Here is a 115,343-nt window from a genome sequence, read left to right on the forward strand (position 1 = left end):
TATTAGAACCTACTCAAATGGAAATTTAAACTGGAAAAACGAATTAATTACTCGTTACGGTATCAATAAGCAAGAATCTCAGGTAGTGAAGAAAACAGATGATCAGTTTCAGGTGAATTCAACCTTTGGATATCGAACTGATACCATTTCTAACTGGTATTACGCCGGAAAATTTAATTTCAACACACAATTTGCTAATGGATATGCTTATCCTAATACGGATTTGGCGATTTCAAAACCGTTTGCGCCTGCTTATGTTTTTCTTGGTATTGGTGCTGAGTATTCTAGAAAAGATTTAGATTTCAACCTTTATTTATCACCACTGACTCAAAAAACTACTTTCGTTTTTGATCAACGTTTAGCCAATCAAGGAGCTTTTGGAGTTGAAAAAGCAGTTTATGATATAAATGGTGACCTACTTAGAGAGGGGAAAAATATTCGCAATGAAATCGGTATCTTACTAACGAATCAATGGAAAAAAGAACTATATAAAAATATTGATTTGGAACATCGAATAAGTTTATATTCGGATTATGCTAATAATTTTGGTAATATTGATATTGACTGGCAATTGCAATTTGCAATGATTGTTAATGAGTATGTAAAAGCTAATATTGGTATGCATTTAATTTATGATGATGACATCAAGTTTAAAGAAGAAGTAGCAGGAGTACAGATAACAAAAGGACCTAAAGTTCAGATTAAACAAATGCTAGGTGTAGGAATTCAATATCAATTTTAATAAAAAAAGGCTCTGAAAATTTATTCAGAGCCTTTTTTTAAATCTATTTTAAGTAGCTTATTTCTTAACTATTAAAAATTCACTTCTTCTATTTTGAGCATGCTCTTCTTCAGTACAATTATCACATTCAATTTTTAGTTCGCTTTCTCCAAATCCTTGACCCGTAATTCTATCCGAAACAATTCCTTTAGAAATTAAGTATTGAACAGTCGATTTAGCACGTCTATCTGATAAATTCATGTTGTATTTGTCACTACCTCTAGAATCTGTATGAGATTTAGCGAAAATTACCATAGTTGGATTGTCGTTCATTACAACAACTAATTTGTCTAACTCCTCAGCACCTTCCTGCGTAATATTACTTTTATTGAATTCAAAGAAAATTGGTTGTAGAATTACTTCTTTTTCCGTTATTATAGGAAGAATTGGATTCAACAAAGCTTCTACTACAACCTCACCGCCAGCTGTTTTAGCTACTGCGAATACGCCACTTTCATAACCTTGTCTTGAAACTTGAAAACGATAACCCATATCACATTCAACCCCAAAAGATAATTTTCCACTAGCATCAGTAAATTGACCGCCAATTACTTTTTCACTAGCATCTACTAAAACTACTTTAGCGGCATCAATGACTTTTCCTGTTTTTGAATCTTTCACTAAAGCAATGGCCTGCACAGCACAAACTGGATTAGCCACGTAAATATTATCAATACCATCTCTATTACTAGAAAAGAAACCAACTTTTTTAACTTGATTAAATGTGAATGAAAAATCATCCTTTGCAGTGTTTACTGGAGCACCAAGATTTGTTGCTTTTTCACCATTTTCAAGATTGATACTGAAAACATCATAACCACCAAAGCCTTGTTTTCCATTAGATGAAAAATACAATGTGTTATCATCAGCAATGAATGGAAAACTTTCGTTAGCGGCCGTATTGATCGTAGCTCCTAAATTTTCAGGAGTACCATATTCATCACCATTAACGGATACTTTCCAAATATCCTCACCACCTAAGCCTCCTGGCATATTAGAGGAAAAATATAGCGTTTTCCCATCTTTACTAATACTTGGATTCCTTACGTCATAAGCGGCGTTGTTAAAGGGTAAAGGTTTGCTATCTGACCAAGAATCGCCATTTTTAGATGCTTTGTAAAGATAAATTTTACCGAATTTAGCGTTCTTTGCTTTGTCTTTTACGTATTCCTTTTCATTGAAACTTTCACTTCCATAATAAATAGTGTTACCGTCAGAAGTTACGGTTGAAGGTCCGTCATTCCATTTTGTGTTCAAATTAGCAACAGCCGTAGCTTCACTAATTGTTCCGTTGGAATTGTAAGTTGCTTTATAAATATCCAAATAAGGCTCATCTATAAAATTACTATTTCTTCTCGAAGTGTTTCTGGCACTTGTAAAATAAACATTATTGTCATTGGTTAAAACGGCACCGAAATCAGTTTTATCACTGCTGATATCTGATTTGATAATATTAAATAATTTTACTTGGCTTGTTAAAGCAGGTAGATAATCTGGATTTGCATTAAACGTTTTTGCTCTTTGGTCGTTTGGCGCCAAGTCAGCAAATTTTTTCATTTGTTTATCAGATTCCGTGTAATTACCCTCTGCTTTCAACATCTGAGCATATTTATAATATGTTTCAGCGTCCTGTTTTTCCTCCGTTGCTTTCGCAAACCACTTAACAGCTTCTTTACTATTGAACACATTAAAATAACTGTCTGCTAATTGCTTATGAACATAGTTATCAGCTTTACCTTTTTCTGTTATTTTTAGATATTCTTTAGCCGCATCAACGTATTCATACCTGTTGAATAGTTTATCTGCTACTTTTGTTTCTTTGTTTTGTGCACTAAGTAAACCACTTACGATTACAAAACTCAACGTTAAATATATTTTTTTCATGTCGTTATCGCTATTAGGTTAAAAAAATCTTGGAGAACTTGATACTTTTTTCGGGAAGTTCAAATCAAACAACAAGATAAACTCATGCGAAGAAGGCGAAGTCACATTTAAATCTGAAACGATATGATCATAAGCGTATCCAATTCGTAGACTTGGTGTAATTGCATAGTTTACCATGGCACCAAAACTATCGTCTAATCGGTAAGTTAAACCTGCTTCAAATTTTTCATTAAATAAGAAATTCGTAGAAACATCTAGAGATGTGGGCGCATTAAAAGCAGATTTCATCATAAAGAATGGTTTGAATTTTACATTTTGAGACAAATCAAACACATATCCTCCTGTCAAGAAATAATGTGATACTTCTGAACCAAATTCGCGACCATCAAAATCTAAATGTTTCGACTTCATCATATTTGGAACCGAAAAAGCTACATAATACTTATCTGTATAATAAAACAATCCCGATCCTAAATTAAAATAACTGTTGTTGGTGTCTTCTGAGAACGCAGGATCATTTGGCTGTGGTAAAGTGGTATAAATATCACTAAATAAACCAACTTGTTGCAGCGTTATTCCTGCTTTAATACCAAAAGCTAATTTATGCTCACCACCCAAGTTAAGCGTGTAAGAGAAATCTCCATAAATATTATTTTCTTCTACCGGTCCAATTTTATCCGAAATTACAGACAAACCTAAACCTACATTTTTTCCAACAGGAGAATGACCTGAAAGTGTAAAAGTTGTAGGTGCATCTTCAATATCTACCCATTGCTTTCTGTACAACATTCCTATTGACAGATTTTCTTTACTACCTGCATAGGCTGGATTAATAACATTCATATTATACATATATTGTGTATAATGTGGATCTTGTTGTGCGTGTAAATCCCCAAACGAGGCAATTACAACTAAAGCTACTAAATATAGTTTCTTCATTATGTTTTTGTTTTTTTATGTTAGTCACCTCTACTTAGTGTAGAGGTGACTTAACATCTATTATCTCTCTCTATTAATATAAACCCAACCTGTTTTTGCAGGGAAACCAGTAAACTCAATCACATAATAATAAGTTCCATCAGGAAGTTCATTTCCATTATTAGACTGTCCAACCCATTCATTTGTATAGTTTGATTTATTGTAAACCTTTGTTCCATAACGGTTAAAGATTTCAACTTTCTCTACATTATAACTTGATAAATCCCACGAGTCATTAAGTCCATCATTATTTGGTGAAATACCTTTTGGAATTTGGCAAACTTCTACAGTTATCGCTAAAACACTTGGATTTGCACAAGCTGAAGCATCAGGCGTAAATGTGTAAGTAAATGTTCCTGCTGCAGTGGTATTAATAGTTGACGGATTCCACGTACCACTAATACCTTCAATAGACTGAGTTGGTAATGTTGTATCAGAAGAACCAATACATAAATCTGGTATTGCGTTAAAAGTTGTAGGAGTTCCTGAATTCACAACCACCACTAAAGTACCAACACCATCATTACACTGACCAGCATCTGGTGTGAATGTGTAAGTTGAAGTACCCGCAGTTGTTGTATTAATAACTAACGGAGACCAAGTTCCTGTAAAACCTTCAATTGATGTTGCAGGTAAAGTTGGAGCCGTAATTCCTTCACAAATACTAGCAATAGGACTAAATGTTACTACGCTTGGAGTACTAACTATAATTGTTGCATTCCTAGTTAAAGGAGCATCACAACCTAACTCATTATAAGTGTAAGCAATACCATCTACTAAAGCAGTTCCATTATTTCTAGTAACTGTAATCACATCTGTAAAAGCACCTGTTGTAAAAGTAATATGTTGTAAAATATTGTTAGGACCCGCTGCAAATATTAGATTACTAACGCCGTCAGAAATCGTTACACTTCCTGTATTGTTATTTCTCGCTAAACTCACAGTAATTGCAGTACCTGGGGGTAATACATTACCTAAAGTCATTGCAACAACTTGATTTAAAGAGTTTACAGTTGTACTGTTTGTTCCGTTTGCAACCGTACCTGCTGGCGAAAGTACTCCAACTGAATTAGCTGGATTAACCCCGCCTGAAGTAGAAATAACATTACCTGATGTTGGTACAGCAGGCGCTGTAATATAAGTAGCGTTTAATGTAGTAGAAGCCGTTATGCCTGTTACTGAAACAGTACCAATACCTGTTATAGGATTTAAAGCAATCGTTTGAGCTGCACCGCCATTGATATTATAAGTTACTGTTGTGTCTGGGGTACCAGTTAAAGTGAAAGTTCCATTTCCTCCTGCACAAACTGTCGCTGAAGGAACAATAGTCGTTAAAGAAACACCTGGTAAAACTTCAATACATACTTGCTCAGAATAAGTACATCCAAAATTATCCGTCACATTATAGGTGTAGCAATTAGTTCCTACTGTAGTAGGTGTCACTGTAATTGTACTTCCTGTCGTTGCAACGATACTTGGATCTGGAGCCCAGTTCGAAGATTGAATTGTTGGCGTAAAAGAATAATCAGTTGGTAAAATTGAATTATCAAAATTTATTCCCCAAGAGAAAATATATCCATCATCAATACCTAAATAATCTGTTATAACAAGTGTCCAGTTACCATTTAATGGGCTTCCAATTAAATTATTAAAAGAATCAACAGGCTTATAATCTCCTGCATTTATGGATGGCCTACTTGGAGTACCACAATTTGATGTAGCCCCGTTTACAAGTAAAGTCGTTGCAGTTGGTGTAAAGCAATATGTCCTACCTGTTCCGGGAGTTGTAGCTGGATCATCTAAAGGACAACCAAGATAAGTTGAACTTCCACCAGGATTGGCTTTTAAAATTACAACTTGTCCATTCGGACTAATTAATCTTATTTCGAGATCTCCTAACCATGAGTGCTCCATATCGATACAAACAGAAGTAATTTGATTAGCTGAAGTAATTGTACTTCCAAATGGAAAACAATCAACAGGCACGTAAGATTGGTAAGCAGCACTATCAACTTGTGTGTCTGGTAAAAAAGTTGTTCCACTTACTGGTGGAGAACAATCCCGTACAAAAGCTACAGGAGATGCAATACCAGTGATCGTAGTACTTTGACCTAAACATATTTCATCATCATATGCAGCTGAACCCGCGAAAACTGGAGTTGTTGAGACATAAATTTTTTGATTTAATCTGTTAGTATTTCTACAACCATTAGCATCTATAATATTAAGATTTACTAAATAAACACCTTCAGTCGCGAAAGTATGAGAAACATTTTGTCCTGTAGCTGTAGTTCCATCGTCAAAATTCCACACATACGTAGCCCCTGCGCCACTAGCTGCGAATATACCATTACCATTGAAATCTACACTACCTCCAGGACAAATTCTAATGGCACCTTCTGCTCCAATTGCCGGAACAGTATTGTCTATGACTGAAATGATTGATGGACATGGAAGACCACAGACTATGGTTGCATCCCAACCTTCTGCATTTAAAGTTGCATTTGAAACAAAAACAAATGTTAAACATCCGCTAGCGGAAGTCGCTGTATAAAAAGGTATAATATTTGCACCAAAATATGTGCCAACAACTGGTGAGGTAGCACTATCTCCATCATAAATAGTTAACGTATCACCTGGATTAGCGACCAAATTAAACGAATTAAAGTAAACAGTAACTACATCTCCTGCACTATCAGGACAAATTGTTGTTGTACCATTAGCTGCAGTAACATTATTAGGATAATTTCCTGTAGCTCCACCAAGATCATAAAATTTATCCCCACCACAATAGTTAGGGTTTGTAGATGCAGTCGCCTTTATAGTAGACCAAGGACCCACGTCTGCAGCGCCACAAATAGCTCTCACATAAATATCATATGCCGTTTGTGAAGACAAGCCTGTAATAGTATAAGGTGAAGGATTTGTTGTTACAATACCAACATCTGTAGGTAAAGGAGCAGCTGAACCAGCAGGAACATAAAAAATTTCCCATGCTGTAGCAGCAGGAGCATTATTTGTCCAGTTAACAACGATAGTTGAAGATGTATTCCCTGTGGCCGTTATGTTTGTTGGTTTTGGACAAGATGGAAATGGCTGACAAATAACGTTAGACGTCCATCCCGGATTATTCACAATACCATCACTGACAAATCTAAATGTAAGACAACCCGTAGCATTTGTAGCTTCAAAAGGACCAGGCAGGTTTGCACCTGTTAAATTTCCCCAGAAAGCTCCAGGTAAAGTAACCGTACCGAATCCGCCATCATTACCACTAGAAATAAGTGTCGCAGGGTTAACAGAATTACCATCATACACATATAATTTATCGTATGATGTTTCCGTATTGAACATCGAAAATATAACCGTTACATAATCACCAATATTATCGGGATATATTGTAACTACTGTATCTTGCGAGTTTGTATATGGTCCTGTCGGCCCTCCATTATCAATAAAATTTCCACCACAAACTGGAGGAAGTGCTGTAGTTGTAAAATCATTTACTGCAGACCAAGGACTTATATTGTCGCTACTACAAATTGATCGAACAAAATATGAGTATGCCGTAACTGGTAAAAGAGGTGTCAAAGTAAATGGCTTTGTAGGTGCTGAAACAATAGTACCAGTCCCTTGTACAAATCCTGCAGGACCGTATTCTATTTCCCACGGACCTGCTGATGAAGAGGTCCAGTTCAAAATAGCTGAAGTACCTAAAGGCGCCGCTGTAAGTGCAGTATTAACTAAGCATTGTTGATCTAAATTTACATCATCTACACACCATCTATCGCCATTATTATTGGCCATTACAAAAGCAATATAAACGTTTTGACCCGCATAGGCACTCAAATTAACTTTTTTCTGAATGTATGTTGATTGAATAGGTAGCGTTGAACCATCATTTCCTAAATCATCAAGACTCATTATTTGAAGTTCATTCCAAGTCTTCACAACAGTAAAATCTGTTGTTGTATTTTGAGTAGCCGTAGAAATTCGGATAGTATAAACACTTCCTTGATCTCCTGCTTGTGTCAACTTCGTATAAAAACGTAACTGACCATTCGCCGGCACCAATACCTGCGGTGTTACAAGCCAGTCTAAAGCAGTAGTACCTGCGGCAACAGCCTCTCTGTTTAAGTAGGCTGCTTGAAGCCCCGTGCGAACTAAAGCAGTTGTTCCTGTTGAATTCCATGATTGGGCTGTCCCAGTTCCATTGTCAAATTTTACCCATCCTGGTGGCGGGAAAGTTCCCTCGAAACCTTCTGGGAACTGTCCGTAACTTAAAACGGAGAAAATTGACATGAAAAAAAGTAGTAGTTTTTTCATTGTGTTAATATTTTGTTATGGTTTGATTAATCTTCCAAAGTTAACAAAATATTTTACCCACAACACAACTATCGATAAAAAGTGACATATTTCCGATGAAATGTATGTTTTATCACAGAAAAATTTGTGTATTTTTGTAAAATATTCTAAAAATTAAGATTTTGAGAGCAAATTCTAAAATATATTTCGCTTCAGACCAGCATTTAGGAGCACCTACCGCAGCTTTAAGTTTCCCAAGGGAACAGAAATTTGTAGCATGGCTAGACGAAGTAAAACAAGATGCCGCAGCCATATTCCTATTAGGTGATTTATTTGACTTTTGGTTCGAATATCAAACCGTTGTCCCAAAAGGTTTTGTAAGAGTTTTAGGTAAATTAGCTGAAATTAGAGATGCTGGAATTCCTATTTATTTTTTCGTAGGAAATCACGATTTATGGATGGGCGATTATTTTCAAAAAGAATTAAATATTCCTGTCTATCACGATAACGAAGAGTTTACTTTTAACGGAAAAACTTTCTTAATTGGTCACGGCGATGGAAAAGGTCCGGGCGATATTGGCTATAAAAGGATGAAGAAGGTTTTCACAAATCCTTTTTCTAAATGGTTGTTCCGATGGTTACATCCAGACATCGGTGTGAAATTAGCGCAATATCTTTCGGTAAAAAACAAACTTATTTCAGGAGCTGAAGACGTCAAATATTTAGGTGAAGATCAGGAATGGTTAGTACAATATTGCAAACGTAAATTAGAAACTAAATCGTACAATTTCTTCGTTTTTGGACACAGACACTTACCTTTAGAAATTGAACTTACTAAAAATTCAAAATACATCAATTTAGGCGATTGGATTGGCTATTTTACCTATGGCGTTTTCGACGGAACTAACTTCGAATTGAAAAAATTCGAGCTTTAATCCCCATTTTCCAAAGCTTGTACATCTTTTTCTAAATCTAATTTTCTAAATTTAGGTAAAGCTACTGCTGTGGCTCCAACTGTAATTATTGTCATTACACCACCAAATATCACAGCATTAACTACACCCATTAATTTTGCAGTTAAACCACTTTCAAAAGCACCTAATTCGTTTGAAGAACCTACAAAAATAGAATTTACTGAAGCCACTCGACCTCGCATATGATCAGGCGTATGTAATTGTAGAATTGTATTTCGAATCACCACCGAAACGCCATCAAAAACACCACTTAAGAACATCGCTAAAACAGATATCCAAAATATCTCAGAAATTCCAAAAACAATAATACAAATTCCGAACATAAAAATGGCTCCTAATAATTTTATACCCGCTTTTTTATTGAGTGAAATATAAGCGGAAAGCAACATCATTAAAAAAGAACCTAAAGCTGGTGCAGCTCGTAGAATACCGAATCCTTCCGAACCGACTTTTAAAATATCTTGTGCAAAAATGGGCAATAAAGCGACTGCTCCACCAAATAAAACAGCAATCATATCTAACGAAATAGATCCTAAAATAGTTTTATTAGTAAACACAAAGTTCAAACCTTCTTTTAAACTTTTAAATATAGGTTCGCCGATTTTCGGATTCAAAATGGGTTTTTGTTCAATTTGTGCTAACATTATTAATGCTAAAACCGAACACGCAAATACAAAACATAACGACCAATGCACGCCAATAAAACTTATCGAAAGTCCGGCTAAAGCGGGTCCAAACATAGACGCCAACTGCCAAGTAGAACTACTCCAAGTAGCAGCATTCGGATATAATTTCTTAGGAACAATTAAAGAAAGTAATGAGAAAATTGTAGGCCCAAGAAACGAACGAACAAATCCTCCAAAGAAAACTAATGCATAAATCGTATACAGAATCGTGTTTTGCGTTAAATTCTTAGTAATTTCAGGAACTGTAATTAAAAACAGTCCTAAGCTCACGACTGAAAACCCTAAAATACATTTAATTAAAAGTTTCTTTTTCTCACTTTGATCTACGATATGACCTGCAAACAAAGCCATAGAAACCGCCGGAATAATTTCCATTAAACCAATAATCCCTAATGATAATGGATCTTTCGTTAAACTATAAACTTCCCACTCGATGATTACAAATTGCATAGACCAAGCAAAAACCATTGCAAATCGCATGAATAAGAAAAAGTTGAATTCTTTATATCGTAAAGCCGCGTAAGGATCTTTTTTTGTCATCTTATTTATTCTTGTCAAGCTATGCAGAAATTTTTAAAAGACTAAACTAAATTTTAAACTTTACTCAGTTCTACAAGCAAAGCCTTTTAACCTATTAAACTCTTACACTTTTAACCATTTAACTTTAACCATTTATTCCGCAACTCTTATATCTCGTAATTGAAGTTGCAAAGTTACAGTATCTTTCCATTCGTTTTCTTCCAAAGAGAAAATTCCTTCGAATTTATTTTTGTTTTTTACGATGTCTAATTTCTTGCCTAATCCAAAACCAATCGCATTAAAATTTTCTGAATTCCCTTGTTTCACGAAGACTTTTAGATGTTCATCATCACCTCCTAATGTTTTTGCATAACCCGAATCCATCAAGTTTTTAGCCAGAAATAAAGGTGTCATATTTTCGGGTCCGAAAGGCTCAAATTGTTTTAAAACCCGCATTAATTTCGGATTCAAATCGGATAAATTAATTTCGGCATCGTAAGCAATTTCCGGAATTAATAAATCAGGATGAATGGTTGCAGCAACAACTTTTTCAAAAGCATTTTTAAAATTTTCGTAATTTTCTGGCAACATCGTCATTCCGGCGGCATACATATGACCACCAAATTGTTCCAGATGTTCAGCACAAGCTTCTAAGGCATTATATACATCAAAATCTTTCACCGATCGAGCGGAAGCGGCTAATCTATCGCCACTTTTAGTAAAAACAATAGTCGGACGATAGTAATTTTCTACCAATCTAGAAGCTACAATTCCAATAACACCTTTGTGCCAATTTTCTTGATACACGACTGTTGAACATCGAGCTTGCTCACTATTTTCTTGAATTTGAAGTAAAGCTTCTTTCGTAATTTGTTTGTCTAAATCTTTACGATCTGAGTTGTATTTTTCAATTTCGGATGCAAATTGTTCGGCTTGTTGAATATTATATTCGGTTAACAAAGCAACTGCTTCATTTCCGTGTTTGATTCTTCCAGCTGCGTTAATTCTTGGTGCGACAATAAAAACAACATCCGTAATCGTTAAAACTTTCTTCTTTACATTCTGAATTAACGCTTTTATTCCAGGTCTTGGATTTGAGTTAATAACTTCCAATCCGAATTTTGCCATTACACGATTTTCACCCGTAATTGGAACAATGTCCGCTGCAATAGCCGTCGCAACTAAATCTAAATATAAAACTAAATCATCAATCGTTTGATTCCTATTTTTGGCTAAAGCCTGAATCAACTTAAATCCGACACCACAACCACATAATTCGTCATACGGATACGAACAATCTTCCCGTTTCGGATCCAAAACAGCAACCGCTTCGGGCAAAACTGGTCCCGGTCGGTGGTGGTCACAAATAATAAAATCAATGTTTTTTGCTTTCGCATAATTAACGTGATCTATCGATTTGATCCCACAATCCAAAGCGATAATTAAGGAAATACCGTTGTCTTCGGCATAGTCAATTCCCAAATATGAAATACCATAACCTTCGCCATAACGATCGGGAATATAGGTCGCAACATTCGGATAAAAACTGCGTAAATAACTTGAAACTAACGAAACAGCGGTCGTTCCATCGACATCATAATCACCAAAAACCAAGATGTTTTCGTTGTTTTGAATCGCTTTTTCTATCCGATTAACTGCTTTATCCATATCTTTCATCAGATAAGGATCGTGCAAATCGGCTAAAGTAGGACGGAAAAAAGTTTTGGCTTGTTCATAGGTTTCAACGCCACGCTGAACGAGTAAAGTAGCGATGATTTCTTCTACTTGAAGGGCATTTTGTAAGGCTTGTAACTTTTCTTTTTCTGGCTTTGATTTTAGATTCCAACGCATAATAATAAAATTAGAATTTCGAAATTAGAGTTCAGAATGTTAGTTTGAACTCTGTTATTTTGGCTTATAGTACTGAACAACAAATATATAATTATTTTTTTAGAATGAATTTTATTTTTTTAGTTCTAATGCATTTTCCGAAAACTGAATGCCTTCCCATCCAAATTCAATAAAATTTCGGATGTTTTGATGGTCATCATCGGTTGGTGTTTGTAACACTTTTTGATAATGTTCACCAAACAAAAATAAGCTTTCCGACGCACTTAAGTTTTGCTCTTTTGCAAATGAAAATACTTTGCAGGAACCATTATTTATGCCGGCATCATTAATTATTGTTCCGTTTTTAAATCGTGTTGGTGTAAACAAATAAAAAGCATCTATCGTTTCGATTACTTCAGAAAATGTTAAAATTTCTGAATTCTGAACTTTCTCTTTAAGTAGTAAAACCGTCATAATTACACTTTATGATAAAAAATCTCCACCTCAACTTTTGCAAATTGACGGAACATTTCCATTACACCACAATATTTATCTACTGACAAATCCACTACTTTTTGCAATTTTTTCTCGTCTAAATTCGGACCATAAAAATGATAATCCACTTTTACTTTATCATAAATTTTTGGATGTTCCTCAGTAAGTTCAGCTTCAACTACAATATTGAAATCTGTTACTTCCAACTTCATTTTTTCAATTAAAGACGCCAAATCAATACCCGAACAACCTGCTAAAGCAGACAACATCATTGATTTTGGGCGTAAACCTGCTCCTTCTCCTCCATTTTCTGCAGCAGCATTGATCAAGAATGTTTCGCCACTTGGATTAGTAGATTCAAATTGCATTTTACCTTTCCAGGTTGTAGTTGTTTTTGATGTAGTCATAGTTAATTTAGTGATTAAATTTGCGAGATGCCAAGCGGATGAAAGAAACTAAACCTTAATTTCTGTTCCGAATTTATCCATTTCTGTTTTACAATTTTTACAAGTATGTCCTCCATACAAAGCTTGATTTTCATTTGCGGGTTTTCTCACAAGTGGCTGCTTTAAATTACATTTTGGGCAATAAACGCTACCTAGCTTTATTCCAAATTTTGAATATTTACTGTCTTTTTTAATTAAGAAAAACCCTAAAAACAACACAATTCCAATAATATATCCGAGATATGATGAATCCATTTCTATTCTTTAATTAAACGTTTCTTTCTTCCAATTACAAAATAAAGCAAAGCACCTAGAACAGGTAAAAAGAGGATAACTAAAGTCCAAATTAATTTGTCATTACCTTCAAAATTACTTTTTAAAATATCAATAAGACAAAACACCCACAACCCAAATGTCAGCAACATTAGAAATTGCCAAACGAATAAACCAACCGAAAATTCAGAAATTACTGTTTCCATAATTTATTATTTTTATTTCAAACTTTTTCCACCTACACAAACCACAATTTCTCCTTTAGCAGGTTTGGCTTCAAAATGATTGAAGACTTCTTCAGCCGTTCCTCTAACCGTTTCTTCGTGTAATTTTGACAATTCACGTGAAACCGAAACTGGTCTTTCATTACCAAAATATTGCATAAATTCGGCCAAAGTTTTATTCAATTTATGGGGTGAAACATAGAAAATCATTGTCCGATATTCTTCCGCTAACGCTAAAAAACGAGTTTGTCTTCCTTTTTTATCAGGTAAAAAGCCTTCAAAAACGAATTTATCATTGGGCAAACCGCTATTTACTAAAGCGGGAACAAATGCTGTAGCTCCTGGCAAACAATCTACTCCAATTCCGTTTTCCACACAAGCACGTGTAAGCAAAAATCCCGGATCAGAAATTGCCGGTGTTCCTGCATCACTAATCAACGCAATGGTTTCGCCCGCTTGCAAACGCTTTACCAAATTTTCAACGGTTTTGTGTTCGTTGTGCATGTGATGGCTGTGCATGTGCGTCGAAATTTCGAAATGTTTTAGTAATTTTCCGCTAGTTCGCGTGTCTTCTGCTAAAATCAAATCGACTTCTTTCAGAATACGAATCGCTCTGAAAGTCATGTCTTCTAAATTGCCAATTGGCGTTGGAACAATATATAATTTACCCATTTACTACAATAATTTAAGAACGAATTTTAAAAACATATAAGTCAGATAAGTTATTTTAAAACGAGAAACTAAAACGTAAAGTTCATAAAAAATAGCACAAGATATGCTACGAATTTAACTAGCATCAATTACTTCATAACAAGCTGAAAACTTTTATTTGAAAATTCGTAAATCTAGCTTAAGAAAATTTCTTCTCTACAATTTCCATAAAACGTGTTTCAAATTCTTCTTTTCCTTCCCAATTGTTATAGTCAGGTTTTACGAAATCTTGCACAAAAGATTGGGCTTCATCGAAATTATCAAACGTATTTAATTGTGAAATAACGCGGTTAAAATCATCTGAACTTCCACCAAATAATTTCTTTTCGAAGCCAATTCGGTCATTCAAACCAAAAGCAATCGATTTATTTAAGCGGTCATTCAACGAACTTATTTTTGATTCTTGCACTTTTTCAACCGTTTTTTTAACTTCTTGCTCCAATACTTTTGGCGATTCAAAAACGGCTACAACTTGTGGAGTAATTTCAGTTGCTACATCTTCTTGTGCAGGAACTACAGGTTCGAAAACAGCTTCATTCGCAATTTCTACTTCAACCGGAACATCTTCTACTTTAACAAAACTCATTTCTGCATAATCGTGTACCAATAAATCTTCAAAAGAGATTTGTTTGGCTTGCGTTCCAACCACAGAAGACACTGTTTCTACTGGAATTTCAACGCCAATTTCTTGTGCAACAACTTCTTCTGGAGCAATTTCTTCTGCCTCAATTTCTTCATTAACCACTTCGATAGGTTCCATTTCCGCCACAAATTCTTCTGCAAGAGGTTCTTTTTCTGTAGGAACTAGTTCAGCTTCTTCCAGAATTTCATCTTCATCTTCCACAATTAATTCACCCACAACAACTTTCTCTTCCGCAATAGGTTCGGTAAAAACAGGCGTTGGCATCAATTCAACTTCATCACCTTTATGGTCTTCTACTACTTCTATAGGAGTTTCCGCAATAGCCAATGGTTTTGCTTGTAATTTTTCTTCCAAAACTACTTGTGGAATTTCATTTTTCACCAATTCGAAATTTTCCTCATAAAAGCGTAAAACAGTTAATTGATCGTACAAATTCTTAGCTTCTAATTGCAATTGAATGGTATCTGCGTGGTTTTTCAACTTTAAAATTCGGTGTGCGATGCTAATTAATTCAGCTGAGACTCTTTTCTTCATAACTTTGGTGCGTATAGTTAAATATATCGATGGTTTTTTACTAATTTTGTTTTGCCTACAAATGTAGTAGAAAATAATTTTTTAACGTACGAAAGATACAAAATGTTTCTCGAAAATACCGTAAATCATCAAGAACAATTTGGCTGGATTGAAGTAATATGTGGTTCGATGTTTTCGGGTAAAACCGAAGAATTAATTCGCCGCTTAAAAAGAGCTCAATTCGCTAAACAAAAAGTCGAAATTTTCAAACCCGCTATAGATACACGCTATGACGAGGAAATGGTGGTTTCTCACAATCAAAATGCAATTCGTTCCACACCTGTTCCTGCTGCTGAAAATATTAGGATTTTAGCACAAGGTTGTGATGTGGTTGGCATTGACGAAGCCCAATTTTTTGACGATGAAATTGTTGCGGTTTGTAATGATTTAGCCAATTCAGGAATCCGCGTAATTGTAGCCGGATTGGATATGGATTTTAAAGGAAATCCTTTTGGTCCGATGCCTGCTTTGATGGCAACTGCGGAATATGTCACGAAAGTGCACGCGGTTTGCACCCGAACTGGAAATTTAGCTCATTATAGTTTCAGAAAGTCTGACGATAAAAAAATTGTAATGTTAGGCGAAACAGAAGAATATGAACCTTTAAGTCGTGCTGCGTATTACAACGCGATTCGTGCACCAAAAGAAGAAAAAGAATAAATTGAATTTCAACATAACCAATATTATTTCAAACTGCAAAGGCGTTTTCCACGGAAATTCGACTGATTTCAACGCAAGTCATATTTCGATCGACAGCCGTTCGTTGCAAAACGGAAATAATACCTTGTTTTTTGCCATAAAAGGTCAGAATCACGATGCTCACTTCTATTTGGAAGAGCTTATTGCAAAAGGCGTTCGGTATTTTGTAGTTGAATATATTCCGGAACATTTATACAATCAGGCAAATTTCATTATTGTTGAAAATACGTTGGTTGCCTTGCACAAAGTCGCTATTGCTTATCGTCAGAAATTTGATTTCCCATTTATAGGAATTACCGGAAGCCAAGGAAAAACCATCGTTAAAGAATGGTTGAATTTCCTTCTAAGTCCAAATCATTTGATTGTTAGAAATCCAAAAAGTTATAATTCGCAAGTTGGAGTGCCTCTTTCTATTTTAGGGATTGAAGGGAATTACGATTTCGGAATTTTTGAAGCTGGAATTTCACTTCCAAACGAGATGCTTCAACTGGAACAGATTATTCAACCGAAATACGGCATTTTAACGAATATTGGTTCAGCTCACGATGAAGGTTTTGCTAATCGCGAAGCCAAAATCAAAGAAAAAATAAGATTGTTTGATAATTGTTCGGATGTGTTTTTAGAACAGAATTCAGCAATTGAAAATTTACTTCCAACAGCAATAAAAAAGCATACTTGGAGCTTTACAGATGAAAATGCGACGTTATTCGTGACACAAAAAAGCACAAATGGAAGTGTCGAATTAACCTTCAAAACGAAAGAAAACACTTTTAGCCTAAATAGTCCATTTTCAGACGCAAATGCTATTGAAAACATAATTACTTGCGTGAATTTTATGCTGTTTTTGGGCGAAGAAACCACTTTCATTCAAAAACGTGTTGCTGAATTATATCCAGTAGAATTAAGACTTCAGGCTAAAAAAGGAATTAATAATTGTTTGATTGTTGATGATAGTTATTCGTTGGATTATCAATCGTTGAAAATTGCCTTAGATTTCTTAGAACAACAGAAATTACACGATAAAAAGACGATTATTTTATCCGATATTTTTTCGGGAGGCATTCCAATCGCACAATTATATAGCGACATCAAATCGATTTTGTCGAAACATAAAATCAATCGAATTATTACCATTGGCGAAACCATCGGCAAGCAATTAACCGATTTGCCAAATGTAATTCCGTTTGCAACCACGCAAGAATTTTTACAACAATTCAATACCCAATCCTTTCAAAATGAAACCATTTTAGTAAAAGGTGCGAGAGGTTTTAATTTTCACGAAATCGTAGTGGTTTTGGAAGAAAAGAATCACGAAACCATCTTGGAAATTAATCTCGATGCGATTAGTCACAACCTAAATTTCTACAAATCAAAACTAAAACCCGAAACCAAAATAATGGTAATGGTAAAAGCATTTGGCTACGGAAATGGCGGTTATGAAATTGCAAAAGTATTGGAACATCAAAAAGTAGCTTATTTAGGAGTAGCTTTTGCCGATGAAGGAATTGAATTGCGAAAAGCCGGAATTACGACACCAATTATGGTTTTAAATCCAGAAAATAGCAGTTTTAGAGCGATGATAGCTTACAATTTAGAACCCGAAATTTATTCGATTACGGGTTTAAAAGCATTTTTAAAAATCGCTCAAGAGCAAAATATTTCGAATTATCCGATACATATTAAATTAGACACCGGAATGCATCGTTTGGGCTTTGAATCGCATCAAATTTCGGAATTATGTGATTTGTTGAAAAACAATAATTTCATTCAGGTGAAAAGTATTTTTTCGCATTTAGCAGGAAGCGACGACAAGAAACTCGATGCTTTTACACAACTGCAATTTCAACGGTATGACACGATGTTTCTTGAATTGGAAAAAGTATTGCCTTCAAAACCCATTCGACATATTTTAAATACTTCGGGAATTTTTAATTATCCCGAAAAACAAATGGAAATGGTGCGTTTGGGAATTGGATTATATGGCATTGGCAATTCTGAAGAAGAACTACAGGCTTTAGAAAACGTAAGCACTTTAAAAACGATAATTTCCCAAATCAGAACCGTTGCACCAGAAGAAAGCATTGGTTACAGTCGGAAATTCAAAGTGACGCACGAAATGCAAGTTGCGACAATTCCGATTGGTTATGCCGATGGTATTCGAAGAGCTTGGGGCAATGAGAAAGGCTATGTTTTAATTCAAAATCAGAAAGCGACCATCTTAGGTTCGATATGTATGGATATGATGATGGTTGATGTTACTGAAATTAATTGCACACCGGGTGATGCAGTAATTGTCTTTGGTAAAAACCTAAAAGTAACCGAAATAGCAACTGCTATTGACACCATTCCTTATGAGATACTGACTGGAATTTCTCAACGTGTAAAAAGAATTTTTTATAAAAATTAACATTTTATTGATTTTTTTGTAAATTCGTATTTATAGAATAAAACTAACTCTTTAAAATTAAAACTATGGGATTCTTTTCAGACTTTAAAGCCTCTTTAATGCGAGGCGATGTATTAAGTTTAGCAACCGCTGTTGTTATTGGTGGTGCTTTTGGCAAAATAGTAGGATCTGCTGTAGATGATGTTATTATGCCAATCGTTGGTTTAATTACTGGTGGAGTTGATTTTACACAAAAATTTATCGCATTAAACGGAGAAAGCTATGCTACTCTTGACGCTGCTAAAGCCGCTGGCGCAGCAGTTATCACTTATGGTAACTTAGTGCAAGCAATTATCAATTTCGTAATTATTTCATTCTTTATTTTTGTAGTTTTAAGAGCTGCTGAAAAAGCTAAGAAAAAAGAAGTTGTTGTTGATGCAGCTCCAGCTGGACCTTCTCAAGAAGAATTACTTACTCAAATTAGAGATTTATTAAAAAACAAATAGTTTATCGCTACATTATGTATTCTAAATGAAACCCAGCAATTGCTGGGTTTTGTTTTTATATCTTCTCTTTGGGTTCAGGGAAAGGATTCCTCCGGTAGCGGGGGTTTACTGCGTGGCTTTACTGTGTGGGCACGGATTGTAAATCCGCGCAATCGGATTTTTTTTACAAAACTATTCAAAAATAATTGTTCTGTTATAATTTCATTAATGTTTGTTAAGTGATAGGTATATTCTATACTTTTGTACTACTAAATAAAATTATAATGAAAGTAGCTGTAGTAGGCGCTACCGGAATGGTAGGCGAAATAATGCTTCAAGTATTAGCAGAACGTAATTTTCCTATAACCGAATTAATTCCTGTGGCTTCAGAAAAATCAGTGGGAAAAGAAATCGAATGGAAAGGAAAAAAATATAAAGTAGTTAGCTTGCAAACCGCTGTAGCTATGGCACCTGAAATCGCTTTGTTTTCGGCTGGTGGTGAAACTTCTTTAGCCTGGGCACCAAAATTTGCCGCCGCCGGAACAACCGTAATCGACAACTCATCCGCGTGGCGAATGGACGAAACTAAAAAACTAATCGTTCCTGAAATTAACGCTTCGACCTTAACAAAAGACGACAAAATCATAGCCAATCCTAATTGTTCTACTATTCAATTAGTACTGACCTTGGCTCCTTTACACAGCAAATACGATATCAAAAGAATCGTAGTTTCTACCTACCAATCCATCACGGGAACGGGTGTGAAAGCAGTGGAACAATTAGAAAATGAATACAGTGGAGTTAAAGGTGAAATGGCTTATAAATATCAAATCCACAGAAACGCTATTCCACAATGTGATGTTTTTGAAGACAACGATTACACCAAAGAAGAAATGAAACTGGTGCGTGAAACCCAGAAAATATTAAACGACAAAACCATTGCGGTTACTGCAACTGCTGTTAGAATTCCAGTTGTGGGCGGCCATAGTGAAGCCGTTAACGTGGAATTTGAAAATGATTTTGACGTTACTGAAGTGCGTAAAATTTTACACAACACGCCAGGCATAAAAGTGCAAGACAATACGGATACTTTTACTTATCCAATGCCAATGTATGCACAAGGTAAAGATGAAGTTTTTGTAGGCCGAATCAGAAGAGATGAAAGTCAGCCAAACACGCTGAATATGTGGATTGTTGCCGATAATTTAAGAAAAGGAGCCGCAACAAATACGATTCAAATAGCGGAATATTTAGTGGCTAACAATTTAGTATAATAGCTTTTATCACAAATAAATTAACCCGAATTAACGAAATAGTTTACTTCAGTAAACCTTAAACATTCGTTAATTCGGGTTTTGTTTTTACTTTTCATACTAAAAAATATATCTTTGTAAAAGTGAAAAAGAAATTACTCTATATGAATATTGGCTTAATGCTAGCAGTTTTATTTGCTGTTAGCTACCAATCTATTCATACTTTTTCGCACAATCACCATCTGAAAACGGAACATTGCGATCATTCGCACAGTTCAATTTTTAAGAGTGTTGAAAAAACGTTTTCTCAAAACGAAGATTGTCCAATTTGTGATTTCAAATTTGCTCCATTTTTAGTTACAGCGTTCTATCATTTTGATTTTATTCCTTCTTTTTACGAAATTCCTTATCAATTCAACAGTAACGAATATCGCACTACACATCAAGGAACTTCACGTTACTTACGCGGACCACCCAATTTTATAGCTTAAATTAATCCCACTTTATTATTTAAAATAAGGTCAGTTTTGTTGTATCTCTTTTTGAAGTACAGCACACAATAGTATTATTTATCTATAAAAAACTCACAATGAAATACTTATTAAGTGTAATGGCATTTTTATTTGCCGTTGCCGGATTTTCGCAATCAAAAATCAGCGGTCAAATCACCAATTCCAATAACGAAAAATTATCGGGCGTTTTAGTTCATATCGAAGAAAACAACGCTGAAACTACTACCGATGCGAACGGTTTTTACCAATTTACAACCTTACCAAAAGGTACTAATAAACTAATTTTCTTTTTATCAGGTTATGAAATGCTGACTAAAAAAGTAAATCATTTAGAAGTTGATGTAGTAATAAATGTGATTTTAGAAGAAAAAGAACAGCATTTAGAAGAAGTAATTGTTTCTACTTTTTACAACAAAATTCAGTCTGAAAATGTAATGAAAGTGGAACACGCCAAAATGACTGAACTAAAAGAAAACGGTGCAACTTCATTAATTGACGGACTTGCGACTCTTGCAGGAGTTTCTCAAATTTCAACTGGAACTTCAATTGGAAAACCAGTAATTCGGGGTTTGAGTGGCAATCGTGTTTTAGTATATTCGCAAGGAATTCGTGTGGAAAATCAGCAATTTGGAGAAGAACACGGTTTGGGCGTAAACAGTGCCGGAGTGGAAAGTGTAGAAGTTATCAAAGGTCCGGCTTCGTTACTTTATGGCTCGGATGCTTTGGGCGGTGTCATTTATTTGAATCCCGAAAAATATGCTTCGTATCAAGAAAAAGAAACTTCTTTTGAACAACAATATTTCAGCAATACGCAAGGAACGGCAACTACTTTCGGATTTAAAGCATCACCTTCGAAATTCAAGTTTTTAGTTCGAGGAAATTACACTTCGCACGCCGATTACAAAGTGCCTTCCGGCGAAAGAATTATCAATACGCGTTTTATAGAAAAAGATTTAAAAATGGGAATTGGCTATGCCGATGCAAAAATGGCAACAGATTTTCGATACAATTTCAACCAATTAAATTTGGGTTCACCCGAAGAAGATTTAGAAAATTCAGGCTTTAGAAATCCGATGTTTCCAAAACAAGATGTTGCAAACCACGCTTTGAGTTTAAACCAAAAAGTATATTTCAAAAATTCAAAAATAGAAGGTGATTTTGGCTATACATTAAACGACAGAAAAGAATTAGAAGCTCCAGACGAAATTGCATTATCGATGAAATTACAAACTGCGAGTTATAATGTGAAATATTTTCTTCCGAAATTCAACCGTTTGGAAGCCATTGTAGGAATTCAAGGTATTGACCAAACCAACACTAATTTTGGCGAAGAATTATTGATTCCGGATGCAAATGTAAAAGATTTTGGAACTTTCTTAACTGCAAATTATGCTTGGAATTCTAACGTTTTACAAGCCGGAATTCGTTACGACAAGAGAAAAATCAACACACAAACCCACGGAATTATTGGCGAAGAAGGTTATTTTGAAGCCATCGACAAGCAATTCGATAGTTTCAATGCTTCTGTTGGATATAAAACTGATTTATCCGAATCTATCAATTCGCGTATTAATATTGCTTCGGGTTTTAGAGCTCCGAATTTATCCGAACTAACTTCAAACGGCGTTCACGAAGGAAGTAATCGCTACGAAATTGGCGATTCAAACTTAAAAAACGAACAGAATTTTCAAGTCGATTTGAATTTGGAATATAAAAGTCAGCATTTTGAAATCTTCGTAAACGGATTTTACAATCACATCAACAATTACATTTACATTACTCCAACTGGAGCTGAAATTGATGGGAATGACGTGTATAATTACATTCAAAACAATGCTTCGTTATTTGGTGGTGAAGCCGGAATTCACTTTCATCCGCATCCGTTTGATTGGTTGCATTTTACAAGTAGTTTCGAAAGTGTGACAGGAAAACAAGGTGATAATAATTTACCATTAATTCCAGCAAACCAATGGAAAAACAACATTAGAACTGAATTCGGATTAAAAAATTGGCTACAAAAAGGCTATGCTTCGGTTTTCTTTAATTACACTTTTGCTCAAAATAATTTCAGCACATTTGAAACCAAAACGAATGATTACTTATTAGTTAATTTGGCAATTGGCGGAAAAATTAAAATCGGTAAGAACTATATAAATGCTTCTGTAAACGGAAATAACTTATTGAACAAAACCTATGTAAATCACTTGTCACGATTAAAAACTGATGGCATTTATAACATCGGTAGAAATATTATTGGAACGATCAGTTTCGACTTATAATTAACATTTCATTCACTTCTAAACAATATCTTTGTTGATTACACCTATTTAATTATGAAAAAAACAATAACACTTTCAGCTATTGTTTGTACTTTATCTATGAACGCACAAACAAAAATCAATTACCCTGAAACCAAGAAAATCGATCACGTGGATACGTATTTTGGCGAACAAATTAACGACATTTATCGTTGGTTAGAAGACGACAGGAGTCCGGAAACGGAAGCTTGGGTAAAAGCGCAAAACGTAGTTACGTATAACTATTTAGAGCAAATTCCCTACAGAGATCAGTTAAAAAAGAGAATGGAACAATTGTGGAATTACGAGAAAATTTCGGCTCCTTTCAAAGAAGGCGATTTCACGTATTACTACAAAAATAATGGCCTTCAAAATCAATCGGTTTTATACCGAAAAGATAAAAAAGGGAAAGAAGAAATCTTTTTAGATCCTAATACTTTTTCAAAAGACGGCACAACGTCTTTAGGCGGATTGAATTTTAGTAAAGACGGAAGTTTAGTTGCTTATTCCATCTCAGAAGGCGGAAGTGACTGGAGAAAAGTTATTGTTTTAGATGCAAAAACGAAGAAAATCATTGGCGATACTATTATTGATGTGAAATTTAGTGGCGTTTCTTGGTACAAAAATGAAGGTTTTTATTATTCAAGTTATGACAAACCTGTTGGAAGCGAATTATCGGCAAAAACGGACCAACACAAATTATATTATCACCAATTAAACACACCTCAAAAAGCGGATCAATTGATTTTTGGTGCCGATGTAAAAAGAAGATATGTTGGTGGAGGCGTTTCTGAAGATGAAAAGTATTTATTCATTTCGGCTGCGAATTCTACTTCTGGAAACGAATTGTATTACAAGGATTTATCAAATCCAAACAGTAAAATCGTTACTTTGATTGATAATTATGAAAACGACAACAACGTTTTAGACAATAAAGGTTCGAAAATATATTTGGTTACGAATTATAACGCACCAAACAAACGTATTGTAACTTTTGATTTGGCAAATCCTGCTAAAGAAAATTGGAAAGATTGCATCGCAGAAACTGAAAATGTACTTTCGCCAAATACAGGTGGCGGCTTTATTTTCGCAAGTTATATGAAAGATGCGGTTTCGTTCATCAAACAATATGATTACAACGGAAAATTAGTGCGTGATATTCAATTGCCAGGTATTGGAACAGCCGGAGGTTTTGGTGGAAAAGAGAAAGAAAACACATTATATTTCTCGTTTACGAATTATGTAACTCCAGGAACAACGTATTCTTTCGATGCGAAAACCGGAAAATCGAAAATATATCAAAAACCGAAAGTAGATTTCAAATCGGAAGATTACGAATCGAAACAAGTGTTTTATACTTCGAAAGATGGTACAAAAGTGCCAATGATCATTACTTATAAAAAAGGAACCGTTTTAAACGGACAAAATCCAACAATTTTATATGGTTATGGTGGTTTTAATATCAGTTTAACACCTGCTTTTAGTATTGCAAATGCGGTTTGGTTAGAAAATGGAGGAATTTACGCTGTCGCGAATTTACGCGGTGGTGGCGAATACGGTAAGAAATGGCACGATGCCGGAACACAATTGAAGAAGCAAAATGTATTTGATGATTTCATTGCGGCTGCCGATTATTTAATCCAAGAAAAATACACTTCGCCTGATTATTTAGCGATAAAAGGAGGTTCAAACGGTGGTTTATTAGTGGGAGCTGTGATGACACAACGTCCCGATTTAATAAAAGTAGCGTTACCAGCTGTTGGTGTTTTAGATATGTTGCGTTACCACACGTTTACCGCTGGAGCAGGTTGGGGTTATGATTATGGAACTTCTGAACAATCGAAAGAAATGTTTGCTTACCTAAAAGGCTATTCGCCAGTTCACAATGTAAAAGCAGGGACAAAATATCCGGCAACTATGGTAACCACAGGTGATCACGATGACCGCGTAGTGCCAGCACACAGTTTTAAATTTGCTGCCGAATTGCAAGCAAAACAAACGGGACCTAATCCAGTTTTAATTCGAATTGATGTCAATGCAGGTCACGGAGCTGGAAAATCAGTAGCCGCTACGATTCAAGAAAATGTGGATATGCAAGTGTTCACCCTTTACAATATGGGTATAAAAACCTTGAAATAAAAAGTTAAAAATTTCCAAAAAGAGTCTTCGGACTCTTTTTTTATGCAATAAATCCTTATTTTAGGGGTTTAAACTAGTATGAAAAAGATAATTATTATAGCCGCAATGGCACTGACGCTTGGATTCCAGAGTTGTAAATCGACCACAAAAGCAGTTGAGAATCCAGTAGAAACCTTAGCACGCGATGACTTTAGAAGTGCTTCAAAAGCAGAAACGGCACGAATTTTAGCCGAAGTAAATGCTAAGAATGCTAACAAAAGTGTTTTGGTTTTGACGCAAACCTACAAAGGCGAGAAAATCCAAGTTACGCAAAGCGGCAAAGTAATTTTCTCCGATTACCCAATTACCAATTTAAATACCCGAATTGCCACTTATTTCAGCATCAGCAACCAAAGTGATGCTGTTATAAAAGACATCAGAACCGGACAAGAAGTAGCAATCCCCACTGCAAAAGCGGTAAAATACAAGTACATTTATATTATGAAAAAAGTAAGTAACGGAAAATTCAAATATGTGGTTACTTATAGTAATACTTTGAGGCCGTTGGGGTAGTTATTTCGTGAGTTGATTTTAGGGTTGGATAGTTCTGAAAGTTTTAAGTTTTTGAGGGTTGTGGAATTTGGGACAGATTGGTTTGGTTAAATATAAAATTTCTTGCGAAAGATAAATATGAATGAACGACAAAATTGGCAATTTTGAAAAAAGGCTGTTAGGCAAGGTTTTTAATTTAACGTTATCTTCCTTTCAGGACAGTTTTCAGTCTTACAAAGTATAGTTCCACTTTCGTATTTGCTTTTATCATATACCTTTATCACATTAAAAAGTTTATGTTTTATATAGTCAAATTCAAAAGTTTTTTCGTTGAAAATTGAGTCGATTGGTTGCGCTTCAAAAAATCCGTCGTGATTACCATTATTCCCTTTCATATATCTTCCAAGCTTTCCAAAAATAGTAGTTGGATAATCTTTATGTGAACTTATTTTTAACGGACAATCTAAAACACCATCAAATTCCAATCCTTTTACACTATCTAAGAACGAATATTTGGTTTCCAACACTATGTAGTCATAGTTTGATAATTCGTAAAAAAAATCATTATAACTTTTTCCAGTTGAGTCTTTTAGTAATTTACTTTTGATAAGTTCTGCTTCAAATCCTTTTATGTAATGTTTTATTGAAATTCCATCAACTGTAACTTCTTCGGAGTAGCATTTGTTATATATTTCGGTAATATTATTTTCTTGACAGCTATAAAAAGAACTGATTATAAAAAATATGATTATTGATGTGATTTTTTTCATAATGATGACAAAGGTGTGCGGCGGCCAGAAGTGGAAATGGGCCAAGACCTAGGCTTCACAAATATAAATAAAACTTTAAATTAAATATCTTTTGTGTTGATGATAAATCCTTGCCTCGCCATTCTCCAAAACCGTGGTTAAAAACTGGCCTTCTGTCCATCGAGTATATTAATTAAATATTTATGAAAACTACAAGTAATTACTTAATAGTTTTTTTATAATACATCATTCAAAATAAACCCGCAAATCATTCATTTTAATAGAATTATTTATTATGTACTTAATGTCATGAATTGAAAATTTATTTGGGAGATTTTCTGTTATTTCCATTAAATAAGGCTTCACTCTTTGATAAGGAATTCCATATTCAAATAATTTATTTACAATTACTAAAGATTCATGAGTAGGATTCTCGATACCAATAAATTTGCTGTAAAATTGAGCTTTTCTAATCTTCGCCTCTCTTATTACTTCATCTTTTAGTAAACTTTTTAAATTATATTCTTTATACAGATCATTGATATCTATTGTAAAATTTAGCAATGGTATTATTTTAAATGGTAAAACACTGTATATCATGTCTATAAGTGTGGATATGATTTTGGATTTTTTTTCATTAGGTTTTAAAAGATGTAACTCTTCAACCATTTCATTGAATGATTTGAATTTATGATTTAAAGCAATATTGTATGCTTTCGTATCTATTCCTCCTTTATTTATTTTTCCAATAATTCCAAGTAGAAATAAATTGTCTTTCTCTTTTATGTAATTAATTAAAGTTATTAATTGGTTAAAAGTAAACCCATGCGTGTTTAGTACTTTACTTACTTCCAAATGAGGTACATTAGAATAATTAGAGTTTTCTAATAAATTTTTTAAAGTAGATTTATTTTCATCGCAATTCTCATCTTTAGGATTTAATTTTACCTCACTATCATCCTCTCTATTGATTTCTATAATCTCTGCTCTATTCTCGATGACAAATTGAATATCAATTTCTTCATAGGATAAATTAGCATTTTCAAATTGCGATTGATGTTCTTCTCGATAAAAAATATTACCTACTTTATGCTCTCCTAATCTTCCGGCTCTGCCAATCAAATTTTTAAACTTAACTAAATCATTTTTTCCTAATATGTCATTAGAGTTTGCTATATAAATGTTTTTTGTTGGAGTATTTACACCTTCGATAATAGAGTTTGTGGCAAGAATATTATTTATTGCTCTTGTTTTAAAAAGTTCAATTACTTTTTTCTGAATGAATTTGGGCATTGGACCATAATGTATTCCAATACCTGATTTTAAAGCTTTGATTGGTAACCAATCTGAATGGAAATCTTCTTCAACTCTTTTAACCCAATTATCATTTACTACGATAGGAATATTAATGTTTTTTAAATTTTTAATATAAAATTCTTCAAGCTTTTTTGGTGAACTGAAATAAACAAGATTTGGTTTTTTATTTTCATTTATTGCTTCATTAATTTTTTTATCTAAATCTTTAATTGACTGAAAACTTTTTGCAACTGGTGCATAATCTGATTTTAAAATTTCAAAATTTAAATGCTCTAAACCGCTTAGTGAATTAACTAATGGCATTAATAAGATAATTTTATTTGAATTTTCTAAAGTATCTATGAAAGAGCGATTTAAGATAACTTCTCTACTACCTTTTATTGGATCAGTAAGTTTATATGCTTCGTCTATAACAAATAAGTCAATATTACCATAGAATTGAATTAGATTGTAATATTTCTCTTGTGTACCGATAAAAATACTTTTTTCATTAATTGTTTCTAGATTTTTAATAGAGTCAAAAATGGTATAATCCATATTTTCAAACAAGTTTTTAAAATCATCTAACAATTCATCTGCTAAAGAATTAGTAGGAACAATAAATACAACTTTATTTGGCTGATAGTTATTTATATATTCCTTAATAAGCATAGTCTTTCCAAAACTTGTCGGTGCAGACACTATGCTCCTTTTATTTTCAATAATTTTTTTAAAAATATTGATTTGTTCAGATGTGAATGAAATATTTGGATTGTGACTCAACAAATTTCTTTCTTGAATAAATTCAAGTTGTTTTGAAAAAAATGAATCATCAATTTTTTCTTCATAATATGGAGATAAATCGAATAAAAATAAATCTTCAATCGAAACATTATCTTTTGATTCGTCCAAGAGCTTAATAAGATCCTCTCTGTTTTTTTGATTTATCATAACATTTTCAATTCAATTATTAAGTCTAAAGCTTTACGTTGTGCTTTAAAAATCAAATCATTTTTTGATTCAATTGGTAAATGATATATATGTATTTTATTGTGAGACGGAAAGCCCTTAATATTAATTTTATCGACTAATTTATAAGACTTATCATAAATTGTAATAGGAGTTTCTAATGTATGTAAAACAAATCCAGTTAAAATTAAAGGCATTTTTTTTATTTCATCTTCTGTTTTGGTTGTAATATCACCATTTATACCTTTAATTATAATACTATTGGAACCATTTATCTTAGATATATAATCTTCAAGTTTGCTAATAAACGACTTATCATTAACAATTTTATAAGCACCTCCATATAAATCACCATAAAACTTAGCTTCTCCTAAAACCAAAAAATCATCAGAATACATACAATTATCTGCACCGTGACCTGTAACACTAATATTGTCACCAATATTTAAGACACCAGTAATTAATCTATTGTCAATAAAATCAATATTAAGTCTTGCTAACAAAGCTTCTGCAAAAAAAGTATAATAAGATTGTTTCGTGTTATTGTCATCAATGTTTTTTTGAATTTCTGCATCGAGGACTTTTTCTTCTCTATTTCTAAAAGGATTTCCGATAAATCTTTGTAGTTGCTTAATTCTATCCTCTATTTTTAAAGGTTCATTAACTTGAAACAAATAATTCAATTTTGCTTCATCGTATAGAATATTAAGAATGTAATGATCTAAATCAGGTAATGTCAAGGTATGTGCATAGACACTAAATTCATATCTACAGCATTTACTTTTCGTTTTATTTGATATGGTTAAAGACATTTATATTTCTAAAGTTTTTAGATTTGGTTAAAGATTTCATTGCTTTTTTACTCCAAGATTACTCCTCTTTTTAGTAAAAAATCTTTCAGTTCAGCTAACTCCTCAATTTCATTGCTTTTAGATGAGAAAAATAGCTCTTTTAATTATACAATAGTGTTAAATGCCTGAATATGCACTAGGCTTGGCTGTAACTTACAAACACACGAACCTTTAATTCAAAAATCCGCACATTTCCTCAGCAAACATATAAAAAATTTTAAATCATAACGGATTCTAACATTGTGTATTCGTTTAAAAGCACAAAACACCTGTCAAAAATCTTAAAAAAAACAAAATCCCGATTCGCATCGGGATTCTTTAGTATTCTTATATGTAAACCAATTTATTTTTAAAATTGTTATTCTAATTTTGGGTTGTATAATTGTTTGCCGCGGTATTGCATTAGTAAAAAGACACCTATTAAAACCGAGGCAATTCCTTCAAAAAATAGCGCAGCAGCATAAGGGATTACGCCTAAATCTCTACCAAAAAATAAGGATCCTGATAATTCTTTTAGGAACATTTCACCGCCATTGAATTGTACAAATACTACAAGACCAATCATGCTTAGCAACACACCTAAAGCACCCGTTTTTAAAGCCGCAAAAAACGCATCAAAAAAATCAAGGGTACCGTTTTCTATTTTGTAAGTTATTGTTCTATTGATAAAATACAAAATAAGCAACGCATTAAAGCTTCTTAAAATTGCATTATTAGCAAATCCGAGCGCATTCATTAGAAGAAAATAAACTCCTAAGGCCATAAACAGTAAAAAACCGTTCTTAATTTCGATAGCATTTTTCATAGTGGTAAGGTTTTAGAATTCTAAATTACAATTATAAAAGCTAATCACTTGATAATCAATGTATAAAATATTGTTAAATTAAAATCGGTTGTCACCGCCTAAAACTCTTCCTAAACCGCCTAACAAACTGCCTTCGTCTCTACTGCTTCCGCCCGCTTTTGGCGCTGATGCGATAATTCTATCCGCTAATCTACTAAAGGGTAATGATTGAATATAAGCAACTCCAGGACCACGAAGTGTTGCGAAGAAAACGCCTTCGCCTCCAAATATTGTATTTTTTATGCCGCCGACAAATTCAATATCATAATCGATGTCTTTAGTAAAGCCAACGATGCAACCAGTATCTACTTTTAAAACTTCACCCGCTTGTAATTCTCTTCGGGCTAATGTGCCACCAGCGTGAATAAATGCCATTCCATCACCTTCCAGTTTTTGCATGATAAAACCTTCGCCGCCAAACAATCCTCTTCCTAGTTTTCTAGAAAAGTCAATTCCTACGGCAACACCTTTTGCAGCACATAAGAACGCATCTTTTTGACAAACAAATTTCCCACCGTACTTGTTCAAATCAATCGGTACAATTTTTCCGGGATAGGGAGAAGCAAAAGATACTTTTCGTTTGCCTTGATCCACGTTTAAGTATGCGGTCATGAACAAACTTTCGCCTGTTAAAACACGTTTCCCAGCAGATAAAAGTTTTCCTAAAATACCGTCTTCTTTTTCGCTACCATCGCCAAAAATAGTTTGCATTTTAATACCGTTGTCCATCATCATAAAACTTCCTGCTTCGGCAACTACAATTTCTTGCGGATCCAATTCAATTTCCACATATTGCATTTCTTCACCAAAAATCTGATAATCTATTTCGTGTGCTTTCATATCGTTTTGTTTTAGTAATTTGACAGTAAAATGCTTAAATCGTTACATTTATTCGCGCATAAAATTAATAATCAAGTTTCACATAACCTATTTCTTTGCTAATTCTTGCTTTTCTACGGTTGATGTAGGAGGAAGAGTTTGAAGCTTTAAATTTTCTAGGATTCGGCAGAATTGCTGCTATTGCAGCGGCTTCATATCGCGTTAAGCTTTTCGCATCTTTTCGAAACCAGTGTTTTGAAGCTGCTTTGGCACCATAAACGCCATCGCCCATTTCAATACTGTTCAAATAGACTTCCATAATGCGTTTTTTACCCCAAATCAATTCGATTAAAACGGTGTAATAAGCTTCCAAACCTTTTCGCAAATAACTTCTTCCTTGCCATAGAAAAACGTTTTTAGCCGTTTGTTGTGAAATGGTACTACCGCCTTTTAGTTTTTTACCTTTTTTATTGCTTTTATACGCATTATACAAAGCATCCACATCAAAACCTGCATGCGCTAAGAAATGACCGTCTTCACTAGCAATTACTGCTTTTTGAAGGTTTAAGGAAATTTCTTCAATAGGAATCCAATCGTGACTATAGGTAATTTTTTTTCCTTCGTCATCGTGTTCCATCGCTCTAATAACCATTAAAGGTGTAAACGGAACGGGCACAAATTTGAACAATAAAACCAATGAAAAACTTATGATATTGAACCACATAAACGCCAATAAACAGAAGCGTAAGATCTTTTGACCTAAAGTTCTTTTCTTTGTTGGTTTCTTTTTTGGAGTTGTATTTTTTGTTGCTGGTTTTTTCTTTGCAACTGGAGTAACTTTTTTTGCCATATTATACTAAATCTGCTAATTCTTGTCCAACTAAACTGCCAATTGCGACGCCCATTCCGCCTAATCGCACGCCACAATAAACGTGATTTGAAAGTTGGCTTATGATTGGTTTTTTGTGATTTCCAATTCCCATGGTGCCGCTCCATCGATGTTCGATTTCAAAATCTTGATTGGGCAAAATTACCGTTTTTAATAGTGCTTCCAATCGGTTTTGAATTAATTTAGTAGTATCGTGTGAAGTGGTCGTTTCGCCTTCAAAATCTAAGTTTCGACCGCCACCAAAAAGAATTCTATCGTTAATGTTTCTGAAATAATAATACCCTTGGTCTAAATGAAAAGTTCCTTTTATATCGAGATTTGGAATTGGTTTTGTAATCAAAACTTGTGCTCTTGCTGGTTGCACTTGATTATTAGTTATTTTCGATGCAAAACCATTCGTAGTAAATAGCAGTTTATTAGTTTTAAAGGTAATTCCGTTCGTAACCACTTCCACATTTTCGGTAGTTTCTTGATAATCGGTAACCGTTTGATTGTTTAAAATTAGAATATCGTTTTGATGTGCTTTTTTCAACAAGGCTTGCATCATATTTCCGGTATCAATTTGGGCTTCGAACGGATTGAAAATTAAGTATTCGAAAATATTTCCAAAATTAAAGCGATCTACTTCTTTCGAAAAAACGTCGGTTTTAAATAATGGTTTGATGACTTCATTGATGAATGGAATTTGCTGCAGGCATTGCTCATAAAACGCATCATCGTCTTTTAAAAACAATTCGTATCCGCCCAAAAGCTTAAAATCCAAGGCTTCGTCACCCAAGTTCTTTCGAAGCAATTGTAAACCCGCATAACGTTTTTGAATGAGCTGAATAACTTCTTCCTCCGTATGACTTTTTAAATCGTCGATAATTTCTGAAATGCTACCAAAGCAAGCAAAACCCGCATTTTTTGTACTAGCGCCTTGCGGCAAACTTCCTTTTTCTAAGATTAGAATTTTAGCTTTTGGAAATCGTTCCCGCAAAGCCAAAGCGCTGTGCAAACCAACAATTCCGCTTCCTACAATGGTGAAATCAACATTCGTAAACCAATTTTTTAATTCCCAATAACTGAGTTGCATTTCTAGCTGTTTTTATCGAAGTAAAAATACTAATTAGTTTTATATTTATACAATAATTTAAGTTATTTGCGTTTCTTAACCAAAGCCACCACTATGCGATTTTGCTCTATTTTATTTCTTTTATTTGTAACGAATACGTTTTTCGGACAAAATAAATAGCTGATAATATAGCTAGTTTCTTCTATTAAAACTGGTAAAACCCTCCTATATTCCTTGCTAAACAAAATATAATCAACTTTTTTAAGTTTTCCAATTCTACGCTATGCTTATAAAAATCTTCCTATTCTTTTTTACTTCTTTTATTTTTTTAAATTGTCAAAACGATAGTTTCAAATTGTTTTCAACGGCACCGTTGGAAGAAAATAGCAAAAATTATGCTTCAAAACACGAAGAAGCTTTGCAATATTGCAAACAAGAAGGTTTTAATGAAGGGTATTATTTTTTAGTGGATTTGAGTATTCACTCCGGTAAAAATCGCTTCTTCATTTATGATTTTGACGCTAAAAAAGTGACAGACAAAAAATTAACTACTCACGGCAGTTGTGATAAATTTGAAGACAACGATACCAAATGGGAAAAGGTAAAATTTAGCAATAAAGCAAACAGTCATTGTTCTTCTAAAGGGAAATATAAAATTGGAAAAAGAGATTACAGCAGTTGGGGAATTCACGTAAAATATTGGCTTCACGGTTTAGAACCTTCAAACCAAAATGCTGTGGAACGTGTAGTGGTGCTTCATTCGTGGTCTGCTGTTAAAAACAAAGAAATATTTCCGAAATATTCGCCCCTAAGTTGGGGTTGTCCTGCAGTTTCCGATGAATTTATGCAAGTTTTGGATAAAAAACTTCAAGCAACTGAAAAACCAGTTTTACTCTGGATTATTGAATAGCAATAAGCTATTCGTAGAAAGTAATATGAATTTTTGTAAATATAATCGTGATTCTTAAAAAATTTAAGTGGAGAATTACTACCCTTTATCTTCTTCCGCTTTCACTGATTTCTTTCTAGATTTAATAGCTTTCATCACCAAAGGAAAAGATGTAATTGCAATTAAAATAAGAATAATAGTTTCGATGTGTTTCTTTAAATCGATATCAAATTCAGATAAGAAAAATCCGTATAAATAATGTCCAGCAAAGACTAAAAGGAAGGACCAAAGTATAGAACTGATTACGTTATAAAACATAAACTTTCCTTTTGGCATGTGCACAATTCCGGCAATAATGGGCACAAACGTTCTAACGATAGGTAAGAATCTTGCAAAAATAATTGCAATACCTCCGTGTTTTTCGAAGAAGGCTTGGGATTCGTATAAATATTTCTTTTTAAACCAGAAACTATCTTGTTTATCGTATAAAAACTGACCACTTTTAGAGCCAAACCAATAACCAAAAATGTTTCCTAAAGTGGCCGCCACGGCTATTAATAAGGCTAAAACAGTAACATTAGACAAATCACTCGGGATTAAGAAAAAGGTTTCTACTAATTCGCGGCTGTAAATTCCAGAAAGGAACAACAAACTATCGCCGGGTAAGAAAAAACCAGCAAACAATCCAGTTTCGGCAAAAACAATGAACAAAACCATGTAAATTCCAATCGGCACACCGCCAACTTCCATAGTGATATAGAATTCGGGATTAAAGAGCTTGGTCCAATGGAAATCGTTCATTTTATTCTAATTTATTTACTGATTTGGCTACCACCATTGCCACTGCAGCATCTCCGGTAACATTAACAGTAGTTCTACACATATCTAAAGGTCGGTCAATGGCAAAAATCAAGGCCAATCCCGCTTCTGGAATTCCGGCTTGAGCTAATACGATTACTAGCATTACCATTCCAGCACCAGGAACAGCGGCACTTCCTATAGAAGCTAAAGTGGCTGTTACTATAATTCCTAATTGAACGCCTAACGATAAATCCATACCAAAAGCTTGTGCAATAAACACCGCAGCAACTGCTTGATATAAACTCGTTCCGTCCATATTTATTGTGGCTCCGATTGGTAACACAAAACTCGCCACCTCATCATCAACGCCCAAATTATCAACAACTCGTTCCATGGTAACAGGTAAAGTTGCTGCACTTGAGCTTGTTGAAAAAGCTAATAATTGGGCTGGCGAAATTCCGTTAAGGAAAAACGAAGCACTTTTTTTAGCGAAAACTTTAACAATTAACAAATACACTCCAATCATTAAAGCAAGTCCTAATAAAACTGTTAATCCGTACATTCCAAGTGCTTTGAATAAATCTAAACTTGGTGATTCGGCAACAATTGCGGCTAATAATGCAAAGACTCCAAACGGAGAAAAAAGCATTATCAAATCGATCATTTTTAAGATAATTTCATTGAAACTATCAAAAAAGTCTTTGACAGGTTTCGATTGTGACTCAGGAAGTAAAATCATCGCAATTCCAAAAATAATGGCAAAGAAAATAACTTGCAACATGTTTCCATTATCGCTTGCAGCCTTAAAAATATTATCAGGAACAATATCTACTAATGATTGTAAAGGTCCAACTTGTCTTTGTACTGCTGCGGCTTCAATTTTAGAATTCGCATCAGTAGTATAATTAGAAACCAATTCCGTTCTGGTTTTTTCCGAAATATAACTTCCGGGTTTTATTACATTTACAATTACTAGTCCGATGGAAACCGCCAAAACGGTGGTTAAAACGTATAATCCAATGGTTCGTCCACCCATTTGGGATAATTTCGAAATGTCTTTTAAGTCAGAAATCCCTTTAATTAACGAACCTAAAATCAGTGGAACAGCAATTAATTTCAATAAATTTATGAAAATCGTTCCGAATGGTTTTACCCAATCAACGATAATATCTTTTCCCCAAGCAAATTGAATTAATATAAAAGCAAATAATACTCCGGTGATCATTCCAAGTAATATTTGCCAGTGTAATGCTAGTTTTTTCATTGTTCCATTTTCATTTAAGATTGTGAAAATAAGCATATTTTTTTTAAATAGTCTTATATTTAACCACGATTTAAAAATATAAACGATGAAAAAATTTATTTTATTCATTTTCAGCGTCTTAAGTATGAGCACATTAGCACAGCAAAATCTTACGCCGGAAATGCTTTGGCAATTGGGAAGGGTTTCTCCTTTGGGAATTTCAAAAGACGGAAAGCTTTTAATCTACAAAGTAGGTACGCCAGATATGGCCGAAAACAAAATAAATTCCAAATTTTACAGCATTCCTCTTCAGGGTGGAACGGCTTCAGAAATTGAAGATTATGCTTCACTTTTAGCCGATAAAAATGTTTCATCGAACGGAAAATTGAAATTAATTTCGCAGGAAGTAAAAGTGGAAAAAATACTAGGAACTGATGTTTATCCCGAACTAACTAAAACAACTGCTCAAGTTTATAATGGTTTAGATTATCGCCATTGGGACACTTGGAATGAAGGTTCGCATAACCACGTCTTTATAGAAACCATTGGTGCTCCAAATATCAAAGTGATTGCTCCTTATGATATTATGCCAAACGAACCTTATGATTCGCCGCAAAAACCTTTTGGCGGAGATGAAGATTATATTTGGTCGCCGGATGGTTCAAAAGTAATTTATGTAAGTAAGAAAAAAGTAGGAACCGCTTATGCGACTTCCACAAACACCGATTTATATGAATATGATGTCGCTTCAAAAATCACTAAAAATCTAACCGAAGGAAATTTAGGATATGATTTAGCGCCTCAATTTTCTCCAAATGGTGATTTGACTTGGTTGCAAATGAAGCGCGATGGATATGAAGCCGATAAAAATGATATTATCGTGCGTCATAAAGGTGTTGATTTAAATTTAACGGCACATTGGGACGGAACTGTTGATGCGTTTACTTGGTCAGCAGATGGAAAAAAAGTATATTTTGTAGCACCAATTAAAGGAAGCAAACAACTTTTTGAAGTAAATTTCCCTGGTTTAACAAGAATTGCAATTCGTGTTACGCAATTGACGGACGGTGATTTCGACGTGAATTCAATCGTTGGTTTTGTGGGAACTAGCGTGTTAGTAACTAGAACCGATCACAATCATGCTACTGAAGTGTTTTCGTATGATTTGAAAAAGAAATCTTGGAAACAAATAACGAAAGTAAATGATGCGATGTATAGCAATATCGCAATGTGCAAATCTGAAAAAAGATGGGTTACTACAACAGACGGCAAACAAATGTTAGTTTGGGTAGTTTTACCTCCAAATTTTGATAAAACAAAGAAATATCCAACACTTTTATATTGTCAAGGTGGCCCACAAAGTGCTTTAACGCAATTCTATTCGTTTCGATGGAATTTACAAGTAATGGCTTCACAAGGTTATATTATTGTAGCACCAAATAGAAGAGGAATGCCAGGACACGGTGTGGAATGGAATGAAAAAATAAGTGGCGACTGGGGCGGACAAGTAATGGATGATTATTTATCAGCCATTGATGACGTGGCTAAAGAATCGTATGTTGACAAAGCTCGTTTAGGAGCAATTGGAGCAAGTTATGGCGGTTATTCCGTGTTTTATTTAGCGGGAATTCACCAAAACCGATTCAAAACATTTATTTCGCACTGTGGGGTTTTCAATACGCAAAGTATGTACGGAACAACAGAAGAAGTTTTCTTTTCGAATTGGGATTCTGGTGGTGCTTATTGGGAAAAAGAAAATGCCATTGCACAGAAAACATACAATGAATTTAACCCAATTAATAAGGTGAATAATTGGAACACGCCAATTTTAATTATTCAAGGTGGGAAAGATTTCCGTGTGCCCATTGGACAAGGACAAGAAGCTTTTCAAGCGGCTCAACTAAGAGGAATTAAAAGTAAATTCGTGTTGTTTCCAGACGAAAATCACTGGGTTTTACAACCTCAAAATGCGATGGTTTGGCAAAAAGAATTTTTTGGCTGGTTGAAAGAAACGCTGTAGGAATGGCAATGGCAATGGCAATGGCAATTTCAAAAATCAATTGTGTTGCTTGCAAAAAGAAATTAATATAGTAAATAAGAAAAAATAAAAATTCTTAATACGGAGAAAACATACCAAAAAAAACCACTTCATCACGAGGTGGTTTTTTTGCTTTGAATTCTAAAAGCAATGAGTAAATATACTAACTTAGTGTTTAAGTTATTCATAGGTTAGAAAAAACTAAAGAAGTAAAGAACTCATTGTCATCTTCATTTACGTTTATTGTTTTAAAATTACGCTTAATCGGATTATTTTTTTAGTTGCGACTAAAAAAAGATTTATAAATCATCTTTTTTTTTATAACTTCGCATTAAATGATTCAACTTATGAAACAATTCATCTTACTTGTGCTCTTTAGTGCTTCACTAGTGGGTTGCAAAGACACCCGACCAAAAGACGGTAAATTCCATATCGTAACCACGACTTCTATGATTACTGATCTCGTGCAAAACATTGGTGGTGACAAAGTAGCAGTGCAAGGTTTGATGGGTGCTGGAGTAGATCCACATCTTTACAAAGCCAGTGAAGGCGATGTTTCAAAACTATTCAACGCTAATATGATTATATATAGCGGACTTCATTTAGAGGGAAAATTAGTTGAAGTTTTCGAAAAAATGAAACGTCAAAAAATAAAAACCATAGCGGTTTCAGATGCTTTGGATAAAAAAGAATTAATAGGTTCTACTCTTTTTGCATCGAATTATGATCCTCATATTTGGTTTGATGTTAAGAATTGGGAACAAATTACAATTTATGTCGAAAAGCAACTTTCAGAAGCACTTCCAGAACAGAGAGAATATTTTAAAGCAAATGCGGCAATCTATTTAGAAAAATTAAAAGTATTAAAACAAGAAATAGAAGCAGAAATCGCCACACTTCCTGAAGATAAACGTCGTTTAGTTACGGCTCACGATGCTTTTAATTATTTTGGAAAAGCGTACAAATTTGATGTTGTGGGTTTGCAAGGACTATCAACCGCAACAGAAGCAGGTGTTCAAGATGTTCAGAAAACTGCTGCTTATATTATTGACCATAAAGTTAAAGCGGTATTTATAGAAAGTTCAGTTCCTAGAAGAACCGTAGAAGCTTTGCAAGCCGCCGTGAATTCGAAAAATCACGAAGTTGTAATTGGCGGTACTTTATTTTCCGATGCTTTGGGAAATCCCGGAACTCCAGAAGGAACTTATATTGGAATGTTTAAATTTAATGTGCACACCATCGTGAACGCTCTAAAATAATGGAAAAAATAGCAGTAAAAGTAGATGACTTAACGGTAGCTTACAACTACAAGCCAGTGCTTTGGGATATCGACTTACAGATTCCGGAAGGGGTTTTGATGGCAATTGTAGGTCCAAATGGTGCTGGGAAATCGACCTTAATCAAAGCGATATTAGGAATTTTGAAACCCATCGCGGGAAGTGTAACCATATTTGACAAACCTTATGATTCCCAACGCAAAAAAGTTGCTTATGTTCCTCAAAAAGGAAGTGTAGATTGGGATTTTCCAACAACAGCATTGGATGTAGTGATGATGGGAACTTATGGCAGTTTAGGTTGGATTAAAAGACCCGGAGCCAATGAGAAAAAAAGAGCTTTGGAAGCACTTGAAAAAGTGGGAATGCTTTCATTTAAAAGCCGTCAAATAAGTCAACTTTCGGGCGGGCAACAACAACGAATTTTCTTAGCAAGAGCTTTAGTTCAAGATGCCGAAATTTACTTTATGGACGAACCTTTTCAAGGAGTTGATGCCACTACAGAAGTTGCGATTATCAACATTTTAAAAGAACTTCGAAAAGCAAAAAAAACCGTTGTGGTAGTGCATCACGATTTGCAAACTGTTCCAGAGTATTTTGACTGGGTGACCTTTCTAAATGTTAAGAAAATTGCAACTGGTCCTGTTAAAGATATCTTTAATGATGACAATTTAACAAAGACTTACGGCATCAATTACAAAGTTAGTATTCAGAAATAATATGGATGTACTTGACTATATAAAACTTGCTTCTAGCGATTATACGCTTCGCACCATCACGTTAGGAACTGCCGTTTTAGGTGGCGTAACGGGAATGTTGGGTAGTTTTGCGGTGCTTCGAAAACAGAGTTTATTGGGCGATGCAATTTCACACGCTGCTTTGCCAGGCATTGCTTTGGCGTTTCTAATTACAGGCTCAAAAGACACGAATATTCTTCTAATTGGTGCTTTAATTAGTGGACTCCTCGGCACTTTATGGATTCGAGGAATTACTACAAAAACACATTTAAAGTCGGATACTGCTTTAGGACTTATTCTATCCGTATTTTTTGGATTTGGAATGTTTTTGTTGACCTTTATTCAAAAGCAACCGAATGCCAATCAGGCGGGATTAGATAAATATCTTTTTGGACAAGCCGCCACATTAGTCGAAAGCGATGTTTGGTTGATGAGTATCGTCACGGGATTGTGTTTAATCGTACTCCTCCTCTTTTGGAAAGAATTCAAAATTTTACTTTTTGATAAAGATTACGCTCAAACTTTGGGCTTCAATACTAAATTTATAGATATTTTAATCACAACCTTTATTGTACTTGCTATCGTTTTAGGATTACAAACGGTTGGCGTCGTTTTAATGAGTGCTATGTTGTTAGCTCCAGCTGCTGCTGCACGACAATGGACTAATAGCTTAGGATTAATGGTTTTTCTTGCGGCTATTTTGGGAGCTAGTGCCGGTGTTTTTGGAACGGCTATAAGTTCAACTCAAAATAACTTATCGACTGGACCTGTAATTGTTTTAGTAGCTTCAACTTTTGTATTACTATCGTTTATATTCTCGCCAAAGCGAGGCTTACTTTTTAGACAAATACGTTTGATTCAAAACCGAAATGCTTTGGAACTTCAAAAAACGTTGACATTTATGTATCATATTGTGGAAGATCACGAAGATGTTTCGCATCCGCACGCCATTAAAATTTTAAATAATTTTCAAGGATATAGTCGAAAAGGCTTGCGGCAACTGGTCAATAAAAACTATGTTACGCTAAAAGGTGAAATGTGGAGTTTAACGCCGGAAGGTGTGGAAGCAGCGACAACTATGTATAATCAAAATCTAAACGATGACTAACGCACAATTTGAAATACAGCTTATCGCCAGTTTAGTCGCAATTGCTTGTGCGATTCCAGGAACTTTTTTGGTACTTCGAAAAATGGCAATGATTAGCGATGCAATTAGCCATTCTATTTTACCTGGAATTGTTGTTGGGTTTTTTATCACTCAAGATTTAAATTCGCCCTTATTAATTTTATTAGCCGCAATAACTGGTGTTTTAACTGTTGTAATGGTTGAAAAAATTCAGCAAACGAAATTAGTAAAAGAGGATACCGCGATTGGATTAGTTTTTCCGGCTTTATTCAGTATTGGTGTGCTTATGATTGCGAAATATGCCAATGATGTCCATCTCGATATTGATGCCGTACTTTTAGGGGAATTAGCCTTTACTCCTTTTGATCGTTTGTATTATAATGATATGGATTTTGGTCCGAAATCACTTTGGGTAATTGGAATAATTTTAACTATTACGCTTGGTCTTTTGTTTGCGTTTTATAAAGAACTTAAATTGAGCACATTTGATGCCGGACTTGCCACTTCTTTAGGATTTTCGCCTGCAATATTGCATTATGGATTGATGAGTGTTGCTTCGGTTACGACAGTTGGAGCTTTCGATGCTGTTGGTGCTATTTTGGTGGTCGCTTTAATGATTGCTCCTGCCGCAACCGCCTATTTACTGACTACAAACTTGAAGAAGATGATTGCGTTAGCTTGTTTCTTTGGTGTTTTTAGTGCGATTTCGGGCTATTGGGCGGCCAACTATTTAGATGCTTCAATTGCAGGAAGTATTACAACAATGTTAGGTTTAGTATTTTTAGCAGTGTATTTATTCGCGCCAAGCAAAGGATTATTCGCCGTTTTATATCGCGAAAAACAACAGCGACTAGAAGTGTCATTAATCACTTTTATTTTACATCTTACCAATCACACGGAAGTTGAAGAACGCCATGTAAATCACTTGAACGAACATATCAATTGGCAAAAAGTGCGAAGTAAGGCCGTATTAAATTTAGCTCAAAAAAACAATTTAGTGACGATTGACAACAATATTGTTTCGCTTACTGAAAAAGGCACGAAATTCACAAGCAGAGCTATTAATTACATCATCACTAATGAAGATGCACTAATTGAAGACATGAAAGATGATTTCTTTTTGTTTAGAGGATAAGATTCGAATAAATTTAGAAATTAGTAAAAAATATTGCCTTTATGATTCCTTTTGAAGATATCGAACGCACTATTAAAGTTTTTCACAAGCATAGCTTAACGGAAGAAGCGGCTTTGTGGCTTTTAAGAGTTTACGAAATTGAAGATCCAAATTTTGCAGGCTTTGCGTTTAGAGAACCCGCAAAACCAGCATTCATTCTAATGACAACGGAAGGCGTAATTGGCCAACCACAAATCATCCGTATTCCAGAAAACACTTTTGAATATCCGCTTGTTCTTATGCTAAATTTACTGGCGCACGAAATGATGCACGTGAAACAAAAATCGCCTGAAATTGCTATGCAAGACAAAAACGAACGCGAATGGCAAGCTTATTATGAGATGTTATTTCACAAAGAATTTCCCTTAATTCCAAAGGCATCGGCTTATCATCAAAAATATTTTGCTACAAAAGCATTTGTGTACTATGATCGTTCTGAAAATGAAATTCCGTTGCGCTTGAAATACGAAGATCAAAAAATGGAAATTGAAAATTTGATCAAACATTTGGGTTAAACCCGATGCATTAGTTTTAATCGAAAGACTTTCTTAGTTTTGGACCTCAAAATATAGTGCCTTGAAAACTTCTCGTTTACTTATAATATTCCTATTCATTTTTTCCGTTTTTAGCTACTCACAAGTTAAGATTATGTCTTGGAATGTAGAAAACTTAGGCAAATCTAAAGCACCGGAAACCATCTCTTTTATTGCTTCCCTATCAAAAGAGTTTGACGTAATTGCTTTGCAAGAAATTGTGGCAGGCTATGGCGGTGCACAAGCAGTAGCCAAACTTGCCGACGAACTGAATCGTACAGGTTCTACATGGGATTATGTGGTAAGCGACCCTACAAGTAGTAGTGCTTATAAAACGGAACGGTATGCCTTTTTATGGAAAACAAAAGTTGTCAAGAAGATTGGCAACCCTTGGTTAGAACAGCAATATGCTTCACAAATTGACCGAGAACCTTATTATTGCACGTTTGAATATCAAGGAAATAATTTTACGCTGGCAAACTTTCACGCGATTACTAAGAAAATGCAACCAGAGACAGAAATTAAATATTTCAAATATTTACCTGCTTTATATCCGACTTTAAATCTGATTTTTGTGGGTGATTTCAATTGTCCGCAATCGCATACCGTTTTTAATCCGTTGAAGAAAATGGGCTATAAAAGTGCTTTCATCAATCAAAAGACATCTTTAAAGAAATCCTGTAAAGAGGCTGAATGTTTAGCTTCCGAATTTGATAATATTTGGTATGATGCAACTAAAATAAGCCTAAAGAATTCAGAAGCACTTCATTTTTATACCACTTTTGAAACCTTGGAAGACGCTCGGAAAATTTCAGACCATATCCCCATAACGACTGAAATTTGGTTTAGCGACCTAGTGGAAACGAATCCTAACTCAAGCCGCTAAACGATACCAAAAAACTAGTCCATCAAGAACACTCAAAAACAGCAAAAAAGCGCTTTTTTAAAAAATATGGAAAATCGTGCTCAAGCCTTGCTATCAATGGAAAATTTAGGTATTTCAACAAAGCGAAAAAAACACAAATCGCTGTATTTTAGACCTGTAAGAATACGCAGCAATTAACCTAGTGATGCCGAACAATGTTAAAAACTTGCCTTAATTGTGAACAAGTTGGGCTTTCATTTGTCATTTGAAAGTATAAACTTTGTACTTGTCGGTTAGGCATAAATCCGGAGTTAGTGCACTATGACAAAAACAATTCTATTTTAACCTTTAACACCTTAAATCATGAGTGTAAAGTACAAAGTTCTTCCAAGAAAGAACCCTCAGGACCTGTTAGCGCCTGAAAAATTTTATGCCGCTGCCATTGCAGACGGAGAAACTGATTTAGACAAACTAGCCGAGCAAATTTCGTATCAATGCACGGTTACGGAATCAGACTGCTATGCTGTGTTGTTGTCCTTAGAGCGCAACATCATTAGCGAATTAGAGCAAGGTCGCATTGTGAAACTAGGCCGTCTAGGCAATTTTCAAATTGGAGTAAGTTCAGAAGGAAAAGACACTGCTGCCGAAGTAACTTCTGGGGCCATTGTTAAAACCCGAATTTTATTTCGACCTGGAAAACGATTACGTTCTTTATTGAAGGATTTGTCCTTTAGAAAAGCGAGCTAGAAACCCTGTTTTTGAGCGTAATTTTGTAGTAAGACCTCGAGTATTCCAGTGCTCGGGGTCTTTTTTTGTAAAAAATTGTTACAATCCTAACAATTTCGTCCGCGTCAAATAAAAGTTTCGTCCGCATCAGGCGCTTGCTTCGTTCGTATGACTTGTAAAAAACGTCGGGACACGTTTAAAAAAGTGCTTTTTAAGAAAATGGATCGTTTTTACCGAAAATTCGATGCCTTGTGCTTTTAAAAAACTTTGTTGTCCTTATTAAATCGCTGTTTTTTTTGACTAAATAAGTGCCAAAAACACATAAAAAAAGCTCAAAAAATGGAGCTAGAAACCCTGTTTTTGAGCGTAATTTTATAATAAGACCTCGAGTATTTCCAGATACTCTATCGAATTTAATGCTCAAATATAAAACTTCTTTTACTATTTTTGTAAAAAATTTTACATTTTAACACCAAAAAAAGGTCTTTTTTATAAGCACCAAAACCACAAGAGGCTACCCTATTTTCTTAAAATGAATTCGTTTTTTAACTGAAAAAGCGGAGAACTTCCTCTTTAAAAAAAACGTCTTACTGTTATAAAAACCCACGCTTCGCTAGACGATCCATCCGATAAAAGAAACCAAATTATTTGGTTTTATTATATTTTATACATTTATTTTTTAGAATAGCGCCACACTGCTTTTTATAATTAGTAGTTTTCTTATATTTACGGAAATCTATTCCACATAATGACACTACAACAATATATTGACAAAATAAACATCCTGTACAAAACAGGCAACGCAAGAGAGCACTCCTATCGTGGAGACTTACAAAACCTAATCATGGCAATTTTACCAGACGTTCTGGTAACCAATGAACCCGCTAGAGTTGATTGTGGTGCTCCTGATTATGTATTGACACGAAAGGACATTCCTGTTGGTTATATTGAAGCAAAAGATATTGGAGTAGATTTAGGAAGTAAGACACTTAAGGAACAGTTTGATCGTTATAAAGCGGGTTTATCAAATCTAATTTTTACCGATTATATGGATTTCCATTTTTATAAAGATGGAGAATTAACTACAAAAATTGCCATAGCAAAAGCGGATAATGGTTCAATAATTCCATTAACTGAAAACTTTGATGAATTTACACACCTTATCCAAAATTTTGCACAAACCGTTTCTCAAACGATTAAGTCACCGACTAAATTAGCAAAGATGATGGCGGGTAAAGCTCGTTTAATGGCTGATATTATTGAGAAATCTTTAAACCATGATGATACTGAAGGGAAACGCTCGCAACTAAAATCGCAAATGCTTTCGTTTCAACAAATGCTAATTCACGACATTGACAACAAAGCATTTTCAGATATTTATTCTCAAACCATTGCTTACGGTATGTTTGCGGCTCGATATCACGATCCTAGTTTAGGGGATTTTTCACGTATGGAAGCATCACAATTAATTCCTAAGAGTAACCCATTTTTACGAAAATTATTTCAGGATATTGCGGGTTATGATTTAGATACTCGTTTAGTTTGGATTGTAGATGAGTTGGTAAATATTTTTCTTGCGAGTGATGTTGCCGACATTATGAAGAATTTCGGGAAGAGCACAAAGCAAGAAGATCCTGTAGTACATTTCTATGAGACCTTTTTAGGTGAATATAATCCCGCATTAAGAAAAGCTCGAGGAGTTTGGTACACCCCTCAACCTGTAGTTAATTTTATTGTTCGTGCGGTCGATGATATTCTAAAAACAGAGTTTAATTTACCACAAGGATTAGCCGACACAAGTAAGACTAAAATAAAACAAAAAAGCGTAACTCAAACAGGAACGGGAGCTAATTCTAAAATTAAAGAAGTTGAAACTGAAATTGAGGTACACAAAGTACAAATTCTTGATCCAGCTACAGGAACAGGAACTTTCCTTGCCGAAGTAGTAAAACACATACATAAGAAATTTGAAGGACAACAAGGTATTTGGAGTAAATATGTAACCAATGACCTCATCCCTCGTTTAAACGGCTTTGAGTTGCTTATGGCGAGTTATGCCATGGCACATTTGAAAATGGATATGCTATTAACTGAAACAGGTTACAAGCCAACAGACGACCAACGCTTTAAAATATTTTTAACCAACTCATTAGAAGAAGCGCACCCTGACACACAAACCCTGTTTAGTAGTTGGTTATCTGACGAAGCCGACCAAGCCAACGCCATAAAACGTGACGCACCTGTAATGGTAGTAATTGGAAATCCGCCTTATAGTGGTGAAAGTGCCAATAAAGGAGAATGGATTATGAACCTAATGGAAGATTATAAAAAAGAACCAGGAGGCAAAGAGAAATTAAAAGAACGAAACCCAAAATGGATAAATGATGACTATGTAAAGTTTATACGTTTTGGGCAACATTTTATTGATAAAAACGGAAGTGGAATTTTAGCATTCATCAATCCTCATGGCTTTTTAGACAACCCAACATTTAGAGGAATGCGTTGGAATTTACTAAAAACCTATGATAAAATTTACACTATAGATTTACACGGCAACAGTAAGAAAAAAGAAACGGCTCCAGATGGTTCTATTGACCAAAACGTTTTTGACATCATGCAAGGGGTTTCAATTAATTTATTTGTAAAAACAGGAAAGAAAAAAGAAAATGATTTAGCAGAAGTTTTTCATTATGATTTGTATGGAAAAAGAGAATTGAAATATGATTTCTTATCAAATAATTCACTGAAAACAATCGGATATAAAAAACTACCTAATGTTTCTCCAAATTATTTTTTTCAAGACAAAGATTTTGATGTGCAAGATGTATATGATGATGGGATAAGTATAGATAAGTTATTTCAAACTAATTCTGTTGGAGTAGTAACTGCAAGAGAAGATATAACCATTACTTTTGACAAAAAGTATTTAGAAAATATAATTCATGATTTTAAAAATCTTGAAGCCGAAACAATAAGAAAAAAATACAATATTTCTGAAGACACAAGAGATTGGAAAGTTTCATTTGCAATTGAAGATTTAAAAAAGAATGAAGGTAATTTTGTTAAAATAGCCTGTAAACCATTCGATTTAAGAACAACATTTTATACGGGAACAACAAAAGGTTTTTATTCCTATCCAAGAAAAGAAGTTATGAGAAATTTTATCAATAACGAAAACATTGGATTAGTTGTTTCAAAACAAGCTTCCCAAGGCTTTAAACATGTTTTTTTAACAAATACTATTTGTAATTTAAATTTAACTGGAACAGCTGGCAAGTTTGGTGCTGGCTATACTTTCCCTCTCTATCTTTATCCCGAAAGTACAACACAACAAAGTTTATTAAACGAAGTCGTTCGTAAGCCTAACCTTAACATAGGAATTGTAAATGATATTGCAAAAGGGTTGGGTTTACAATTTATTCCTGAAAAAGAAGAAGGAAATGTTTGTTTGGCAAATAATAAAGAAGTACGCTCAGAGTTTAGAACCACGTTTGCTCCAATTGACTTGTTGGATTATATCTATGCGGTTCTACACTCACCAACCTATCGAGAAACTTATAAAGAATTTTTAAAAATAGATTTTCCACGAGTTCCCTATCCAAAAGACGGAGCAACATTTTGGCACCTTGTGGAACTAGGAAGTGAACTAAGACAAATCCATTTGTTAGAAAGTCCAACAACTGAAAAATATATCACTCAATATCCTGAAGATGGTGACAATATTGTAACAAAACCAACTTATAAAAATGGAAACGTTTATATTAACGAAACGCAATATTTCGCCAACGTTCCTGAAGTAGCTTGGAACTTTTACATTGGCGGTTACCAACCTGCTCAAAAATGGCTCAAAGACCGCAAAGACCGTGAATTGAGTTATGAAGATATTTTGCATTATCAAAAAATTATTGTGGCATTGCATGAAACGGATAGGATTATGAAGGAGCTTGATGCAATCGCGATTTAGAAGGTTCTAATCACTATTGTGTGAGAAATTCTAAAAAGAAGCGTTAAGATGGATAAGCTGAAAGAGCTGAAAAGTGAAAAATGAGATTCAAAATATCTGGAAATAAACAAAAAATCCTTAAAAAGCTATTTATTAGCTGATTAAGGATTTTAAAAGTACCCGGAGCGGGAATCGAACCCGCACACCTAAGTACACGAGTTTGAGTCGTGCGCGTCTACCAATTCCGCCATCCGGGCAATGGAAATGATGTTTGTATCATTAAGTGAGTGCAAATGTAAAAAATATTTTCGCAATTCATCAAAAAATAGTTAAAAATATCCTTTCAGAGTCCAATTTTATTTCTAAATTTGCACCTCGTTAAAACGACACAACACTAACTAACTACTAAACAATAAATTAACATGCTGTATCAAGAACCAGAAGCTAAAATTTTTGCCTGTTCTCAAAGTGTGTACCTGGCCGAAAAAATTGCTGAAAAGTATAATGTTCCGCTTGGTAAAGTTACGTTCTCAACCTATAGTGATGGTGAGTTTCAGCCTTCTTTTGAAGAATCCATAAGAGGATTGCGCGTGTTCTTAGTTTGTTCTACATTTCCAAGTGCAGACAATTTAATGGAGTTATTATTGATGATAGATGCTGCTAAAAGAGCTTCTGCCAGACACATAACCGCAGTTATTCCTTACTTTGGTTGGGCAAGACAAGACCGAAAAGACAAACCACGAGTGCCAATTGGAGCCAAACTAGTAGCAAAATTGCTAGAAACTGCAGGAGCTACTCGCATCATGACTATGGATTTACATGCCGATCAAATTCAAGGTTTCTTTGAAAAACCAGTAGACCATTTATTCGCGTCTACCATCTTTTTACCTTATTTGAGAAGCTTAAATCTGGAAAATTTAACGATTGCATCGCCAGACATGGGCGGTTCAAAAAGAGCTTATGCCTATTCTAAATTTTTAGAATCTGACGTAGTGGTGTGTTACAAACAACGCAAAAAAGCGAATGTTATTGACACCATGGAGTTAATTGGAGAAGTTAAAGGAAGAAATGTGGTGTTAGTAGATGATATGATTGACACTGGAGGGACTTTAGCGAAAGCCGCAGATGTAATGATGGAAAAAGGCGCATTGAGTGTTAGAGCAATTTGTACACACGCTATATTATCTGGCGACGCGTATGAGAAAATTGAGAATTCTCAATTATTAGAATTAATTGTTACCGATTCTATTCCGTTGAAGAAAGAATCAAAGAAAATAAGAGTTGTGAGTTGTGCGCCATTATTTGCAGAAGTAATGCACATGGTACAAAACAACAACTCAATTAGCGGTAAGTTTTTAATGTAAAAATTAAATTACCCTTCAGTAAAAATTTTGAAATTAATTTTAGAAGTTTAACTGAACTTGAATAAGTATTTTTTTATTAATTATATATATTTTACAATGAAATCAATTACGATTAAAGGATCAGAAAGAGAAAACGTAGGTAAAAAGGCAACTAAAGCCGTACGTGATGCTGGAATGGTTCCTTGCGTTATATACGGAGGAAATCAACCAGTGCACTTTATTGCAGACGAAAGAGCATTTAAAGGATTAGTTTACACTCCAAACGCACACACAGTTGTAATTGAGTTAAACGGTGGATCTTACAATGTAATTATGCAAGACATTCAGTTTCACCCAGTGAACGACAGAATTCTTCACATTGACTTCTTCCAATTAAGCGACGACAAAGAAATCGTTATGGAAGTACCAGTTAAAGTTACAGGAACTTCGCCAGGTGTTTTATTAGGAGGTGTTTTACGTTTAAACCAACGTCGTTTAAAAGTAAAAGCATTACCAAAAGACTTACCTGATTTTGTAGAAGCTAATATTTCTAAATTAGAAATGGGTAATAAATTATACATTACGCAATTAGAATCAAAAAATTACAAATTTATGCATGTTGACAATACTGTTGTTTGTCAAGTAAGAATATCTCGTGCAGCGATGAAAGCGGCTCAAGAAGCAGCAAAAGCAGAAAAAGGTGGCGCAAAAAAGAAAAAATAATTCTTTTTCAACCCATAATAAAGAAGCATCAGTTTTTACTGGTGCTTTTTTTATGTTCAAAATTGCTAAACTTTATCTTACTTTTACATTATGAACTGGATTTTAAACATTTTTAGCAAAAACAAAACAGAAGAACAACGACCAATGAAGAAATTTTTAATTGTTGGGCTAGGAAATATTGGCTCAGAATATGTGAACACACGCCATAATATTGGATTCAAAATTCTTGATTATATTGCTAATCAAGAGAACATATCTTTTCAAACAGCAAAACTAGGAGAAATTGCCGAACTTAAAATTAAGGGTCGAACACTTATTTTGCTCAAACCAAATACTTATATGAACTTGAGTGGAAAAGCCGTAAAATATTGGTTGGAAAAAGAAAATATTGAGAAAGACGACATGTTGGTAATCACAGACGATCTAAATCTTGCTTTTGGCACCATTAGAATTAAAACAAAAGGTAGTGACGGTGGCCATAACGGCTTAAAGAACATTCAATTACTTCTTAATTCAACTGAATATCCACGTTTTAGATTTGGAATTAGTGATGCTTTCAAAAAAGGACAACAAGTAAACTACGTTTTAGGCGAATGGGGAGAAGAAGAAAAAGAAAGTTTGAAGGAAAGGTTGCAAATGAGTGCTGAAATAGTCAAATCATTTGCACTAGCCGGTTTAAATAATACAATGAACACTTATAACGGAAAATAAAAAAGGGAAGCTAAATTAGCTTCCCTTTTTTATTATTTAAACTTATGTTATTTATTCAATAACAATTTTCTTAACTTCTTTTTTAGCACCATCTTGAATAGTTACAAGATAAATACCCGCTTGTGCTTTGTTAAGTTGTAATGATTCATTAAACAAACCAGTATTAGCGAAAGACTTATTATAAATCTCTCTACCTCTCATATCATGTACATTTACTTTAATTTCATTTCCTGAATCAGAAGTAAACTGAACATTAAAGCTACCGTTATTAGGGTTTGGATATAATGTGAAATCATCTAAACCAAATGACTCTGTTGCCAATGTAGCTTGAACAGAACAAACTGTTAATGTATAAGAAACTACATTTCCTAAATCACCAGGTCCGACATCACGAATACCTACTAACCAATTCCCATTTGGATTCAAATTGTTAAAAATACTTAATGGTGTTGCTGGAGTTACATTTCCTGTAATTGTTGGAGAACAAACAATACCCGCGCCTTGATCATCAAATGTTGCATTAATATTATCATTTGTTGTACAAGATTGATTAAAAATGGTTGATTGTGTTGTTGTAACCATTGGCCCTTGAAGAATAATTTGTAAATCAGAAACATAAGTATGCGTTAAATTAACTGCAATGTTAACATCTGATATATTAGCTGTTGTAGGTACATTAATTGATCTAACAGTAAAAGCTGTATTATTGTCAGGAATAGCAAAACCTGTATTCATTGTGTAACTATTACAAGTTGTTGTAACAGTATAACCAACTGCAAAAGCTGGTGAAACATTAAAGAAAATATTTGCACTTGCTTTTACCATGAATCTACAATATGGCGCAGCAACTGCAGCTGGCAATGTTACCGACTGAGTACCGTCATTTGGTGTGCCTGCAAGTAAAAGTGACCAAGTAGCACCATTATCTGATGAAAAGAAAATATCTACATTAGTAGCACCAGTAATTGTGCTATGTCCATTAGCTCCTGTAGCACCTGTCCAAACAACAGTTTGTGCCGACCCAACTGGATAACTTGTCCCTGCTGCCATAGTAACGGTTAGTGCTGTTTTATTAGCTACAGTTACAACAGCATTAGCAAAATTAGTTTGACCTTGTCCTAAAACATTATCTCTAGCTGTTAATCTAAAGTTTAAAGTTCTAGCAACAGAACTTAAAGCTTCAGCAGTTACATCTAAACCTCCTGTAGTTGCACTACCATTTAAGATTGAAGTCATTATAGGAAAATATCTCACTGGGCTAGCCGAATCTTGATAATTTACCCAGTTAGGTCCTGATGTTTTCGCTATAGAAGCCGCACTGTTTGCATTTGTATTACCAGATCCATCATCATTTTGTTCCCATGTATATGTAATTGCTCCTGCCCCACCAGCATCAGTAGCAGAACCTGTTAACACGAAAGGAGTACTTAATGGAATTGTCCAGTTTCCACCCGCATTAACCACTGGAGCTGAATGTGTAATTGCAACAGTAGTTTGACACGATTTACCTGCCATATTAGCTTGAACTTGTGCTATACTTGCTGAGTGAAAAACGTCAATTGAATGCAAATGCGTATCATAAGGCGTAATACCTGCATATCCCATAACCGTAACACCAGAACCCACTTCTATATTTACACCTGTACCTTCACTACTATTTGAAAAAGTGTGATTTGCTCCAAATTGATGTCCAATTTCATGAGCCACAAAATCAATATCAAAAGCATCTCCTACTGGTGCAGTACTTGTAGTGTAACCACTCCCTTTGTAAATGTCTGGTGCAATTCCATCTCCGTCAACATCTGTTATTACATTACTACATACACAACCAATACATCCCGCATTACCGTTATTTCCCACATTACCCATTAAATGCCCTACATCATAATTTGCATTACCAACAACCGTATTTAATGTGTTAGCTAATTCACTATTATAATTAGCGTCTGTTGCTCCATATGGATCTGCAACGGAACCATCATAAATAATAGTCATGTTGTTAATTAAATTCATATGTATTGCAAAATCCGTTTCAAAAATCCCATTAACACGAGTCATAGTCGTATTAATAGCAGATAATGCACTTGTTTTTGGAGTAGCTAAAGCTAAAGCTGCGTGGTGATATGCAGTATACTCTGGAGTTACAGACATAGCTAATCTAAAATTCAATAACTTTCCTGTGCTAGAACGAGAAACACTATTTGCTTTGTTAGTTAAATCGTTAACTAAAGCACGCTCCGCTGGAGTTGTACAAGTAAAAGGTAGTTTCCCTTTTACTCTTTCAGAATTGTAAACAACATGAATTCTTCCATCCTCAGAATATGGCTCCATATACTCAGTTGGTTTATCCGCTCTAGAAATCATTGTATTAATCCCTCTTGGATTGATACTTAATCTAAGTCTAGCATATTTATCATCAATACCTTGACCTACATAAGCACGAATATCAGGAAATTGAGCTTGTAATTCAGCATCAAAATTTGAAGCTTCATAAATACGAAAACGCTCTAATTTTCCTTCCGCATTTGGCAGCGAAATAATAGCGCTAGTTCTATTTTCTGCAAATCTATCTGTTGCAGAATAAAGCACTTGTTTTATTGCGTTTAAATCTAATTGCATCAAAGTAAACTCACTTGGAAAAGTAGTTCTTTCTGCAGTTTTAGAAACCTTAATCTCTTGGCCTTTATAACTTGACCAAGCCTTATCCGTTTGCGAGAATCCAAGATTCGCAACGAATAAAGTAAGAATTAATAGTACAGTTTTTTTCATTCTTGGTTAATTTTTTTGATTAATTCACAAATATATTAAAAAAATTAAATCAATTGCAATAAAATTGATTTTTAACACACGATTAAACAAGGATATTATTAAAATATCCGCTAACTTCTTTTTTTTACAAACAACATCAATATTAATTTTTAAGCCTTTATCTTTGCTTATAATTAATTACAAAAATTGAAAACCTATAATTCTATTTTTAACTATTCTTGTAAGAAGAAAACAATCCTTACCCTTGGAACTTTTGACGGTGTTCATATAGGCCATCAGTCGATTTTGAATAAGTTAAAAAAAGCCACAGTCAACGGTTTATATGAATCTGTTGTACTAACATTTTTTCCACATCCAAGAATGGTTTTGAATCAAGATGTCAATATTAAGCTACTAAACACCATTGATGAAAAAACGGAATTGTTACAAAAATTTGGTATTGATTCTTTAATAATTCATCCATTTGATGCTACTTTTTCAAAATTAACGGCTGAGGAATTTGTTTTTAACATATTGGTGAAACAATTAAATATCCAGAAAATAATTATTGGATATGATCACCGATTCGGAATTAATAGAAGTGCTAATATTGACGATTTAATAAATTTCGGAATAAAATACAACTTTGAAGTAGAACAAATATCTGCAAAGGAAATTGACGCAATATCGGTTAGCTCAACAAAAATAAGGAAAGCACTTTTAGACGGAAATGTAAAGAATGCTAATGAATACCTAGGCCATTCCTATTCTTTTTCAGGAAAAGTAGTAGCAGGTAAGAAAAACGGAAGAGCTATTGGCTATCCCACAGCAAATATTCAAATTGGAGAAAATTACAAATTAATTCCAAAAACCGGCGTTTATGTAGTTTCAAGTAAAATTGAAGATTCCCTTTTTTACGGAATGATGAACATTGGTAAAAACCCAACTCTTGGCGACAATGAACAGACCATTGAAGTGCATTTTTTCAATTTCGATGCCGTTATTTATGATCAAATTTTGACCATTTCAGTATTAGAATTTATCAGGGTCGAAAAGAAATTTGAATCATTAAGCGAACTACAAAAGCAATTAGGCAAAGACAAGAAAACTTCGCTAGATTTCATAAGGAACTATGAAACAACACTTCTTTAAAAATATAGACAACGCACCACTAATCGTTTTTCGGATATTTTTCGGGTTTTTAATTGCGTGTGAAAGTTTTGGCGCAATTTTTACGGGCTGGGTAAAACAAGTTTTCATTGCTCCTCAATTTACATTTTCATTTATTGGTTTAGCGTGGTTGCAACCGCTACCGGGTTATGGCATGTATTTATATTTTTTAATTATGGGCGTTTTAGGCTTACTAATTATGATTGGTTTTCGGTACAAATTTGCAATTATAAGTTATACAATTCTATGGGCTGGCGTTTATTTTATGCAAAAATCATCCTACAACAATCACTACTATTTATTGCTACTCATAAGTTTTTTTATGATTTTTTTACCGGCTAATCGCTATGCGTCTTTAGACGTGAAACAACGCAGAATAGCAGCAGAACACGGAATGCCTTATTGGATTAATTTAGTGTTTATTAGCCAAGTTGCGCTAGTATATTTTTATGCAGCACTTGCAAAGTTTTATCCGGGTTGGCTCGATGGCACTTTTACCAAATTATTACTTGAAGGCACGACTTCGAACAGCCAATTACTTCAAGTTTTCTCTAACAAATGCTTTTATCTTTTTATTGCTTACAGCGGCATACTATTCGATTTGCTAATTGTTCCTTTATTAGTATTCAAAAAAACGAGAACCATTGCACTTTTAGCTTCCTTAGGTTTTCATTTATTTAACGCCATTTTTTTACAAATCGGAATTTTTCCATTTTTCGCGCTGAGTCTTAGCTTGTTTTTTTATCCTCCGGAAAAAATTAGAGCGTTATTTTTTAAGAATAAACCTATAATTGACACGTTACAAGTAACTAATTGTTTTGGAAAGAAAACATTTATATACTTGCTAATCCCCTTTTTGTTTGTCCAATTCTTATTGCCGTTAAGACATCATCTAATTAAAGGTGATGTGCTTTGGACCGAGGAAGGTCACCGATTAAGTTGGCGCATGATGTTGCGCAAAAGAGATGGATTTATTTCCATTACTATAAAAGACAATGTTACGCAAGAAACCAGTTTGTATGATTACTACAAAAACCTTTCGCCTAAACAAGCACAAATATTAGCAACTAAACCCGATTTTATTTGGCAATATTGCCAACGGATAAAAGAGGAATATAAAGGAAAAGATATTAGTATTTATATCGCTTGTAAAAATAACATCAACAATGGTGAATACAAAACATTAATTAATCCCAAACAAGATTTCGCAACGGCTAAATGGGATTATTTTTGGCACAATGACTGGATTTTACTGCATTAAAAAAGCCATTCTTTCGAATGGCTCACATTATTTTTATTTGTTCATTTCTACAAAATATTTATAGAATAAAGGAATCGTTTCAATACCTTTTAAGTAGTTGAAAATTCCAAAATGTTCGTTTGGCGAGTGAATAGCATCACTGTCTAAACCAAATCCCATTAATATTGTTTTACTTTTCAATTCTTTCTCAAATAAAGCTACAATTGGAATACTTCCGCCGGAACGAACTGGAATTGCAGGAACGCCAAAAGTCTCAGTATACGCTTTGTTTGCAGCTCTGTAACCGATGCTGTCGATTGGAGTTACGTAACCTTGTCCGCCGTGATGTGGTGTTACTTTCACTTTGACAGATTTTGGTGCAAGACTTTCAAAATGCGTTTTAAATAATTGCGTAATTTCTTCCCAATCTTGATTTGGCACCAAACGCATTGAAATTTTCGCGAAAGCTTTGCTAGCGATAACAGTTTTTGCTCCTTCACCTGTATAACCACCCCAAATTCCGTTTACATCTAAAGTGGGACGTATTGAATTTCTTTCATTAGTAACATAACCAACTTCACCCTCAACTTCTTCAATGTCTAAAGCTTTTTTATAATTGTCTAATGAAAAAGGTGCTTTTGCCATTTCGGCTCTTTCGGCAGTAGAAAGTTCTTCTACTTTATCATAAAAACCAGGAATCGTAATGTGATTATTTTCATCGTGAAGCGAAGCAATCATCTTAGTTAACACATTGATTGGATTTGCCACTGCTCCTCCATATAAACCCGAATGTAAATCTCTGTTTGGACCTGTAACTTCAACTTCAACATAACTTAAACCACGAAGGCCAGTTGTAATTGAGGGTTGTGTGTTAGAAATCATTCCAGTATCGGAAATTAAAATAACATCATTTGCTAATTTTTCTTGATTGCGTTCTACAAACCAACTTAAACTTTTAGAACCCACTTCTTCTTCGCCTTCGATCATGAATTTAACGTTGCAAGGCAAGCAATCGTTTGCAATCATGTATTCGAAAGCTTTCACATGCATATACATTTGTCCTTTATCATCACAAGAACCACGCGCAAAAATTGCTCCTTCTGGATGAATTTCGGTCTTTTTAATTACAGGTTCAAAAGGCGGTGATGTCCATAATTCAACCGGATCTGCGGGTTGCACATCATAATGCCCATAAACTAAAACAGTGGGTAGGCTTTTATCAACCATTTTTTCACCATAAACTATTGGATAGCCTGGCGTTTCACATAATTCCACAAAATCGCAACCTGCTTTTTCAAGACTTTCTTTAACCGCTTCTGCAGTTAAAATTACATCGTGCGCATAAGCACTATCTGCGCTTACTGATGGAATCTTTAGTAATTCGATTAATTCGGCTATAAAACGGTCTTTATTTTCTTGAACGTATTGCTTAATATTTTCCATAATGTCTATTGAATAAATTCAAAATTACAAAAAATGTTTAGATTTAATCCCATAAAAATGGATAATCAAATGTTAAATTGCTTTTTCAAGATTTATTTAGAATTACTAATGGAATTCTGTCATTTAGGAAGCTTTAGATAAAAAAAACGGCACTAGTTTATAACAAAAAACCTCTAATTTTTTGAAAATTAGAGGTTCTTATAAATAATCTGTACGGGTAAAAGGACTCGAACCTTCACGCCTCGCGGCACCAGATCCTAAGTCTGGCATGTCTACCAATTTCACCATACCCGCAATAATTGGAGTGCAAATATAGGAATTCAAACTAAAAGAATCAAACAAATAGCTGATTTTTATTTTTATTTTTTTAGGTGCGGCTTTTAAAACGAACATCAAGAAAAAAAGCGTTCGAAAATAAGCCATACGGTAAGAAAATTTATTTAGAAACTTTACCGAAAAAATCAAAACTTAAAAGCTACTTTAAAATAATTCAGATTTGTTTTTGTCTGCTCTAATAAAAAAACCCAACAACTTTCGCTATTGGGTTTCTTCTGTATCAATTATATTAATCATTTAGTTTCAAAACAGCCATAAATGCTTCTTGTGGAATTTCAACATTTCCTACTTGACGCATTCGTTTTTTACCTTTTTTCTGTTTTTCTAATAATTTACGTTTACGAGAGATATCTCCTCCATAACATTTTGCAGTTACATCTTTTCTTAAAGCTTTAATGGTTTCACGTGCAATAATTTTTGCACCAACAGCCGCTTGAATAGGGATGTCAAACTGTTGTCTCGGAATTAATTCCTTCAGTTTTTCGCACATTTTCTTACCAATATGAAAGGCGTTTGCTTCATGAATTAATGCCGAAAGCGCATCAACTGGTTGCGCATTCAACAAAACATCTAAACGAACTAATTTTGACTCACGCAATCCTATTGGATGATAATCAAAAGAAGCGTATCCTTTAGAAACTGTTTTTAAACGGTCATAAAAATCAAATACGATTTCGGCTAACGGCATATCGAAATTTAATTCAACACGCTCCGTAGTTAAATAGGTTTGATTGGTAATAACCCCACGTTTTTCAATACACAAACTCATTACGTTTCCAACAAAGTCAGATTTTGTAATGATTGTTGCCTTGATGTATGGCTCTTCTACTCGATCTAATTTTGAAGGTTCTGGTAAATCAGATGGATTGTTTACAATTAAAATCGTATTTGGTTCTTTCTTGGTATAAGCATGGTACGAAACGTTTGGAACTGTAGTAATAACCGTCATATCAAACTCACGTTCTAAACGTTCTTGGATGATTTCCATGTGCAACATTCCTAAGAATCCACAACGGAAGCCAAATCCTAAAGCCGCCGAACTTTCAGCAACAAACACCAACGAAGCGTCGTTTAGCTGTAGTTTTTCCATAGACGAACGCAAATCTTCGTAATCTTCTGTGTCCACTGGGTAAATTCCGGCGAAAACCATCGGTTTTACATCTTCAAAACCCTTAATCATGTTTACAGTTGGCTCTTTTGCATCCGTAACTGTATCTCCAACCTTTACTTCTTTCGCTTCTTTAATTCCTGAAATTAAGTACCCAACATCTCCTGTAGAAATAATATTCTTAGGCACTTGGTTTAATTTCAAGGTTCCAATTTCATCGGCATAATATTCTTTGCCCGTAGCCATAAATTTAATTTTCTGACCTTTTTTGATTTCACCGTTTATGACACGAAAAATAACTTCAATTCCACGGAACGGATTGTAATGCGAATCGAAAATCAAAGCTTGTAACGGCTCCTCTTTATTCCCTTTTGGTGCAGGAATTTTTTCAATGATAGCCGCTAATATATTTTCAACACCTAAACCGGTTTTACCCGAAGCGTGAATAATGTCTTCTAATTTACAACCTAATAAATCAATAATATCGTCACTAACTTCTTCCGGATTAGCACTTGGTAAATCTACTTTATTCAAAACTGGAATGATCTCCAAATCGTTTTCTAAAGCCAAGTATAAATTTGAAATCGTTTGTGCCTGAATACTTTGCGCTGCATCGACAATCAACAAAGCGCCTTCACAAGCTGCAATAGAACGAGAAACTTCGTAAGAAAAATCCACGTGACCGGGTGTGTCAATTAAATTTAAAATATAATCTTCCCCTTTGTAAGTATATTCCATTTGAATGGCGTGACTTTTTATGGTAATACCACGTTCGCGCTCCAAATCCATACTGTCTAGCAACTGGGCTTTTTCTTCGCGAGCGGTAACCGTTTGAGTAGCTCCTAAAAGCCTATCTGCCAACGTACTTTTACCGTGGTCAATGTGCGCAATAATGCAAAAATTTCTAATTTTCTTCATCTTCTAATTCTGTCAAATTTCCGGAAAATACCGTTCTATTTAATCTGCAAATATAAGCGAAAGTTTTGGATTTTAAAGCAGTTCAATTTCTGGAAACGCCTCTGATTTAAAAAATGTTTATCTTTGCAAAAAAAACACAGCAAAATGTCCAAAATAGGTAACATCATATTGCCCGATTTTCCCCTTTTATTAGCACCAATGGAAGACGTGAGCGACCCCCCTTTTCGTCGTTTATGTAAATTGCACGGAGCTGATTTGATGTATTCTGAATTTATTTCTTCGGAAGGTTTGATTCGTGATGCTGTAAAAAGCAAGCAGAAATTAGATATTTTTGATTATGAGCGTCCGGTTGGCATTCAGATTTTTGGTGGTGACGAAGAAGCTATGGAATTATCTTCACGAATTGTAGATGCCGTACAGCCTGATTTGGTGGATATTAATTTTGGCTGTCCTGTAAAAAAGGTAGTTTGTAAGGGTGCTGGAGCCGGAGTTTTGAAAGATGTGGATTTAATGATTCGACTCACAAAAGCCGTTATCAAAGGAACGAGTCTTCCGGTAACGGTAAAAACACGTTTGGGTTGGGATGAAAATTCTATAAATATTGACGAGGTAGCAGAGCGTTTGCAAGATATTGGCGTGCAAGCGTTGACCGTTCACGCAAGAACGCGTGCACAAATGTATAAAGGACATTCTGATTGGAGTCATGTAGAACGCATCAAGAATAATCCAAGAATTACGATGCCTATTTTTGGAAATGGCGATATCGATTCGCCTGAAAAAGCATTGGAATATAAAAATAAATACGGCTTAGATGGCATGATGATTGGTCGTGCTGCGATTGGTTATCCGTGGATTTTTAACGAAATCAAACATTACTTTGCAACGGGCGAAAAATTAGCCGCACCAAGTATGAAAGATCGAATTGAAGCGGCACGAAATCACCTAATCTGGAGCGTAGAATGGAAAAACGAACGCTTAGGCGTAGTGGAAATGCGCAGACATTATACTAATTACTTCAAAGGGATTCACAGTTTCAAAGAGTACAAACAAAAATTAGTAACTACGGATGGCATTAATCAATTGTTGGATATCTTTACCGAAATTGAAGCTGTTTATAAGGATTATGAGTTTGTGGAGTAATAACTACCCGTGATACACCCTAGAAAAAATAATTTTTCCTTCTTTAATTTCTAAAACTTCGGCGACTAATAAATCTTCTTCGTTTTCTACTTGACGTATGTATTCCATAAAAACACGATCGGTATTTGCAGTTAATGACGTTACTTTATAATGTAAAGTCGGTAATCGATCAAAAGCATCTTGCCACCAAACGCGCATTGCTGGTTTCCCAATAATTAAACCGTTCGTTTCTGGCTGACGAATTTTTAGTTTCGGACTAAAATGTTGGGCTTCGTCATCATATAATGCTAGTAATTTTTCTAAATCTTTGGCATTAAAAGCATCAAACCATCGAATGGCAATTTGTTGTAATTGATTGGGCATAAATTAAAAATTTAAAAGCATTAAAAAAGACACAAAGAAAAAATCGATGTGTCTATCTATTTTATGAACTATATTTTTTTAAGAATTTTTAAGATTGATAATTTCTTGTTCTGTCAAGAATCGCCAATCACCTCTTGGTAAATTTTTCTTGGTTAAGCCCGCAAAAGTTACACGATCTACTTTTAAAACATCATATTTTAGGTGTTCGAAAATCTTACGAACTACTTTTACATTTGATGTTTTCATTTTAATTCCGATTTCGCTTTTTGGCTGATCTTCAATGTACGTAACTTCTTCAACAAAAACTTTGTGATCTTCAATCATCATTCCTGCTTGAATGCGCTCTAAATCTTCGTATTTTAGATTTTTATCTAACGTAACTTGATAAACTTTTGATGAACGTTGGTTAGGAACGGTAAATTTCTGTACAATTTCAGTATCGTTTGTAAACAATAACAAACCCGTTGTGGTTTTATCCATTCTTCCTACTGGAAACAAATTTGATTTCGTAGCATTTCTAACTAAATCTAAAACGTTTGCAGCGCCCATTGTATCGTCACCGGCCGTTGAAAAGTTTTTCGGCTTGTTTAACAAGACGTATTCTTTCTTTTCTGGAGTAATATTTACACCATCAAATTGAACAGCATCAGTTAATTTAACTCTATAGCCCATTTCTGTAACTGGAACGCCATTTACTTTAACATTTCCACTTTGAATATAAATATCCGCATCTCTTCGGCTACACATTCCTGAATTAGAAATGTAGCGATTTAAACGCATTTCGTCTGGATTCGATGGTCTTTTTGGTGCTTTTGGAGCCTTTGGTGCCTCCGGTTTTGCTGCTTCTGGTTTGGTTGCAAATTTAGAGGGCGCTTTACGAATTGGCGCATTTCCTCTAGAGTTACTATCCTTCTTGTAACCTCCCTGTCGTGCAGAACCTGGACGACTTTTATCATTTCCTTGACGTGACATAATTATAAACAAATTTTTGCAAAGATATAACTAATATATGTAAACATCCACATTAGTTTTTTAAATACGAAAATGGGTTGACAATAGAACTAATAAATAGACAGTGAATGCATTAGAATTACTGTTTTGCCGTGAATTAAAACCGCAGGCTCAATCAATACGATACAAAATACTCCCGAAACAATTATGAATTTCAACAAAAAATGTAGTTTTAAGTAATCTGCTTTAGTTGTTGATTTCCACAATTTTAACACAAAAAATAATAAAGCCGCTAAACTCAAATAGAAATAAATATCCATATAACCAATGTCATAAATCTCAACGAGCAAATAAACTGGAATCAAAGTAACAGCAGCTAAAGTAGATATAATTGTTTTTGCTTTATTGTCACCAAAAACAACCGGAATAGTTTTATAATCTGCAACCAAATCACCTTCAATATTTTCCAAATCTTTAATCAATTCCCGGATAAAAATTAGCAAAAACAAGAAGAATGCGTGAGCAAAAATTACGCTATAGAAATTTTTATAATACATTAAAATCCCGAAAAATGGTAAAACTGCGAGAATTGAAGCTGTAAGATTCCCTATTAAAAACATCTTTTTCAGCTTGTGGGAATAGAACCAAATCAAGAAAATATAAGTTGAGAAGAATAAAACTGCACGCCAAGAAACGAAAAACATCAACAAAGCGACCAAGCCATTTATAGCAAAATATACTTTTAGTTTGGTTTCCTGACTGACTAATCGATCAATCATCGCTTTTCGCGGGCGATTGATTAAGTCTTTTTTGGCATCGTAAAAATTATTGATAATATAACCCGAAGCAATCGTTAAAGTTGATGCAATTACTATTAGAAAAAGTCGCCAATCGAGAATAATTTCCATAGCTCTTTTTTCGGGAGCTAGAATAAAAATTGCCGCTAAATATTGCGCTAAAGCAATCACCCAAATATTATACCCTCTAATTACAGAGAAAAAACTGATGATTTTCTTAAGAAGTATTTTGGATTTTCTTGTGAGCATTTTATTTAGTATTCAAAATTTTATGTCCAAAGTAATCTTCAAAAAAAACTTATTAAAAATTATAAACTACTTCTAATTTATAGTCTTTTAAAGAATCTTTCGCTTTGTCTAAATCTTGAGTGAATCCTAAAATATAACCGCCACCGCCAGAACCACATAATTTCAAATAGTAATCATTCGTGTCAATTCCCTTTTGCCAAATTTGGTGAAATTGCTCTGGAATCATCGGTTTGAAATTACTTAAAACTACTTTTGAAAGCTGTTTTGTGTTTTCTAATAAGGATTTCACATCGCCATGCAAGAAATTCTCCACACAAGCATCCGTATATTTGATGAATTGCGATTTTAACATATTCCTGAAACCGTTGTCTTTTAAATTTTCCATAAAAATAGAAACCATGGGAGCGGTTTCGCCCACAATTCCAGAGTCGATTAAGAAAACAGCACCTTTCCCTTCTGTACTTTGTGTAGGAATTCCAGTTGCTTCGATATTATCGTGGGAGTTGATTAAAATCGGGATACTTAAATAACTATTTAACGGATCTAAACCTGAACTTTTCCCGTGGAAAAAAGATTCCATTTGCGAAAAGATAACTTTCAGTTGTAATAATTTTTCACGCGTTAAATTTTCTAAAACGGTAATTTTATTATCGGCATATTTATCATAAATAGCAGCCACTAAAGCACCGCTACTTCCCACACCATATCCTTGCGGAATAGTAGAATCAAAATACATTCCGTTAGCAATATCGGTATTCAAAACAGCCAAATTAAACGTAACTAATTCGGGTTGCTCAGCTTGTAATTGTTTTAAATGCAACGCGAATTTTCTTAAGCTTTCATTTGATTTAATAGCAACATCTGAAGGATTTTCATCACTTTTCAAAGCACCATTATAAAAATTATACGGAATTGAAAGTCCTTTCGAATCTTGGATAATTCCATATTCTCCGAAAAGCAATATTTTTGAGTAAAAAAGTGGTCCTTTCATAATGTTACGAATCAGTTTTAGTGATTTTATTTGGGTTTTGTCGCGTATCAAATACGGAGACAATAACAATTATATTTTTATTAAAATGGCAAAAAAAGCGACACTTGCTTTGTTATTACGCATTTTCTAAATTTTATATTTACAGCAGATGTTGGGAATAACTCTGGATTATGAGTAACCGTTTCAACTATCTTATATAATTTATTTGCAAAATTCCTTCTTATTCTTTCACTCCACTTAAATTCTAAATACTCGAAAATGTTTAGAATTTCTTTTTTTGCACAAGGAGTTATAATTACTTCCCGCATTCTATAAATAAGGCTTAATAAATTCATCAAATGATGAAAATTCACCTCTTTCATATTCCTCTAAAGACTCATTAAGGCTATTTTGTTGGTCAACGCTTAGTTCATCCCACCAATCTTTCTTTTCCTTTTGAAAAACTTTTCGAATGCCTTTAATCACTGAGGGATTTTCTGTTTGCTTCAGCAATTTCATAAGCTCTTGTTTCTCTAATTGAATGTCCATTTTTGGGATATTTAGAATAAAGATACAAATTAATTCGATTGCTTTGCACCATTTCCAATTTCGTCACAAATATAATGCCCTTTTTGGCAAAAGACAACCAATTCATCTTGAATAAATTGCAACACTTTTTCTTTTACATTTTCTGGATATAAAACGTGCACATTTGCACCAGCATCGAGTGTGAAACAAACCGGAATTTGCGTTTGATTCCTGAAGTTCCAAAGTTTGTTGATGATTTCTAAGGTATTCGGTTTCATCAGAATAAAATAAGGCATCGAAGTCATCATCATGGCGTGTAAAGTCAAGGCTTCGCTTTCTACAATTTTGATGAATTCCTCCAAATCTCCATTAGATAGAATGGTTTTCATTTTTGCTAAATTTTCGTGCGCTTGCGCAAATCTTCTATCGGCATAAGGATGATTGTGCATTAAATCGTGTCCAACCGTGCTAGAAACTTGTTTTTCGCCTTTATCAACTAATAAAATAGTATCTTGAAAGTTTTTAAAATTTGGATGAATATCTGAAAACTCAACACCAAATAAATCAGAACTCGCATTAATCTCCGCGTGATTTCCCCAAACAACAACCTGTCCTTTGATGCTTCTACAGGCACTTCCACTTCCTAATCGTGCTAGAAAAGAAGCTTTCGCGAAGAAATAATCTTCAGAAATTGTAGGATTAAGTACTTTTTCTAAACTCATTATGTTCATTGCCAACGCAGCCATTCCGGAAGCAGATGATGCAATTCCTGAACTGTGCGGAAAGGTATTTTGTGTGTCAATTTTGAAATGATATTCCTTCAAAAACGGACAATATTCCTCGATTCTTTCAAAAAATTTTTGAATCTTCGGTTTAAAATCTTCTTTGGATTTCCCTTCAAACAATAAATCGAAAGAGAAAGAAGTGGTATCCGATTTTTTAGCAACTTCCAACTTCGTAATCGTTTTACAGTTGTTTAACGTAAAACTTATGGAAGGATTTGCTGGAATCTGATTTTCTTTTTTTCCCCAATACTTTACCAAAGCAATATTACTTGCCGCACTCCATTCAAATGCAGCGGTTTCTATGGTGTTGGATTTCCCAGCGATAAAATCTTTTTCAGAAAACATAACTTAATATTTTAGCAAAAATACCCAATTTGATTGATTTTTTTCAATGATATTTCGTTAATTTGCTTATAAAATTAAAGTCATGAGTAAATCTTTACGAATTATATATTGTGTAGCCATTTGTTTAGTGGTTGGTTATTTATCGAGTATCACTACGCAATCGAGCATAAATACTTGGTATCCAACACTAATAAAGCCAAGTTTCAATCCGCCGAATTGGCTTTTTGCTCCCGTTTGGACCTTGCTTTTCATCATGATGGGAATTGCTGCAGGAATGATTTGGAACCAGTTAGAAAACCAAAGAGAATTAGTAAAGAAAGCTTTACTTTTCTTCACAGTTCAATTGCTTTTAAATGCACTTTGGTCGTATTTATTCTTTGGATTGAATAACGTTCTATTGGCTTTAATTGAAGTTATTTTGCTTTGGTTGGTTATTTACGAAACCTTTCATATCTTCAAGAAAATTGATAAAAAGGCGGCTTATTTGTTTATTCCGTATTTAATTTGGGTAGCTTTTGCAGCGGTTCTAAATGGAAGTATTTACTATTTGAATAGATAGGGATTTCAAAAATCAATGGCAAGTTCAATGGTAAAAATCAAATAAAAAAATTAGTTTTAACCACAGATTCACGGATTAGAAGTTAGAGATTTAATGAAAAGTTAGAGAGCGAAATCAAACAATATGCACTATTTATCATGCTGAATTCGTTTCAATATCTACTTAAATGAAATGCTGAAACGAATTCAGGATGACAACTATTTTGCTACGCTTTTTACTGTTTCGTGATACTTTCAGCGACAATAAAGCCGCCGGTCCAAGCATTTTGAAAGTTGAATCCGCCTGTAATCGCATCGATATTTAGAATTTCACCGGCAAAATAAAGGTTAGGTAACAATTTACTTTCCATTGTTTTGAAGTTGACTTCTTTTAATTGGATTCCGCCAGCGGTTACAAATTCCTCTTTAAACGTACTTTTTCCATTTACTTGATATTCCCCATTTGTCAATTGTTCGGTAAGTGCGTTCAATTGATTTTTATTTAAATCAGCCCATTTCATTTCTTCCAAAATTCCAGCTGCTTTCACTAAGTTTTCCCAAAGACGTTTTGGCAATTCAAATTGTGGATATTTTAAAACTGACTTCTTTGCATTTTCTTCTTTACTTTCTTTTAGAGCTTCAATAGCTTCATCAAATGAAGTTTCATTTAGCCAATTCACCATAATCGCGAAATGATATTTTTTGTCGGATAATTCTCTTGCTCCCCAAGCTGACAATCTCAAAATTCCGGGGCCGCTTAATCCCCAATGTGTAATTAATAAAGGTCCCGAAGCTTCTAATTTCGACTTTTTAACTTTAACAGTCGCAGGAGTTGATATTCCCATTAATTCTTTAATTCTCACATCTTTCACGTTGAATGTAAAAAGTGATGGAACCGGTTCTTCAATAGAATGGCCTAAATTCTGTAATAATTCCCATATTTTTGGATTGCTTCCTGTCGCCATAACTACTTTTTCGCACGTAAAGACATCTTGCGTTGTGGTTACTTTCCAATGGGTTTCAGTTTTATATAATTCTTGCACACTATGATTTGTTAAAACATCAATTTTTAACTTCTTTACAGCGTCCATGAAACAATCTATTATAGTTTCTGAAGAATCGGAAACAGGAAACATTCTTCCGTCTTCTTCAATTTTTAATTCGACTCCATGTTTTTCGAACCACTCGATAGTATCGCCGGAGCAAAATTGATTAAATGGCCCTTTTAATTCGCGTTCTCCTCTCGGATAAAACTTTACCAAATCATTAGGCACAAAACAAGCGTGGGTTACATTACATCTTCCACCGCCTGAAATCCGTACTTTTTCTAAAACTGTTTTACCGCGTTCTAAAATGGCTACGCTCAGGTTTGGATTATTTTCTACACTATTGATTGCTGTGAAAAATCCGGCTGCTCCGCCGCCAATAATTATGATGTCGTATTTTGAATTCAATGTGATTTATTTTTTGTAAAGATAAGGTTTTAAGACAAACGCTATCAACAAAAAAACCTGCCAATAAAAGCAGGTTTAAATTTATTTTTGTAAGTATATAAGATTAATAAATCGTTTTCTTTAATACTTTTTTACCGTTTGTTAAGGTAATTGTAAGTATTAATCCGCTGTTTGTTTTTTGAATTGAGTGCATTACATGCGCTTGCGAATCTATGTTTTTACTTTGATATAATTTTCTTCCAAGCAAATCGTATACTTCAATTTCCGCTATATTTTCTTGTGTTGATGTAACTGTTAGCCCATTATTTGAAGCAACGAAAACAGCGCTCGCATCACCTGTGAAATCAGCACTACCAAGTGTTTCATTAGTATAACGTATAACAAAACGTGAATTGTTAATTCCCGCCGTACTGGTAAAACGATATGGGTTTACTTTTAAATTGTGAATAATTCCATTTGACTTATCTTCTAAATAAATGTTTTGATTAGTGCTAAACAAACCATCAACCTCAGCGATTGCAATAGTAAAATTGCCAGGGACAGAAGTTTTAAAACCAAGCGGCAGTTGATCATTCCTATCAAACGGTAACGATCTACCTTGAATAGTCATTATTTCGGTATCAATCAAAGAATAGAAATTTTGAGCAGGTTCATAATCTGTAAGCGCATCAAATAATCTGTCTTTTTGCATTGTTGCACCTTCAGCATAAGCGATTAATGTACGCGTAGTTTCTGATGGAGAAATGAAATCTAACCAAATTCGATGACGTTCTAGCGTATCTTCTGAGGTTGTTGTATTTGCTGTGGTTCTGTAAAACTGACTGTTTGAATATCCTTTATCTCGCATTGAATTATTGAACACCACACTTGTAGTTGAGGGATTTCCTGACACAGCATCTTCATTCATTAACACAAAAAATCCTTGTCCAGAGCCAATTACAGACAATGTTCCTGCACCACTTGTGGCCCCAGAAGCATTAATTGCAATATAATCGCCCGCTCTATAATTGTAAACAAAATCATTATAAAATGGATCTGCATTAGCTGAGGATAGTGGTGAAGAATGAGGCCAAACACGCACAAAACCGTCAATTATTGGATTTGCTGCAATGAATTTTGAAACACTAATTGCAGATGGATATGGATTTCCTAATAAATTCCAGTTATCATCTGTATTTAAACGCAAGATTCCGTTTGGCCCTACAGATCCAGCTCCTAGATCAGAACCTCTTTGGATTGCGGTATTGTAAATTCCATTTCTTGGTGTTCCTACAAAGTTTCTTGAGAAAACATCTCTCATAATATAACCTATACCCGCTGACATCGCAGTGTTAGCTGCTCCAAACCAATTTCCTTGACCACCGTTTGGATTTCCCACTACCGCATCCCAAGCATAAATATTGCCGCCGGGAGTTGTCGCTCCATTTACAGGAGATGACCAATATACATAATCAAACAAGTTGCCTGTTGTACTTCGTTGGTAAGAAATAACGCCAGTATTAACTCCTAAATCATTGACTTGGACTAAAGAACCATTATTCATAACATTCAAAGTTCCAGCTACATTTAAATTATTTTGAACCAAAGCATATCTATCCGGAGTAATCGTTAAAGTAAACCCAGCATTTACGTTTAAACTACAGCATTCAAAATTTCCGTTTATCGCTGTGTCATAATTTCCATTAATAATTGCTAAAGTGGAAGTCGTAGGTGGAATTGACCAAGTGCTTCCATTCCAAGTTGTCGTGGCGCGATTTACGGTAATTACTGACGAGTTGCTACTTGTTCCGCATGGTCCCATAGCACGAACTCTATAATAAACAGGATTACTATATACATTTGTTAAATTGATCGATGTAGTATTCCCAATATTTGTATTTTCAAAACCTGAGATAAAAGTTCCTGCTGTAAATGTTGAAGTCGTGGCAATATCAATTATATAAGAAGTTGCTCCAACAAGTGTATTCCAATTTGCTGTAAAACTATCGCAAGAAATAGCCGTCGCAGGCTGTGCAACTGGACCAGAAAATGCAGTAGTTGTTAATTGAATTCTATTAAAAACATTACTTGTTCCGCATGAATACACCGCACGTACTCTATAATGGTAAGTTGTATTATTTGCTAAACCAGTAATATTTAAACTAGTTACATTACCAACGTTTAAACCAGAGTAACCCGTAACAAAAGTTCCTGCAGTAAAACTAGAATTAGTTGCAACATCTAACACATAAGAAGTTGCACTTGGTCTAGTATTCCAATTAGCAGTAAACGAATTACAAGTAATTGTTGTTGCTGCAGTTGATGTAGGAACACCTCCGTCTGGGGTTGTAGTCACTGTAATGACATTACTTTCATTGTTACAGTTTCCTACACTTGAAGCAGCGTTTACGACTCTTCTGTAATAAAGTACAATATCACTCGTGCCTGTATTTGTAATTGTTACCGGTGTGTAATTTTCACTTGTTGCCCCCGAAATATTTGTGAAAGTTATGTTATCTGTAGAAACTTGCCATTGAAAAACAATTGAAGGGTTAATGGTAGATCCGTTATACGCGTAACTTGAACCGTCTAAAAGGCCAGCTGAAATACCACTACAAACTATTCTATTTGCGCCCGCAATTGAATTTGAAGTATTGCTAAAAGGTATAATTTCTATTTCAGCAATATTTTGACCTCCATTTTCATAATAATCAAAGATTAAATCAGCACTGCCATCTAAATAAACTAGCACATTAGAATAAATTGTAGGCGATTGTTCTCTCCATTCATTAAAGACCAATACTCCATCATTATATAACCTAACTCCATCATCGCCTCGTAATCTAACAATGTAACAACCTGCTGGAAGCGTTGAAGTCATTCTATATCTAACCGCAATTTTTTCAGCAGTTATGTTTGTACGAATAGTTCCGCCCGATAAGACTGGAAAACCCGAACCAATTGAAATAAAACCTTCTGCAAAATTTTGACTACCGACATTATAATAACCTACGTAATTTGGTGCATCAAAAGGATAAGAATTTGCTGGTGCAACTGGAGATGCTCCTCCTGGAGGTGCAGAACCGGCTACCCAATTATACACATGACCTACCCAAGTGTCAATAGCTGTAGCTGTTTGATCATCTAAAGTATTCCCAACACCTGTTAATGCAATAGTTAAAGTTACATTACTTGTATTTGTGTGAACACATGCTCCCTGAGAAACAATAATTTTAATATCTCCAGAAAAGGTGGCTGTCCAGTTTATTGAAGTTCCGGTTGCACCAGTTGCACTTATAATTTGCGCATTTGTTGTACCCTCATAAACGTTAATATTTTCATCAAAAGTAGTATCAACGTTACCAACACTAAAGGTGTATTGAAAACCTTGAACCACATTAACTCTAACAAATCGATCTGTTCTTGTAGTAATTCCATAAGATTGACCAGGATTGTTTACCGAAAAAGTTTGCGTCACACCAACTTGCGTATTAGAAATTGGATAAAGACATTGTGAATAAGACATAAATGAACTTAAAACAAATAATAGGGGTAGAATTTTTTCCATAAGAACGACTTCAAGAGGCGTTTATGACCTCTTCATTGCTTTTTAATTTATTAAGCCCTTTAAATTAAAGACTTTACGGTGGTTTTTATTTTTTTAAATATTTTGCAAATGTACTCTTATTTTTTTAAATTTAATTACTTGGAAAGATAATTTAACCATTGTTTAGCCACAAAAAAGCCCAATCGAAATCGATTGGGCTTTTAAAATATATGCATTTATAGACTTAAAAAATTACTTTCTTGGTCACTTTAACGCCGTTTTGTAGTGTTATTTGAATAATTAGCGGTGCACTGTTTTTTTGTAAAGTGTTGATTTGAAATGTTGCTGCATTAATGTTGCTCTCATTGCTTAACAACTGACCTAAAACATTATAAACACGAACACTTTCAAGCATTTCAGTGGAAGCAAAAACAGTAACGACATTAGTGGAAGCTACTGAAACATTTGAATTGATTTCAAAATCTTCACTCCCTAATGTTTCATTTGTATAGCGAAGTACAAATCTTTCATTAGTAATTCCTGCTGCTGCTGTAAAGCTATAAGGATTCACTTTTAAATTATGAATAATTCCAAGTAATTTATCCTCTAAATAAATATTTTGGTTACCACTAAACAATCCGTCAACTTCTGCCAAAGCAATTGTAAAACTTCCTGAATATGCTGCTTTGAATCCAATCTGCACTTGGTCGTTGACATCAAAAGGTAAACCTTTCCCTTGTATGGTAAAAATTTCAGCATCTAATACGGAATAGAAATTTTGTGCTGATTTGTAATCTGTAAAGGCATCAAAAATTCGATCTTTAGCCGAGGTAGCACCTTCCACATAAGCCACTAATGAACGCGTTGTTTCGGTTGGAGAAACAAAATCAAGCCAAATTCTGTGACGTTCTAAATGTTCACCTAAAGCATTTGTGGTATTTGCGGTTCTAAAAAACTGACTGTTCGAGTAGCCTTTATTGCGCATAGCATTATTAAAAGTAACAGTGCTTGTCCCCGCAGGACCTGGATTCATTAATACAAAGAAACCTTGACCACCACCTATTACACTTAATGTTCCAGAACCACTTGTTGCTCCTGAACCATTGATAGCAATATAATCCGAAGCCGTATAATTAGATACGAAATTATCATAAAAAGGATCGATAGTTGCCGTGCTAGGCGGTGTGTTATGTGTCCACAATCTTACGAAACCATCAATTTCGGTATTTGCAGTTAAAAATGAACCAATACTAATCGCTGATGGATATGGATTTCCTAATAAATTCCAATTATCGTCGGTTAACAAACGCATAATTCCATTAGGACCTGCTGATCCTGCACCCGTATCGTCTCCTCTTGTAATTGTTGGGTTATAGATTCCGTTTCTTGGCACTCCCACAAAATTTCTTGAAAACATATCTCTCATAATGTATCCAATACCCGATTGCATAGCTGTGTTTGCTGCATAAACCCAGTTTCCAAGTCCTAAGTTTGGATTTGGCATATCGGCATCCCAAGCGTAAATATTTCCAGAAGGTGTATTTACCGTATTTACAGGTGATGACCAATACACATAATCTAAAGGTGCGCCCGCAGTGTTTCTTTGGAAGGAAATATTTCCTGTATTTGCAATTCCATTTTCAACTTGAATTAACGAACCATTGTTTAAAACAGTAAAAGTACCATTATTTATAAGAGCTTTGTTCACCTGAACATAATCATCTGATGAAACTACAACTGATTTCCCGCTGTTTACTGTTAAATTGCCCGTTGCAATTAAATCATTTGAAATCGAAGTTGTATAGTTATTATTTAATACAACATCATAAAACAACTCCGTTCCTTCTGGAATTACATTGCTTACTATTTGGTCTGTTATTCCATCAAAATAAACGGTTCCGTTTCCTTCTTCAAATGCAATTTGACCCACATTATTTATCCAATTTTTATATAAATGAATTATTCCATCTGGTGTTGCCGTGTTCGAATCGTCCATATCTAAAACTCCAGTATTTGTAATTTGAAGATTACCATGAACTTCTAAAACATTATTATTAGAAGCTTCCAATTGTACTTTACTTCCTGAAATTGTTAAATCATTTGAATATGCGATGTCTGAATATTCATTCGAATAGGTTGCGTTATAATCGATAGCCGCAATATTTAAAGCTGTAGCATCAATTGTTACATTGGTCGTTAAACTTGGAACGGCTAACCCTTCCCAGTTAGCACAGTTAAACCAATTGGTGTCTACATTTCCAACCCATTGTCCTGCTGGATTACTTGGTCCTATTAAAAAAGTTTTACCAGCATTAGTTGTTAATGAAGTTGAAGGGTCTAAAGTATATCTACCTGAACTTAAGGTCCAATTATTCGCTACATCAGAGATTCCTAAAACAATTTGACGAATGGTTGCGATACCGTGTTGTTTGTCATTTTCATAAAAACCACTAGCTGCAGAAGAATTCGTACTTTCCACATTAAAACAAGTTAAAGCCGCTGGTAATCTTGATTGTCTTGTGTTACCAGATGCTGAACTACCACTACATGCACTAGTAATAGGAACCCAAGCCACACGATTTGTTAACCCGTGTAAAAGAGTTCCTGATAAATAATAATTTGCTTCATTAGGCGTAATTGTACCGTCAAAAGCAAAAGAACCTTGCATTAAGTACATTTGGTCGGGATCATTTGAGGAAATATTTGGATTTCCTGAAATTAAAGTTCCAGAAAATTCACTTGTTCTTGTCGTAGCGGTGGTTCCTGTAATTACGTCAACTACCGAAATCCAAGTAAAAAGACTACCTGTAGTTTCAAAACGCAACACTGAACCCGCAGGAATATTTGTTACACCATTATAGGTTAACTTCACTTCATAAGGTCGCTCGGAAGCGTCGTCTCCTCCGCCTCCCCATTTATTGGTTCTTAGATTTGCAGCTGCACCGGCTTCATATCTTGAATTCACTAAAGAAAATGATGTTCCTGGCACGATATCTACTAATGTAGCTATCAAATATTCATCTTCGGAACCGCTGCTATTTACTTGCCCATCATACCCCACAAAAACTAATTCTCCCGGATTAAAAACAGTTCCAGTGGTAGGCGTAACAAGTGTAGCTGTTGCAATAATATCAAAATTATACAGTGCCTCATCGGTATCGTTACTATTTATATTTATGGTGTTTGTAAAAGTTCCAGCTACAGCACTGTTAAATGTAACGGTGAATGAGGTTGAACTTCCTGCCGGAATTGTTGTAATTGCGGGTTGCACAATTACAAACTCTTGTGGTAAAGAAACGTCTGATAGCGTTATTGGACCGCTCAAAACCAAATCAGTAGTTCCTTGATTTTGTATTGTAAATGTTTTAACACTATTGGTATTGATTAAAGCAGCACCAAAATTGGTATTATCAACTACCGAAGGAGTCGTATCGTTATCTGCTATTGTTACTGTATTTCCAGTTACGTTGATTTCTGGACCTGCTATAACAGTACAAAAAACCTGAACGTTATCAATAGTTCTCTCTGCACTTCCAGATGGTCTTGTATCTAAAAATCTTACATAGTAACTCCCTGAATTAAAAAAACTTAAGTCTATACTTTCTAGAATACATGTCGTCGAAATAGTTGTAATTGTTGTTACGTTTGTCCAAGGTGCAGAACCTGTAGGTGAAACTTGAATTGTCATAGACCAAGCATCTGAGTTCGAGCTTCTTCTTTTTTGAAAAGTTAAAGTTTGAGGGTTGATAATTAATGGTGTTATAGCGGCATCATTAGCGCCATTAAAGGCTAAGCCTGAAACACCTTGACATTGTTGCCCTCCTATAAACGTACCATTATTAGTCCAATTTGATGGAAATCCAGATTCAAAATCATTACTCAAACAAGGTCCAGTTCCTAAAGTCAAAACTAACGTTTGATTATCAGAACCTATTCCATTTGTAGCCGTAATTGTAATATTATAACTTCCTGAAACCGTTGGTGTTCCAGAAACGACTCCTGTTGAAGTATTTATAATTAAACCAGCTGGTAAACCGGTAGCAGTAAAACTTGTTGCTATGTTGGTAGCAGCAATTGTATATATAAAAGCAGCACCTTGATTACCAGAAGCCGCTAAACTACTTGTAATTACTGGCGCGCTTACACCATTTCCTTGAATAGCGAAAGTATACGGGTTTTCATTGGCATCATTATTTGCAATAGAAATTGTTGCATTTCTCACGCCGTCGGCTGATGGATTAAAAGTTACTTGAAATGTTGTTGAACCACCCGCAACAACTGAAGCGGCTGGTGAACTCGTAACTGTAAAATCGGCAGCATTTGCACCAGCTATGGTAATTGCTCCAATTGTTAAAGCTGCTGTTCCTGTATTTTGAATGGTAAATGTTCTTACAATTGTTCCTGAAGCAGTTGAAACCGAACCAAAATCAGTGTGGTCTGCTAAAGCAGGTGCTGCATCTCCTGAAACTATTGAAACTGCATTTCCTTGAAGGTTGATTTCTGGTGAGGCTGCGGATGGTAAGACTGTTCCCCCAATTGCCAAACCGTACTGTCCATTACTTGGTGAATTAAAACCCCAACCACCTGTTGATGTTTGACCACTAGCATAATATCTTATCGTAATGGTAACACCATCTGCAACATTTTGAAGGGCTGGTATTCCCGACAAAGTTATTTGCACTAATGTTGCTGGACTACCACTATTTATTTGAGGTGATGCAATCAATGCAAAATTAGTTCCATCTAAACTATATGCAAATTGCGAAGTAACACCAGGTGACGCTGAATAGGTTCCTGTCCCTGCAAATATCGCATCAATTGTTGATAAAGATAATGTGTTTCCAGCTGATGCTGATAAAGTAAATTGAAAAAAATCCGTATTTGTAGTTGCGATTCCATTATTTTGAAAACCTAGAGTTCTAAAAGAATTTACAGCAGCGGAAGCAGTTGCTGTAGTACCTCTAGTTAACAAGTTAGAAGCATCTAAGGAAGCATTGTAAACTTCCGCTGCTGATGTTGCCAAAGGTGTGTTATCATTAGTAAAATCCCAAGCAGCAATCTGTCCCCACCCTAAAACCGAGCAAAATAAACTTAATAAAAGTAATTTTAATTTCATATTTTTAATATATTATATAACTAAGCACTATCTGAAAACGGAAGAGTACCCGCAATTTTGTGCTATTTTTTCTTTATCACTTTCGATTGTTCTTTCCCAACAAAAAGGAACTAAATTATACAAAAATATTGAATATCTGACAACTAAGTGTATTTTTGCGTTATCTTATGTTTAATAAATTGGAAAAGAAAATCCTTACAAGTTTTACAACTCAAGAAATAAAAGCGAAACTGGAACATTACTGCGCTTATCAAGAGCGTTGCTATAAAGAAGTAGACGAAAAGTTATACGCGCTTTCTGCTAATTTGTCAGAAAAAGAAGAAATTCTAACGTATTTAATTGAGAACAATTTCATTAATGAAGAGCGTTTTGCACAAAGCTTTGTTCGAGGCAAACACAATTATAAATTTTGGGGTAAAAATCGCATTATAAATGAGTTAAAATTTCGCAATATTTCTTCAAGAATTATCGCAATCGCTTTAAAAGAACTTTCGGAAGCAACTTATATTTCGAATTTTCATACTGTGGCGGAGAAAAATTGGGAAAGCATCAAAGAAAGAAAAGGGCCAAAAAAGAATAAAAAATTTGTAGATTTCTTACTTCGAAAAGGTTATGAATCGCATTTAATTTATGCTAAATTGAGGGAATTGGATAACCAAAAATCAAACACGGATTAGCACAGGTTTTTTGGAAATTACTTTTTGAAATTGTATTTGCTGTTGAAATCGTATCTTTGCAAAAAAATAATTCATGTTAGAAAATAAAGACCAATCAAGAACCAGTGTAGCATCGTTAGGCGAATTTGGCCTAATTGACCATTTAACAAAACATTTTACGGTCACACAAACTTCAACTTTAAAAAGTATTGGAGATGATGGCGCTGTTTTGGATTTCGGAAACAAAAAAGTAGTAGTTTCTACTGATTTATTAGTCGAAGGAGTTCATTTTGATTTGGCTTATATGCCTTTAAAACATTTGGGCTACAAGGCAGTAGTTGCTAATGTATCTGACATTTGTGCGATGAATGCAACACCAACTCAAATTACCGTTTCAATTGCCGTTTCCAATCGTTTCCCTTTGGAAGCCTTAGAAGAATTGTTTGCTGGAATTACGAGTGCATCCAAATTCTATGGCGTTGATGTAATTGGTGGCGACACTACTTCATCTCAAAAAGGATTAATTATTAGCATCACTGCAATTGGTGAAGCAAATTTAGAAGATATCGTTTATAGAAATGGTGCTCAGGCAACAGATTTATTGGTAGTTTCCGGTGATATTGGTGCGGCTTATATGGGTTTACAAATTTTAGAACGTGAGAAACAAGTTTTCCAAGTCAATCCAAACAATCAACCTGATTTAGAACCTTATACTTATTTAATCGAGCGTCAGCTAAAGCCTGAAGCACGAAGAGATTTGAAAGAATTGTTCGAAAAATTAGAGTTGAAACCAACTTCAATGATTGATGTTTCTGACGGATTATCATCGGAAGTAATGCATTTGTGCAAACAATCTGGCGTTGGTTGTAATTTATATGAAGAGAAAATTCCTGTAGATCCGCAATTGATTAATGTGTGCGAAGAATTTAATATCGATATCACTACAATCGCGCTAAGCGGCGGTGAAGATTATGAGTTATTATTTACCATAAAAATGGAAGATTACGGAAAAATTAAAGCGAATCCAAACTTCACCGTAATCGGTCATATGACACAAGAAAGCGAAGGAATGCATTTGATAACAAGAGCCAATACAAAAATTGAATTGAAAGCTAGAGGTTGGAACGCACTTGAAGAATAGTTTTTCAGTGTTCAGTCAAAAAAAATCCCGAATTTATCAAAATTCGGGATTTTTTAGTATAACAACTTCGTGTTTTATTAAACCGTTCTCATTAACCAGTTTCTCATCGAAACTTCGGTGTTGATTATGTTTCTTAATTCTGAAATCTTTACGCGGTCTTGCTTCATAGAATCTCTATGACGAATCGTTACGGTTTCATCTTCTAAAGTTTGATGATCCACAGTAATGCAAAATGGTGTTCCCAGCGCATCTTGTCTTCTGTATCTTCTTCCAACGGCATCTTTTTCGTCATAAGCGACGTTGAAATCCCAACGTAAATCTTCTATAATTTTATGAGCAAGTTCTGGCAAACCGTCTTTTTTAACCAAAGGTAAAACGGCTGCTTTTGTAGGTGCTAATACCGAAGGCAAACGTAAAACTGTTCGTGTTGAACCATCTTGTAATGTTTCTTCTTGCAAAGAATTAGAGAAAACCGCTAAAAACATTCTATCTAAACCAACAGATGTTTCTACTACATAGGGTGTGTAGTTTGCATTAGTTTCTGTATCGAAATATTGTAATTTTTTACCTGAAAATTGTTCGTGCGCTTTCAAATCGAAATCCGTTCTTGAGTGAATTCCTTCTAATTCCTTAAATCCGAATGGGAAATTGAATTCAATATCAGCTGCAGCATTTGCATAATGTGCTAATTTTTCGTGATCGTGAAAACGATAGTTTTGTTTTCCTAAACCTAACGATAAATGCCAGTTTAAACGAGTTTTTTTCCAATACTCGTAATATTTCATTTCTTCGCCTGGTTTTACGAAGAATTGCATTTCCATTTGTTCAAATTCGCGCATGCGGAAAATGAATTGTCTCGCTACGATTTCGTTTCTAAAGGCTTTTCCTGTTTGTGCGATTCCGAAAGGAATTTTCATTCTTCCTGTTTTTTGCACGTTTAAGAAATTTACAAAAATTCCTTGTGCTGTTTCAGGACGAAGGTATAAATCCATTGCGCTTTCAGCAGAAGCTCCTAATTTTGTACCAAACATCAAGTTGAATTGTTTCACGTCTGTCCAGTTTTTAGATCCTGAATCTGGGCATGCGATTTCTAATTCTTCGATTAATGCTTTTACATCGGCTAAGTTTTCTGTTTCTAAAGAACGTGCCATCCTTTCCAGAATTTCTTTCTTTTTAGCCAAATATTCCATTACACGTGGATTCGTAGTTTTATATTGCTCTTCGTCAAATGAAGCGCCGAAACGTTCCCGTGCTTTGTCGATTTCTTTTTGTGCTTTCTGATTTAACTTTTCGGCATAATCCTCAATTAAAACATCGGCACGATATCTTTTTTTAGAATCTTTGTTATCTATTAATGGGTCGTTAAAAGCATCAACGTGGCCGGAAGCTTTCCAAGTAGTTGGATGCATCAAGATTGAAGCATCTAATCCTACAATATTTTCGTGCATTTGCACCATCGATTTCCACCAATAGTCACGGATGTTTTTCTTTAACTCCACACCATTTTGAGCATAATCATACACTGCACTCAAACCATCGTAAATTTCGCTTGACGGAAAAATGAATCCGTACTCTTTTGCATGCGAAACTACATTCTTAAATATATCGTCTTGTTTTGCCATATTGCAAAAGTAAAAATAGGATTGGAATAAAGAAACGTTTTTGGTGTTTTAAATCGCAAATTATTTATATTCAAAAATTGAAGACCCTATTTTTGTAAAATCAGCATAAATATTGATAATAAAATTACCTTTAATAGTTTTTCCTTCTTCAAGATTTACATAAAGACAATCATCAGCGTCTCTGTTTTCAAAAAATACATTTGAAATAGCACTATAAGACAAAACTGTACCAAATTCATTTTCCGCGGGATTGTTGTTGTTAGAAATGATTTGATTTTTAGGATTAACAACTTGAATGTATATCTTTTTTGAGCCACTATCGATATATTGAGTACTGGAAAGTGTGTAGCAAACTCTTAATTGTTTTATTTTGGAATCTTCCTCTTTACGCAATGCTGAGAAAATCTTTACGGCCTTCACGTTTATGTTAGTTGCAGCTAAACCATTTGTTTTCTTGCGCGATTTTTTTATTGCTGAAGTACTGATTTGCCTTTTTTTCTCAACTACAATACTATCTTGATTTTTACTAATAAAATAGTCGTTTAAAGAACGAACATCTTCATTTTGAAGGAGCAAATCACTGTTTTTTTTTGATTTTACTTGCAATGAATCATATTTAGTAAGGATTTCATCTAACTGACTTTCTAAAATTTTTATTTCTAATTCCGACTTTTGAATTTGCTTCGTATACGTATTTGCATCTTTGAAATATTTAACACTTAAAAAAGACAAGGACAGTATCAAAATAACAATACTAATTTTTTTAAATATATTTTGTTTTCTATCCATTATTTTTATAATTTAACACAAATGTATGTAAATATATTAGCCTAACGCTGACTAATCGACAAGATGCTAAAAAACCTGATAAACTTACTATTTCCGAAACTTTGCTATGGTTGTAATTCACTTTTGTTGCAAAAAGAAGTGCTACTTTGTGCCGATTGTAGACACCAATTACCTCTTACCCAACATCATCTCATAAAAGACAATTACGTTGCGAAAAAATTTTATGGTGTTTTACCCATTGAATTTGCAGCTGCAATGTTGTATTTTCATAAAGATGGAATTGCTCAGAATTTAATTCATAGTTTAAAATATAAGAATCATCAAGAAATAGGTACATTTTTAGGTAAATGGTATACCCATGATTTAAAAGAAATTGCAATTAAACATCAATTTTCAGAAATAATTCCGGTTCCCTTGCATAAAAAAAGACTGCAAGAAAGAGGCTATAATCAGGTGTCTACATTTTGTAAAGCACTTTCAGAAGAATTACAACTTAATTATAATGAACAACTTTTATATCGAAAAATCTATTCAAAAACTCAGACTAAAAAAAGTAAAGAAGCAAGATCAGATATTAAAAATGCACTTTTTGATGTAACGTTTAGCGAAAAAGACAGCGGAAAGCATTTTTTGCTGGTTGATGATGTAATTACTTCAGGAGCAACTTTAGAGGCTTGCGCGAGAGCCTTAATGCAAATTCCTAACACAAAGATTAGTATTATAACAATTGCCTATTCCGATTCATAAAAATTACTAAATTTTGTATGTTTGCACCAATTATAGTTGTTATTTTGTAACTTCTTTATTCTATTATGATGACAAAATTAAAATATATTATTGTTCTAATTGCTTCGCTATTGTTATTAACTAATTGTGCCAAAAGAGGTACAATTACAGGCGGGCCAAAAGACTCGATAGCTCCCAAAATTGTTAGCAGTTCGCCAGATAATTTCAATACTAACTTTAAAGGAAAAGACATAAAAATTAATTTTGATGAATTAATAAAGGTGAAAGACATTTCCAAACAACTGATTATTTCGCCACCGATGAAGAAACAACCTATAATTGTTCCGCAAGGAAGTGCCAGTAAATTCATATCCATTAAAATTTTGGACACCTTAAAAGAAAACACTACTTATAGCTTCAATTTTGGCCAAAGCATCTCAGATAACAACGAGAATAATCCTTATTCGCAATTCAAATATGTATTTTCAACCGGAAGTTATATCGATTCCTTAACGGTTGTTGGAAAAATTAAAGATGCTTACACTGAAAAACCTGATAATTTTGTTTCTGTTTTACTTTATGATGCTGAAAAATTCACAGATTCAACGGTTTATAATGAAACGCCTTTATACATTACAAATACTTTAGATAGTTTAAAATATTTTTCTTTAGAGAATTTGAGAGAAGGAAATTATCGAATTATCGCACTGAAAGACAAATCAGGGAATAATAAATTTGATCCAAAAAGTGATAAAATTGGTTTCTTAAACGAAGTGGTCACTTTGCCAACAACTACAATGTATCAGTTAGAATTATTTACTGAAAAAATGGCTTTTAAAGCGGAAAGACCTACGCAAGAGAGTAATAATAAATTATTTATGGGCTTCTCAGGAGAGGGCAAAAACGTAAAAGTAACTGGCAAGAACAATGGTAAGGAAATTCCATTACGCTTAACTAGATTTACAGAAAAAAGTACCGATACCTTACAGGTTTTCTTTCCTTTAGCTGCTAAAGATTCTGTACAAATAAGCATAAAAAATGGCGATTATTACAAAGAATTTACCACGCGAATAAAAGATTTCAAACAGGCAGATTCGTTAGTTATTTCAAACAAATCAGGAAATTCTTTAGCTTTTAGAAATCCTTTTAAATTGGGCACAAAAACACCGCTAAACACGATTGACGAATCTAAGATTTTTATTCGAAAAAAGGATTCAACCCTTGTGCAATATACTTCTAAGTACGATGAATATAATCAGGAAATTGTGTTTGATTTTAACAAAGAAGAAGAGCAAAAATACACAATGGAAATTTTACCGGGTGCAATAAAAGATTTTTACGAAAAAGAAAATGATTCTTTAAGTTTTAAATTCAGCACAAGATTACTTTCCGACTATGGGAATCTTAAAGTGAATCTAATCGGTGCAAAACGATTCCCATTGATTTTAGAAGTTTTAGATGATAATGGATTGGTTTTGTATTCGCAAACGGCTACAAAAGAAACCTCATTTTCGTTTGATACTATCGAGCCAAAACTCTATACACTTCGTGTCATTTATGACGATAACGGAAATGAAGAATGGGATACCGGAAATTATTTAGCCAAAAAGCAAGCAGAAGAAATTATTTACTTTCCAAAGAAAATTGACGTGCGCGCCAACTGGGATGTAGAACAAGAATTTGGCTTAGATTAATTTAAATTCGTCTTTATCGTTTAAAAAATTCATTTTTTGACGGATTTCAGTTTGTTTCGATTTACACAATTCGACACAAAAAACACCTAGTTCGTTTTCACAAGATAAGATTTCATTTCCTAAAGAATCAATTACTTTTGAATGTCCTGGATATTCCAACGCATTGGCATCTGCTCCGATTCGATTTACGCCTATTGTATACGTCATGTTCTCAATTGCACGAGCTTTCAGAAGCGCATCCCAAGCCGAAATACGAACTTCTGGCCAATTGGCAACATAGAGTAGTAAATCATAATTTTCGGTATTTCTAGCAAAGACCGGGAAACGCAAATCATAACAAATTTGAAGGCAAATATTCCAATTATTATAGCTTACTATTACTTTTTCTTTTCCTTTTGTATAAACTTTTTCTTCACCTGCCAAACCGAATAAATGGCGTTTGTTATAATAATCAATTTTGCCTGACGGATGCACAAATACCATTCGATTATAGAAATTGCCATTTTCTTGAATTACTAAACTTCCGGTTATGGCACAAATTTTCTGCTTCGCCAATTGTTTGAGCCATAAAATAGTTTCGCCACTCATCGTTTCTGCAATTACTTCTGGATGCATCGTAAAGCCGGAAGTAAACATTTCCGGAAGAACAAATAAATCAAAATCGTTTTCTTCATTCAGGAAATATTCTTCGATAAATTTTCGATTCGTTTCGGGCTGTTCCCAAGCTAATTTGGTTTGAAAAAGGGCTACTTTCATTTATTATGTTTTTATTGAATACGTCCAATCTACTACAGGATGCTTATTTGATAGTAAGGGAACAAGAAAAACTGGCGTTCCTGTTATTATAAGAGTTGCGCCAATCAGTGGGCCAAAACCTCCTGTCCCAATTGTAGCGATACCCGCAATTATCACAAATGAACCATATACAATAAATATCGGATTAGCGATTGTTCCAAAAAGTGATTTTCTTCTCATCTTCACCACATCCTCCAATAAAATAAGTTGCTCATCAATCATAATACTAGAAGAATCAACTACTGTAAATCTACCATACAATTGTAGCCCGTCGATAGTTTCTAATTTGATACGTTTATTCTCTTTAATTTCAATTAATCGATTGGATTTTTTATTCTGTAATACCAAAACATTATTCTGTGCAGAAGAGAATAATGAGAAAAATATCAATAATAATAAAACTATACATTTCATACAATTCGAATTAGAAGTAAAAATACACTTTTAATTTTTCTTTTAAGAAAGAACAAAAAAAAACGCATTCAAATAAATGAATGCGTTTTTTATATTTTGAAGCTTCTATCTATTATTTGAAAGAAGCTTTCATTAATTCTCTATTTAAACGGGCGATGCTTTCTAATGAAATTCCTTTTGGACATTCCACTTCGCAAGCTCCAGTATTTGTACAATTTCCGAAACCTTCTTCATCCATTTGGCGTACCATATTTAAAACACGTTGTGTAGCTTCTACCTTCCCTTGTGGCAATAATGCATATTGAGAAACTTTAGCTCCAACGAATAACATAGCCGAACCATTTTTACAAGAAGCTACACAAGCGCCACAACCAATACAAGCTGCAGACATAAATGCAGTATCTGCATCGTCTTTTGGAATTGGAATAGAGTTCGCATCAATGGTATTACCGGATGTATTTACCGATACGAAACCTCCTGCTTGTTGAATTCTATCAAAGGCACTTCTGTCTACTACTAAATCTTTGATTACTGGGAAAGCTGCACTTCTCCAAGGCTCAATAAATATAGTGTCACCGTCGTTAAACATTCTCATGTGTAACTGACAAGTAGTGATTCCAGTATCTGGTCCGTGCGGACGTCCATTGATATATAAAGAACAAGATCCGCAAATTCCTTCACGACAATCGTGATCAAATGCTACAGGTTCTTTCTTTTCGTTAATTAATTGCTCGTTTAATTGGTCTAACATTTCCAAAAACGAACTTGCTGTAGAAACATTATCTAATTTATAAGTTTCTATGTTTCCTTTAGCTTTATCGTTTTTTTGACGCCAAACTTTCAGGGTGATATTTATATTTTTAGCTGCGCTCATAATTCTGTTATTTGTAATTTCTAGCTGCAATTTTGATTTCTTCGTAGTTCAATTCTTCTTTATGAAGTTCTGATTTGCTGATATCTTCGCCTTTATATTCCCATGCTCCAACAAACTTGAAATTCACGTCATCGCGTAAAGTTTCTCCTTCAGCATCTTGATACTCTTCACGGAAGTGACCTCCGCATGATTCATTACGCTGTAAAGCATCCATTGCCATTAATTGACCTAATTCAAGGTAATCTGCAACTCTTAATACTTTTTCTAGTTCTTGGTTAAATTCATCTGCAGCTCCAGGCACGTAAACTTCATTATAGAAGTCTTCTTTTAAAGCAGCGATTTCAGCAATAGCTTCAGTCAATTGTGCTGCATTACGACCCATTCCTACTTTATTCCACATAATTAAACCTAATTTTTTATGGAAATAATCAACTGATTTTGAACCTTTATTGTTTAAGAATTTATTAATTAAACCTTTAACTCTTTCTTCAGCTTCATCAAATTCAGGAGAATCTGTTGAAATTTTTCCTGTACGAATTTCATCTGCTAAATAGTTCGAAAGCGTGTATGGCAATACGAAATAACCATCAGCCAAACCTTGCATTAAAGCCGAAGCTCCTAAACGGTTTGCACCATGATCAGAGAAGTTAGCTTCACCCGTTACGAAACAACCCGGAATAGTAGATTGTAAGTTATAATCTACCCAAACACCACCCATAGTATAGTGAACTGCTGGATAAATTTTCATTGGAGTTTCGTATGGATTTTCATCCGTAATTTTTTGATACATTGTAAACAAGTTACCATATTTCTCTTCTAACCACTGTTTTCCTAACGCTGTAATTTCTTCTGCTGTAGGATTATGATTTCCTTTAGCATAAGCTGTTTGACGTCCTTTAGTTTGAATTTCCGTAGAAAAATCTAAGTAAACCCCTTCATTAGTATCATTAGCTTCAATACCACGGCCTTCGTCACATACTTCTTTTGCAGCTCTAGAAGCTACATCACGAGGTACTAAGTTTCCAAAAGCTGGATATTTTCTTTCTAAATAATAATCTCTATTTTCTTCAGCGATTTGAGTTGGTTTTAATTTTCCTGCTCTAATTGCTTCTGCATCTTCTTTTTTCTTTGGTACCCAAATACGTCCTGAGTTACGCAACGATTCAGACATCAACGTTAATTTTGACTGATTTGTACCGTGAACTGGAATACATGTTGGGTGAATTTGTACATAACATGGATTTGCGAAATACGCTCCTTGCTTGTGCACTTTCCACGATGCAGTTACGTTACTTCCCATTGCATTTGTTGAAAGGAAATAAACGTTTCCGTAACCTCCAGAAGCAATAACAACTGCGTGAGCTGAATGTCTTTCGATTTCACCTGTAATTAAATTACGAGCAATAATACCACGTGCCTTTCCATCCACTTTTACTAAGTCTAACATTTCGTGACGGTTGAACATCTCAACACGACCTAATCCGATTTGTCTTGATAAAGCTGAATAAGCACCTAAAAGTAATTGTTGACCTGTTTGTCCGGCAGCATAAAAAGTACGTTGCACTTGTGTTCCTCCAAACGAACGGTTGTCTAACATCCCACCATATTCACGTGCAAAAGGAACTCCTTGCGCTACACATTGATCAATGATATTACCAGAAACTTCAGCTAAACGGTGAACGTTAGCTTCACGAGCACGGTAATCACCACCTTTGATGGTATCGTAGAAAAGACGGTAAACACTGTCACCATCATTTTGATAATTTTTGGCTGCATTAATTCCACCTTGTGCTGCAATTGAGTGTGCACGACGTGGCGAATCTTGAAAACAAAATGATTTTACATTATAACCCATTTCTGCAAGAGAAGCGGCAGCAGACGAACCTGCTAATCCAGTTCCTACCACAATAATATCGATTTTTGGTCTATTATTAGGAGCAACAAGATTTAAATGATCTTTATGATTGGTCCATTTGTCTTTAATTGGACCTTGTGGTATTTTAGAATCTAACTTCATAATATATATGTGTGTTGATTATTTTTTAAAATGTAAGAAAATTGGAATAATTGCGAATAATAAAGGTACAATTACAGCAAATGCTCTTCCGAAAAATTTGATTGCAGGTGTAAATTTATTGTTTATACCTAACGATTGGAAAGCACTTTGAAAACCATGCCATAAATGAAATGCCATTGCCAGCATTGCTAACACATAACCGATTGTAAAAAGCAATCCGTATTTTGCGTCTTTGAAGAAATCTACTGTTAATTTGTATAAATCTTTATAACCTTCAAAAACAACTTCATTTGTTTTCTTATTGTATACATTAGTGACATCTCTTATTTCTAAATCAAAAGCGCCATTAGTTTGCTCCTTGATTTTTTGAAATTGAACCGCAGTTAATTTTCCATTTTCATCCAAAGGAAAGAAAGGCATTTGAGAATCTTTTGTTCCCACTAGCTGAAGCTGCATAGCTCCCATTCCATTATCCATTTGCTTGGAAACTAAAGGCATATTTTTATCAAAATGCATTTTTGCCCAAAAATTCACCATGTGTGTTGCAATAAAAACTAAAATAATAGTTCCTAAAACCGCCATGTTTCTAGAAGCCCAACTTGTTGTAGAACCATCAGTTTTAACATAACCTACTGGCCTAGCTTTTCTGTTTTGAATTGTCAATAAAATTCCATCAATTGCGTGGAATAATAATGAAATGTAAGTAACGTAAGATAATAATTTTACCGCCGGATTGGTAGTCATAAACAATGCATACTCATTGAATTGTTTGCTAGTGCCAAAAATCAATTGAAGATTTCCCGCTAAATGACCTGCCAAAAACAAGCATAAAAATAAACCTGTAAGAGCCATCCAATATTTTTTTACGATAGATGACTTCAAAAGTGCTGATTTTGCCATAATTTTATTTGATTGTAATAGTTTTATAAAAATCAGAACAAAAATACAGCTATTTGAATTTAACCACAACCTTTTGATGCTTATTTATAATGAATTTAAAATAATTTAACTACCGTTGAACATCACCTCTTTACAAAGTATAAAAGAAGTTGTGTGTATTATTTTTGCAAAATAGTTATTTTGAAAAAGCTGGAATCAATCCTCTTAAACCCATATCCACAATATTTTCACCAATGGAAGGTTCAAATTTTCCGTCGGCAATAACCTCTTGCCATTCGAAACTTTTGTTAATTGAAAGCGACAAAGTAACTACCACATCTTTGTTTTCATTTCCATTAATTACTAAATTTTCTGAAAATTTTCCAGTTACTACGCAAGAGCCAGCTGGAATTGGTGATGATGAAGCAATCGGGTTAGGAACTGTAGTTGCTCCAGCAGGAGCCTGTCCTGAAGTAGCAAACGGAAAATCATTTAATGCAAATGCCCAATAGCCTTGCAAACGATTCGCATTAATCGGAAAAGAGTTACTTCCAATAAAATGAGTATTAATAAAAGTATTATACCCAACAAAACTGGCTAATCTGCCTTGGTAATCGGCACCATTATTTCGAATTGAAATATTATAATCTTGATAAGCCAAAGAAACACGCACATACTCGTAATTTCCTTGCGTCACTAATCTTAAAGGAATTTTTAGAAAAGCTTCGCCTTCTTTAACAACAATAGCTTGGTCAAAATCGATAGCTACTCCGCCACCTTCAGTAGTTTCAGGTGCGTGATATAAAACCGTTCCTTCTCCCAATTGGGTATATGCGTTGGGTACTAATTCAAAATAATGGGCACTAATTGCGTTGAAATTTGGAGATTGTGCCCCATTTCCTTCAGTTAAACTTGCAAATTGTCCTAAATTATCTAAACGCATCTGATTAGCATCAAACTTAAATTTGACAATCAAATACGGTTCTTCCGCATTATCATCAGTGTCTTCGCATGAGAAAAAAGAAAATAACGCAACTATCAAAATAAAAAAAGCAACAATTCTCTTCATTAATACTATTTATTAAAAACCCTTTTAATAGCTTTTTGCAACACTTTCATCTATAACGAGAATAAAGTCTGCTTTATTGTAATCTTCAACATTTAATTTCGATATATCTTTTTGTTCAACAGTTGCTATGGTAATAATTTTCACATCGGCATCTAATTTCTTTAAATACCAATTGATTCCTTCGTAATTATCCGAATGATAAGTTCCGTTATAATGTATGAAAACAGTGTAATCTTTTCGATTTTTATTAATAAAATAAGCCATCGTTGCATCTTTAATCGCTTGTGCTTTTGGCATTTTATCGCCTGCATGACCACCTTGCATTTCCATCATATTTTGATATCCTGGTAAACTTACATCAAATTCTATTGGCAAAGGTGCTATCCAAGATTTCTCTAAAGTTGAAAGTGAATCCAAAGCCATAAAATCTTTCTTAAATACCAAAGACGCATATCTTCGAGGAATATTTGTGGCAATAAAATTAAATTTTCTCTCCTTTGCCAAATCAACCAAAGGTTTATAATCGGTTTTATAATTCCTCCATAATCTCGCTGTAGAATCTAATTTCTCTTGATCGATTGCACCACTCAAATACTGATTTATCTGATCTTGATTATCTGCCTCTAACATTTCTGCTCCTAAAACCAATTGCTTTTTTTTAGCTAAATCTTTAGTCAATTCAAATTGCAACAAATGCACTACTGTATTGTCGTGATGCTCACCAAACAAAACCACTTCCGAATTTTTTGAAGCTTTCAACATTTTACTGTAAGACGACTTCTTACCGTTTTTATCAAAAACTTGATACGATTTCTTGTCTTGGGAAAACCCAAAAACCATTGTAAAAAGTAATCCGGTAATTAGTATCCTTTTCATTTAATTATTTTTTTTGTGCAGTAATTTCAAATGATTTGCTTTCGGCTAGTTTATCTTTTGAAATCACAAGTTTATATTTTCCAATAGGCAAATAAATTTTCTTATCGTTTGCTTCTTTCAGTTTTATTTTTTTATCTTTTTTATTCCATTTATCGGCTAATTCTTTCGAAATGGCATAGTCATAAACGAAAGAATTTAGACCTTTTTGAGCTGTAACTTTGCCAACAAAAACAACAATTCCGGCTTCATTAGTTATCGTATAATTTATTACTTCTTCCGAATTTGAATAATACCAAATCGTTTGCGAAGGTGCATTCACTTCGCCCCAAGCATAACCTTTATTTCCCCATCGATCCGATTTTGTTCGGTTCTCTATATCATATAAATGTAGTGATTTTTTTAATACAACATCCGTCAGTTCTTGCACATTTGAAAGTGCTATTTTATAAATTGAACGGCCGTGTGTTCCAACCACTAATTCTTTTGCTTTTGTTTGAATTACCATATCGTGAACTGCCACGTTTGGCATTCCATTTGAAAAATCTTGCCAAGAAGTTCCTTTGTCTAGCGAAATAAACAAACCATTATCAGTTCCAACGTATAAAATATTTTCATTCGCAGAATCTTCAACAATCACATTTACAGCGTTTGTTAATCCGGTTGAAATAGCCTTCCAATTGGCTCCGAAATCTTCCGAAACAAACACAAAAGATTCAAATACATCATTTCTATATCCATTTAATGTAGCATAAACACGTTCTTTTTTATGAGCCGAAGCTACAATTCTAGAAACCCAGAAATTCTGAGGTAAATTATTCGAAATCAATTGCCAAGTAGCACCACCATCTTTTGAAACGTGAATTTTTCCATCATCTGAACCGGCATAAAGCAATCCGAACTGGAATTTACTTTCCGAAATTGTCGAAATTGTTCCGAAAGCTACGTTTCCTTCTTTCGCACCTTGCGTTAAATCATCTGAAATTTTCTCCCAAGTTTCGCCCTGATTCATAGAACGATGCAAGAAATTAGAACCCATATATAAAATATCTTGGTTGTGCGAAGACAGTAATATAGGCGTTTGCCAATTAAATCTTAATGGTTTTTCGTCTTTTAAAGATTTTGGCGTGATGTAATCAAACTTCCCTTCTTTCTGATTGATTCGGTAATAATTTCCAAATTGATAACCCGTAAAAACTACATTTGGATTGCGACTATCGATTTGTGTTTGCATTCCGTCGCCACCAATTAATTCTTGATAAGGATATTTTCCGTCTTGATGCCAAGCGACATTATGCGAGTAATTATTCGGACCAAACCAAACGCCATTGTCTTGCATTCCGCCATAAATCTTGTAATCTTCTTGATAATCCACATTCACTGCGTATAATTGACCTAAAGGTTCGCTGTTGCATTTTATCCAATGTGCACCATTATCGTACGAAATATTCACACCACCATCATTTCCGTTAATAATATGATTCGGATTTTCGGGATTTACCCAAGTTACGTGATGGTCTGCGTGCACATTTTCTTTACTAATTGCCGAAAATGTTTTTCCACCATCTTCCGAAAATAACAAAGGAACGCCACCAATATAAACACGATTCGGATTTTTTTCGTCTACCGAAATATTCGCAAAATAATAACCATAGGTATAAAACATATCTTCAATATAATCCTGATTTGTTTTTTTCCAAGATTTTCCAGCGTCTTCGGATTTGTAAACTTCACAACCAATTACTTCCGTTTCAAAAAGAACCGAATTCGCATCGGAAAGAAATTCCAAAACCGCTTTTGGCTCCATATTATTGTCGGCAACCCAATTTTTAATGTTTTCCGCTCGATATTTATCTCTAAAACCTTTGGCTTTTAAAGCACGATTCAATTCTTTGTTTGAAATTTCCATAAAATCATCGCCCGGAGTGGATAACATTATATTTAAGTTGTTTTTTGAAGCACTTTTTGGACGTTTATTCTGATTGTCTAAAACGGCATAAATAGTATTTTCATCAAACAATGCTAATCCAATTCTTCCAACACCTTTATCTGCAGGAAAACCACTTTCTTTAGAAGTCATCAATTGCCAAGTTGTTCCACCATCTTCACTTTTGTAAATGCCCGATTTTTCGCCATTTCCTACAAAATCCCACGCTTTTCGATCTTTTTGCCAAGCCGAAGCAAACATAATTTTCGGATTGTTTTTCGAAACTACTAAATCAATAACTCCTGTATCTTCTGCAATAAATAAGGTTTGTTTCCAGGTTTTCCCACCATCATTCGATTTGAAAATTCCACGTTCTTTATTGGTCGAATATAAATGTCCAACCGAAGCCACAACTAATTCATTATTATTTTTTGGGTCGACCCAAATTCTTGCAATGTGATGCGAATCTTTCAATCCAATATTTTCCCACGATTTTCCTTTGTCTGAAGATTTTAAAACACCAACTCCGGCGTAAGAAGAGCGAGAAGCATTGACTTCACCAGTTCCCACCCAAATTGTTCCTGAATTCCAATCTACAGTTACCGAACCACAATTTACCGTTTCCGCTGAATCCATTACCGGAGTAAAAGAAGTTCCATTGTTGTTTGTGTACCAAAGTCCGCCGGTTGCATACGCTACATAAAACTCCGTTGGGTTTTTCGGGTTAACCGCTAAATCTACCACACGACCGCTCATTATGGTTGGTCCAATATTTTTAGCTTCAACCGCATTGAATAACGAATTTTGACCAATTGCCGATTGCACAATTAATAAAAACAAAAGAGTAAGTTGCTTCATTTTAGAAAATTTTGCTGAAAATTAGCCAAAATATCACGCCCTAACAAAATTTCTAATGGTTTTAACAACTTTTCATTTTTATCTTATTAATTTTGATGTACAATTTTTAAACTCTTGGAAGTACAATTCTTTTTCTAAGGATTTAAAATCATTTTTAAACAATACTTCATTATGAAATACCATCAAATTAATCGTGATTTGTTCATTAAAAATAGAGCAAAATTCACGGCACAAATGAAACCAAACAGCGTTGCCATTTTCAATTCTAACGACATTTATCCGGTTTCGGCAGATTCCACTTTACCTTTTGCACAACACAGAGATATCTTTTATTTATCGGGAGTAGATCAAGAAGAAAGTGTTTTATTGCTTTTTCCGGATGCACCTTATGAACATTTGAAAGAAATTTTATTCTTAAAAGAAACGAACGAGCACATCGCGGTTTGGGAAGGTGAAAAATTAACAAAAGAAAGAGCTTTTGAAGTTTCTGGAATTAAATCGGTGATTTGGTTGCAAGATTTCCACAAGACTTTAAAGGAAATTATGGCGTATTCCGATACGATGTACATCAATACCAACGAACATTATCGTGCATCTATTGAAACCGAAACTCGTGAAGCCCGATTTGTGAAATGGTGGAAAGAGAATTATCCGGCTCATAAAGTAGAAAAATCGAATCCAATTTTACAACGATTGCGTTCGATTAAAGAAAGTGAAGAATTGGATTTAATTCAAAAAGCTTGTGATATTACTGAAAAAGGGTTCCGTAGAATTTTACAATTTGTGAAGCCAAACGTAATGGAATATGAGATTGAAGCCGAATTTGCACACGAATTTCTAAGAAATCGCTCGCAAGGTTTTGCATATACGCCAATTATTGCTTCAGGAAATAACGCTAACGTGTTGCATTATATTGAAAACAATCAGCAATGTAAAGCGGGTGAACTGATTTTATTAGACGTTGGAGCAGAATATGCGAATTACTCTAGTGATATGAGTAGAACGATTCCGGTTTCGGGACGATTTACAGACCGACAAAAAGCAGTTTACAATGCGGTTTTAAGAGTGAAGAACGAAGCAAATAAAATGCTTATTCCAGGAAATAACTGGAAACAATATCACGTGGAAGTGGGTAAATTTATGACTTCTGAATTAATAGGTTTAGGTTTATTAGACAAAGCAGACGTTCAAAACGAAAATCCTGAATGGCCAGCGTATAAAAAATATTTTATGCACGGCACTTCACACCATATGGGATTAGACACGCACGATTATGGTTTATTACACGAACCAATGCAAGCAAATATGGTTTTCACGATTGAACCTGGAATTTACATTCCGAAAGAAGGATTTGGAATTCGTTTAGAAGACGATGTCGTAATTCAAGAAAAAGGAGATCCTTTCAACTTGATGCGTAACATTCCGATTGAAGTAGAAGAAATTGAATCGATAATGAATGCTTAATTTTAGTTTAAGTGTTTAAAAGGTTAAAAGTTTATAAGAGCGGTTTGTAGCAATGCAGGCCGTTTTTTTTGTTCTAAATTGGCTCAACTGAAAGTTGTCGTACCGAAAATATCTCTTTATGAGATTGCTACGGAATGGCAAGTTTGTTTTAAAAAAATATTAGAAATTAATTCCTTGTGAACTTTGCGAAAAACTTTGCGAACCTTGCGTGAAAACCTACCTTTGTGCTTTCATAAAAAATTATGACCAAAACACATCTTTTCAAAAACACTACAATCAGTTTTACCGACCAAGGGACAGGGACGGCTGTGGTTTTATTGCACGGTTTTTTGGAAAATAAACAAATGTGGAACGCTTTTATTCCGGAAATTTCGAAGAGAAACCGCATTATTGCAATTGATTTATTAGGACACGGTGAAACGGAATGTATGGGTTATGTGCACACGATGGAAGACCAAGCCGATATGGTGCATAGTGTTTTGCAAGAATTAAAAATTAGAAAAGTGGTACTGATTGGTCACTCGATGGGCGGATATATTGCTTTGGCTTTCGCCGAATTATATCCAGAATATGTAAAAGGAATTGTACTCTTAAATTCTACTTCAAAAGGGGATAGCGACGAGCGAAAAATCAATCGCGATCGAGCAATTGTAGCGGTAAAACAAAATTACGGCAATTTCATTCGAATGGCGATTGCTAATTTATTTAGTGAAGATAATCGCGACCGTTTAGCAGATAGTATAGAAGAAGTAAAATTGGAAGCTTTAAAAACACCTCTTCAAGGGATTGTTGCCTCGCTAGAAGGAATGAAAATTAGAAAAGACCGCGAAGTTATTTTACATTTTGCCACTTATCCAATTCAATTGGTTTTAGGAAAAAAAGACGGTGTTCTAATTTATGACGACAATTTAGATCAAATTGAAGGAACAAATGTAAAACTCACAACTTTTGAGGACGGTCATATGAGTCATATCGAAAATCAAACAGAATTGTTAACTGTTTTGTTGCAATTTTTGAGAAGAATTTAACCACGGAATCAGTAGTGAGGCAGAACGAACACAAGTTTATATTTTCGTATTATATTGCTTAATTTCAATAATATCAGATGGTAAATTGAACCCTCCGGAAGTAAGACTACTTAATACTTGTTTCATCACTTCAGTTTTTATCCCAGAATGGTAGGTTTTAGAAGTTGACTCGAAAGTATCTAACCAAAACATCACTTTTAAATTGATTGTACTCGAAGCAAAAGCATCAATTGTTACGGTTGGGATTTTATGCGTATGGATTACACCTTCGACCGTTTTCACGCTTTCTAAAATTACGTCAATCGCCTTGTGAATATCGCTATCCTAATCTAAACCGATTATAAACTCATAACGTAAAAATCCGTCTAAAGTGTAATTAAAAAGTGGATTTTTAATAATTTGACCATTCGGTACGAATACATCTTTTCCGTCTAAAGTTTTTATGCGTGTGTCACGAATAGATAAATCAATTACATAACCTACAATTCCAGAAGTTTCTATCAAATCATTAATTCGGAAAGGACTTTTAAAAGCTAATAATATTCCGGCTAAGAAATTTTCGCCAATGTCCTTAAAGGCAAAACCAATTACAAAAGTCAAAACTCCTGCTCCCGCAAGTAAGCTTGTTGTTAAATCTCGATATCCGAAAACTCGTAAAGCAAAAATAATAGTGAATAATTGTAAAGAAATACCGACAATTTGAGATATAAAAACACGTCTTAAAGCATTTGGCGACTTACTTAAAACAGTGTTTCTGATAAAATCTTTTAATTTTCCGGAAATGTAAAAACCAATAAATAAAACAGCAAATCCAATTAACAACGGAATTATATTATGTTGCACATTTGCAATAATTTCATCAAAAGTTTTTTGGATTTTTTCCATATTAATTTAGTTGAATTCTTGGACGATTTATATTAATTATCAATTTACAAAATATTCGCTAAATTCTATCCTATTTTCTCCCTAAACGGAATTTCTGGATTGAAAATTTCTAAAATAAGTTTAGACAATTCAGCTTTAAAATCTTCTAGAATTGGATTTGTTATTACTAATTCGGAATGTTTTCCTTTACCTAATCCGAAAGGAAGAAATCCGCCCTTCATATTTTTAAACGAGATAATTCCGGCCGAAACATCTTTATTTTGTTTCAAGTCGTGGTTTTCAAACATTAAAGCATAACACAACAATTGAATTATTTTTTCATTTTTAATATCCGAAGTTAAATCCGAGAAATCAACAATTTTCAAAGAATTACCATCAACTTTTCCTGTTTTATAATCTACGATTCTAATTTCTCCATTTCGCTCTTCAATTCTATCTACTTTTCCTGCAATTTTTATTGGAAAAGCTAGCGAATCAATAGTAATTTCACAATTCAAAGAAGCTTCCAACAACAATACTTTTATAGCATCGCCATCTTCTGCAATCGATTTCTTTTCCAATTGTAGAAAATTGTAGACATTTCGTTTCGCCACTTCATAAGCCAATAAATTCTTTCCTTTGGTAATTTCTCCTTCTTTATATTCTTCTTTAAAATATTTCAGAATTACGGCTTCGATTTTAGTTTCCATTGCCTCCAAATGATGCAACGCTAAAAATTGGTTCAAATAAGGTTCATACAATTCCTCCAAAGCATTGTGAATAATAGTTCCCAAAGTATTTACCGCAATATTTTCTTCCACTTCGTCGGCTTCATTAATTCTAAGAATACGTTGCATATAGAATTGTAACGGATTTCGAATATAATTAGTCAATGACGAAGGCGAAAAACCTTTGTCGGTAGCAATTTCGTACAAACGTTTTAGAATCGCTTCGTTTTTATCAATCGTAATGGGTTCGTGTGCTTTTTCGGGTAACACCGCATTATATATCGTACTGTTTATGGTGTGATTTGGTTGTTGCTCTATTTCTAATTGCGTAATAAATCGAGATTTTTCACCGGCGTCAATTCCTTCGTTGTCGGTATTATAAAGCAACCAAACGTTTTTAGCTCGCAATAATAAATGGTAGAAGTGATAACAATAAATTGCATCTTTTTCTTTAAATGTTGGCAAGCCTAATTCTTTCTTCACATCATAAGGGATGAAAGAATTCTGCGATTTGCCTGCTGGAAATTTACCTTCATTTACAGAAGTAATAATTACGTTTTCAAAATCCAAAACACGACTTTCTAAAACTCCCATAACTTGAAGTCCTGACAAAGGCTCGCCTTCGAAAGAAACTTCCGCTAGATCGATAATCTGCTTATAAATAGCGTGCAAAGATGTTACAGAATCAATGTGATTGTATTTTTCGTGATAATTAGTTAATTTATTAATGGTTTTAAAAACAGAATACACGAAAGCTTTGGTAACTTTTTCTTCCGTATCATCAGTGCTTAAAAATGATTTTATGAGCAATAAAATTTCTTTCAAATTAGCTAAAACATTCGTGATAGAATCGTCCCAACGCGTAAATAACAATTCAAAGAATTTATTGGCTGAATTTGGATATCTCTCTTCGTGTAAACTGAATAATTTTTGATTTGAAAAGAACGTAAAATTATTATTGTTGATGATTTTCACAACTTCTTCCGCATTGCAATAAGGTTCCACCAAAGGATGATTTAACACATCTAAAACTTCCTTATAATAAAAAGTATAACTGTTTTCACTGCGTTTTTTAGCATTAATATGCAACTTAAACAATTTGCTAATTAACAGTTGGGCTGGATTATTTTTACTAGGATAACCCATCGTAATATTCAAAGCTTCAACCGATTCTGGCAAACCATACAGAACCGGAAGTAATAAGTTTTCATCACCTAAAACAACGGCTGTTTTTTCTAATTTTGGATTTTCCGTTTGAATTTTCTCGATTATTGTCCCAACGATTTTCGCTTGACCAATACTTTTTGGTGTACCTATAATCTCAATATTTTTGGATTCACTGAAATGATTAACAATCCACTCAAAATCTTGATTTACGAAAGGTTTCCACTCTTTTCTAAACCTGCGAATAAACAATCCTGCATCGTGATAAGTATCTTTTAAAAACACCTCATCAATGTCCCAATATATTTTAGCTTTATTTTCGTGAGCCAAATAATTAAAAATCTTAACCTCCGCCTGATTCAATGCGTTGAAACCAGCGAAGTAAACTTCGGAAGTTAATGTTTTGGTGAAGTTTACCAAATTTGCAACAGCTTCTCTGTAAATCAAACCTTGGTAACCGATACCTTTATCTTTTAAATGCTTGTAAAAAGATTCATAATACAAGGGCAATTTGGCCCAAAACTCTAAATGTGCATCAATTAATTTTGTAGTGTTTTTAGCTTCTAAATCCCAACGTTTCAGAGCTTCTATATCTTTTAAATAAGAAAAAACGTGAGCTGGTCCGAGTAAATATCTGTCAATTTCATTAAAATCTTGAATCGCCGTTTTCGCCCAAGTTGAAAACTCTTCGAAAGATTGTTGTTTTATTTTGTCGGTAACCGCTAGATAGACTTCGTAGAATTCAAACAACAATTCAACTGGATCCACAGAACGCAAACCAGCAATATCTTGAATAAAATCTTCAATACTAATGATATTAGGTGCAAAAGAGGTTCCTTCTAAATTATTTTTAAGACTTTCTAAAAGAAAGACTTTGGCTCTTTTATTAGGTAAAACAATAAGGCAATTCGATAGTTCAACATCTGATTGCCGTAACAAAGTACTACTTAATTTGTCTAAAAAGGTCATTTGATTCATTTTATAAAAATAAAAAAACGCCCCGACTAATCGGGGCGTTTCTCAATATATTTTTGAAAAGAAATTATTTAACTAATTTCACTTCTACTCTTCTGTTGTTAGCTTTACCTTTAGCAGTTTTATTAGAATCTACTGGAGTAGTTTCACCAAAACCTTTAGAAGATAATCTTGAAGCTTCGATACCTTGCTCAATTAAATAATCTTTAACTGCAGCAGCTCTATCTTCAGATAATTTTTGGTTCATTGCATCAGCACCATCACTATCTGTATGACCTTCTAAAGAGAATTCCGAGTTTGGATATTCTTTAAAGATAGCAGTCATAGCTTGTAAAACTGGGTAAGTTTGTTTTTGGAAAGAAGATTTCCCAGAGTTAAACAAGATTGTTTTACCGTAGTCATTTAATTTTTTCATTGCTTCTTCAGAAACTTCAGGACAACCGTTGTTAGCAACAGTTCCTTTAACAGAAGGACATTTGTCATCTTTATCAGCAACACCGTCTCCGTCAGTATCTGGCCAAGGACAACCACCGTTATCTTTTGCACCAGCGATAGTAGGACATCTGTCATCTTTATCAGCTACTCCGTCTCCGTCAGCATCTGGACAACCTTTCATCATTTTAGTACCTTTGTCGTTTGGACAAGCGTCTTCAGAATCAATGATTCCATCTCCGTCAGCATCAGGACAACCGTTTAATTCAGCTAAACCAGCTACATCTGGACATGAATCAAGAGAATCTTGAATTCCGTCTCCATCCGTGTCAGGACATCCTTTGAATTGTGGTAAACCTGCAACTTCTGGACATGCGTCATCTTTGTCGTAAATTCCATCATTATCTGTATCTTTACCTCCAAATTTGAAAGTTACACCAGCAAAATGTTGGATATGAGTTGGAACGTCTGCGTTCGCTACTCTTTCATCATCAAATGAGTGCTTGTAAGTAGATTGGAACTGTAAACCAACATTTTCTGTTACCCAGAAAGTTAACCCTAAACCTCCATTAACTGTACCTGCAGAAGCATCACCGAAAAATGTATAACCACCACCAATGTGTGCAGATGGGTCAAACCATTTTGTTCCGATCATTTCCATGAAGCTATATTTAACTGTAGCATCAATTCCGTAGTAAGATAAATCACCAGGATTACTAACGATGTCAGTAGCTGTAGTAGAAAAATCTCTAGCAACCCACTTGTCAATTTTGTTAACAGATCCCGCAACTCCAAAAGAGAAACCATCTCCAACGTATCTCGATACGTTTAAATAAGATACTGCAGGTAAAATATTCCAATTTTCATTAGCGTTAACTAATTGAATCCATTTTGGACTATCGTTTCCTACTGCACTAACTTTAGTGTCAACTCCGTTTACCCCAAAAGACACAGCCCAAGGGTTGTTACTGTCCTGTGCTTGCGATGTTAATCCCGCAAACAATAATGCAACAGCAAATAATTTGTTTAAATGTTTCATACTTATTTATTTAATTACAATACGTTATAATTATGACAAAAGTACTAATTTTTTTCAACAACAAAAATTTTTGTTAAAAAAAAACGCTTTTTTGTCTGATTTTACTTAATTATTCCCAATTCATTACCTACTTCTGTGAATGCCGCAATAGCTTTATCCAAATGTTCTTGGGTGTGTGCAGCAGATAATTGCACTCTAATTCGAGCTTTTCCTTTGGGAACTACTGGGAAGAAAAATCCTATAACATAAATTCCTTTTGTTAATAATTTTTCTGCCATAACTTGCGCTAATTTTGCATCATACAACATTACTGGTACAATTGCAGAATCTCCGTCTATAAAATCTAGACCTGCTTTTCTCATTCCTGCTTTGAAATAATTGGTATTCCACTCTAATTTATCTCGAAGTGTAGTGTCTTTTTCTAGCAGTTCAAAAACCTTTAATGACGCACCAACAATTGACGGCGCCAAAGAGTTTGAAAATAAATACGGACGAGAACGTTGACGTAAAATTTCAATAATTTCTTTTTTCGCAGTTGTATATCCACCCATTGCTCCACCTAAAGCTTTTCCTAATGTCCCTGTGATAATATCTACACGACCCATTACACCTTTAGCTTCTAACGTTCCTTTTCCTGTTGCACCAATAAATCCTGCTGCATGGCATTCATCAACCATTACCAAGGCATCATATTTATCTGCTAAATCGCAAATTTTATCTAATGGCGCCACTAATCCGTCCATAGAAAATACTCCGTCCGTTACAATTAACTTAAAACGATGCCCCGCTTCTGAAGCTTTAATTAGCTGTTGCTCTAAGTCATCCATATTAGAATTCTCATAGCGATAACGTGCTGCTTTACATAAACGTACTCCATCGATAATAGAAGCGTGGTTTAAACTATCCGAAATAATACAATCTTCTTCTCCTAATAAAGGCTCGAAAACTCCTCCATTTGCATCAAATGCTGCAGCGTATAAAATAGTATCTTCCGTTCCGTAGAAATTAGCAATTGTTTTCTCTAATTTTTTATGAATATCTTGTGTTCCACAAATGAAACGAACTGAAGACATTCCAAATCCGTGCGAATCTAATGTATCTTTAGCTGCTTGAACCACTTCTGGATGCGATGATAATCCCAAATAATTGTTAGAGCAGAAATTTAAAACCTCTTCTCCTGTTGAAACAGTAATTTTCGCTCCTTGAGGCGATGTAATTATACGTTCTTTTTTAAACAAACCATTTTCTTTAATGGTGTCTATTTCTTTTTGCAGGTGTTGTTGAATTTTTCCGTACATATTATTTATTCGTTTTGTTGTTTCTAATTTACCTTACAAAGTTACTACTTCTATTGCATCTCCTATATAGATTAACGCTTTTTTTGCAACTTCGTACTTCATCTCTTCCAAAGCCAATTGATATTCTTGCAATTGAACTTGGTGTTTTTTATGTTTTTCTCCTGTTTTATAATCTAATAAGTACGCTTTATTGTCTTTTATAGTTACTCTGTCAGGTTTACTGTTTTTCGTATCTTTTTTAATAATGTTTTGTTCGTTGAAGATTTTAGCATCGGATTGAAAAAATAGACTCAATTCTTCGTGATTTACAATCTTATCAATCGTTTCTTTAAATGTTGGAATTTGCGAAAAAGTAATCAATCCAAGTTCCGAAGCCTTAATCAGAGCTAAATCTACATCGTCTTTGGTCTGAATAAACGCCATAATTTCGTGCAGAATATTTCCGAAGTTGATCGCATCTTGCTGAATTGTTCCCCACATTAAAGCTTCACGCTGGGCAATATTTATATTTTTCGGATCTAATTTATGTGTAACTATTCCGATTTGTTCGTTTTTCCCTTCGTGTTCTTTGTTGGTGGAAATTCGATTTGCATTACCAAATTCGTATTCCAATTTAGATTCTTCGAACATTCCGAGATTCTGCAAGAATTCAATAAAATAATAGGATAAATTTTTTGTAACCAATTCGCCTTTTTTCGTAGTCACTTTATTTGAAATCACATACAATTGTTCTTCAGCACGCGTCAACGCCACATATAAAACATTAATCGTATCTAAAGTTTCTTCCTGGTTTTTGGTTTGGAAGATATTTCGTGCTTCTTCACCATAAGTTTCTACTTCTTTTCGATTGTTAATTAATGCTTTTGGCAAATCAATATTCGAATCTTCTAGCGGAATCCAAAGTCGGTCTTTTATTTTTCGGGAAAAATCTTCTTCGGCAAAAGGAAAAATTACGATTGGAAACTCCAAACCTTTCGATTTATGAATCGTCATAATCCGAACTGCGTTAGTTCCTTCGGGCGATGGAATACTTTTCTTAAATCCAATTTTATCCCAATAGTCTAAGAAATCAGCAATACTAGATTGAACTTTCACATCTTTTTCCAACACCAAATCTAAGAAATATTGCAAATAAGACGTATTTACCTTATCATTTAAAAAAGTCGCAATTAAAACCTCAACGGCTTCGTATAGTGACTTTTTCTTACAGTTTTTGAACGAAATTTCGATTCCAATTGTTTTTAAAAACGATTCTAAATCCGTCGCATTTTTATCTTTGGTAAATAATATAAAATCGTGAACTTCTAAATCAGTTTGCAAATACTTAGCTATAAAATATAAAAAATGAATTTTTGATTGATCATCTTTTGGATTTTTCAAATAACGAAGCAACGCAATTAGCAATTTCACTTCGGTTGCATTTTGAATCAATAAAGTTTCAGACGATAAAATTGGAATACTGTTTTCGGTTAAAAAGTTTGCTAGCTTAATTCCGGGTGCTTTTGTTCGCGTTAGCAAAACAACATCTTTGTATTCAAAACCATTTTCCAAGCATTTCTGAATCGTTTTTAACGTTTGATTCAAATAATACTTATCCTTTAAAGTAATCGAATCGTTGTCTGAATCAAATCCTTCAACTTCATCGTTCTCTTCAGGCACTTCTATAAACGACAAATTCACATAACCGCCTATTTTAGAATTTATTTTCTGATGTGATAAATTTTCATACAAATTGCGATAATCTTCGTTTTGAAATTTATCAGACAATTGCTTAAAAAACGCATTATTAAACTGAATTACTTCGCTATAACTTCGGTAATTTGTACCTAAACGCAAGGTTTCTTTATCTTTATTCGAAAACGGATTATAGCTTAAATCTTCTTTTGCCAAATCTATGAATTGCTCTGCTTTTCCACCACGCCAACGGTAAATTGCTTGTTTGGGATCGCCAACCAACATCAACGTTCCTTTCTGCCCATAATCGTCTTGACCCGCCAAAGCATTATCAATTAGTGGAATCAAGTTTTGCCATTGCATTACGGAAGTATCCTGAAATTCATCAATGAAATAATGACGGTATTTTTCGCCCAAACGTTCGTAAATAAAAGGTGCGGGCTGATTTTGAATTTCGTTATGAATAATTTTATTAAAATCGGAAATCGAAACTAAATTTTGTTCTTGCTGAATTTTCTTGAATTCCTGATAAATCGTATTAATTAAAGAAAGTGGATTTAGATTTTGTAGAAAAGCATCATACAATGAAAGTTTACCCACTTTTTCATTCAAAGCCAAAGTTGATGCTAAAATTTCATCTAGATTTTCATCTATGAAGTTTTTATCATTTTCTGGCGTATTTTTTGAATAAGGTGCTTTTGTTCCGTCTAAATAATTTACAATATTTTCATTGATGCTAAATTTATCATCCGCTATTTTTCCAAAATGATTGGTAACATATCCTCCGTAAAATGATTTTCGCGAAACGCCATTAGTATCAATTTTATCTAAAACACTTTGTGCAATTTCCTTACAACCAGCTTTTAACTGCTTAACTTCTTCTTGTAATTTCTTTTTAATCACGCCAAAATCATCCAGACTCTTTTCCGACATTTCTTTGATTTCTTCGGCGTTATTTTCGTTGGTGATTAATTGTGCAACCTTTAATAATTCGGCTGAAATGTCCCAATTTTTATCATCGTCGGTTCTGTCTTTTGAAAATTCTATTAGTAGTTTAGTCAAATTCACATCATCTCCAGCTTTTGAAATCACCAAATCGATTGCTTCTTGCAACAAAGAATCGGTATCTAGCGAAACTTCGAAATTTGGAGGCAAATCTAAATCTTGTGCGAAGGTTCGAATTACCTTGTGTGTGAATTTATCAATCGTAGAAATATCAAAAGCCGCATAATTGTGAATAATATTCTTGATAATTGCTTTCGATTTATCTTTAATTGTAGCAACGCTCAAATTCGTATCTTTTGAAACATCTCGCAATAAATCCATCGCTTTGTCCGAAGTATCATCGATTGAAAACTGGTACAAACTCGACACAATTCGGCTTTTCATTTCTTCCACCGCTTTATTGGTAAAAGTTATGGCTAAAATTTTTCGATAGGCGTCATCAGTACGTGCTAAAAAAAGGATTTTTAAATACTCTTTTGTTAGTGTATACGTTTTTCCGGATCCCGCCGATGCGTCGTAAATGGTAAAAGCTGCTGTTTCCAAATGTTATTTTTGTCTTAACAATAGTATTATAAGAACTATCTATTTTTGATTCCGAAGTTTAATTTGTAAATTTGATAAAAATATTACTAATTTAAAAATTAAATACTATGTCTTTTAACTTACCACAATTACCTTACGCTTATGAAGCGTTAGAGCCACATATTGATGCAAAAACAATGGAAATTCACCATTCAAAACATCATAATGCTTATGTTACAAACTTAAACAATGCTATTGCAGGAACAGATTTAGAAGGAAAATCTATTGAGGATATTATGAAAAACCTTGATATGACTAATATGGCTGTTAGAAATAATGGTGGTGGTCATTATAATCACAGTTTATTCTGGGAAATTATGTCGCCAAACGGTGGTGGTTTACCAACAGGTGAATTGGCAACTGCAATTGACGCAGCTTTTGGATCATTTGATGCTTTTAAAGCGGAGTTTTCTAAAGCTGGAGCAACTCGTTTTGGTTCAGGATGGGCTTGGTTAGCTTCAAAAGGTGGAAAACTTGAAGTTTGTTCTACACCAAACCAAGACAATCCATTAATGCCAGGTATGGATTGTGGCACTCCAATTTTAGGAATGGACGTTTGGGAACATGCTTATTATTTACATTACCAAAACCGTCGTCCTGATTATATGGAAGCATTTTTTAATGTTATCAATTGGGCTGAAGTTTCAAAACGTTACGCAGCTACAAAATAATTCAATACGTAATTATAAGAAAAGCCGAAGCATTTTAAAAATGCTTCGGCTTTTTTATGTTGTAATCATTTCTTTAAAAATAAAAAGGATGAAATTTCTTTCATCCTTTTTGCCCCAAATCTACCATAAAACTTAACCTACTAATTTTTTGGTAGAGCTAAAGTATAGCAAAGATCGTGTGTAGCATAAAATAATTGTTGAAAAGTATAAATAGTCGTTGAACTGCGTTAATTTGTATGAACTCAAAAGATTTGTAATGTAAATCCTAAAAAACAATACAAATACAAAACAAAAAAAGGTGAAATCTCTTTCACCTTTTTGCCCCAAATCTACCATAAAACTTAACCTACTAATTTTTTGGTAATGCTAAAGTATATCGATAAAAATGAATGTATTAATTTAATTGTTGAAAAGGCAAAATACTCGTTGAATTGCGTTTTTTTTAGAAGAAAAATAATTGTGAAGCGCCCGAAGAAATCAGCCGAGGTATAAAACAAAAAAAAAGGTGAAATCTCTTTCACCTTTTTGCCCCAAATCTACCATAAAACTTAACCTACTAATTTTTTGGTACTACTAAAGTATATTTATAAAACTGAATGCAATAATTTAATTGTTGAATGTAATAAAAAATCGATAAACTGCACTTTTTTAATAGGCTCGGGCATCTTTGCCTTCGTAGAAATTCATAAAAGCTCGGTTCACTACTCGGTTTCCACCCTTTGTTGGATAATCGCCTGTGAAATACCAATCACCTAAGTTTTTAGGACAAGCCTTATGCAAATTAGCAACTGTTTGAAAGATAATTTTAATTTCTGCTTTTGTTTCTAGCGGCGTCAACATTACAGCAATTTTATCGGAAATTTCTTGATCTGTGAACGGAGCATAAATTTCTTTTACATAATTTACGACATCCGTGTCATTGTAATCTTCTTGTGCTTTTGATTTTTTATAAACCTCATCTACGATATGATATAAGTTTCGGTCCTTTAAAAGTTCTAAAACAGCTCTAAAAGCAACTAAACCCTCAAGTTTTGCCATGTCAATTCCGTAGCAATCCGGATAACGAATTTGCGGTGCTGAAGAAACTACTACAATTTTTTTAGGATTTAAGCGATCCATCATTTTGATAATACTTTGTTTTAAGGTAGTTCCTCTTACAATACTATCGTCAATAATTACCAAATTGTCAGTTGGTTTCACCACGCCATAAGTTACATCGTAAACGTGCGCTACTAAATCATCTCTACTACTATCTTCAGTAATAAAAGTTCTTAATTTGGCATCTTTAATTGCGATTTTCTCCGTTCTGATTTTAACGGACAGCAATTCTTTCAGCGATTCTAGTGTTAAAGAATCTCTATCTTTGATAATCGCTTTTGCTTTTCTTTTATTTAAGAAGTCTTGAGCTGCTTCAGACATTCCAAAGAATGAAGTCTCAGCCGTATTGGGAATGTAAGAGAAAACTGTATTATCTGTATCGTTATTAATGGCTTTCAAAATGGAAGGAAAGATTAATTTCCCTAATTCTTTACGTTCTTGATAAATTTCGGCATCACTACCTCGAGAAAAATAAACACGTTCAAACGAACATGCTTTTTTAACTAGTGGTTCTCTAACTTGTTCGATAGTGACTTTCCCATCCTTTTTAATAATAATAGCACAACCCGGTTCTAATTCTTGAACTTTTTCGAAAGGCACATTGAATACCGTTTGAATAACCGGACGTTCAGAAGTTACAACTACAATTTCATCATCTTCATAAAAATAAGCAGGACGAATTCCGGCAGGATCGCGCAATACGAAAGAATCACCGTGACCTAAAAGTCCGGCCATGGCATAACCTCCATCAAAATTTCTTGAAGCGCGTTCTAAAATGCGTTGGATATTTAAACGTTCGCCAATTATTGCTGATGCTTCTTGTTTCGAATACCCTTCATTTTTACAATCTCTATATAAATGAGTTACTTCATCGTCTAAAAAATGTCCGATTTTTTCCATTACAGTAACGGTATCAGCCATTTGTTTTGGATGTTGTCCTAAGTCAATTAAGTTTTGAAACAACTCTTTCACATTGGTCATGTTGAAATTTCCCGCAATAATTAAATTACGATGCATCCAGTTGTTTTGACGTAAAAAAGGGTGCACACTTTCAATGCTATTTTTTCCAAAAGTCCCATAACGAACGTGACCTAAAAATAATTCTGCGATATACGGAATGTTTTTCTTTTGAAGTGCCACATTATCTTGATATTCTGGATGTGCTTCTAACTCCCCCGCAATACGTTGATTAATTTGCGAAAAGATATCTTTGATTGCATGCGTATCATTTGAGCGTACTCTACTAATGTATCTTTCACCTGGATTTACATCTAATTTAATACTTGCTAATCCGGCTCCGTCTTGACCGCGGTTGTGTTGTTTTTCTAAAAGCAAATACATTTTTTGTACGCCGTAAAAAGCAGTTCCGTATTTTTCTTTATAGAATTCTAACGGTTTTTTTAATCGTAGTAATGCAATTCCACATTCGTGTTGTATAGCGTCACTCATAAGTTGTTGTGTTGTGAGGGTTGTTGTTTTATTTTATAGTTGTAACAAAAATGCCCCGAAATTTCGGGGCACGTTTTATTATTCTTCTAATTCGATTTCAAATTGTGTTAACGCTTTAAATTGTCTTAAACGCGCATTCACTTCTTTTTTATCTAAGCTTTCCATTCGTTCTGTTCCAAATTTCTCCACACAGAAGGAAGCTAAGTTAGAGCCATAAATAATGGCATTTTTCATGTTGTCAAATGAAATGTTTTCAGATTGTGTAATATAACCTGCAAAACCTCCTGCAAAAGTATCACCAGCACCTGTTGGATCAAATACTTCTTCTAATGGTAATGCCGGAGCAAAGAACACTTCTTTTCCTTGGAACAATAACGCTCCGTGTTCTCCTTTTTTGATCACTACATATTTTGGTCCCATTGTGTGAATCTTAGCCGCTGCTTTTACTAAAGAATATTCTCCTGATAACTGACGTGCTTCTTCATCGTTAATTGTTATTACATCCACACGTTTAATTACGTCTAACAATTCAGGTAACGCACAATCCATCCAGAAGTTCATTGTATCTAGTACAATTAATTTTGGTTGTGTTGTCATTTGGTTCAAAACACCCGATTGAACTATAGGATGTAAATTTCCTAGCAATACGATATCAGAATTTTTATATGCTTCAGGAACAATTGGATTGAAATCTGCTAAAACGTTTAATTCAGTGATTAAAGTATCACGAGAATTTAAATCGTTGTGGTATTTGCCACTCCAAAAGAATGTTTTTCCGCCTTTAACTATTTCAATTCCATCGATATTTACATTTTTACTTTCTAATAAATCTAAATATTCCTTTGGAAAATCTTCTCCTACAACAGAAACTATCGCTGCATCTACATTAAAAAAATTAGAAGCTAAACCGATATAAGTTGCTGCTCCACCTAAAATCTTGTCCGTTTTCCCGAAAGGAGTTTCAATAGCATCAAAAGCTACTGTTCCTACTATTAATAATTTGTTCATCAATATTGATTTGAAATAAGGGCCAAAGATAAAACTTTAGTTTCAAAGTTTAGTTTCAAACCTTAAACTTTTTAGGTAAATTTGTGAAAAATACTATTTAAAAACCTCACATCAAGCTATTCGAAATACTATGAAAACGAAATTATTTTTACTCCTGACGATTCTTTTTTCAATTTGTACTTATTCGCAAAAAACAATTATTGGCAAATGGAAAACGATAGACGATTCTACAAAAGAGGCAAAATCGATAGTTGAAATATATAAATTGAATAATGAGTATTTTGGTAAAATAACTACCATATTAAACGATGCAGATAAAGACAAAGTATGTATTAAATGCAATGGGACAGATAAAAACAAACCTATTGAAGGTTTAATAATTATCAAAAAACTATCTAAAAACGAAAATGTGTACAATGATGGTACAATTACTGATCCTGAAAATGGTAAAACCTACACTTGTAAAATTTGGTTAGACGAGAAAAACGAAAATATTTTAAATGTAAGAGGCTCTATTGCTTTCTTTTACAGAACGCAGCAGTGGAAACGCGTAAATTAAAATTTATTTCGCTTCTAAATTTTCATAATACGAATCAATAGAAAGTTGTTTTTGTTGCGAAGCCATAACTGCTAATTCATCACATCTTTCATTTTGTGGATGACTGTTGTGGCCTTTTACCCACTGAAAATCGACCTGATGTTGGCGGTAAATTTTTAAAAAACGCATCCATAGATCTGGGTTTTTTTTGGCTTTGAAGTTTATTTTTTCCCACTGAAATACCCAGCGTTTTTCAACAGCATCTACTACATATTTAGAATCGGAAACTACTAAAACTTTAGTTTTTGGATTTTTTAGCTTTTCCAAACCCACAATTACGGCTAATAATTCCATTCTATTGTTTGTAGAAAGTCTAAAACCTTCAAAAAATTCTCTTTTATAAGGTGTTCCTACTAATTCCATTACTACGCCATAACCTGCTGGTCCAGGATTTCCTTTGGCAGCGCCGTCTGTATAAATATGTACTTCGTGTGACAAAATAAGTTTTATTTTTTTGAATTTAAAATTTCAGAAATAATTACAGGGAAATAACGATGCTCTAATTCATAAATTTTGGAAGCAATTTCTTCTGCAGATTGACAATCTTCAATATTGACGGATTTTTGAAAAATAAATTCTCCTTCATCATAGTTTTCGTTCACATAATGAATGGTAATTCCAGTTTCTTTCTCTTTATTCTCCAAAACGGATTGATGCACATGCATTCCGTACATTCCTTTTCCACCGTATTTTGGCAAAAGTGCTGGATGAATATTGATCACATTTGGAAATTCTTTCAGGATACTTTCTGGGAATTTAAGCAGAAATCCGGCTAAAACTATTAAGTCCGGTTTAAAATTACGGAGTTCTTTTAAGACAAAACCTTCATTTAATTCCATTCTATTAAAAACCACGGATGGAATTTCGTGATTTTTAGCTCTATCGAGTACTTTGGCATCTGATTTGTTAGTAAAGATCGCGACCACAGTTCCTTGGCTATTATTTTTAAAATATCTAATAATTTCTTCGGCATTAGTCCCATTTCCGGATGCAAAAAGCACAATATTTTTCATTTGATGTAGATTTCTTCCACAAAAAAAAGGATAAATTTTGGTAATAAATAAAAAAAAGAAGCCTTTGTGAATATTTTTTTTTAAATTCGTGGTCACATTTAGTAACAAAAGGGTGGTTTTAAGATAAAGTTTTTTATTTTTGCCATCAAATTAAATTAAAAATTAAAGATTATGTCAGACATTGCATCAAGAGTAAAAGCGATTATCGTAGACAAATTAGGTGTTGACGAAAACGAAGTTGTAACAGAAGCTAGCTTCACTAACGATTTAGGAGCTGATTCATTAGACACTGTTGAGCTTATTATGGAGTTCGAAAAAGAATTTGATATTCAAATTCCGGACGACCAAGCTGAAAACATTGCTACTGTAGGTCAAGCGATCTCTTACATCGAGGAGGCTAAGAAATAATAAAAAGGCATCCACATCGATTTTCTTTGTGGATGCTATTATTTTCTGTTCCTCTTTTAAATCTTTTAAAAAGATTTTGCAAACATTGATTGTATTACAATCATAAAATAAAAAAATATGTAATACCCATTGTTTCTTTTAGTTCTTATTAAAAGCACATTGGGTTTTTTTTATATAATTCGAAAATTAAAAACTATGCAATTAAAGCGCGTTGTGGTAACCGGACTTGGAGCTTTAACCCCAATCGGAAATACTATTCAAGAATATTGGGAAGCGTTGATTAGCGGAAAAAGTGGTGCTGCTCCTATAACTTATTACGATACGGAAAAACATAAAACAAAATTCGCTTGCGAAGTTAAAAACTTCAATATTGAGGATTATATGGATCGTAAAGAATCTCGTAGGTTGGATAAATTTGCGCAGTATGCTGTTGCCGCTAGTGACGAAGCTATTAAAGATGCGGGCCTTACAGAAGCAAACATAAACAAACACAGAGTAGGTGTTATTTGGGGAGCTGGTATTGGTGGTTTACAAACTTTCCAAGATGAAGTGATGTATTACGCTAAAGGTGATGGAACTCCAAAATTCAATCCATTCTTTATCCCTAAAATGATTGCCGACATTGCTCCTGCTCATATTTCAATGAGAAACGGCTATATGGGACCAAACTATACTACTGTTTCGGCTTGCGCTTCTTCTGCAAATGCTTTGATAGACGCATACAATTACATCCGTTTAGGAATGTGTGACGTCATAATTTCTGGTGGTTCAGAAGCAGCTGTAACAATAGCTGGAATGGGCGGGTTTAACTCAATGCACGCTTTATCTACTAGAAATGAAAGTCCAGAAACGGCTTCAAGACCTTTTGATGCCACGAGAGACGGTTTCGTTCTTGGCGAAGGATCAGGCGCATTAGTTTTAGAAGAATATGAACATGCAAAGGCACGTGGTGCAAAAATATATTGTGAAATGGGCGGTGGTGGAATGTCTTCGGATGCTTATCATTTAACTGCGCCTCATCCGGAAGGAATTGGGGTAATTGCGGTTATGGAAAATACTTTGCGTGACGCCGGTATGACGCCAGACCAAGTAGATCACATCAACACGCACGGAACTTCAACTCCACTTGGAGATGTAGCCGAATTGAAAGCGATTAGTCATGTTTTTGGTGATCACGCAAAAAACATCAACATCAATTCAACAAAGTCAATGACCGGACATTTATTAGGAGCCGCGGGAGCTATAGAAGCTATTGCATCTATTTTAGCGATGCAACACGGAATAGTTCCTCCAACAATAAATCATACAGTTGCAGATGAAAATATAGACCCATCGTTAAATTTAACTTTAAACAAACCCCAAAAAAGAGAAATTAAAGTTGCTATGAGCAACACTTTTGGTTTTGGTGGACACAACGCTTGTGTATTGTTTAAAAAATTAGAAGAGTAAATAGATGCGTCGTTTTCTAAGTAAAATATCAAGAAAGTCCCGTTCTGCAGAAGACGGGACTTTTTTTGAAAAACTTGTAAAAATATTGGGTTTTGAACCAAAAGACCTACAGTATTATAAAAAAGCTTTTACCCATCGCTCTGCAAATAAGTTAGATGCTAGTGGAATACCTTTTAACTATGAGCGTTTAGAATTCTTAGGCGATGCAATGCTCGGCAGTGTGATAGCAGCACATTTATACAATGAAGTACCAGGTGGAGACGAAGGTTATTTAACTAAAATGCGTTCAAAAATCGTAAGTCGTGAACATTTAAACGAACTAGGAAGAGATTTTAATTTAGTTGGTTTTGTAGAGAGTAAAGTGAATTCGAGCCAATTTGGCGAAAACATTCACGGAAATTTATTTGAAGCTTTTATAGGTGCCATTTATTTGGATCGAGGGTATAGCTTTTGTGAAAAATTCATTCGTACAAAAATAATTAAACAATATGTTAACATAGCACAACTTGAAGGAAAGGTAATTAGCTATAAAAGTTTAATTATCGAATGGTGCCAAAAAGAAAAACTATCATTTGCTTTTGATTTTGTTGAAGATAACGGAATCGAGGGTCAAAAATATTTTGGCGTAAAACTTCTGATTGATCAAAAAATCATCTCAAAAGCGAGAGCTACATCTAAGAAAAAAGCAGAAGAAAAAGCATCACAACGAGCTTATTTTGCCCTGCAAGAAAAAATTTCTAAAAAATAATATAAATCTTTTTACTTATTAAATTAACGTTAAGAACCACAAACCAACAGTATTTAACGCTTTTTAATACTATCTTTGCATTCAAATTATACCCGATGATAACACATAAAATTCTAATAAACGATTTTATTTCAGAGGATTATGAACTTATTGCACTTCATTCTTCACTGGATGATTACAAATTAGCTTACCTTATCAACAATTTATTGAATATTCATTTAAAAAAAAATAATTTCAATATCGAAATTGAAATTGAAGAAGGAAAAAGTTCCTTTAGCAACTTCACATTTGAAGATAAAAAAAATGATGTTACCTGGAGTTTAATAGCAAACAAAACTACTATTGTAACAGACAAACACAAATCTTCACAACTTTTTGACGCTGTAGATATTACTGTTTTTTTACTACCCGAATATCGAAAAGCTGATTATCTATTGAAAATAGAAAATAGTGACTATGACTTCAATGAAGACGAAATCATCGGAAAAATTTTATCCATGAAAACTATATCTACGGCCTATGCTTTAGACCCAAATAACTTAAAATCTAAAAACAACTTAATTTTTTAATACCAATGTTAACCAATAAAAAGACTAAAATTGTAGCTACGCTCGGCCCTGCATGCAGCACAAAGGAAGTGATAAAGAAGATGATTGATGCAGGAGTAAACGTATTTAGAATTAACTTTTCGCATGCTGATTATACCGATGTAAAAGAACGCATTGACATGATTAGAGAACTTAACGAGGAATTTGGTTACACAACTTCCATATTAGGCGATTTACAAGGTCCAAAACTTCGCGTAGGCGTAATGAAAGAAGATGTTGTAGTTAATAAAGGTGATAAAATTACTTTCACCACAGCCGAAGATATTTTAGGAACGGCTTCTAAAGTCTATATGAATTATAAGGAGTTTCCAAAAGATGTAAATCCGGGTGAACGTATTTTGTTAGACGACGGAAAATTAATTTTCGAAGTTACTAAAACAGATAAAAACACAGAAGTTGAAGCAGTAGTAATTCAAGGCGGACCTTTACGTTCTAAAAAAGGGGTAAACCTACCAAACACAGCCGTTTCATTACCTGCGTTAACGCCAAAAGATATAAAAGATGCTATTTTCGCAATCGAAAACAAAGTAGATTGGATCGCTTTATCATTTGTGAGAACGTCTAAAGATTTAGAAGAATTACAAGATTTAATTGCAGAACATTCAGATCATAAAATTCCAATTATCGCTAAAATTGAAAAACCAGAAGCAGTTGAAAATATTGATAAAATTGTAGCCTTTTGTGATGGATTAATGGTGGCTCGTGGTGATTTAGGTGTTGAAGTGCCAGCGGAAGAAGTGCCTTTAATTCAGAAAAAACTT

92 protein-coding genes and 2 tRNA genes (2 of these 94 running past the window's edge) are annotated in these 115,343 nt (G+C 34.2%); 40 read left to right on the forward strand and 54 right to left on the reverse strand.

Features of this window, described 5'->3' with window-relative positions; genetic code table 11:
• A protein-coding gene (locus T1L09_RS10525; RefSeq protein WP_322550920.1) for a DUF3078 domain-containing protein crosses the window boundary here: on the forward strand, positions 1–742 show its 3' portion. It extends 203 nt beyond the left edge of the window; 742 of the gene's 945 nt are visible here — the last part of the coding sequence; its start codon lies beyond the left edge, outside the window; its stop codon occupies positions 740–742.
• A gap of 57 nt (positions 743–799) precedes the next feature.
• On the opposite strand, the gene T1L09_RS10530 is transcribed toward T1L09_RS10525, so the two are convergent.
• Genes T1L09_RS10530 through T1L09_RS10540 form a run of 3 tightly spaced genes read right to left on the reverse strand, consistent with a single transcriptional unit; the run spans position 800 to position 7,969 of the window.
• A complete protein-coding gene (locus T1L09_RS10530; RefSeq protein ID WP_322550921.1) occupies positions 800–2,665 on the reverse strand; it encodes an OmpA family protein in 1,866 nt (621 codons plus the stop codon).
• 18 nt (positions 2,666–2,683) lie between these two features.
• Entirely contained in the window at positions 2,684–3,604 is a 921-nt protein-coding gene (locus T1L09_RS10535) for a PorP/SprF family type IX secretion system membrane protein (protein WP_322550922.1), read from the reverse strand.
• Between the two features lie 60 nt (positions 3,605–3,664).
• On the reverse strand, positions 3,665–7,969 hold the full coding sequence (locus T1L09_RS10540) for a T9SS type B sorting domain-containing protein (protein WP_322550923.1): 4,305 nt from the start codon (positions 7,967–7,969) through the stop codon (positions 3,665–3,667).
• Between the two features lie 161 nt (positions 7,970–8,130).
• Between T1L09_RS10540 and T1L09_RS10545 the strand changes: the two genes are divergently transcribed.
• On the forward strand, positions 8,131–8,883 hold the full coding sequence (locus T1L09_RS10545) for a UDP-2,3-diacylglucosamine diphosphatase (RefSeq protein ID WP_322550924.1): 753 nt from the start codon (positions 8,131–8,133) through the stop codon (positions 8,881–8,883).
• Here T1L09_RS10545 and T1L09_RS10550 read toward each other — a convergent pair.
• The 8 genes from T1L09_RS10550 to T1L09_RS10585 form a co-directional block, all read right to left on the reverse strand.
• The gene (locus T1L09_RS10550; protein WP_322550925.1) at positions 8,880–10,148 is read right to left on the reverse strand and encodes an MFS transporter; all 1,269 of its coding nucleotides are present in this window, start codon (positions 10,146–10,148) and stop codon (positions 8,880–8,882) included. The genes T1L09_RS10545 and T1L09_RS10550 overlap by 4 nt on opposite strands.
• A 132-nt stretch (positions 10,149–10,280) precedes the next feature.
• A complete protein-coding gene (recJ, locus tag T1L09_RS10555; protein ID WP_322550926.1) occupies positions 10,281–11,978 on the reverse strand; it encodes a single-stranded-DNA-specific exonuclease RecJ in 1,698 nt (565 codons plus the stop codon).
• Positions 11,979–12,089: 111 nt separating this feature from the next.
• On the reverse strand, positions 12,090–12,431 hold the full coding sequence (locus T1L09_RS10560) for a HopJ type III effector protein (RefSeq protein ID WP_322550927.1): 342 nt from the start codon (positions 12,429–12,431) through the stop codon (positions 12,090–12,092).
• 2 nt (positions 12,432–12,433) lie between these two features.
• Positions 12,434–12,859 (reverse strand): OsmC family protein, encoded by a 426-nt coding sequence (locus T1L09_RS10565; protein ID WP_322550928.1) that lies wholly within the window; start codon positions 12,857–12,859, stop codon positions 12,434–12,436.
• Between the two features lie 48 nt (positions 12,860–12,907).
• Positions 12,908–13,153: a hypothetical protein gene (locus T1L09_RS10570; RefSeq protein ID WP_322550929.1), complete on the reverse strand. Its 246-nt coding sequence runs from the start codon at positions 13,151–13,153 to the stop codon at positions 12,908–12,910.
• Positions 13,154–13,155: 2 nt separating this feature from the next.
• The gene (locus T1L09_RS10575; RefSeq protein WP_322550930.1) at positions 13,156–13,377 is read right to left on the reverse strand and encodes a PLD nuclease N-terminal domain-containing protein; all 222 of its coding nucleotides are present in this window, start codon (positions 13,375–13,377) and stop codon (positions 13,156–13,158) included.
• Positions 13,378–13,389: 12 nt separating this feature from the next.
• Positions 13,390–14,067, reverse strand: a complete 678-nt coding sequence (gene rsmI / locus T1L09_RS10580) for a 16S rRNA (cytidine(1402)-2'-O)-methyltransferase (RefSeq protein ID WP_322550931.1) — start codon at positions 14,065–14,067, stop codon at positions 13,390–13,392.
• 178 nt (positions 14,068–14,245) lie between these two features.
• Positions 14,246–15,283: a hypothetical protein gene (locus tag T1L09_RS10585; protein WP_322550932.1), complete on the reverse strand. Its 1,038-nt coding sequence runs from the start codon at positions 15,281–15,283 to the stop codon at positions 14,246–14,248.
• A 102-nt stretch (positions 15,284–15,385) separates the two neighbouring features.
• Here T1L09_RS10585 and T1L09_RS10590 point away from each other — a divergent pair, with 102 nt between their 5' ends.
• The 8 genes from T1L09_RS10590 (at position 15,386) to T1L09_RS10625 (ending at position 25,645) form a co-directional block, all read left to right on the forward strand.
• Complete coding sequence (locus tag T1L09_RS10590; protein ID WP_322550933.1) at positions 15,386–15,982, forward strand: thymidine kinase; 597 nt, start codon at positions 15,386–15,388, stop codon at positions 15,980–15,982.
• A 1-nt stretch (position 15,983) separates the two neighbouring features.
• Positions 15,984–18,428: a bifunctional UDP-N-acetylmuramoyl-tripeptide:D-alanyl-D-alanine ligase/alanine racemase gene (locus T1L09_RS10595; protein ID WP_322550934.1), complete on the forward strand. Its 2,445-nt coding sequence runs from the start codon at positions 15,984–15,986 to the stop codon at positions 18,426–18,428.
• 65 nt (positions 18,429–18,493) lie between these two features.
• A complete protein-coding gene (gene mscL, locus T1L09_RS10600) occupies positions 18,494–18,913 on the forward strand; it encodes a large conductance mechanosensitive channel protein MscL (RefSeq protein ID WP_322550935.1) in 420 nt (139 codons plus the stop codon).
• A 263-nt stretch (positions 18,914–19,176) separates the two neighbouring features.
• Positions 19,177–20,166: an aspartate-semialdehyde dehydrogenase gene (locus tag T1L09_RS10605; protein ID WP_322550936.1), complete on the forward strand. Its 990-nt coding sequence runs from the start codon at positions 19,177–19,179 to the stop codon at positions 20,164–20,166.
• Positions 20,167–20,288: 122 nt separating this feature from the next.
• Positions 20,289–20,636, forward strand: coding sequence for a hypothetical protein (locus tag T1L09_RS10610; RefSeq protein ID WP_322550937.1), 348 nt, complete (start codon positions 20,289–20,291; stop codon positions 20,634–20,636).
• A gap of 98 nt (positions 20,637–20,734) precedes the next feature.
• Positions 20,735–22,936, forward strand: a complete 2,202-nt coding sequence (locus T1L09_RS10615) for a TonB-dependent receptor (RefSeq protein WP_322550938.1) — start codon at positions 20,735–20,737, stop codon at positions 22,934–22,936.
• Positions 22,937–23,035: 99 nt separating this feature from the next.
• Complete coding sequence (locus T1L09_RS10620) at positions 23,036–25,093, forward strand: prolyl oligopeptidase family serine peptidase (RefSeq protein ID WP_322551559.1); 2,058 nt, start codon at positions 23,036–23,038, stop codon at positions 25,091–25,093.
• A 78-nt stretch (positions 25,094–25,171) separates the two neighbouring features.
• The gene (locus T1L09_RS10625; RefSeq protein WP_322550939.1) at positions 25,172–25,645 is read left to right on the forward strand and encodes a hypothetical protein; all 474 of its coding nucleotides are present in this window, start codon (positions 25,172–25,174) and stop codon (positions 25,643–25,645) included.
• 170 nt (positions 25,646–25,815) lie between these two features.
• On the opposite strand, the gene T1L09_RS10630 is transcribed toward T1L09_RS10625, so the two are convergent.
• The 7 genes from T1L09_RS10630 to T1L09_RS10660 form a co-directional block, all read right to left on the reverse strand.
• Positions 25,816–26,394, reverse strand: a complete 579-nt coding sequence (locus T1L09_RS10630) for a hypothetical protein (protein ID WP_322550940.1) — start codon at positions 26,392–26,394, stop codon at positions 25,816–25,818.
• A 225-nt stretch (positions 26,395–26,619) separates the two neighbouring features.
• Complete coding sequence (locus tag T1L09_RS10635; protein ID WP_322550941.1) at positions 26,620–28,620, reverse strand: DEAD/DEAH box helicase; 2,001 nt, start codon at positions 28,618–28,620, stop codon at positions 26,620–26,622.
• On the reverse strand, positions 28,617–29,450 hold the full coding sequence (locus T1L09_RS10640; RefSeq protein WP_322550942.1) for a hypothetical protein: 834 nt from the start codon (positions 29,448–29,450) through the stop codon (positions 28,617–28,619). Before T1L09_RS10640 ends, T1L09_RS10635 begins: the two co-directional genes overlap by 4 nt.
• A gap of 397 nt (positions 29,451–29,847) precedes the next feature.
• The gene (locus T1L09_RS10645; RefSeq protein WP_322550943.1) at positions 29,848–30,294 is read right to left on the reverse strand and encodes a hypothetical protein; all 447 of its coding nucleotides are present in this window, start codon (positions 30,292–30,294) and stop codon (positions 29,848–29,850) included.
• 78 nt (positions 30,295–30,372) lie between these two features.
• Positions 30,373–31,173, reverse strand: coding sequence for a TIGR00266 family protein (locus T1L09_RS10650; protein WP_322550944.1), 801 nt, complete (start codon positions 31,171–31,173; stop codon positions 30,373–30,375).
• A gap of 64 nt (positions 31,174–31,237) precedes the next feature.
• A complete protein-coding gene (mtgA, locus tag T1L09_RS10655) occupies positions 31,238–32,002 on the reverse strand; it encodes a monofunctional biosynthetic peptidoglycan transglycosylase (protein ID WP_322550945.1) in 765 nt (254 codons plus the stop codon).
• 1 nt (position 32,003) lies between these two features.
• A complete protein-coding gene (locus T1L09_RS10660; RefSeq protein WP_322550946.1) occupies positions 32,004–33,116 on the reverse strand; it encodes an NAD(P)/FAD-dependent oxidoreductase in 1,113 nt (370 codons plus the stop codon).
• Positions 33,117–33,378: 262 nt separating this feature from the next.
• Here T1L09_RS10660 and T1L09_RS10665 point away from each other — a divergent pair, with 262 nt between their 5' ends.
• Positions 33,379–34,005, forward strand: coding sequence for a murein L,D-transpeptidase catalytic domain-containing protein (locus T1L09_RS10665; protein WP_322550947.1), 627 nt, complete (start codon positions 33,379–33,381; stop codon positions 34,003–34,005).
• 78 nt (positions 34,006–34,083) lie between these two features.
• Here the strand turns inward: T1L09_RS10665 and T1L09_RS10670 are convergent, their stop codons facing one another.
• Positions 34,084–34,785, reverse strand: a complete 702-nt coding sequence (locus T1L09_RS10670; RefSeq protein ID WP_322550948.1) for a DedA family protein — start codon at positions 34,783–34,785, stop codon at positions 34,084–34,086.
• A 1-nt stretch (position 34,786) separates the two neighbouring features.
• Positions 34,787–36,049, reverse strand: coding sequence for a dicarboxylate/amino acid:cation symporter (locus tag T1L09_RS10675; RefSeq protein ID WP_322550949.1), 1,263 nt, complete (start codon positions 36,047–36,049; stop codon positions 34,787–34,789).
• Positions 36,050–36,134: 85 nt separating this feature from the next.
• On the opposite strand from T1L09_RS10675, the gene T1L09_RS10680 reads away from it, so the two are divergent.
• The 9 genes from T1L09_RS10680 (at position 36,135) to T1L09_RS10720 (ending at position 48,465) form a co-directional block, all read left to right on the forward strand.
• The gene (locus T1L09_RS10680; protein ID WP_322550950.1) at positions 36,135–38,048 is read left to right on the forward strand and encodes a S9 family peptidase; all 1,914 of its coding nucleotides are present in this window, start codon (positions 36,135–36,137) and stop codon (positions 38,046–38,048) included.
• 365 nt (positions 38,049–38,413) lie between these two features.
• Positions 38,414–39,325, forward strand: a complete 912-nt coding sequence (locus T1L09_RS10685; protein WP_322550951.1) for a metal ABC transporter solute-binding protein, Zn/Mn family — start codon at positions 38,414–38,416, stop codon at positions 39,323–39,325.
• Entirely contained in the window at positions 39,325–40,059 is a 735-nt protein-coding gene (locus T1L09_RS10690) for a metal ABC transporter ATP-binding protein (RefSeq protein WP_322550952.1), read from the forward strand. The genes T1L09_RS10685 and T1L09_RS10690 overlap by 1 nt, the downstream gene beginning before the upstream one ends.
• 1 nt (position 40,060) lies before the next feature.
• Positions 40,061–41,185, forward strand: a complete 1,125-nt coding sequence (locus tag T1L09_RS10695) for a metal ABC transporter permease (RefSeq protein ID WP_322550953.1) — start codon at positions 40,061–40,063, stop codon at positions 41,183–41,185.
• Positions 41,178–42,338 (forward strand): metal ABC transporter permease, encoded by a 1,161-nt coding sequence (locus tag T1L09_RS10700; RefSeq protein WP_322550954.1) that lies wholly within the window; start codon positions 41,178–41,180, stop codon positions 42,336–42,338. The genes T1L09_RS10695 and T1L09_RS10700 overlap by 8 nt, the downstream gene beginning before the upstream one ends.
• Positions 42,339–42,379: 41 nt before the next feature.
• Entirely contained in the window at positions 42,380–42,892 is a 513-nt protein-coding gene (locus tag T1L09_RS10705; RefSeq protein ID WP_322550955.1) for a hypothetical protein, read from the forward strand.
• 133 nt (positions 42,893–43,025) lie between these two features.
• Positions 43,026–43,796 carry an endonuclease/exonuclease/phosphatase family protein gene (locus T1L09_RS10710; protein ID WP_322550956.1) on the forward strand — a complete coding sequence of 257 codons (771 nt, stop codon included), beginning with the start codon at positions 43,026–43,028 and terminating at the stop codon, positions 43,794–43,796.
• Between the two features lie 342 nt (positions 43,797–44,138).
• Positions 44,139–44,522: an HU family DNA-binding protein gene (locus T1L09_RS10715; protein ID WP_322550957.1), complete on the forward strand. Its 384-nt coding sequence runs from the start codon at positions 44,139–44,141 to the stop codon at positions 44,520–44,522.
• Positions 44,523–45,249: 727 nt separating this feature from the next.
• Entirely contained in the window at positions 45,250–48,465 is a 3,216-nt protein-coding gene (locus tag T1L09_RS10720; RefSeq protein ID WP_322550958.1) for a type ISP restriction/modification enzyme, read from the forward strand.
• Positions 48,466–48,621: 156 nt separating this feature from the next.
• On the opposite strand, the gene T1L09_RS10725 is transcribed toward T1L09_RS10720, so the two are convergent.
• A tRNA-Leu gene (locus T1L09_RS10725) sits at positions 48,622–48,701 on the reverse strand.
• Between the two features lie 165 nt (positions 48,702–48,866).
• Between T1L09_RS10725 and T1L09_RS10730 the strand changes: the two genes are divergently transcribed.
• The 3 genes from T1L09_RS10730 to pth all read left to right on the forward strand — a co-directional run bounded on the left by T1L09_RS10730 (position 48,867) and on the right by pth (position 51,221).
• Positions 48,867–49,808, forward strand: a complete 942-nt coding sequence (locus tag T1L09_RS10730) for a ribose-phosphate pyrophosphokinase (protein ID WP_322550959.1) — start codon at positions 48,867–48,869, stop codon at positions 49,806–49,808.
• A 96-nt stretch (positions 49,809–49,904) separates the two neighbouring features.
• On the forward strand, positions 49,905–50,510 hold the full coding sequence (locus T1L09_RS10735) for a 50S ribosomal protein L25/general stress protein Ctc (RefSeq protein WP_322550960.1): 606 nt from the start codon (positions 49,905–49,907) through the stop codon (positions 50,508–50,510).
• A gap of 144 nt (positions 50,511–50,654) precedes the next feature.
• Entirely contained in the window at positions 50,655–51,221 is a 567-nt protein-coding gene (gene pth, locus T1L09_RS10740; protein ID WP_322551560.1) for an aminoacyl-tRNA hydrolase, read from the forward strand.
• Between the two features lie 51 nt (positions 51,222–51,272).
• Here the strand turns inward: pth and T1L09_RS10745 are convergent, their stop codons facing one another.
• Positions 51,273–53,990: a zinc-dependent metalloprotease gene (locus T1L09_RS10745; protein ID WP_322550961.1), complete on the reverse strand. Its 2,718-nt coding sequence runs from the start codon at positions 53,988–53,990 to the stop codon at positions 51,273–51,275.
• A 186-nt stretch (positions 53,991–54,176) separates the two neighbouring features.
• Between T1L09_RS10745 and T1L09_RS10750 the strand changes: the two genes are divergently transcribed.
• Positions 54,177–55,121, forward strand: a complete 945-nt coding sequence (locus T1L09_RS10750) for a bifunctional riboflavin kinase/FAD synthetase (protein WP_322550962.1) — start codon at positions 54,177–54,179, stop codon at positions 55,119–55,121.
• The gene (locus T1L09_RS10755) at positions 55,102–56,400 is read left to right on the forward strand and encodes an HTTM domain-containing protein (protein ID WP_322550963.1); all 1,299 of its coding nucleotides are present in this window, start codon (positions 55,102–55,104) and stop codon (positions 56,398–56,400) included. Before T1L09_RS10750 ends, T1L09_RS10755 begins: the two co-directional genes overlap by 20 nt.
• Before the next feature lie 33 nt (positions 56,401–56,433).
• On the opposite strand, the gene T1L09_RS10760 is transcribed toward T1L09_RS10755, so the two are convergent.
• The 3 genes from T1L09_RS10760 to lepA all read right to left on the reverse strand — a co-directional run bounded on the left by T1L09_RS10760 (position 56,434) and on the right by lepA (position 60,184).
• Positions 56,434–57,822, reverse strand: coding sequence for a dipeptidase (locus tag T1L09_RS10760; protein ID WP_322550964.1), 1,389 nt, complete (start codon positions 57,820–57,822; stop codon positions 56,434–56,436).
• A gap of 212 nt (positions 57,823–58,034) precedes the next feature.
• Positions 58,035–58,116, reverse strand: a tRNA-Leu gene (locus tag T1L09_RS10765).
• A gap of 271 nt (positions 58,117–58,387) precedes the next feature.
• Positions 58,388–60,184, reverse strand: coding sequence for a translation elongation factor 4 (gene lepA / locus T1L09_RS10770; protein WP_322550965.1), 1,797 nt, complete (start codon positions 60,182–60,184; stop codon positions 58,388–58,390).
• 144 nt (positions 60,185–60,328) lie between these two features.
• On the opposite strand from lepA, the gene dusB reads away from it, so the two are divergent.
• Positions 60,329–61,324 carry a tRNA dihydrouridine synthase DusB gene (gene dusB, locus T1L09_RS10775; protein WP_322550966.1) on the forward strand — a complete coding sequence of 332 codons (996 nt, stop codon included), beginning with the start codon at positions 60,329–60,331 and terminating at the stop codon, positions 61,322–61,324.
• Positions 61,325–61,327: 3 nt separating this feature from the next.
• On the opposite strand, the gene T1L09_RS10780 is transcribed toward dusB, so the two are convergent.
• The 6 genes from T1L09_RS10780 to T1L09_RS10805 all read right to left on the reverse strand — a co-directional run bounded on the left by T1L09_RS10780 (position 61,328) and on the right by T1L09_RS10805 (position 66,312).
• Positions 61,328–61,687 carry a nuclear transport factor 2 family protein gene (locus T1L09_RS10780; protein WP_322550967.1) on the reverse strand — a complete coding sequence of 120 codons (360 nt, stop codon included), beginning with the start codon at positions 61,685–61,687 and terminating at the stop codon, positions 61,328–61,330.
• A gap of 78 nt (positions 61,688–61,765) precedes the next feature.
• A complete protein-coding gene (locus T1L09_RS10785; protein ID WP_422718522.1) occupies positions 61,766–62,659 on the reverse strand; it encodes a pseudouridine synthase in 894 nt (297 codons plus the stop codon).
• Between the two features lie 89 nt (positions 62,660–62,748).
• Entirely contained in the window at positions 62,749–63,684 is a 936-nt protein-coding gene (locus tag T1L09_RS10790) for a geranylgeranylglycerol-phosphate geranylgeranyltransferase (protein ID WP_322550968.1), read from the reverse strand.
• Between the two features lie 52 nt (positions 63,685–63,736).
• Positions 63,737–64,675 carry a mevalonate kinase family protein gene (locus T1L09_RS10795; RefSeq protein WP_322550969.1) on the reverse strand — a complete coding sequence of 313 codons (939 nt, stop codon included), beginning with the start codon at positions 64,673–64,675 and terminating at the stop codon, positions 63,737–63,739.
• Between the two features lie 309 nt (positions 64,676–64,984).
• Complete coding sequence (locus T1L09_RS10800) at positions 64,985–65,203, reverse strand: hypothetical protein (protein WP_322550970.1); 219 nt, start codon at positions 65,201–65,203, stop codon at positions 64,985–64,987.
• Between the two features lie 29 nt (positions 65,204–65,232).
• Positions 65,233–66,312 (reverse strand): diphosphomevalonate decarboxylase, encoded by a 1,080-nt coding sequence (locus tag T1L09_RS10805; RefSeq protein WP_322550971.1) that lies wholly within the window; start codon positions 66,310–66,312, stop codon positions 65,233–65,235.
• 82 nt (positions 66,313–66,394) lie between these two features.
• Between T1L09_RS10805 and T1L09_RS10810 the strand changes: the two genes are divergently transcribed.
• Entirely contained in the window at positions 66,395–66,871 is a 477-nt protein-coding gene (locus tag T1L09_RS10810; RefSeq protein ID WP_322550972.1) for a TspO/MBR family protein, read from the forward strand.
• A 214-nt stretch (positions 66,872–67,085) separates the two neighbouring features.
• Here the strand turns inward: T1L09_RS10810 and T1L09_RS10815 are convergent, their stop codons facing one another.
• The 3 genes from T1L09_RS10815 to T1L09_RS10825 all read right to left on the reverse strand — a co-directional run bounded on the left by T1L09_RS10815 (position 67,086) and on the right by T1L09_RS10825 (position 76,945).
• The gene (locus T1L09_RS10815) at positions 67,086–68,303 is read right to left on the reverse strand and encodes a BaiN/RdsA family NAD(P)/FAD-dependent oxidoreductase (protein ID WP_322550973.1); all 1,218 of its coding nucleotides are present in this window, start codon (positions 68,301–68,303) and stop codon (positions 67,086–67,088) included.
• Between the two features lie 103 nt (positions 68,304–68,406).
• The gene (locus tag T1L09_RS10820) at positions 68,407–71,850 is read right to left on the reverse strand and encodes a hypothetical protein (protein ID WP_322550974.1); all 3,444 of its coding nucleotides are present in this window, start codon (positions 71,848–71,850) and stop codon (positions 68,407–68,409) included.
• A 223-nt stretch (positions 71,851–72,073) separates the two neighbouring features.
• Positions 72,074–76,945, reverse strand: coding sequence for a choice-of-anchor D domain-containing protein (locus T1L09_RS10825; RefSeq protein WP_322550975.1), 4,872 nt, complete (start codon positions 76,943–76,945; stop codon positions 72,074–72,076).
• 179 nt (positions 76,946–77,124) lie between these two features.
• Here T1L09_RS10825 and T1L09_RS10830 point away from each other — a divergent pair, with 179 nt between their 5' ends.
• A complete protein-coding gene (locus tag T1L09_RS10830; protein ID WP_322550976.1) occupies positions 77,125–77,622 on the forward strand; it encodes a regulatory protein RecX in 498 nt (165 codons plus the stop codon).
• Positions 77,623–77,695: 73 nt separating this feature from the next.
• Positions 77,696–78,742 (forward strand): thiamine-phosphate kinase, encoded by a 1,047-nt coding sequence (gene thiL / locus T1L09_RS10835; RefSeq protein ID WP_322550977.1) that lies wholly within the window; start codon positions 77,696–77,698, stop codon positions 78,740–78,742.
• A gap of 77 nt (positions 78,743–78,819) precedes the next feature.
• Here the strand turns inward: thiL and T1L09_RS10840 are convergent, their stop codons facing one another.
• Both T1L09_RS10840 and T1L09_RS10845 read right to left on the reverse strand, forming a co-directional pair.
• Positions 78,820–80,364 carry a glycine--tRNA ligase gene (locus T1L09_RS10840; protein WP_322550978.1) on the reverse strand — a complete coding sequence of 515 codons (1,545 nt, stop codon included), beginning with the start codon at positions 80,362–80,364 and terminating at the stop codon, positions 78,820–78,822.
• 60 nt (positions 80,365–80,424) lie between these two features.
• Positions 80,425–81,153 carry a hypothetical protein gene (locus tag T1L09_RS10845; RefSeq protein ID WP_322550979.1) on the reverse strand — a complete coding sequence of 243 codons (729 nt, stop codon included), beginning with the start codon at positions 81,151–81,153 and terminating at the stop codon, positions 80,425–80,427.
• 63 nt (positions 81,154–81,216) lie between these two features.
• Here T1L09_RS10845 and T1L09_RS10850 point away from each other — a divergent pair, with 63 nt between their 5' ends.
• Both T1L09_RS10850 and T1L09_RS10855 read left to right on the forward strand, forming a co-directional pair.
• Positions 81,217–81,900 (forward strand): ComF family protein, encoded by a 684-nt coding sequence (locus T1L09_RS10850; RefSeq protein WP_322550980.1) that lies wholly within the window; start codon positions 81,217–81,219, stop codon positions 81,898–81,900.
• A 65-nt stretch (positions 81,901–81,965) separates the two neighbouring features.
• Entirely contained in the window at positions 81,966–83,573 is a 1,608-nt protein-coding gene (locus tag T1L09_RS10855; protein ID WP_322550981.1) for an Ig-like domain-containing domain, read from the forward strand.
• Here the strand turns inward: T1L09_RS10855 and T1L09_RS10860 are convergent.
• From T1L09_RS10860 to T1L09_RS10895, 8 genes are all read right to left on the reverse strand, one after another.
• Positions 83,565–84,329, reverse strand: a complete 765-nt coding sequence (locus T1L09_RS10860; RefSeq protein ID WP_322550982.1) for a nitrilase family protein — start codon at positions 84,327–84,329, stop codon at positions 83,565–83,567. The genes T1L09_RS10855 and T1L09_RS10860 overlap by 9 nt on opposite strands.
• 3 nt (positions 84,330–84,332) lie before the next feature.
• On the reverse strand, positions 84,333–84,782 hold the full coding sequence (locus tag T1L09_RS10865) for a hypothetical protein (protein WP_322550983.1): 450 nt from the start codon (positions 84,780–84,782) through the stop codon (positions 84,333–84,335).
• 112 nt (positions 84,783–84,894) lie between these two features.
• Positions 84,895–85,656: a succinate dehydrogenase/fumarate reductase iron-sulfur subunit gene (locus tag T1L09_RS10870; protein WP_322550984.1), complete on the reverse strand. Its 762-nt coding sequence runs from the start codon at positions 85,654–85,656 to the stop codon at positions 84,895–84,897.
• A gap of 7 nt (positions 85,657–85,663) precedes the next feature.
• Positions 85,664–87,673 (reverse strand): fumarate reductase/succinate dehydrogenase flavoprotein subunit, encoded by a 2,010-nt coding sequence (locus tag T1L09_RS10875; protein ID WP_322550985.1) that lies wholly within the window; start codon positions 87,671–87,673, stop codon positions 85,664–85,666.
• 18 nt (positions 87,674–87,691) lie between these two features.
• Entirely contained in the window at positions 87,692–88,573 is an 882-nt protein-coding gene (locus tag T1L09_RS10880; protein WP_322550986.1) for a succinate dehydrogenase cytochrome b subunit, read from the reverse strand.
• A gap of 175 nt (positions 88,574–88,748) precedes the next feature.
• Positions 88,749–89,621: a hypothetical protein gene (locus T1L09_RS10885; protein ID WP_322550987.1), complete on the reverse strand. Its 873-nt coding sequence runs from the start codon at positions 89,619–89,621 to the stop codon at positions 88,749–88,751.
• Between the two features lie 24 nt (positions 89,622–89,645).
• Positions 89,646–90,497, reverse strand: a complete 852-nt coding sequence (locus tag T1L09_RS10890) for a ChaN family lipoprotein (RefSeq protein WP_322550988.1) — start codon at positions 90,495–90,497, stop codon at positions 89,646–89,648.
• A 4-nt stretch (positions 90,498–90,501) separates the two neighbouring features.
• Entirely contained in the window at positions 90,502–93,279 is a 2,778-nt protein-coding gene (locus tag T1L09_RS10895; protein ID WP_322550989.1) for a VPS10 domain-containing protein, read from the reverse strand.
• A gap of 171 nt (positions 93,280–93,450) precedes the next feature.
• Here T1L09_RS10895 and T1L09_RS10900 point away from each other — a divergent pair, with 171 nt between their 5' ends.
• Together T1L09_RS10900 and T1L09_RS10905 are read left to right on the forward strand one after the other, a co-directional pair.
• A complete protein-coding gene (locus T1L09_RS10900) occupies positions 93,451–94,743 on the forward strand; it encodes an aminopeptidase P family protein (protein WP_322550990.1) in 1,293 nt (430 codons plus the stop codon).
• Between the two features lie 242 nt (positions 94,744–94,985).
• The gene (locus tag T1L09_RS10905; RefSeq protein WP_322550991.1) at positions 94,986–95,771 is read left to right on the forward strand and encodes an alpha/beta fold hydrolase; all 786 of its coding nucleotides are present in this window, start codon (positions 94,986–94,988) and stop codon (positions 95,769–95,771) included.
• A 36-nt stretch (positions 95,772–95,807) separates the two neighbouring features.
• On the opposite strand, the gene T1L09_RS10910 is transcribed toward T1L09_RS10905, so the two are convergent.
• From T1L09_RS10910 to T1L09_RS10935, 6 genes are all read right to left on the reverse strand, one after another.
• Complete coding sequence (locus T1L09_RS10910) at positions 95,808–96,053, reverse strand: hypothetical protein (RefSeq protein WP_322550992.1); 246 nt, start codon at positions 96,051–96,053, stop codon at positions 95,808–95,810.
• Positions 96,054–96,095: 42 nt separating this feature from the next.
• The gene (locus tag T1L09_RS10915) at positions 96,096–96,656 is read right to left on the reverse strand and encodes a mechanosensitive ion channel family protein (RefSeq protein WP_322550993.1); all 561 of its coding nucleotides are present in this window, start codon (positions 96,654–96,656) and stop codon (positions 96,096–96,098) included.
• 65 nt (positions 96,657–96,721) lie between these two features.
• On the reverse strand, positions 96,722–99,505 hold the full coding sequence (locus T1L09_RS10920) for a PD-(D/E)XK nuclease family protein (protein ID WP_322550994.1): 2,784 nt from the start codon (positions 99,503–99,505) through the stop codon (positions 96,722–96,724).
• Between the two features lie 64 nt (positions 99,506–99,569).
• A complete protein-coding gene (locus T1L09_RS10925) occupies positions 99,570–100,973 on the reverse strand; it encodes an OmpA family protein (protein ID WP_322550995.1) in 1,404 nt (467 codons plus the stop codon).
• A 101-nt stretch (positions 100,974–101,074) separates the two neighbouring features.
• Positions 101,075–102,271, reverse strand: a complete 1,197-nt coding sequence (gene kbl / locus T1L09_RS10930; RefSeq protein ID WP_322550996.1) for a glycine C-acetyltransferase — start codon at positions 102,269–102,271, stop codon at positions 101,075–101,077.
• A 33-nt stretch (positions 102,272–102,304) separates the two neighbouring features.
• Positions 102,305–105,493, reverse strand: coding sequence for a UvrD-helicase domain-containing protein (locus T1L09_RS10935; protein WP_322550997.1), 3,189 nt, complete (start codon positions 105,491–105,493; stop codon positions 102,305–102,307).
• A 107-nt stretch (positions 105,494–105,600) separates the two neighbouring features.
• Between T1L09_RS10935 and T1L09_RS10940 the strand changes: the two genes are divergently transcribed.
• Positions 105,601–106,203 carry a superoxide dismutase gene (locus tag T1L09_RS10940; RefSeq protein WP_322550998.1) on the forward strand — a complete coding sequence of 201 codons (603 nt, stop codon included), beginning with the start codon at positions 105,601–105,603 and terminating at the stop codon, positions 106,201–106,203.
• Positions 106,204–106,851: 648 nt separating this feature from the next.
• On the opposite strand, the gene T1L09_RS10945 is transcribed toward T1L09_RS10940, so the two are convergent.
• Both T1L09_RS10945 and T1L09_RS10950 read right to left on the reverse strand, forming a co-directional pair.
• Positions 106,852–108,750: an amidophosphoribosyltransferase gene (locus T1L09_RS10945; RefSeq protein WP_322550999.1), complete on the reverse strand. Its 1,899-nt coding sequence runs from the start codon at positions 108,748–108,750 to the stop codon at positions 106,852–106,854.
• A gap of 78 nt (positions 108,751–108,828) precedes the next feature.
• The gene (locus tag T1L09_RS10950; RefSeq protein ID WP_322551000.1) at positions 108,829–109,758 is read right to left on the reverse strand and encodes a PfkB family carbohydrate kinase; all 930 of its coding nucleotides are present in this window, start codon (positions 109,756–109,758) and stop codon (positions 108,829–108,831) included.
• A gap of 130 nt (positions 109,759–109,888) precedes the next feature.
• Here T1L09_RS10950 and T1L09_RS10955 point away from each other — a divergent pair, with 130 nt between their 5' ends.
• Entirely contained in the window at positions 109,889–110,317 is a 429-nt protein-coding gene (locus tag T1L09_RS10955) for a DUF2147 domain-containing protein (protein ID WP_322551001.1), read from the forward strand.
• Between the two features lie 3 nt (positions 110,318–110,320).
• On the opposite strand, the gene rnhA is transcribed toward T1L09_RS10955, so the two are convergent.
• Both rnhA and purN read right to left on the reverse strand, forming a co-directional pair.
• Complete coding sequence (gene rnhA, locus T1L09_RS10960) at positions 110,321–110,794, reverse strand: ribonuclease HI (protein ID WP_322551002.1); 474 nt, start codon at positions 110,792–110,794, stop codon at positions 110,321–110,323.
• An 8-nt stretch (positions 110,795–110,802) separates the two neighbouring features.
• Positions 110,803–111,369: a phosphoribosylglycinamide formyltransferase gene (gene purN, locus T1L09_RS10965; protein WP_322551003.1), complete on the reverse strand. Its 567-nt coding sequence runs from the start codon at positions 111,367–111,369 to the stop codon at positions 110,803–110,805.
• Between the two features lie 171 nt (positions 111,370–111,540).
• On the opposite strand from purN, the gene T1L09_RS10970 reads away from it, so the two are divergent.
• From T1L09_RS10970 to pyk, 5 genes are all read left to right on the forward strand, one after another.
• Positions 111,541–111,777: an acyl carrier protein gene (locus T1L09_RS10970; protein ID WP_007137004.1), complete on the forward strand. Its 237-nt coding sequence runs from the start codon at positions 111,541–111,543 to the stop codon at positions 111,775–111,777.
• 195 nt (positions 111,778–111,972) lie between these two features.
• Positions 111,973–113,226, forward strand: coding sequence for a beta-ketoacyl-ACP synthase II (gene fabF / locus T1L09_RS10975; protein WP_322551004.1), 1,254 nt, complete (start codon positions 111,973–111,975; stop codon positions 113,224–113,226).
• A gap of 4 nt (positions 113,227–113,230) precedes the next feature.
• Positions 113,231–113,974 carry a ribonuclease III gene (rnc, locus tag T1L09_RS10980; protein WP_322551005.1) on the forward strand — a complete coding sequence of 248 codons (744 nt, stop codon included), beginning with the start codon at positions 113,231–113,233 and terminating at the stop codon, positions 113,972–113,974.
• A 95-nt stretch (positions 113,975–114,069) separates the two neighbouring features.
• Positions 114,070–114,543: an IPExxxVDY family protein gene (locus T1L09_RS10985; protein WP_322551006.1), complete on the forward strand. Its 474-nt coding sequence runs from the start codon at positions 114,070–114,072 to the stop codon at positions 114,541–114,543.
• A 5-nt stretch (positions 114,544–114,548) separates the two neighbouring features.
• Positions 114,549–115,343, forward strand: partial view of a pyruvate kinase gene (gene pyk, locus T1L09_RS10990; RefSeq protein ID WP_322551007.1) — the 5' portion only. 636 nt of this gene lie beyond the right edge of the window; the window shows 795 of its 1,431 coding nt (coding positions 1–795); its start codon is at positions 114,549–114,551; its stop codon lies beyond the right edge, outside the window.

This window comes from Flavobacterium psychraquaticum (genome assembly GCF_034497725.1).
Lineage (GTDB): Bacteria > Bacteroidota > Bacteroidia > Flavobacteriales > Flavobacteriaceae > Flavobacterium > Flavobacterium psychraquaticum.

Excerpts from the sequence above, each read along its gene's own strand:
- T1L09_RS10680 (WP_322550950.1), top strand. The coding sequence starts at position 36,135 with ATGAAAAAATTTATTTTATTCATTTTCAGCGTCTTAAGTATGAGCACA.
- T1L09_RS10690 (WP_322550952.1), top strand. The coding sequence starts at position 39,325 with ATGGAAAAAATAGCAGTAAAAGTAGATGACTTAACGGTAGCTTACAAC.
- T1L09_RS10685 (WP_322550951.1), top strand. The coding sequence starts at position 38,414 with ATGAAACAATTCATCTTACTTGTGCTCTTTAGTGCTTCACTAGTGGGT.
- T1L09_RS10870 (WP_322550984.1), bottom strand. The coding sequence starts at position 85,656 with ATGAGCGCAGCTAAAAATATAAATATCACCCTGAAAGTTTGGCGTCAA.
- T1L09_RS10900 (WP_322550990.1), top strand. The coding sequence starts at position 93,451 with ATGAAATACCATCAAATTAATCGTGATTTGTTCATTAAAAATAGAGCA.
- T1L09_RS10940 (WP_322550998.1), top strand. The coding sequence starts at position 105,601 with ATGTCTTTTAACTTACCACAATTACCTTACGCTTATGAAGCGTTAGAG.
- purN (WP_322551003.1), bottom strand. The coding sequence starts at position 111,369 with ATGAAAAATATTGTGCTTTTTGCATCCGGAAATGGGACTAATGCCGAA.
- T1L09_RS10865 (WP_322550983.1), bottom strand. The coding sequence starts at position 84,782 with ATGAAATGTATAGTTTTATTATTATTGATATTTTTCTCATTATTCTCT.
- T1L09_RS10790 (WP_322550968.1), bottom strand. The coding sequence starts at position 63,684 with ATGCTCACAAGAAAATCCAAAATACTTCTTAAGAAAATCATCAGTTTT.
- mtgA (WP_322550945.1), bottom strand. The coding sequence starts at position 32,002 with ATGGCAAAAAAAGTTACTCCAGTTGCAAAGAAAAAACCAGCAACAAAA.
- T1L09_RS10625 (WP_322550939.1), top strand. The coding sequence starts at position 25,172 with ATGAAAAAGATAATTATTATAGCCGCAATGGCACTGACGCTTGGATTC.
- T1L09_RS10705 (WP_322550955.1), top strand. The coding sequence starts at position 42,380 with ATGATTCCTTTTGAAGATATCGAACGCACTATTAAAGTTTTTCACAAG.
- T1L09_RS10860 (WP_322550982.1), bottom strand. The coding sequence starts at position 84,329 with ATGAAAGTAGCCCTTTTTCAAACCAAATTAGCTTGGGAACAGCCCGAA.
- T1L09_RS10785 (WP_422718522.1), bottom strand. The coding sequence starts at position 62,659 with ATGTCACGTCAAGGAAATGATAAAAGTCGTCCAGGTTCTGCACGACAG.
- T1L09_RS10720 (WP_322550958.1), top strand. The coding sequence starts at position 45,250 with ATGACACTACAACAATATATTGACAAAATAAACATCCTGTACAAAACA.
- T1L09_RS10875 (WP_322550985.1), bottom strand. The coding sequence starts at position 87,673 with ATGAAGTTAGATTCTAAAATACCACAAGGTCCAATTAAAGACAAATGG.
- T1L09_RS10950 (WP_322551000.1), bottom strand. The coding sequence starts at position 109,758 with ATGAACAAATTATTAATAGTAGGAACAGTAGCTTTTGATGCTATTGAA.
- T1L09_RS10955 (WP_322551001.1), top strand. The coding sequence starts at position 109,889 with ATGAAAACGAAATTATTTTTACTCCTGACGATTCTTTTTTCAATTTGT.
- T1L09_RS10845 (WP_322550979.1), bottom strand. The coding sequence starts at position 81,153 with ATGGATAGAAAACAAAATATATTTAAAAAAATTAGTATTGTTATTTTG.
- T1L09_RS10570 (WP_322550929.1), bottom strand. The coding sequence starts at position 13,153 with ATGGATTCATCATATCTCGGATATATTATTGGAATTGTGTTGTTTTTA.
- T1L09_RS10560 (WP_322550927.1), bottom strand. The coding sequence starts at position 12,431 with ATGACGGTTTTACTACTTAAAGAGAAAGTTCAGAATTCAGAAATTTTA.
- T1L09_RS10550 (WP_322550925.1), bottom strand. The coding sequence starts at position 10,148 with ATGACAAAAAAAGATCCTTACGCGGCTTTACGATATAAAGAATTCAAC.
- T1L09_RS10535 (WP_322550922.1), bottom strand. The coding sequence starts at position 3,604 with ATGAAGAAACTATATTTAGTAGCTTTAGTTGTAATTGCCTCGTTTGGG.
- T1L09_RS10800 (WP_322550970.1), bottom strand. The coding sequence starts at position 65,203 with ATGGACATTCAATTAGAGAAACAAGAGCTTATGAAATTGCTGAAGCAA.
- T1L09_RS10885 (WP_322550987.1), bottom strand. The coding sequence starts at position 89,621 with ATGAAGAGAATTGTTGCTTTTTTTATTTTGATAGTTGCGTTATTTTCT.
- T1L09_RS10970 (WP_007137004.1), top strand. The coding sequence starts at position 111,541 with ATGTCAGACATTGCATCAAGAGTAAAAGCGATTATCGTAGACAAATTA.
- T1L09_RS10620 (WP_322551559.1), top strand. The coding sequence starts at position 23,036 with ATGAACGCACAAACAAAAATCAATTACCCTGAAACCAAGAAAATCGAT.
- fabF (WP_322551004.1), top strand. The coding sequence starts at position 111,973 with ATGCAATTAAAGCGCGTTGTGGTAACCGGACTTGGAGCTTTAACCCCA.
- T1L09_RS10795 (WP_322550969.1), bottom strand. The coding sequence starts at position 64,675 with ATGAAAGGACCACTTTTTTACTCAAAAATATTGCTTTTCGGAGAATAT.
- T1L09_RS10805 (WP_322550971.1), bottom strand. The coding sequence starts at position 66,312 with ATGTTTTCTGAAAAAGATTTTATCGCTGGGAAATCCAACACCATAGAA.
- T1L09_RS10880 (WP_322550986.1), bottom strand. The coding sequence starts at position 88,573 with ATGGCAAAATCAGCACTTTTGAAGTCATCTATCGTAAAAAAATATTGG.
- T1L09_RS10670 (WP_322550948.1), bottom strand. The coding sequence starts at position 34,785 with ATGAACGATTTCCATTGGACCAAGCTCTTTAATCCCGAATTCTATATC.
- dusB (WP_322550966.1), top strand. The coding sequence starts at position 60,329 with ATGTCCAAAATAGGTAACATCATATTGCCCGATTTTCCCCTTTTATTA.
- T1L09_RS10565 (WP_322550928.1), bottom strand. The coding sequence starts at position 12,859 with ATGACTACATCAAAAACAACTACAACCTGGAAAGGTAAAATGCAATTT.
- T1L09_RS10945 (WP_322550999.1), bottom strand. The coding sequence starts at position 108,750 with ATGAGTGACGCTATACAACACGAATGTGGAATTGCATTACTACGATTA.
- T1L09_RS10640 (WP_322550942.1), bottom strand. The coding sequence starts at position 29,450 with ATGTCTTTAACCATATCAAATAAAACGAAAAGTAAATGCTGTAGATAT.
- T1L09_RS10840 (WP_322550978.1), bottom strand. The coding sequence starts at position 80,364 with ATGGCAAAACAAGACGATATATTTAAGAATGTAGTTTCGCATGCAAAA.
- T1L09_RS10590 (WP_322550933.1), top strand. The coding sequence starts at position 15,386 with ATGTTTCTCGAAAATACCGTAAATCATCAAGAACAATTTGGCTGGATT.
- T1L09_RS10760 (WP_322550964.1), bottom strand. The coding sequence starts at position 57,822 with ATGGAAAATATTAAGCAATACGTTCAAGAAAATAAAGACCGTTTTATA.
- T1L09_RS10735 (WP_322550960.1), top strand. The coding sequence starts at position 49,905 with ATGAAATCAATTACGATTAAAGGATCAGAAAGAGAAAACGTAGGTAAA.
- T1L09_RS10810 (WP_322550972.1), top strand. The coding sequence starts at position 66,395 with ATGAGTAAATCTTTACGAATTATATATTGTGTAGCCATTTGTTTAGTG.
- kbl (WP_322550996.1), bottom strand. The coding sequence starts at position 102,271 with ATGTACGGAAAAATTCAACAACACCTGCAAAAAGAAATAGACACCATT.
- T1L09_RS10890 (WP_322550988.1), bottom strand. The coding sequence starts at position 90,497 with ATGAAAAGGATACTAATTACCGGATTACTTTTTACAATGGTTTTTGGG.
- T1L09_RS10895 (WP_322550989.1), bottom strand. The coding sequence starts at position 93,279 with ATGAAGCAACTTACTCTTTTGTTTTTATTAATTGTGCAATCGGCAATT.
- lepA (WP_322550965.1), bottom strand. The coding sequence starts at position 60,184 with ATGAAGAAAATTAGAAATTTTTGCATTATTGCGCACATTGACCACGGT.
- T1L09_RS10715 (WP_322550957.1), top strand. The coding sequence starts at position 44,139 with ATGAGTGTAAAGTACAAAGTTCTTCCAAGAAAGAACCCTCAGGACCTG.
- T1L09_RS10650 (WP_322550944.1), bottom strand. The coding sequence starts at position 31,173 with ATGAAAGCACACGAAATAGATTATCAGATTTTTGGTGAAGAAATGCAA.
- T1L09_RS10660 (WP_322550946.1), bottom strand. The coding sequence starts at position 33,116 with ATGCAACTCAGTTATTGGGAATTAAAAAATTGGTTTACGAATGTTGAT.
- T1L09_RS10615 (WP_322550938.1), top strand. The coding sequence starts at position 20,735 with ATGAAATACTTATTAAGTGTAATGGCATTTTTATTTGCCGTTGCCGGA.
- T1L09_RS10905 (WP_322550991.1), top strand. The coding sequence starts at position 94,986 with ATGACCAAAACACATCTTTTCAAAAACACTACAATCAGTTTTACCGAC.
- T1L09_RS10635 (WP_322550941.1), bottom strand. The coding sequence starts at position 28,620 with ATGATAAATCAAAAAAACAGAGAGGATCTTATTAAGCTCTTGGACGAA.
- T1L09_RS10695 (WP_322550953.1), top strand. The coding sequence starts at position 40,061 with ATGGATGTACTTGACTATATAAAACTTGCTTCTAGCGATTATACGCTT.
- T1L09_RS10755 (WP_322550963.1), top strand. The coding sequence starts at position 55,102 with ATGAAACAACACTTCTTTAAAAATATAGACAACGCACCACTAATCGTT.
- T1L09_RS10730 (WP_322550959.1), top strand. The coding sequence starts at position 48,867 with ATGCTGTATCAAGAACCAGAAGCTAAAATTTTTGCCTGTTCTCAAAGT.
- T1L09_RS10540 (WP_322550923.1), bottom strand. The coding sequence starts at position 7,969 with ATGAAAAAACTACTACTTTTTTTCATGTCAATTTTCTCCGTTTTAAGT.
- mscL (WP_322550935.1), top strand. The coding sequence starts at position 18,494 with ATGGGATTCTTTTCAGACTTTAAAGCCTCTTTAATGCGAGGCGATGTA.
- T1L09_RS10825 (WP_322550975.1), bottom strand. The coding sequence starts at position 76,945 with ATGAAATTAAAATTACTTTTATTAAGTTTATTTTGCTCGGTTTTAGGG.
- rnc (WP_322551005.1), top strand. The coding sequence starts at position 113,231 with ATGCGTCGTTTTCTAAGTAAAATATCAAGAAAGTCCCGTTCTGCAGAA.
- T1L09_RS10645 (WP_322550943.1), bottom strand. The coding sequence starts at position 30,294 with ATGAAAAATGCTATCGAAATTAAGAACGGTTTTTTACTGTTTATGGCC.
- T1L09_RS10530 (WP_322550921.1), bottom strand. The coding sequence starts at position 2,665 with ATGAAAAAAATATATTTAACGTTGAGTTTTGTAATCGTAAGTGGTTTA.
- pth (WP_322551560.1), top strand. The coding sequence starts at position 50,655 with ATGAAGAAATTTTTAATTGTTGGGCTAGGAAATATTGGCTCAGAATAT.
- T1L09_RS10675 (WP_322550949.1), bottom strand. The coding sequence starts at position 36,049 with ATGAAAAAACTAGCATTACACTGGCAAATATTACTTGGAATGATCACC.
- T1L09_RS10820 (WP_322550974.1), bottom strand. The coding sequence starts at position 71,850 with ATGGAAAAAATTCTACCCCTATTATTTGTTTTAAGTTCATTTATGTCT.
- T1L09_RS10700 (WP_322550954.1), top strand. The coding sequence starts at position 41,178 with ATGACTAACGCACAATTTGAAATACAGCTTATCGCCAGTTTAGTCGCA.
- T1L09_RS10920 (WP_322550994.1), bottom strand. The coding sequence starts at position 99,505 with ATGAATCAAATGACCTTTTTAGACAAATTAAGTAGTACTTTGTTACGG.
- T1L09_RS10585 (WP_322550932.1), bottom strand. The coding sequence starts at position 15,283 with ATGAAGAAAAGAGTCTCAGCTGAATTAATTAGCATCGCACACCGAATT.
- T1L09_RS10780 (WP_322550967.1), bottom strand. The coding sequence starts at position 61,687 with ATGCCCAATCAATTACAACAAATTGCCATTCGATGGTTTGATGCTTTT.
- T1L09_RS10630 (WP_322550940.1), bottom strand. The coding sequence starts at position 26,394 with ATGAAAAAAATCACATCAATAATCATATTTTTTATAATCAGTTCTTTT.
- T1L09_RS10925 (WP_322550995.1), bottom strand. The coding sequence starts at position 100,973 with ATGAAACATTTAAACAAATTATTTGCTGTTGCATTATTGTTTGCGGGA.
- T1L09_RS10855 (WP_322550981.1), top strand. The coding sequence starts at position 81,966 with ATGATGACAAAATTAAAATATATTATTGTTCTAATTGCTTCGCTATTG.
- T1L09_RS10575 (WP_322550930.1), bottom strand. The coding sequence starts at position 13,377 with ATGGAAACAGTAATTTCTGAATTTTCGGTTGGTTTATTCGTTTGGCAA.
- T1L09_RS10915 (WP_322550993.1), bottom strand. The coding sequence starts at position 96,656 with ATGGAAAAAATCCAAAAAACTTTTGATGAAATTATTGCAAATGTGCAA.
- T1L09_RS10850 (WP_322550980.1), top strand. The coding sequence starts at position 81,217 with ATGCTAAAAAACCTGATAAACTTACTATTTCCGAAACTTTGCTATGGT.
- T1L09_RS10665 (WP_322550947.1), top strand. The coding sequence starts at position 33,379 with ATGCTTATAAAAATCTTCCTATTCTTTTTTACTTCTTTTATTTTTTTA.
- recJ (WP_322550926.1), bottom strand. The coding sequence starts at position 11,978 with ATGCGTTGGAATCTAAAATCAAAGCCAGAAAAAGAAAAGTTACAAGCC.
- T1L09_RS10605 (WP_322550936.1), top strand. The coding sequence starts at position 19,177 with ATGAAAGTAGCTGTAGTAGGCGCTACCGGAATGGTAGGCGAAATAATG.
- thiL (WP_322550977.1), top strand. The coding sequence starts at position 77,696 with ATGTTAGAAAATAAAGACCAATCAAGAACCAGTGTAGCATCGTTAGGC.
- rsmI (WP_322550931.1), bottom strand. The coding sequence starts at position 14,067 with ATGGGTAAATTATATATTGTTCCAACGCCAATTGGCAATTTAGAAGAC.
- T1L09_RS10985 (WP_322551006.1), top strand. The coding sequence starts at position 114,070 with ATGATAACACATAAAATTCTAATAAACGATTTTATTTCAGAGGATTAT.
- T1L09_RS10710 (WP_322550956.1), top strand. The coding sequence starts at position 43,026 with ATGTCTTGGAATGTAGAAAACTTAGGCAAATCTAAAGCACCGGAAACC.
- T1L09_RS10745 (WP_322550961.1), bottom strand. The coding sequence starts at position 53,990 with ATGAAAAAAACTGTACTATTAATTCTTACTTTATTCGTTGCGAATCTT.